Below are 115,343 nucleotides of genomic sequence, written 5' to 3' on the forward strand. Positions count from 1 at the left end.
GAAGGAATAAAGCTGTACTGAGTTTTTTTCAAAAATCAAATATGAGTCCTATAGGAAATCTATCTGCTAGAAGACTGATTTCCATAACTTGTTTTCTTGGATACATATTTCCTTTTATCCCTTTAGTGCGTAAATTTTAGAGATAACAGTGTTTAGTAAGAGTAAATGTTGGATATATTTGCCAAACCAAAATATCATAATCTTTGTTTAGGCATTAAACTCGCGACTCAAGGCTAAAAGTATGACTTTATCGATCGCACATTTGGGGCCTCCCGGTACTTATGCAGAACAAGCAACTATTTTTTATGCCAACTGGTTGAGCAAAAGTAGGGCAATTGAAGCTAGATTATGCCCCTATCCCAGCATTTCCCAATCACTGCAAGCCGTTGCGAATGGTCAAGCGCAGTTGGCTGTTGTACCAGTGGAAAATTCTATTGAAGGAAGTGTTACTACAACACTAGATACACTTTGGCAATTGGACAGTTTGCGAATTCAGTTGGCTTTGGTATTACCCATTGCCCATATGTTAATTTCTTGTGCGTCTAATTTAGATAGGATTAAAACTGTTTACTCTCACCCACAAGCTTTGGCACAATGTCAGGGATGGTTAGAGCGGTTTCTGCCGACTATACAGATTATTCCTAGCAATTCTACAACCGAAGCACTACAGCGATTGGAGCAAGAGACAACAACAGCAGCGATCGCTTCTAGCAGAGCGGCTCAACTCTACAAATTGCCGATACTTGCCAGTAACATCAACGACTATCCAGAAAACTTTACTCGTTTTTGGGTAGTAAGTCAGGGGGAGGTAGACGCTGGATACCAAGCAACAAAAGCGGCTGCTAGTCACACATCGCTGGCTTTTAGTATGCCTGCCAACACACCCGGAGCATTGGTCAAACCTTTGCAAATATTTGCTCAACTAGGGATTAACCTCAGCCGGATTGAATCTCGTCCGACGAAGCGATCGCTAGGCGAATACTTGTTTTTCATGGATTTAGAAGCAGATGTCAAGGAAGCACAAATGCAATCTGCTTTAGCAGAATTAACTACCCACACAGAGATTTTAAAAATTCTTGGCGCTTACAATGTTTTACCGATCGCCGCCGTTACTTAAAAAGTTAGAAGTTATTTGTTAAGAGTTATCATTTATGATTTACCAGTTTTCAGCTAGAAAATATAAATTATAAGTTGTCGAGCTTTTATTTTTGTTTTTCTTCCTTACTCCTCACTTTTCACTAAATGTATCTTTGAGAACAGCGCGAGCTGCCAAGTGATTCCGAGTAGAAGTTAAAATTTCTGCTTCCCGCTCTAGACGGGTTACAGTATCTTGCATTTCTAACAATAATTGCTGCTCTGCGGCGACACCATAAAGATTACTGGCTACCCAATAAGATAACTCTGTTGGTAGATCGGGCAAATCTTCTGGCAATTCAATATTTTGTTCGGTTAATTTGGCTGACAGACGCACCACATCTCGCAGTAGTTGTTCTACTTCAGTTGATAAAGGTCGCAAATCTTTAGTCGGTGGTTGGTCTTCAATCCATTCAACTAAGCCAACGCGATATGGCTTTTCCCGAACATACTCTAAGACACGAAATCTTTGCTGCCCTAAAGTCATCATCTTGATCCGATCGTCTGGCAGCCGTTGGTGATGAATGATTTCAGCACAGCAACCAGTGTTTGCAATTGTACCTTTGACTGGATCGAACATCAAAACCCCGAACCTGCGATCGCTCTCCAAAATCGTATTCATCATGATTCGGTAGCGAAATTCAAATATGTGCAGGGGTAATGGCCTGGTAGGAAACAGAACTACTTCGGGTAACGGGAACAGAGGTAGTTCGCGAACTGCAATTTTAGAAGATGATGTCATTGTTACTTTGGTATAAACTTAATCTTTAAAATTTCTTTTTCTCTGCTTTTCCCGTACTTTATCTACATTCTATCATTTGTTTCCTAGCTAAATAAAAGCCCTGAGATATATTTCTTCAGGGCTGTGTAAATATTCATACTAATGTAATTTGTCTTTTGTCCTTTGTCCTTTGTCATTAGCAAAGGACAAATGACCAATGACTAATGACTAAATTAAAGTTTGACTTCAATATCTACACCCGATGGTAGATCCAATTTCATCAGGGCATCAATAGTCTTAGAAGAGGGCTGGTAAATGTCAATAATCCGGCGATGAGTACGGGTTTCAAAGTGCTCCCGTGAATCTTTATCTACGTGGGGCGATCGCAGCACACAATAGATCCGGCGTTTTGTTGGTAAAGGAATTGGGCCTATAGCTGTAGCGTTGGTGCGGTTAGCTGTGTCTACAATCTTCTCGCAAGATGTATCTAATAAGCGCCTGTCAAAGGCTTGTAAGCGAATTCTAATCTTCTGCTGCTGTAGAGTTGCCATCTTTAATTTTCCAGGTTCTGCGTAATTAGGGGAGTATTTACAGGTTAACGGTTACAAGTTATCGGTTACAGAAAACTATTACCTGTCCCCTGTAACCTATTACCTTATTTATAAGAGGGAAGAGAAAGGAGCAGAGAGGCAAAATACATACCATCTCTGCTCCTTTGTGATGAGCAAAAAGGTGCTTGCTACTTGATAATTTTGGAGACGACACCAGCACCGATGGTGCGACCACCTTCGCGGATAGCGAAGCGCATTCCTTGTTCAATCGCGATCGCGTTGATCAATTCTACTGTCATCTTGATGCGATCGCCTGGCATCACCATTTCTACTTCTTTGCCTTCATCGGAGGTGTAAGCTTTGATGGTGCCAGTTACATCAGTTGTCCGCACATAGAACTGGGGACGGTAACCAGCGAAAAAGGGAGTCTTACGACCACCTTCTTTTTCTGTTAGGACATAAACCTCACCTTCAAATTCATTGTGAGGTTTAATCGAACCAGGTTTGGCGATAACCATACCCCGTTCAATATCAGCCTTCTGGATACCCCGGAGTAGTACGCCAGCGTTATCCCCAGCCATACCTTGGTCGAGACTCTTCTTGAACATCTCAATACCAGTTACGGTAGTGGCGCGAGTATCTCTGATACCCACTAGTTCAACGTTATCACCAACTTTGACTACACCGCGCTCAATCCGACCGGTGGCGACAGTACCACGACCTGTAATTGAGAAAACGTCTTCTACAGCCATCAGGAAGGGTTTATCAACATCCCGCTCAGGAGTGGGGATGTAAGAATCTACAGCATCCATCAATTCGTAGATTTTGTCTACCCAAGGATTTTCACCGCGTTTGGTCTTGGGATTCTTGGTCATTGCTTCTAGAGCTTGCAGACCAGAGCCTTTGATAATGGGGATATCATCGCCAGGGAAATCGTAGCTAGAAAGCAGTTCTCTAAGTTCTAGTTCTACTAGTTCCAAGAGTTCTGGGTCATCCATCAAATCTTCTTTGTTCAAGAAGACAACCAGACTGGGAACGCCTACCTGTTTTGCCAACAGGATGTGTTCGCGGGTTTGGGGCATAGGGCCATCGGTAGCAGCAACTACGAGGATACCTCCGTCCATTTGGGCAGCACCGGTGATCATGTTCTTCACATAGTCAGCGTGCCCTGGACAGTCTACGTGAGCATAGTGCCGACTTTCGGTTTCATACTCTACGTGAGCAGTATTGATGGTAATACCCCGTGCCTTTTCTTCTGGGGCATTATCAATTTGGTCGTAGCCCTTAGCTACAGCTTGACCAAGAGCTGCCAATGTCAGGGTGATGGCTGCTGTCAAGGTAGTTTTACCGTGGTCAACGTGGCCAACTGTACCGATATTAATGTGGGGTTTATTCCTTTCAAACTTTGCGCGTGCCATGAATGCTCATTTCCTTATTTTAACTAAGCGTTCCCTTTGCTTTTTGCAATGATAGTTTCAGCTACGCTGCGAGGCACCTCTTCGTAGTGGCTGAACTCCATCGTGAAGGTACCCCGACCTTGCGTTTTTGACCGAATATCAGTGGCGTAGCCAAACATGCTCGCCAATGGAACTTTGGATGTTACCTTAGCGAGTCCCTTTTCGGTGCTTTGGCTTTCAATCTGCCCTCGGCGGGTGTTAAGGTCGCCAATGACGTTCCCCATATAGTCTTCAGGAACTTCAACTTCAACTTTCATCATAGGTTCTAAGATGACAGGTGAAGCTTTCAGTACAGCCTCCTTCATCGCCATTGAGCCAGCGATTTTGAAAGCCATTTCGGAAGAGTCTACATCGTGGTATGACCCATCAATTAGCGTTGCTTTAACGTCAATCAATGGATATCCAGCTAGAACACCGGATTCACAGCTTTCTTTCATTCCTTGTTCTGCGGGGCCAACGTACTCTTTAGGTACTGTACCGCCAGCAATTTTGGAAACGAATTCAAAGCCAGTACCGGGTTCTCCAGGCTCCAAATTGATCACAACGTGACCGTATTGACCTTTACCACCACTTTGGCGGATGAATTTGCCCTCAACTTTGTTCACAGCTTTCCGAATTGTTTCTCGGTAAGCTACTTGTGGGGCACCTACATTCGCTTCCACCTTGAATTCTCGTAACATCCGGTCTACTAGAATTTCTAGGTGTAGCTCTCCCATTCCCGCGATCACGGTCTGGTTTGTTTCCGGATCGACGCGGACACGGAAGGTGGGGTCTTCTTCTGAGAGAGATTGCAGAGCCTTGGACAGTTTGTCCATGTCGTTCTTGGTTTTGGGTTCAACCGCCACCGAGATCACAGGCTCAGGAATGAATAGGGATTCCAGAATTACTGGCGATCCATCATCACAGAGTGTGTCACCTGTCAAGGTGTCTTTCAATCCCAGAGCTGCTCCTAAATCACCCGCTCGCAGTTCATCGACATCTTGCCGATCGTCTGCCTTCATTAGAACTAAGCGGGAAATCCGTTCTTTTTTATTCTTACTAGCGTTGAGAACGTAGCTGCCCTTTTTCAGGACACCAGAATAAACGCGAACAAATGTCAGGCGACCGTAAGGGTCAGCCATAATCTTGAATGCCAGAGCTGCTAAGGGTTCGTTGTCATCAGCCCGCCGCTCAACAGTATCGCCATTGGGCAGTAAGCCTTGAATCGGCGGTACTTCACTTGGCGCTGGCAGGTAATCTACAACGGCATCCAGCATCAACTGCACGCCTTTGTTTTTGAATGCTGAACCACAAAGTACTGGTACAATCGTTCCCGCAATTGTGCCTTTACGCAGGGCAGTCCGAATTTCCTGTTCTGTAAGTTCTTCGCCCTCGAAGTACTTAGTCATCAGAGCATCATCGGTTTCTGCTGCGGCTTCTATAAGCTTGGTGCGGAATTCTTCTACCTGCGCTTGCAATTCTTCCGGGATATCGGTTTCCTGGATATCAGTACCTTGGTCATTTGCGTAAATATACGCGCGTTGCCCTACTAGGTCAACAATACCTCGGAAGTCATTTTCACTACCAATTGGTAGTTGAATGGCGATCGCATTGGCCCGCAGGCGATCGCGGATTTGGTCGTGAACTTTATAAAAGTTCGCTCCGGTGCGATCCATCTTGTTGATAAAGGCTATCCGAGGAACTTTGTAGCGTTCTGCTTGACGCCACACTGTCTCAGACTGCGGTTGCACGCCGCCCACAGAACAAAATACTGCGATTACACCATCCAACACGCGCATGGAACGCTCAACTTCAATTGTGAAGTCTACGTGACCCGGAGTATCGATAATGTTAATTTGATGATCTTTCCAACTGGTACTGATGGCAGCGGCAGTAATGGTAATTCCCCGTTCCCGCTCCTGCTCCATCCAGTCTGTGACGGCAGTTCCTTCATGAACTTCGCCAATTTTATGAATTATCCCAGAGTAAAATAATATTCTCTCTGTTGTTGTTGTTTTGCCCGCATCTATATGCGCCGCAATACCAATGTTGCGTACTTTCTCTAGCGGGATCGTGCGTGCCACAGCTACCTCCTATAGTTTTTGCCTCATGATATCTTGTATATTACTCTTTGTTAAGATTCTATACTTTTAGGGAAAACCGTCTTTTTGTGTAAATCTACGATATACCGCTTCGGCAAGGCGATATATCGCTTTTTTACTTAGTAACGATAGTGTGCGAATGCTTTGTTAGCTTCCGCCATCCGGTGCGTTTCTTCGCGTTTGCGAATCGCATTGCCAGTTTCGTTGGCAGCATCCATTAACTCATTTGCCAATTTGCTGGCCATTGTCCGGCCTGGTCTGGAGCGGGAATATTGCACTAACCAACGCAGTGCTAGGGTAGTGCCCCGTTCTGTACGCACTTCCATTGGTACTTGGTAGGTTGCTCCACCAACTCGCCGAGCTTTTACTTCTACTAAAGGCGTGGCATTTCGCACTGCTCTTTCAAAGGTTTCCAAAGCACCAGCACCAGTGCGTTCTTCAATAGTTTTTAATGCATCATAAACAATGCGTGCGGCAAGTGATTTTTTGCCATGACGCATGATCCGTCTGATAATCATGCTCACAAGGCGACTATTATATACTGAGTCAGACGGAACTGGGCGCCTTTGAATAACACCACGACGAGACATACTTCACCTTTAATTCGGAATTGGCAACGAAATTATATGCTATCAAACAGCGGAAACTAAAAGCGGTAGAACCCAACCCTCAGACTTCCTCAATTTTTTCACCCGTTGCAGCAAGGCTGACTTATTTACTGCCAATTTTGGATTTTGGATTTTGGATTAAAATTTGATATATATTCCGATCCCAAGGATCTGAAAAAATCAAAAGTCTTTAAGCCTAATTCCCTTGTGGGTTCGACCAATCCAAAAGACGCTCGATAACTCGCTAACGCTACGCTATCGTAAATCTAAAATCTAAAATTGTTTGACTTGCTATCTGCAACTAAATACTCAAGGCGACAAGATTATAAACTTTAATGTTCAGATGAGAAATTAGCTGTATATTACAGGATTTTCCTCCTCAGAACTTCTACACTTGCTCGCTTAGTGTAGATGTAGCTTGCTTGATTTTTTGAAACAGACTTTAGCAGCCTTCATAACTACTGTTAGAACAAAGACGGCGCTCCTTCTTTTGCCCTTCAGCTTTTTTCAGGTAGACGATTAATCGTGTTGGATGCGATTAATCGCCCGATCCTATTTTTTCGCTTCTTTAGGACGCTTGGTTCCATACTTGGAACGGCCTTGCTTGCGGTCTTTAACTCCGGCTGTATCTAGGGTGCCACGGATAATGTGGTATCTCACGCCTGGTAGATCCTTAACCCGACCGCCACGAATCATCACAACTGAGTGTTCTTGTAAGTTGTGACCAATGCCTGGAATGTAAGCTGTGACTTCAAATCCAGAGGTAAGTCTGACTCTTGCTACTTTGCGTAGGGCTGAGTTAGGCTTTTTTGGTGTGGTCGTATATACTCTGGTACAAACTCCCCGACGTTGGGGACATTGTTTCAGAGCCGGGGACTTGGTTTTCTGACGCGCTTGTTCGCGCTCATTTCGTATTAGCTGCTGTATTGTTGGCATGAGTTACAGCGCGTAAAGCTGCTTATGGTCTAAGTTTTAACAAATCCTGATTATATCTTTTTTGACGGCTTTATGTCAATTGCTATTTTTCCTTAGCGATCGAACATCTGTTTTTTGAATTGTTCAATCATTAAGGACTCAAGGAGAAAGAATTGCCACAGCCACAGGTAGCGATCGCCTGGGGATTGTGGAAGCGAAAACCACCACCCATTAAGTCTTCTGAATAATCAACTTTCAAACCGTTGAGGTAATTTAAGCTTGCGGCATCTATGACCACTTGAATCTCATCCAAGTCGAAAACCTGGTCGTCTACTTTTATTGCTTCATCGAAGGACATATCATAAAAGAACCCGGAACAACCACCTGGTTTTACTGCCAATCGAAACAAGACATTTGGCTGCTTGGACTTTATTCGCCCAATCTCACTTACGGCTGCTTGACTCAGATGAATCATGGAACTCGTTTTTTGCAATTGAATACCCCATCTTCCATTTTACAGATAGGTTGACCCTTGCTTGTGTAAAATTCCAAATCACCAAAGGCATGAGCGCGATCGCTATTATTACATTTATAACACTAACATGCTTCAGTCCCTACCTAGTCAAGGTGGGGACTTCTGGGGTGTAGTAGTTCGTTTACAAAGACGGTTTACCCAAACAAAAATGTATTCAGTTTTGGGGTTAGAGCTTTAATAGCGTTCTTTTGGTTTTAATCTTTGGTACGGGCATAGTCATCTTGGTAGCGGATAATATCATCTTCTCCCAAGTATTCGCCATTTTGGACTTCAATCAATACCAAGGGGATCACGCCAGGATTCTCTAAACGATGAGATGTACATTGGGGTACATATGTTGACTCATTATTGCTCAGTAGTACTTCTTTCTCACCACAAACTACTCTAGCTGTACCAGAGACGACAATCCAATGTTCGCTGCGGTGATGGTGCATTTGTAGACTGAGGCGGTGTCCGGGCTTAACTTCGATGCGCTTAATTTTGTATCCGCGCCCTTCTTCTAAAACTGTAAAAGCACCCCAAGGACGTAATTCAGTTGCAGCAACGCCCCTGGAAGTTATGTTTGGAGGGAGGTGTAGAGTTTCAGTCTGTGTAGTTTCTTGATATCGAGCCATAGTTACCTCATTTGAAGACATAACAAACCGTTGGTACTCTTAATTATTGATAAAAAAATCTGGCGCTATCTTGCAACCTTGGAAATCAGCAATTTTGTCGCACTTTGATAAACATAGCAAAATCAAACCTGATGGTGTAAACCATTACTACTAAAATTCTGATGTTTACACCAAGTCTTCATCAAGCAAAATGATAGCTTGTTCTAAACTTTAAAAAAGATGGGGCATGGGGCATTGGGCATTGATGATTTAGATCCCTATTCCCTGTTTTCCATTCCCTCATTTTCGTGGTTGTAGGAAAATACCAATTCCGTTGTGAACACGAGCAGCGGTACTGGGCGATCGATCGAGTAGTTGCCCTCCTAAGTAGAGGCTGGTAGAACTACCGCCATCTAAATTTAAAGCATTCACACAGCCCATGAGTTGCATCAATTGAGCATGTTCTGCCAAATTAGGCCCATAACCGCCGACACGATTATGTGTGGCAGTAATCATCAGTGTGCCTGTTTCTGTTGTGCAAATACCGCTACGAATAGCTTTTTCGGCAATAAAGGCATTGCTGAATTTTTCGCCTTTGGCATCAAGAACAATTTGACGATTTTGGACTAATAGCGGCCCAGCACCGATAATGTGGGGATAACGACTAAAATCTGTAGGAACAGTGGTGGTGGAAATACTTACTGTGGTTCCAATAGGTAGCTGGGAGGCAGCACTAGCAGCGTTGGCGCGTAAGGCTAGTAGGTAGCTATCCTGGGGAATGGGAATCGGCGTCTCACCAACTTTGCCGCCTGGTAGCTGATTAATAATTTGATCTTTCTGCACCACTAAGATAATTTCGTTATCTGTTAAGGGCGTGTAAGTTGCTCCCCAAGCTGAGGTGTAACGAGCAATGCCACTTTGAATGTAACCACTGTTGAGAAATAGAATTGGTAAGCGCTGGTCATTTGCTGCAATTAAAGTTTCTTCTAAAGTGAGACGACTGAAGTAAAATTGGCCTGAATTATTCCAAGCGATCGCACCTCGGTTAAGAATCGGGCCTGATAACCACTGATTATCCCGACGAATCGCACCCAATGGCAATTTATTATTACGGTTAAAATAACCACCGTTAATTCCAGCTACTGCTAAGTAACGTTGTGCTGTTTGAATTAAGGGAGCAGTACCCGCAAGCCCGTCAGGACTAGCCCACATAGGTTTCAAGGTTAATCCAAATTTGCGGGGATTAACTTCTAACCAGACGACTGGAAAGCGTTCTGTGCCTAAGTTGACATAATGCTGTCGCCAGTTCAATCCTGGGGCCCAAGTAATATCTCGTTCTTCTAGGGGATCGGGTCGAATATTGATAATCAGGCGATTGGGGTTATTTAAAGTACTAACTTGAGGCGATAGACCAAAGGGAACGCTCAGACTAATAATCGTTTGGTTTTTCACCACCTCTACTTTTTGAATCAGTGGTTCAGGGGTTGCTGGTATTGGTTGTGTTGGTGTAACTGGTAATAATTGTTTGAGCAGGTTTGGCAGCAATGTTGGTGGTGCTGCTGGTGGCTGGGGAGTATAGCGTTCTATCAAAACGGGTTCGGCGATTCCATCAAGAGTAATTGTCCACTCTCGATTTGGTGGTGCAGTGGGTTTGGGAGTTGGCGTGTCGGGATCGGAGGATGGAGTTTGGGGTTTGGCGATCGCTGATCCTTGTACAATTTGCCAGGGAGTGGGACGATCTAAATTGACAAGAATCCGAGTCTGTTGCAAAGGGGTACTTGCCTCTGGAGGTTCCTGACTCTGAACAATATTTGTGATTTGTGTTTTTGGGGTAGAAATCAGCAAAGTGTTGCCATTAGCTTGAATTTGCCAGCCAGATGTTTGAGCAAAATTAGTGATATCCAGATAGCGATATGCTCCTATTAGCCTGGTAGATAATACTAATGGCTTTGTCACCGACGAAAACCACTGTATTGGTTGCTTCGCTGAATTACTACTGTTTAAGAAATTTACTCCAATTAATTGCCTGAATGCCCCATCACTGAGATGAGTTGTCACCTGTCCAGATTTTCCAGGTCGCTGTAACCAAGTTCCTGCTAAAGTACGACCATTGAGGGAAATTTGATTACCAGAGGATGCCACACCTGTTAAAGGAGGTGCAGGTGACTGTGAGATTAACCTGGATATAAATTTGGCCGTTTTCGGGGACTCCTGGGCGTTGGTAGCACAAGTAGTCGTTAAGCACAGTACTGTTAAAAGTATTGGTGACACAGTAGCCCGGAAGAATCTGCGATCGCCCTTGGCGTTTGCAGAGCCATCACTAATCTCTGATTGGCAACAATTCGGCATTTTTACCATAATTTACTAGGTACTTTGGAAAACTATTACCCAAGGTTTAAACTAACCAATTATTTGGAAATATCAAGGAAAGATGACTTTATTTTTGAATAAATATGGTAATCTATATATTGGCTACTTGTCTCTTTTAGACAAACATTAGACACACATTAATTTATTTAGACGCTAAAGCCACTGCAACCTAGTTTTTTAACTCCCAACTAATTCTAACCACACTATATACGGTAGTTTTGGTTATCAAAACTGGATTAAGATATTTAATCCTGCCGATAGTTGCTACTGTTATTACTTCAGTAATGTCTAGTTAATAGTAATACATGCGGCAACTGGTAAGCGGCAAAATTCTAGACAACAAAAATATTTGGGAATTGTCAAATGGGTATATATTGTAATACGCTGATTTTATTGCTGGATCGGGATAACCAAATAATTACTAATTCGTAATTCGTAATTCGTAATTAAAAGGGTACACCAGCTCAGACTCAATTTTTAATTCAATGGTTAACAAAACAATGGAGGGTAGAACCCCTCACTGATTGCAACCACGAATTAAGGTAGCGTAGCGTAAAGCCTTTAGCATAGCTTCTCTAAGAAACGCAAGGCGACTGCTTAGAGTGAGTTCTTGATTGTCACGATCGATTACTAATTATCTGGGCTTTGGCTTAAAAAAATAGTGCAGCGTTCAGTTTTAGTTTTGTTTCAGGTGAGCCGAAATAGGCTCTATGAGTAGCTAGCGTGCATCTGGAAAAAGAAATTGAAAAAATACTTAGCTTCAAAATATAAAAAAGAAACTGTCAGGGCAAAAATGATGTCTTGGCGGAGGTAAGTTGTCTAACACCGCATAAATACATAAAAAACACGCAAAGATTTTAACACGGGTTAACTAACAAAGTAAAACCGAAGTTAAAATTTTTTTTCCCTAAATTTCGGTGCTTATATATTTTTCCATCGCTGAATTTAGAAATTTTTTTCCCACAATGTAGTGGCAAAATTGGTAACTCAATACTTCAGGAACAGGGTATGAATAATAAACCGATGAATCAAGACCAGAAAATCACAGCGAATATCAACTCAAGAGATACCTATCAGGGGCAAAAGTGGTTAGTAGAAGAACGAGATGCCTGTGGTGTAGGTTTTATTGCTCATCGCCAAAATCATACCAGCCATGAAATTGTCGAAAAAGCCTTAGCTGCTTTAGCCTGCTTAGAACACCGGGGAGGTTGTAGCGCCGATCGCGACTCTGGTGATGGTGCTGGAGTCTTGACAGCAATCCCTTGGGAGTTGTTCCAACAAGACTTTGCCCAAAGAGGGAAGGAATTTCCATCTAGCGATCGCATAGCTGTGGGGATGATATTTCTACCACAAGACCAGCAAGCTGCACAACAAGCGAGGGTGACTGTCGAGCAAGTAGCTGCTGAAGAGAAATTAATTGTATTGGGTTGGCGAGTAGTACCTGTGCAATCTGATTTGCTGGGGGTACAAGCAAGAGAAAATCAGCCCCAGATTGAACAAGTTTTGTTAGCTTCTGTTGACAAAAGCGGTGATGAATTAGAACGGCAGTTGTATATTACCCGCCGCCGAATTAGTAAAGCTGCAACTAACATCTCAGAAGAATTTTATATCTGTTCGTTGTCAAGTCGCACAATTGTCTACAAAGGTATGGTGCGTTCTGCTGTCTTGGGCAGCTTTTATGACGATTTAAAAAATCCAGCTTACAAAAGCGCCTTTGCTGTTTATCACCGCCGCTTTAGTACCAATACCATGCCCAAGTGGCCCCTAGCGCAACCAATGAGGCTTTTGGGTCACAACGGCGAAATCAATACCTTATTGGGTAACATCAACTGGATGATGGCACGAGAAGCTAGCCTGAATCATCCTGTATGGGGCGATCGCATCCAGGAACTCAAGCCATTAGTTCATATTGATAACAGCGACTCAGCTACCCTAGACAACGTAGTGGAATTGCTGGTTTGCTCTGGACGCAGCCCCTTGGAAGCTTTAATGATTATGGTTCCAGAGGCTTATCAAAATCAGCCTTCTTTACGTGAATCTCCAGAAATTGTTGATTTCTACGAATATTACAGTGGTTTGCAAGAAGCTTGGGACGGGCCAGCACTTTTAGTATTCAGCGATGGCAAAAAAGTTGGTGCAACTCTAGATCGTAATGGTTTAAGACCAGCTCGTTACGCGATTACCAAAGATGATTACATTGTTGTAGCTTCGGAAGCTGGTGTGGTGGATTTCCCAGAAGCCGATATTGTCGAGAAAGGTAGACTCGGCCCAGGGCAAATGATTGCCGTGGATTTAGAAAATCATGAAGTGCTGAAGAATTGGGACATAAAGGGGCGCATCGCCAAGCAGCATCCTTATGGAGAATGGCTGCAACAGTACCGTCAAGAATTAAAGTCATTAGTCATTAGTCATCCGTCATTAGCAAATGGTAATGGCAAAGGAGAATTGATAAATGACCAAGGACAATTGACTATTGACAAGCAAAACTTACTTCAGCGTCAAACTGCCTTTGGCTACACCACAGAAGATGTAGAAATGGTGATTCACCCAATGGCGATCGCCGGTTCAGAACCAACTTTCTGCATGGGTGATGATATTCCTTTAGCCGTGCTGTCACAAAAGCCCCACCTGCTTTATGACTATTTCAAACAGCGCTTTGCTCAGGTGACGAACCCGGCGATCGATCCTCTCCGGGAAAAGTTAGTGATGTCTCTGAAAGTTGAACTAGGCGAACGGGGTAACTTATTAGAACCCAAGCCAGAATATGCTCGGAGATTAAAACTCGAATCGCCAGTGTTAACTGATGGTGAATTAGAGGCGATTAAGCTGTCAGGATTTGCCACAGCTGAGTTGTCAACTCTATTTGCGATCGCTAGCGGCCCAGAAGGATTGAAAGCCGCAGTGCAATCTTTGCAAGCACAAGCAGCTGAGTCAGTCCGGGCAGGTGCAAAGATTTTAATATTAAGCGATCAAGCTAATGACAGTCTCAACACAGAATATACCTACATTCCTCCCCTATTAGCAGTGGGTGCGGTGCATCACCATCTGATTCGTGAGGGGTTGCGAATGAAAACATCCCTGATTGTGAATACTGCTCAATGTTGGAGTACCCATCACTTTGCTTGTCTGATTGGCTATGGTGCTGGTGCAGTTTGCCCATACATGGCTTTAGATACGGTGCGTGATTGGTGGTCCGATCCCAAAACTCAAAAGTTAATGGGTGTGCAAAAAATTCCCACCCTCACGTTAGAACAAGCTTTAGGAAACTATCGCAAAGCTGTAGAGTCAGGTTTGCTGAAAATTCTTTCCAAAATGGGAATTTCTCTGCTATCCAGTTATCAAGCAGCCCAAATCTTTGAAGCCATTGGCATCGGTGGAGATTTAATCGACCTGGGATTCCGTGGGACGACTTCCCGCATCGGTGGTTTAAGTGTTACCGAACTTGCTGATGAAGTGCTTTCCTTCCACGTCAAAGCTTTCCCAGAACTAACGACCAAGAAGTTAGAAAACTTGGGCTTTGTGCAGTACCGTCCTGGCGGCGAGTACCACATGAATAGCCCCGAAATGGTTAAGGCGCTGCATAAGGCTCTAGATGGCAAAAACTACGACCACTACGAAGTTTACAAAAAGCACCTCCAAGGCAGACCAGTAACAGCCTTGCGAGATTTACTAGACTTCCAAGGCGATGCCCCGTCGGTTCCTCTAGAAGAAGTGGAATCGGTATATGAAATAGTCAAGCGTTTCTGCACCGGTGGCATGTCTTTAGGCGCTTTGTCAAGAGAAGCCCACGAAACTTTAGCGATCGCGATGAATCGCATTGGTGGTAAATCAAATTCTGGAGAAGGCGGCGAAGATCCAGTGCGCTACACAGTTCTAGATGATGTAGACGAGTCTGGTTACTCGCCAACCCTACCTCATTTAAAAGGATTGCGAAATGGCGATATAGCTCATAGTGCCATTAAGCAAGTTGCATCGGGACGCTTTGGTGTCACCCCAGAGTACCTAGTTAACGCCAAACAAATTGAAATCAAAATTGCCCAAGGTGCCAAGCCTGGGGAAGGTGGACAACTGCCAGGGCCCAAGGTGAGCCAATACATTGCAATGTTAAGGCGCTCTAAACCAGGTGTGACGCTGATATCGCCACCACCACACCACGATATTTATTCTATTGAAGACCTAGCACAACTGATTTTTGATCTGCATCAAATTAATCCCAAAGCAAAGGTGTCGGTGAAGCTAGTTGCAGAAGTTGGCATTGGCACGATCGCGGCTGGTGTAGCCAAGGCAAACGCTGATATCATCCAAATTTCTGGTCATGATGGTGGTACAGGTGCATCACCACTCAGTTCGATTAAACACGCTGGTTCACCGTGGGAATTGGGTTTAAGTGAAGTGCATCGCGTCTTGATGGAAAATGGCTTGCGCGATCGCGTGATTTTACGCGTAGATGGCGGACTCAAGAGTGGTTGGGATGTGGTAATAGGTGCATTGATGGGCGGTGAAGAATTCGGTTTCGGCTCCATCGCTATGATTGCTGAAGGCTGTATTATGGCGCGAGTTTGCCACATGAACACTTGCCCCGTGGGTGTTGCTACTCAAAAAGAAGAACTCCGCAAGCGGTTTACGGGAATGCCGGAACAAGTTGTCAACTTCTTTTACTTCATTGCTGAAGAAGTGCGGAGTTTGTTAGCCCGACTTGGCTACCGTTCTTTGTCAGAAATTGTTGGACGTGCAGATTTATTAAAACTGCGCCCAGAAGTAAATCTCACCAAAACGCGATCGCTAAATCTCGACTGTTTACTTCAGCTACCAAATAGCAGAGACAATCGTAGCTGGTTGGTGCATGAAGAAGTCCACAGCAACGGCGTGGTTTTGGATGACAAGTTCCTTGGCGATCCTGACATTCAGGCTGCTATTAGGGATCAGTCTACTGTCACCAAGACTTACCCAATTATCAATACTGACAGAACAGTGGGCACAAGATTAGCGGGTGCGATCGCTTCTCAATACGGTGACAGTGGCTTTGAAGGACAAATTAATCTCAACTTTACAGGTAGTGTTGGGCAAAGCTTTGGTGCTTTCAACCTCCCAGGTATAATTCTCAGCCTAGAAGGAGAAGCAAATGACTATGTAGGTAAAGGGATGCATGGTGGTGAAATCATTATCAAACCTCCAACAGATGCTACCTATAACGCCTCACAAAATGTGATAGTTGGCAATACCTGCCTTTATGGTGCTACTGGTGGCATCTTATTTGCCAATGGTCTAGCAGGAGAACGCTTTGCTGTGAGAAACTCCAAAGGCATCGCAGTGATTGAAGGCGCTGGGGATCACTGCTGTGAATACATGACAGGTGGTGTGATTGTCGTCCTTGGCAAAGTAGGACGTAACGTAGCCGCTGGAATGACTGGTGGACTCGCATACTTCTTGGATGAAGACGACTCATTTCGTGAGTTAGTCAACCCAGAAATTGTCAAAATTCAGCGGGTGATTACCGAAGTAGGTGCAAAGCAACTGCAAGAATTAATCCAAAATCATGCAGAACGCACTGGTTCACCAAAGGCGAAGAAAATTCTGCAAAACTGGCAAGAATTTTTGCCGAAATTCTGGCAGTTGGTTCCGCCTTCTGAAGCTGATAGTCCAGAAGCCAATCCTGAAAAAAAAACAACTGAGTTCAGTTTAGTAACCAGTCATTAGTAACTATAACCGTTCTCATACTCTGCCTTAAGGCATTCTCCCGGCAAAGAAGTTGCACAAACAGGTACTCTGCGAAAACGCCTTTAGATACCTAAAGCAGTCACCTGAATTTCCCTCTTAAAAAGAGCGTAGGAGAAAATATATTCCCCCTTTTTTAGGGGGAATATTCACTAACTGATTCACAAATGAACTTTAGACTAAGACTACAAAAGTGACCGAGCAATTAAATCCTGTCAAAGTCTAAGTAATAAATTCGAGTTCGGCACTGTCCTGAAATCTACCTAATTGAGTATAGAAGGCATTACCTAAATCCTGGTACACTGCACTATAAATGTTTACCAACAAATTAGGATTTGTCTATAAAAATGCTTATAGAAGATCAAGCTCCCGATCGCAAAACGTCTGAAGAAGAACGTTTTCAAGATGATTATTATTCATACTTTGAATCTCCTGAAAATGCTACCCGATACACCCCATCAGTTTGGTATCTCGATCTGGCTTTTAAGCAACGTTCCTTCTCTTTGTTAGATTTGGGATGTGGCAATGGAGCTTTGAACAAATATCTACCTGAGCGATGTGACTACCTTGGGATAGATCATAGTGAAGGTGCGATACAATACTGTTCAAAACTATACCCCAAGCAGAAGTTTATCGCTAAAGATTTATCGGTAGCACTGCCAGAATTAGCTTCGGAAAATCAAAAATTTGATGCCGTTGTGCTAGCTGGTTTGCTATTTCATAATGTTGACAAGGAAACACTAGAAAAAAACGACGATCGAGAACTCGTTCAATTCTGCTTGGATAAACTAATAAGCGACAAAGGATATTTGGTGCTTATTATACCTTTTGCTTATGGCGAACATCCATCTCATAATTTATATGTTCGGGCAGAATGGTTACAAAACTTGCTAGAAAAATTGCTGAAAGTTGTAAAGGCAAAAATTGTTTACGAGAATATTTCTCTGCAAATTGACTTGGACAAAAAAGTTCAACAGCAGAAAACGACTCCTGACTGGTTCGTGCCCGATAGCACTACTGATTATTCCAATAAGTACGCTGGAACATATATGGCAACTTGGACAGTTATAGCCTCTCCATAGCTAGGTTAAACCGCCATCTAAATAACCAAAATTATTCATCAACTTTTAAGTTGATTTTTTTTATTTTTGCACTAGGAACTAGTCTCAACTCTAATCCCAAATGCATCTTATCCACAAAATATAATTTTAGTTGTTAGCCAATTACTATTGAGCAATTGCCCATAATTAATAACTATTACTTTTTGTTAGCAAGCAACTTTTGGTCTGTATCTTCCATTTCTAAAAGTTCTGGAATAGTCACAAAGCGATAGCCTTGCTTTCTAAAGTTGCTAATAATTTCTGGTAAAGCTTGCACAGTTCTAGAACGATTACCACCACCATCATGCATTAGCACAATCCCACCAGGTTTAGAATCTTTAATCACGTTATCGATCAACTTTGGTACAGTTGGTAACTTGTAGTCTGTGGAATCAGCAGACCACATCACCACGGCATACTTTTGTCCTTTTGCATAAGCTGCTAATCCATTGTGCAGATTGCCACCAGGCGGTCGGAAGAGATTTGTTTTAGCACCTGTAACTTGATAAATTAAGTCTGTTGTGCGCTCAATTTCAAAAGCAGCTGCTTGTTGATTAAAGAAGTGATACCAGTGATGCCAAGTATGGTTGGCAATGACGTGACCTTGAGCGACAATCTGCTTTCCTAACTCTGGATAATTTTTTAGGTTCTGCCCGACTACAAAAAACGTCCCTTTGATATTATTTGATTTTAGAATATCTAGCACTTGCCCTGTGGTCTGAGGCCAAGGACCATCATCAAAGGTAAGAGCAATCACTTTCTCACCCTGAGTAAGTTTTGCAGCTTTGATGATTTCCCCTTGAAAGCGTCTTGGTATGGGGTAGGCTAGACCCTTTGTTTGTGCTTCTTGTTGCCACCTTGTAAGCATCTCCGCCTTTAATTTCTCAATGCGCTGCTGAGTTCCTACGTTTGCAGATACATCCTTGATATTTATACTTGGTCTATTCTGAGCATCCGAAGCATTTGGCCTTAGAAGCATCATAAAAGCAAGACTAAAAACACCACCTAAAGCAAGTAGCGCAATTAATATTCCTTCTGGCCACAGAAACGACTTATTATTTTCCACCTCAAAGCTCCTTCAAAGATCGAACCATCACCACGGTTATGACGGTACGTTATAGCACATTTTTATTAGATATTTAGATACCAGTTACTTTCTGGTAATCATGAAAATTGAAATTGGTACTAACGGGAATTCAGAATTGATTAAGAGCGACTATATTGCTTTAACTAAAATCTATATGCTCTCGATTTGGACAGCGTTGAATATACAATACTTGGTACTGTTTAATTTCAACCCAGTTATCAAAGGTAAGCTTTGCGCTTCCACATTCTTACCACTAGCTCTAAGAAGCAGAGGAACACAATCAAATAATTAACCACACCCCAAAATCCTTTTAAATAGGAGTTATGAATTAGTTGCTGTTTTTCAGTTCACCGCTAAGGCAGCATTATCCTTTCAAGTTTTATAGCTTTTCAAATAAGATTGAACTCAGTTGTCATACCTACAATTTGTACTTTTAGCAAACTAAAGTTTTTTAGTCAGGCTTTCTCACTGTAAAACTGTATAGTTTACAACTTAAGTGAATTGTTTGATTAACATACAAAACTACTTAAAAAGGTAGGGCCTCTTTAAAATAAGACTCTGGCAAACTATTAGTTCTATTCTTGATAAGATATATTTTACTGCCTGTTGCGATTGTTTCCTTTTTAAGAAAAAGTTAAATTTTTAACTGACAGAATGTTACCTTGTACTTTCTATGAAATAGACCAGACGAAAATTGATTCAATATAGTTTCTCATTGGCAAGGGGCATTTATTGTTTCAATCTAGTCACCTTTGACTCATTCAAGAAAAATAATTCTATCAGCAGCTTACTTCTGTTTCGGATGCTGATACTTTAGCTCAAATTGCTAGTAGCCTTCTGTCTGTGAATGTTTTTTTCGATAATTAAGTATGTTTATATCTTAATTAATAGTACAGTTTAATATGCACTGTCACCGTGTAATTACGGAAATTAATTTTGTATATATAGGCAAGTGATTAAAATCACAATATAATATTATTTATCCATTGAAGCAATAAAGCCTATATTTCATCTTTGAAAGTAGTATTTTTGACTAAAAACGCGGTTTTTAACCAAATTTATGCATTTAAAAATAGATTTAAATTTTGGCTAGGTTTATGTAATTTTACTTAAAAAAGAAATTTTCTTGTAACTCAACCTCCAGCAAGACAGCCCGACGCTCGCGGACTCGCTAACGCTGCGCTATCTGCGTTTTTTCAGTAAAGTGAGGTAGATACTGTCAAACATGAGGTAGACTATTTTGCAACTCACAACCAATTTTATGTTTAAAGAAAAAACCTACTGGTTGTATCACTTTAGCAGTCTGTAACTAGCCGATCTTGCAGGAAGAAACAAAACTTCCGATTCTCTCATAACTTGCCTTATAATTACAGCAATTAAAATTTTTATTTTTAATAATCTATTTAGCAATCCTAATTATTAGCTTATATTACCTCAGACAAGTCATAGTTTCTTTACAGTACTTTTGCTTATCTTTAGCAAATGGGTAAGTGTATTATTTAATATCTGTATAGGTTGAGCCTAAATCCTCTTTTCCTATTAATATAACTTTTGAGTCAAAATAATCAAGGTATTTGTCTCACTTCTGAAATTGGCTAGAAACTTTTATGATTCCTCACGAAAGTGATGCAAAAAAAGAGCGTGCGTCGTTAAAAGTATGGCGTAGTTGGCAAGAAAATCTGATCTTAATAGCGATCGCACTGTGTTTGGCATTCTTAATCAGGACTTTTATCGCCGAACCGCGCTATATACCTTCTGACTCAATGTTGCCCACCTTACATACTGGCGATCGCTTGGTAGTTGAAAAAATCTCCTACCATTTTCACCCTCCCATAACTGGCGATATTATTGTTTTTCAGCCACCCGCAGAACTACAACGTCGAGGATATCCCAAAGACCAAGCGTTTATCAAGCGAGTTATTGGTCAGCCTGGTGAGGTAATTAGTGTTGCTTCTGGCAAAGTCTACCTCGACGGTCAACCCTTAGCAGAAGACTACATCGCTGAACCTCCAAATCAGCCATATCAACCAGTGAAAGTCCCAGAAGACGAATTTTTTGTTATGGGAGATAATCGCAACGATAGTAATGACTCTCGCTATTGGGGCTTTTTACCCAGAAAAAATGTCATCGGTCGGGCAACGTTTCGCTTTTGGCCTCTCAATCGCATTGGGTTCATTTAATCAGTTTTAGATTTTGGATTTTTCTTTCAATCCAAAATTGCCAGAGTTAGGAGTTATTTTAAGACTTCTAACTTTTAACTTAAAATCTCAAATAATACATTATCTGAGCGATCGCATCACCAGTTAACTCCAGCCGTCGCTGGAAATCAGCCAGGTTACGGTAGGGCCCGGCTGATTGCCGATTTTGCACCACTGCTTCCGCCAGAGACAAATCTATAAATGGGATTTGTGCTAATTTTTCAACGGTTGCTGTGTTCGGGTTGAGTAAATGGGTAGGATTTTCTAAAGATTCGTGGTCATAGTAAATAAAATTCAGCAGAGGCTTTAATGGCTCTAAGCGCGGCGCTGGTATACCTAAAGCCGCAGCGATATCTTCAATACAGTAAAATTTCACACCCGAATGTGAAAGTTCCACAAGCGATCGCGCTTGGTGAATTGATAAACCTGGTAAGCGTAACCAATCATCTACAGTCGCTTGATTAGCATCAATGCGGATACCTAATTGGGCCGCTATCTGAATTTCTTCCCCAGATTGTAGGCGATAGTAAGGATCGTTGAGGAGCTTGGCGCGGAGTTTTTGCAGCCTGGAATTTAAAGGTAGCCAATTATTCATGATTGTCGCTTACCTCAAGAAATCTGGTCTAGCAATTGGCGACGCTTTTGCTCAAATTCATACTCTGAAATCAGTCCATCTTGGCGCAGAGCATCTAATTCCCGCATTGCGTCAGCGATCGCTCCTACCTGATTAATCGCCTTTTGTGAGTTCCTCGCTGCTGACTTGCCGAGATTAAAATTACGATCGAAAGCTTCTTCGTCTTGGGCTAAATACCAAACTCCCTCAATCGCACTAGCTACCTTGGGGATCGGCGTCCAGGAAAGCAACACATACAAAACACCCCACAGCGGCTGTCCCAGGTAGAATTTATGTAATCCTGAAATTGTCAGTGTGCCAGAAAAAGCTAAAACAGCGGCAACACTTCGGCTTTTGCGCTTAGTCAACATATTTCTAATAAATATACGAATACCATAGTTCCGACAATAAGACAGCCAAAAGGCACACAAACAATTCATCCCTAACTAAATCTTCCCAGTCCCCAATTCCCAGTTCCCAGTCCCCAATCCCCAATTTGAAGAAATTTGAGTAAGTTTCACATGACTGTGCATTCAGCTTTGATGCTAATTTTAAGTTTTTAACGGATCTAGACTACTACGATGTCACAGACCTTCCTACCGCCAGAATGGCTAAAACAGCTTTGCGATCCTTACGCTGTGCTAGGAATTTCTGTGAGTGCTGACGATCGCCAGATTTTTAAACGCTATCATACTTTAGCAAAGCTGCTACATCCCGATCGCTATGCTAAAAGCTGCAATCCAGACCAAGAATTAGCAACGGCGATACTTAGCTATTTAATCAATCCAGCTTACGAACAACTCAAAAATCGACACAAGCGCTTGATTGCCATAGCCATGCTGCGATCGGACGCAAGAGTATTACAGCAGCAACCTTTGTGTGGGCAAAGTGCCATAGCTCAGGAAATTCTAGAAATGTCTGCACCGCAAGCAGAATTGTTTTATGAAGAAGCGATCGCTTCCTATGCAGAAGCTCAATACAAATCACTCCATCAGTTTTATCAAGTTACACAACAAATTAGTTTACTGAATTTAGTTTACTTACAGTTGCATAAACCTGACTTGTTTCTCCCGCAAAGAGCTGTTCGCATCATCCCCGAAGTAGAAGTCAAGCCAGTTGAATTGACATTTAATGAAGAAACTAATGTCAAACCAGTTTTGACAAATTACGCCCAACGTCACTACCAGCGAGCTATTGAGTACGTCAGGCTAGCCAATTGGGCCCTAGCCGTGCAAGAACTGCGCGATGCCATCAAGTTAGAGCCAAATAACAGCGACTATTATGCTTTATTAGGTTTAGTACATCTAAAACAGAAATTTATCGGCATGGCTAGGGTTTACATCCGTCAAGCATTAAAACTTAACCCGCAAGATTCACTAGCTTTGAAATACGCTACCAGACTGAAAATTGAACCGAGTGAAAATACCAATCCGAAATCAATGGCTAAAGCTCTGAGTATTGCGAGTTTATTAAGTCGATTTAACAAGGGGAAACCTTCTCAAGTCAAGTGTTGAAATTTCGGTAACAAACCGTACCAAAACCGAAGCTTTGTGACTAGATTACTCCCCTAGACTAAAATAATAAATAGAAGTAAAACTATTAAGCTACTGAGTCTGGGCGCTCAGTTTAATATAAGCAATATGGGATTCTTCGATTCGGAAATAGTTCAGCAAGAAGCAAAACAGCTGTTTGAGGATTATCAAGCGCTGATCAAGCTTGGCAACAGCTACGGCAAATTTGACCGCGATGGCAAAAAGCTGTTTATTGAGCAAATGGAAACCATGATGGATCGGTACCGCATCTTTATGAAGCGCTTCGAGCTATCAGAAGATTTCATGGCACAAATGACAGTAGAACAACTGAAAACGCAATTAGGTCAGTTCGGTGTCACTCCGCAACAAATGTTTGACCAAATGCACCTCACTTTAGAACGGATGAAAGCCGAGCTAGAAAAACAGCCCTAACAAAAGTTAGGAGTTGGGAGTTAGGAGTTCTCAATAAACTCATAACTCATAACTTATCACTCCTAACTTTAATTTGACTTGGGACGAGAAAACTGGGAAGGTGACTTGAAGTTTTCTACGGGTACGTTCTTAAGTGCCTTCTCCATAAAATCTTTCCAAATGGGAGCAACCATGACACCACCTGTGGCATGGTCAGCTAATTGTCTGTTGTCATCTCTCCCTACCCAAACAGCAGTTGTCAACTGTGGCACAGTGCCAACAAACCAAATATCTTTTTCTGATGATGTTGTTCCGGTTTTCCCTGCGGCTGGGCGACCGAGAGCAGCACCTTTACCTGTACCTTCAGTGATTACCGATCGCATCACATCGATAATTGCGGCTGATGCCCAAGGATCGAGAACTAGCTGTGGTTTAGGAGTGTTATCTAGCAACACGTTACCACTACTATCGGTGACACGGGCAATTACAGTTGGTGGAGATTGCCAGCCATAATTAGCAAAGGTAGCATAGGCACTAGCCATTTCCAGAGGAGTGACACCAATTGCACCAAGTGGTAAGGAAGTAACAGGTTCCATTGGACTCATAATGCCCAAAGTACGACACGTTTCTATAACTCTATTCATCCCTACAGCCTTACCAATCTTGATCACCGGAATGTTGCGCGATTGGGCTAAAGCTCTGCGGATTGGCATAGCTCCACTAAAACCGCCATCATAATTTCTGGGAAAGTACCAACCGTTACCATCTCGATAGCTAACTGGGGCATCTACCACCGTTGAGTCTGGCCCATATTTACCAGTAGCAAAAGCAGTATAGTATACAAACGGTTTAAAAGAAGATCCGGGCTGGCGCTGAGATTGAGTTGCACGATTGAATTCACTGGTCTTAGGATCTATACCACCCACCAGTGCTTTAATAAAATGCGTGCGTGGATCGATTGCCACTAGGGCCATTTGATTCTTATATAATCCTTGCCCCAAAAGTGTTTTATGCCACTTAACGACAGTTTCCTCAGCCATGATTTGGAAGTTGGCGTCAACTGTAGTTTGTACCCGCATCCCGCCTTTGAGTAGTGTCTCACGCCCAAACTTTTTAGCTAACTCCTGCGCTACGGTATTGGTTACATAAGGTAAGGCACTACCTTGAAAGGATTTGATTCTCCCAAGTTTGATTTCTTGCTTGAGGGCATTATCGTATTCTGACTGGTTGATCCAGTTCAATTCCAGCATCCGTCCCAGCACTTCTTTTTGTTTCTGTTTTGCCAGCTTCATGCTCACAAACGGGCTAAATTCTTCTGGTGCTTGGATCAAACCCGCCATCATTGCTGACTCACCCAAGCTTAAATATTCTGATGATTTATTAAAGTAACTGCGGGCTGCCGTTTGTACACCATAATTGTTATGACCCCAATAAACTTGATTGAGGTACATTTCTAATATTTGGTCTTTAGTGAGAATTTGTTCTAACCGGATTGCTAGCACAGCCTCTGCTAACTTACGGGTAAAGGCCCGTTTTTGAGACAAAAACAGGTTTTTTACCAATTGCATAGTCACAGTAGAGCCACCCTCTTTGACTCCACCTGCTACAGCGTTAACTACTATAGCCCGGCCAACACCAGTGGGATTAATACCGTGGTGATCGTAGAAGTGACTATCTTCACTTGCTAATACCGCGCGTTTTAAGTTCGGAGAAATTCTATCTAGAGGTACGACTTCCCGGTTGGCTTCCCCGTGAATACTGGTTAAGAGCTTGCCCTTAACGTCATAAATGTAAGTCGTTTCTGAGGGGAAGAAGTTACGTAGCTGTCTCACATCTGGCAAATTACGGAAACTGATGGCTAAACCAACCAGTCCTCCGGCTACAATGGAACTTGCCAGCATGGTGATTGATAGGAGAGTACCGCCAGTTACCTGACCAACTCCTTTCAAAAACTCAAAACCTGATGAAGCCCGACGCTGTGGCTGTTTATCTTCAAAAGTCCTAGACGACGACACGGCTATTTCACTTCCTCACTTGTAAATTTAACTGTAATTGATTGGGTGAAGCAAGGCGGTTAGTTTTTTGCAATTATAGTAGTTTGGCAGATGAGAAAGCGGATAAATTGCAAGTGTTTATAACCAACTTAACTTCTAGTGTGCAAAACATAGCTAATAATCAGTCTCTTAATATGACGCAAGATTTTGCTTGGCTGCGTCGTGGTGTAGTAGAAGTTTTCCCACAATCAACTGATGTTAACAGCGAAAGTCTAGAAAGGCTCTTACTAACTACAGACAAACCTTTAAGGGTCAAATTGGGAATTGACCCTACAGGTACTGATATTCATCTTGGTCATAGCATACCAGTACGAAAACTGCGAGGATTTCAAGATGCAGGTCATACAGCAGTTTTAATTATTGGCGATTTTACAGCACGTATTGGCGATCCAACTGGTAAATCTGAAGTGCGTCGTCAACTTACAGAAGCAGATGTAGCTAAAAATGCTCAGACTTATTTAGATCAAGTACGTCCTATCTTGGATTTTGACACACCAGGAAGGTTAGAGGTGCGCTATAACTCCGAATGGCTCTCTAAGCTCAACTTAGAGAAAATTTTGGAGTTACTCTCCACGATGACGGTGGGGCAGATGTTAGCGAAGGAAGGATTTGCCGATCGCTATAAAAAAGAGAATCCGATTTTTATCCATGAGTTCCTGTACCCGTTAATGCAAGGTTTTGATTCGGTTGCAGTTGAGGCAGATGTGGAATTAGGCGGCACCGATCAGAAATTTAATATTGCTGTAGGTAGAGATTTGCAGCGCCATTTTGGTCAAAAGCCCCAATTTGGAATGCTGCTGCCAATTTTGATTGGCACAGATGGCGTGCAAAAAATGTCTAAGTCTTTAGGTAATTATATCGGATTGTCAGAACACCCAGGACAAAAGTATCAAAAGTTGCAAGGAGTTCCCGATAATCTCCTAGAACAGTATTTTGAACTGTTGACGGATTTACCTTTGGATCGACTGCCAGAAAATCCCCGCGATCGCCAAACACTCTTAGCATGGGAAGTTGTTAAACAGTACCACGGTGAAACCGCAGCCCAAGAGGCAAAAGAAGCAGCCCAAAGTGGCGGCAAAGAAGGTGCTGTTCCAGAATTTTCTCTAGCTGGCGTGCAGCAATTTCCTACGAAGTTAGCGTATATTCTCAATGTCACTGGCTTGTGCAAAAGTACCGGGGAAGGAAAGCGGAAAATTCAAGAGGGTGGCGTGCGTTTAGATGGCGATCGCATCACTGATGCTGATACCACTTTTGATGCTCCTGGTGAATTACAAGGTAAAGTTTTACAAGTCGGGAAAAATAAGTTTGTGCGCTTAGTACCCTAAATTGGGAGTCAGAATGAAAAAACTAATGACAAATGACCAATGACCAATGACAAAATAATTGTGGCTTTGGATGTGCCAGATGAACAAGCTGCGATCGCCCTTGTAGATCGACTTGAGGATGTTACTTTCTTCAAAGTAGGTTTAGAGTTGTTTACCAGCACTGGCCCAAAAATTCTGGAAGTGCTAAAATCCCGGCAAAAGCGGATTTTCCTGGATTTAAAGTTTGATGACATCCCCAACACTGTTGCAGGTGCTTGCCGTAGTGCAGCTCGTTATGGTGTGGATTTATTGACAATTCATGCTACGTGTGGTACAGAAGCTCTCAAGGCTGCAACAGAAGCGGCACAAGTAGGAGCAGCACAAGCGAGTCTAAAACCACCAAAGTTAATTGCGATTACTCTGCTAACGAGCATTTCTGCCAGACAGTTGGCATTTGATTTAAAAATACCCCTAGAATTGCCAGAATATGCTCTAGAAATGGCCCTACTCGCTCAGGAATCTGGTTTGGATGGGGTAGTTTGTTCGCCTCAAGAGGTGGCACAGCTACGACAAACTTGTGGAAATGACTTTTTACTAGTTTGTCCGGGGGTTAGACCAACTTGGGCTGATATTGGCGATCAAAAGCGATCGCTCACTCCAGCTCAAGCTATTAAAGCCGGTGCAGATTATCTAGTGATTGGGCGTCCCATCACCACTGCTACTGAGCCTGAGTTAGCCTGGAAGAGGATTTCTGAGGAGTTGATCGCGGTGGCATGAAGCTTAGAGTCAGTGAGAAACTCAGAGTCCAGGGTGTAGAGAAGAACAATCTTGCCTCTTGGCTCAGTCAGAAAAATTATAGTTTCCTGTTTGCTTGTGGCTTCTGGGTTGTAGTCTCAAATAGCTTTGCTTACCCAGCCTTCTCGATAAACCCTATCCCTAAACCCTCGACGCTAGCAGAAAGGGAAAATGTCAACAATGGTGCGAAGTCTTTGTGTTCTGAGCAAAATTTAGAAACATTAACTATACAGCTATTGCAAAAATTACCTAGTTATACCAATCGCGCTAGTCAACGCGCCCGCCGCCTCAGTAGAAGCAGTCAGGTTTACAGTTATATGTTAGTGGCAGGAAGACCTGAGTTTACTCCTCTGCCCCTTAACCTTGAAGAATATAGTGCAGATACGTCTAAAAGTGCTGCATCAGAAGTTGAGCAAGTTTTCTTTACTACCTTGGAGCGGCAGTACATAGATCGGAAAGTTGTAGAATTACAAGAATTTCACTGGCTGTTATTGACTAAAACTAAAAGTGGTTGGCAACTAGTGATGATGTTTTCTCAAGTTGGTTCCTATTCACAACAGCAGCCACTATCTCCACCACGAGATAGTAGTAACGGTACTGTTGCCCAAGGAGTTAAAGCTTGGTTGCGCGATTGTGAAGCTGGAAGTTTACGTTAATAAAACCTAATTCCCAATCTTCGTAAATTAGAAAAATATTAAGTAATGTCTAAAAATACTTACTCAAATTCTCTATAAACAGGATTATCACTTGTGGTTAGAAACTATATTAAAATAAATGCAATAACGAGATTTAGAACATCTTGATTAGGATCGTTTTATTGAGGAGATTTAAAGATTGAATAATGAACAATAACACAAGTTTGAAAGTTATTTACTTTCTTTGAAATGCTCTGGCGCGGCATAGCCCCTTGTTAAAGGTAAGCTAACTTTTTACAGCACGGCGTAAATAAATTACTCATTTCAAATCAATAAAATGCTTACGCTGTATACCTGTTTGAATTTTGTTCGCGAGTCCGCAAGCGTCATTGTGAATTTTGAATTAGCCTTTTGCGGTACTAGTTATTTTCATAGAAGATACATTACCTAACTAGCTCGTATCAGTATGATTTTACCTGTATCTTTAGGAATATTTTTAGGAAAAATAGCTAATAAATAGCTAAAAGAAGCAGACATTATTTAAAAACGCAGATTGGCTTGAATTTAAGCGTTGTAACTCCCGTTTTTTGGCGATAACATGGAAAGAAGTTTATTTCAAGCTTTATCAAACCGCCTTTAGCGTCAGTTTTTTTATGGACATTCAGTTAATTAACATCGGGTTTGGTAACATCGTGTCTGCCAACCGAGTAGTTGCCATTGTCAGTCCAGAGTCTGCCCCGATTAAGCGGATTATTACCGATGCACGGGATAGAGGTCAACTGATTGATGCAACTTACGGTCGTCGCACGAGAGCTGTAATTATCACCGATTCCAGCCACGTAATTCTGTCAGCAATTCAGCCGGAAACGGTAGCGAATCGCTTTGTAATTTCTCGCGATCATCAAACTGTAGATAATTGATTAGCAGTGGATTTTTCCCACTCCTGTTTGTACCGGATCGGTAGTACCATGTGAATTAGACAAATTTTATGTCACTCTTGCTACAAATTCTTTAGTCATTAGTGGACTAAACCAAGAACACAAGACTAATGAATAATATGTATTGATTGATTCACAGGTTGAAGGGATGATGCCAGCTTTACCCATCCAGAGTAGTGCGACTACCGAAGAATGCTTACATTTAGGCAGGTTAATTGTTTTAACTGGCCCCAGTGGGGTCGGCAAAGGTACTTTAATGCGATCGCTCCTAGAGCGTCATCCAGAACTCTATTATTCCGTATCCGTGACAACTCGTTCTCCCCGTCCAGGGGAAATCGATGGCAAAAGTTATTACTTCATCAGTCGCAGTAAGTTTGAACAATTAGTTGCTGAAGGTGAATTTTTAGAATGGGCAGAATTTGCTGGTAACTATTACGGCACACCCCGTGAAGCAGTACTTAACCAAATTCATTTCGGTAAGTTGGTGGTGCTGGAAATTGAACTAGAAGGGGCAAGACAAATTCGTGCTTCCTTCCCCAGTGCCCTCAGCATTTTTATTTTACCGCCTTCCTTTGATGAATTAGAGAAACGAATACGCTCTCGTGCCCAAGATTCTGAAGAAGCGATCGCCCGTCGTCTGCTTCACGCCCAAGAAGAAATTCAAGCCGCAGATGAATTTGATATTCAAATCGTTAATGACGATTTTGAAACTGCTTTAAATGATATTGAAGGAGTTTTGTTTAAATAAATTAGAAGTTAAGAGTTAGAAGTTATGAATTATAAACTCCTAATTCTTAACTCCTGTATAGACGCGATTAATGAGCCAGCGCGTTGCGGGGGTTCCCACGGCAATCGCTCATGGGGGGAACCCCCAAGACCGCGCTGCCTCCCCGTTGTAGCGACTGGCGTCGCGTCTCTACTGCTAACTCCCAGTAATTAACCAAATAGACCTTGAATTAGTGCCAAATTACTGGTCAAAAAGTAAGCAACTACTGCACCACCAATACCACCAATCAAGAAAGAACTGCCGAAGTTGTTCCAGCTTTCTTTAGAGTTAAAAGCATCTGCTGGAGGCTTGGGTACGGTAACACTAGGAAGTGCTTTGGGTGGATTGCTATTTGCATACAGCGATAGAGCGCCTGTGAGAACTACAACCAAGCCAATGGCTGATAGTAACCCAGCTAAGTTAGCATTATCTGTGTCCCGCAGTGGGCCTAATTTGGCAAAGGGGCCAAATAGCCAGTAACCATGAGCCATACCAACTTCTAAACCGCGTCTAGCAGGAGCCAGACCTGGGCGATAAGCAGGTAAATTATTAATAAACCCCTTGACCAAGGGAGAAGAATTAACCGGGGTTTCTAGGTTGCCTATCTGCGGATCGCCAAATGCGGGAAAAACAACTTCCCGATTTCTAGGATCGCTGGGAAGATTCTTTGATGCATCTACTGCTTGTGCCATATTTTATGTTCGCCTCTAAATTAAAATGGTGGCATTTTTATATTAATAATAATTGTCGCTAAAGAAGCATTTTGTTTAGGAAGTTTAGAAAAATTAATTTAGCTTATTTTAAAACCGTGAAACTCGCGATCTGTAAACAGTATCACGAGTTTCAAAAAACTATTTTTGCCGACTATTTTAGTGATAATTCTGCCTAACTAAGCTGAAAAAATCATCTACACAATATTAAGCAAAAAACAAGACATCGATTCAAGTGTCCTAAATTCCATTTGACACTTATGGTAGTGGGTGGAAAAGTAGGTCGGGGAAAAAGCGGTTGAATTCAATCAAGATACCTGCTGTGATGAACAGCCATATCGTAGCGGCCACAGGCGCTGTGGAAATGAATTTAATCAAATAAGCTGATTGGTCGCCTTTGTCTGCCATGAATTTAGTCTCCAAAACGAATGAATTAGTTAAACTGATTTAGCGTGGGGAAATGGGAATTTCTGTATCCTTGGCTGCTAATTTTCCAGAGAGAAGTTCTTGGACTGCTGCTACTGGCCAAGTAAAGCCTGACGCTATGATAGGTAGTGCCAAACCAATATCGATTTGGATTTCTTTTAGTTCAGTGTTCGGGTCTTTTTTGACTGCTTGCAGATAGGCACGACCTACCCAGCCAATCCAACCAGCAATATATAGAAACAAAATGCTAGGGATCAGGAAATCACCAGCATGATCTAGACGACCATCAACAATCAAGTGGGGATACCCCTCAGGACCACACAGTTCTTGAGAATAACGCTCAAATCGTTTTATCCCTGATTGGGGATCGGCGGTGGTATTACGGGCATTAGCTGCTAGCTGTTGAAAAGCGGGATTGTCCCTGCACGGTGTCAAATTAGCCCCTAAAGCTTGTGCTGGGGGGGCAAAGTTGAACCAAAGACTAATCGCTAACATCAAAGCAAACAATCGTCGCATAGAGTTGTTTCCTTTTATTACAAAACAAGAAGTTCTTTGTACAAAACGAAGCGGCTTGTACAGTTGTTTTTTTGCATAACTAGGAAGTCATCATACTCTTGGGTGGGAACCGAGTAAAGTTTAAGTAAATAAAAGTTAAAGCTTCTCAACCAAAATTAGTCCTGAGTTCCGAGTGCTGTTAGCAAAAGCGGGGCGTTTAGCCCGTCCTCAGTAGAAGAGTTGTTGTAGGGTAGTAAAGAAGCAAGATTTTTTCTTTACTATTCAGGACTCAGGACTCAGGACTCAGGACTCAGCACTCTCAATGACAACCGTTTTAGCAATAGAAACCAGTTGTGATGAAACAGCCGTCGCAATTGTTAACAATCGTAAAGTTTGCAGCAGTATCGTAGCCTCGCAAATTCCAGTCCATCAGCAGTATGGCGGGGTAGTACCAGAAGTAGCGTCTCGCCAGCACTTGGAAACGATAAATGTTGCGATCGCACAAGCCTTAGAGCAAGCCCAACTAGATTGGGGACAAATTGACGCAATTGCCGCCACTTGTGCCCCTGGACTTGTAGGAGCGCTATTGGTAGGGTTAACTGCTGCCAAAACTCTAGCGATGGTACACAATAAGCCATTTTTGGGAGTTCATCACCTCGAAGGTCACATCTGTGCAACTTACTTGAGCGAATCAACTTTAAATCCCCCTTTTCTTAGCTTACTGGTTTCAGGCGGACATACAAGCTTGATTTATGTCAAAGATTGTGGTATGTACGAAACTCTGGGACAAACCCGTGATGATGCTGCGGGTGAAGCCTTTGATAAAGTGGCGCGATTGTTAAAGTTGGGTTATCCGGGTGGACCAGCGATCGACAAGTTGGCACAGCAGGGTAATCCTCAAGCCTTTGCTTTACCGGAAGGAAAAGTTTCTTTACCTGGTGGGGGGTTTCATCGTTATGATGCGAGTTTTAGTGGGTTAAAAACGGCTGTATTACGTTTAGTGCAGCAGTTAGAAAAAGATAGTGGACAAGTGCCAGTGGCAGATATAGCAGCTAGCTTTCAGGATGCGGTAGCGCGATCGCTAACCAAAAGAGCGATCGCCTGTGCCCTTGACTATAGTCTAGACACAATTGCCATTGGTGGCGGTGTAGCAGCTAATAGCGGCTTGAGAAAAAATCTCCAAGCCGCCGCCGTTAAACATAACCTACGCGTCCTCTTCCCACCTTTAAAATTCTGTACCGATAACGCCGCCATGATTGGCTGTGCCGCCGCTGACCATCTATCCCGTGGTCATACGTCCCCCCTGACACTAGGCGTTGAATCTAGATTAGGGCTTACTCAGGTGATGAAGTTGTATCAATCTGTTGAGTAGTCATTTGTCATTTGTCATTTGTCATTTGTCATTTGTAACTACCAATGCCCAATGCCCAATGCCCAATACCCTATACCCTATAACTATTGACTATCGCCCGAATGTGATCGGCCACTGCATCCGGCTGTTCTAACATAGCCAGGTGTCCGCAATTAGGAATTTCCAAAACATTGTCACCACAATATTGAAAAAGCCTGTGAAAGCTGGCTAAATGGCGCACATACTTGGGTTCCATAACCTTGTCTTCTGCGCCAGCCAAAAAATAAACTGGCTGCTTCAGTTGGGATACTAGCTCAGGTAAACGATTGATTTCTTCTTCAGTTGTGGAGTCTAACAAAGTTCCCAGAGCCGCTTCTGGGTCAGCCACAACGAAATCTATTACTCGTTGACGTGCCCAATAGCGCTCTAAAGGACGAGCTACACTAGCTCTGGTAAACAGCAAATCAATCAAAGGCACTTGGGACAGCCAGCGCGGACGGACTTGCAAAAATTTCTGACCCGCCGAGCGAAACTGCTCAAAGGCTTCTTTGAGGTAAATACCACCGCCAGCGTTGATACAGATAACTCCCTTAACACGCTCAGGTATTTGATCTGCTCCCCAAAGAGCGATCGTCCCGCCTAATGAGTGACCAATTAGCCAAGCACTTCTAATATTCAACTGTTTCAGGAGAACTGCTAAATCTTGAGTATACGCAGCAGGAGTATAAAGAGAATCGAAAGATGAGTCAGCCATACTACTGGAGATGGGCGTCATACTCAAAGACGTTTGTGCTTGACTAAAATCGGTTTTTATCTGAGATTGGGATTCACCAAAACCCCGCAAATCATAGGACAAGCACTGCAAATCATCTGATAGGCGGGAAATCACAGGTTGCCAATATCCACGGCTATTGAGCCAACCGTGGATAAATACCAAAGCATGGGGGCAGGAAGTGGGAGCCGTTAGCTCGTATGCGTGTGGAACGCCCAAGATTTCGATAGTTGCCATACTTGTATCGTACCCTTAAGGATGGGTGCGACTAAATACTAAAGTAGAAAGAGTTAGAAGTTAGGAGTGAGGAATTTTTAACTCATAACTCATAACTCATAACTTCTCACTTTTTTATTTACCCAGCAACCTCTGTCGCACTCCTTCAGCAATTTTGTGACCCAGATATTCAGGAATGAGACTTTCATTCGGCCCTAACAAGTAGAGAATTAGCCGTGTACGTCCGCGCCAAACCAGTAAATTGGCATTGACTACCAAAAGGTCTTCCTGCCAGATAGCATACATCACTTTGTAGAATAATCCTGGTTGATTATCAGCTTCAATCACTAGAGCAGGGAGATGAAATACCGGATCGACATAAAACTCAGTTTGTACCTGCTCTAAGCCAGTGTCAAGATTAAATTCTACCGCCAGCATCTCTTCTACCTCAAACCGACCTCCTAAAGCCTCGCGAATGGCGCGACAGACATTTTCTGCGGTTTTCTCGGTCAAGGCTTTACTACCACGAGATACCAAAAGTTTGATAAAAACTAACATTGGCGGACGGATTTGACCGTATAGACTTAAACCGTGGATAGTCAACCCATAAGCTGCTAGTACACCAAAAATATCGCTGAGGAGAAAAGACTGGTTGCGGTAAGCAAAATGCAGGGCACTTTTGCTTCCTTCCGGTTTTAGTTCAATAACAGCACGTCTAGTTTTATAGAGACGGTAGGCTAACCGCAAATTTTGCAGTTGAATTTCACTACTGACGAATTGCTCATAAAACTGGGGAAACGCTCGGTTAAAGCGCTTTAGGAGTTCCAGTGTCGAAGATTTTAAACCAGAAGCCATTGTTAAGGGTAAAACTCGCTTGCTTTCGTCATCTGGGGGCTGGGTGTTAAGGGTTGGGTGTTAAGGACTAAGGACTGAGGATTGGGGACTGGGAGGACAAGGGGACAACAGAAGAGTGTTCTCGATACCCAATGCCCAATCCCGTGTATACAATTCACTCCTAAGCTAACGTGCATTTAAGCTCTATAGGAGCAATTGCCACGATTAGGTTTTTCCATTATGAATTTTAAATTTTGAATTGTTTATATCGTTACCCTTTTGGTGAATTTCTCCTAGCCTTTACAACAAAATGCTAAAGTTGAAAATGATTGGTGTGAAACACGCTCTAACTAGCTGTTACCATTGCAAATCCCGAAAACAACCGAAAAAATTTGAGTGTAATAGGGTAATAAATGGGGGTAGCGATGTTAAAAGTGAATCAACACTCCTGAGAGTGGAAACCAATTCAGTTATACTACCCGAACCGCGTTGGCATGGGTTTTTGGAAAACTTGGTTTAGTACTCCTGAATCTGTAGGGACAACTAGGACAAATCTCTTTGAAGAGCATACAGCAGAAACTGCGGGCAACTCCAGCCCCAGTAGTATTAGCGAAGCTGCTTCAAAGGAGGCTCGGATCGTCTTCAGTACGGAACGAGATATTGACCTATATGAGCTAGAAGAACTCTGTGATGCAGTTGGTTGGTCGCGTCGTCCTCTAAGAAAAGTAAAAAAAGCTATTGAGCATAGTTTTCTCGTTGCTTCAATGTGGCAAGTGAGAGGAAACCAAAAGCGGCTCATTGGTTTTGCCCGTGCTACCTCAGATCACGCCTTTAATGCCACTATCTGGGATGTAGTGGTTCACCCAGACTTTCAAAGTCAAGGACTGGGGAAGGCGCTAATGAAATACGTTCTCAAAAAACTTAGGAGTGAAGAAATTAGTAATGTCACTCTCTTCGCTGACCCCCATGTTGTAGATTTCTACCGAACTATGGGGTTTATGGCCGATCCAGAAGGCATCAAAGGCATGTTCTGGTATCCTCACTAATGCTCAATCCAAATAAAACCCGATTCGCACAATAAAATCAGGTATAGTAGTACAAATCTATTATTTAAATTTGGTTTGACAAGGTTTAGCCGACGAACGCACAAGTAATATCTCTTGTAAAACTAAGTCGGCAGACAAACCTTTAACCTTTATCAGTCCAAATATCTAAATCTAGCTAGTATTTGCAGAAGATATAAATATATTAGGCATGAGCAGTGTTATGTGATATGATTGCCTTAACGCTTTTGTGAAAGCGCGATCGCTTTGATGGGGAGCTAAAAACCAAACCCAAAAAAGCGGATGAGTATAACGGGATGTAGCGCAGCTTGGTAGCGCGCCTGCTTTGGGAGCAGGATGCCGCAGGTTCAAATCCTGTCATCCCGATTTAATTAATATAGTTAACACTTAGGGTAATTAGCCAGGTTTTCTTTGCTAAATATGCAATTGAATTACATATTTTTACGGAGAAGACCAATTAGGCTGTTTTGTAGTTGAAGCCTAACAGACAAATTTCGTCATTAAATAGATAGTAAGATATTCTGAACACTAAGCTTTGTATAGATTTGAGAAGATACAGCAGTTTGCAACTAAGTGAGGTACAAAACCAAAGGCTTACAAATTAAATTATTCTTCTGCCTTCTGCCTTCTGCCTCCTGCCTCAAAACCAATGACTTTGTACTTCATACAAATGAAAACTGCTGTATTAAAGCAATCGCAGATGGAACGATTGATTAACTAATAGCGTCAACTAATTTTAGAAAAAGCCGATAAAATGGCATTTATCATCTCCAAGGTTGGAGAGATGGATAGGCTTTTTGCTGTTTGAGAAGACATATAATTAGCATCTACGGCATTTCGCGGTCAATAGCGAAGCAAACCTAGAAAAACACAACGTTAGCACAGCCAACTTGTGAAAACGATACTATAGCAACTCTAAATAGTTAGGGAACATTGGATTTTGACCGTTGACGCTTAACACTCAACCTCAACGCGCATAATGAATTTTTCAAAACTAAAATGAATTGCTATATAACTAAAGCTAGTTGGTGCTGTGCAAATCCAACCATTTGTTTAATTTAATTGGACTATTGATGCGAGGAGCAGTCATGAAATCATTTATTCGCTTAGGCGCAACATTGGGTATAGCTGGCAGTGTATTTTTAACAGGGCTTTCAGGAATAGCCAATATACCAGGAATGGGCAATCTAGAGGCGATCGCTCTGCCACAAGATCAAGTAGTGAAAAAGCTCCAAGAAGTACCAGTATTCACGCTCACCAATCCTAAAGGCGAATTTGTAGTTCTTTCAAGAAACAACGCATCTAAGCCGATCTCACAAGTGGGATTTTTTATTAGCAAGCAAGATGCTCAAAAATTCCTTGACAATCGGCTCAAAAAAGAAAATCCCCAGTTAGCAGGCACTCTACAGGTTAGACCTTTGTCCTTGGCAGACTACTATAAAATAGTTCAAGAAAGCAAAAAGAAATCAGATTCTGTGATTTATACTTTAGTTCCGACGCAACAACAAGTAGCTTCGGCAACAAGTATGATCAATCAAAATGGTAAAAAGGTGGAGCAATTCAATGGTATTCCTCTATTTGTACCCAAATTTAAGAAAGATAATAGCTATCTGACTATTCCCCTTGCTAAAGGTAATGAGCGATACATCCCTTTCTTTTTTGAGAAAGAACAAGCAGTGGCTCTGTTAGAGGAATTCAAAAAAGCCGTGCCAAAGGAAGGAGCCAATACTGAAATTCAGGTGGTAGATTTGTACGGTGTTATGGAAGCTCTCAATAGCAGCAGCGATCCTAGTATCAATAAAATTGTTCTCTATCCATCACGGGAGTCGATCAATTTTATTCGCTCCCTGGCGCCAAATCAATCACCAGCTGCCAAGCCAGCTGCCGCCCCCGCTCCGAAAAAATAACGGATATGCGCTCCAAGGTTGAGGTATGGGGGAGAAACATCCGATAGTCTCTGGTTTACAACTTTGGCAGTGGCGGAATGCAGCTCTTGAAGCAGCGATCGCCACTGATGTCCCACCAATGGAAGTAGATTGGTTGCTCCTCGAAGTTGCTGGATTAGACCGCTTGGCACTGCGTTTAGAGTCTTTTAAAAACTGGCCGCAAATTCAACTGCAATTGCCGCTAGAAGAGTTAGACCAACTGTGGCAGAGGCGATTAAATGACCGCTTACCAGTGCAGTACATTGCCGGTGTGACACCTTGGCGTAACTTTCAAATTGCGGTGTCAAGCGCAGTTTTGATTCCCAGACCAGAAACAGAGTATTTAATTGATTTAGCTTTAGCAGCTGCTAACGGTGTCTCAGGACATTGGGCAGATTTGGGTACTGGGAGTGGTGCGATCGCCATCGGATTAGCAGATGTCTTGCCAAAAGCAACAATTCATGCAGTTGATTATAGTTTAGAGGCTTTGGCGATCGCCCAAGCCAACGCCGATAATTTGGCTTTTGCTGACCGGATTCAATTTTATCAAGGTTCCTGGTGGGAGCCACTGACATTCTTAAAAGGTCAGTTTAGTGGTATGGTGTCGAATCCCCCTTACATACCCACCAGCACCTTATTGACTTTGCAACCAGAAGTCGTTAACCACGAACCACATCTGGCTTTGGATGGTGGTCTTGATGGCTTAGACTGCATTCGTCATTTGATCGAAGTCTCCCCTAGTTATTTGCAATCGGGTGGCGTGTGGCTAATTGAGATGATGGCTGGACAAGCGGATGCAGTGCGAGAACTTTTACAAAATCAAGGTAGCTATTGTAAGATTCAAATTCACGCTGATTTAGCTGGAATTGAACGTTTTGCCTTGGCCTATAAAAGTTAGGAGTGATGAGTTATGAGTTATGAGTTATGAAATTCCTTACTCCTGCACAGACGCGATTAATCGCGTCTCTACTCCTAACTTTGTAAATATGACCCAAGTTTCTTTAGAAAATTTAATAGTTGGCGCACGCGCTGGTCTTTTAGTGAGCTTTCCGACTGATACTGTTCCGGCACTTGCAGCGATACCAGAGAAAGCAGCATTAATTTTTGCGGCGAAACAACGCAGTCAAGACAAACCTTTGATTTTGATGGCGGCTAGTGCTGAAGATTTGTGGCCGTATGTCAAAGGTAGTGAGAATGAATATAAAGTTTGGCAAGAATTAGCAGATAAATATTGGCCAGGAGGGCTGACATTAGTTTTGCCAGCGAGTGAACGCTTACCAAAAGTTATGAATCCTATCGATCCAACAACAATTGGGATTCGAGTACCAAACAGTGCGATCGCTCAAACTATTTTGGCGCAAACAGGCCCTCTTGCCACCACTAGCGCCAACTTTTCTGGTCAGCCGCCTTTGCAAACAATCGCAGAAATTGAGACTCAGTTTCCCCAGGTTCTGATAGCAACGACAGAATACCAGAGTGAAATACCAGGGATGGGTATACCTTCCACTGTTGCTAAATGGACAGGGATAAATTGGCAGATTTTACGACAAGGTGCCATCGAGTTAGATTTATCGAGTGATAACTAAGTATAGGTAGTTATAATGTTGTTTTCGTGGTGTTAACAACAGAGAAATCTGAAACTTTAGTTGGCGCTGTTGTACTTAATTAGCAAGTTAATAATTGCCAGATATGAATTGGAGCAACTGGATATATCTAGGAGTAGGAATAGCACTAGGTATGGTTTTCCGTCAGTTATTTGGGCGAGCGCCTAATGTTTTATCTAGCTCATCCCCAGTAGCGCCATCAGCTCAACAGGATATGTCACTAATATCGCAACAGCTACAGCAAACCCAGCTGGCATATCTGATGGCAAAGGAAATGAGCCAGTTTAAAGCTGGTTTTTTGGCGCGGACTACTCATGAATTGCGATCGCCTTTTAATGGTTTGATTGGCTTACATCAATTAATTTTGTCAGATTTGTGTGAAAATCCAGCTGAAGAGCGAGAATTTATTGCCCAAGCTCACGAGCGAACGCTGAAGTTGCTGAAGCTAATGGATGAAATTCTCAATGTTGCAAGAGCTGAACACGGCACCAATAAATTAGATATTCAGCCCAGAGCCTTAGCCGAAATTTTAGAGGAGGTTCATGACTTAACTTATATGCTGGCGGCAAATCGCAATTTTCCCTTACAATTATTACCCGCCGACTCAGAAATTTATGTTTTGACAGATTACCTCTGGCTCCGCCAAGTATTGATAAGTTTAATAGACACTGCCATTACTCAAATGGAGGAAGGCAGCATTTGTATTTCCACTAGCACTCTACCTACAAACAATTTTGTAAACATTTGGCTAGATTTACCAACTCATGCTATATCCTGGAGCGAGCCGATTGATTTGCTCAAATTAGAAGATCGGTTGACCCAGATTCACCAAAAGAACGCTACTCTTTCCCCAGGAATGAGGCTATTAATCAATCAGACTCTGCTGGAAGTTATGGGAGGAAAGTTAGAAATCCTGCCCTTGACCACTGTGAAGGAGCCACTTCAGCAGCTTACCAGACTACAAATATCTATCCCTCTAGTGAGTAGTGCTGAGTCCTGAGTAGTAGAGAGGAAATCTTGCTTTTTAACTACCCTACTACTACAGTTATTATACTTAATACTCAGCGCTCATTGCTCGGAACTATTTCGATGATTCTTGAAGCTGCACTTCTGTAGCAGCAAGGAAAGTACGGTTAGCTTGATTGTGTAGCACCATCGTAGTGGTAGTGTTGCTTTGAAAACCAATCTTTTCGTAGAAACCTTGTTGGTAAGTAGTCATCAGGTAAACTCGCTCAACCGACTTCATACGAGGATGTCTTAAAACGGTTTCTACTAAATTGCTTCCCAACCCACTATGTTGATACTCTGGATGAATCACAACATCCCAAATTGTGGCGCGATAGATGCCATCAGATGTTGCTCTTGCAAAGCCAATGAGCAGATCGCGATTCCAAACGGAAATCACTGGCTCACTATTGGCAATAGCTATACCTAAGTCTTCAATACTGCGTCCCTTTGCCCAGAAAGCGGAAACGTTTAATAGTTCTTGGAGTTGATAAAGGTCAATTTCAGACTTGCGATCGCTAAATTTAATCTGAAGATCGTTCATGTATGGCATCCACTTTTAGCAGTATCTTTGAACAGACATTTGATGAAATTAAATATGCATTATTCAGAAATCTTGTAGAGACGTAGCGCTACTAAGTCTCTACATTCTTTTTGGGCAGATGTCTATTCAGGAGGCAGGAGGAACCCACCCTTAATAAAGGTGGATTGAAACAAGGACGTTTTATACCTCGCTGCAAGCAGTCTCGGTATAATTATTAGTTTAAACTGGGCTTTAAACCCTGCAAATGCAAGTTTTCATTGATACTCATTCCCTCCTGCCTCCTGCCTCCTAACTCCTGCCTTTCTTTGTAAGGTTAAGTCATATTTTGCTATAAATTGCTGTACGTGTAGAGAAAGAAAATTTAATGACAAACCCACTTCCATAGAGGATGAGTTGCTCCCTGTTGACGTATCCGATAAACTTGTTTTTCTAAACGTTGTTTTTCCTGCGGTGGCAGTCCGAGTAGAATATTCCGACTTTGCCAAACTAAAACAGCAGCAGTCATCCCCAGACAAAAAGCGAGACCGAAGGTAGACAGTGGATGGTAGAACAATCCAAATCTCACTGCCACCCAGGTAAAATATTGTTGCCACAGAGCAATTTCTGCACGTAGACCCCACAACGAGGCAGGCGCAATGGTCAGCCATAAACAGCCGACAAACAGCCACCTGCCATATACTGTTAGCTGATGTAGTCTTTGTACTTGTTGAGCAAATGATGGGTCAGATTTCTCAAAGTCTGGGACAGTATTTAATCGTTCTTGTGGTTGATCCATAGGGAAATAAGATTGCAAGGCGTGGGTGAGCAATTCAAAATACTTTCACCCAATTGGGAAATATACACTCTTTTTAACTATCCTGGGAACTGGGAGATGTATCAATCGAATCAGCGTTGTCTAACATTTGGGATTCTCCTTTTCGCTCTCGCCACCAAGTTAGAAGAGTACTGGCGATGAAAATACTCGAATAAGCCCCCATTGTGAAGCCAATAATCAAAGCCAGCGAAAAGTTTTTCAGTGTTTCTCCACCAAATAAAAAGATTGCAGATAATGTCAGTAATACGGTTAAGGTAGTGTTGATCGATCTTGTCAATGTTTGGTTAACCGCATCATCTACAATTTGGGCAATCGGCTGTTCGGGATGGATTTTAAGGGTTTCCCGAATGCGATCGTAAATTACCACTGTATCGTTGACTGAAAAACCTGTGATCGTAAGTAAGGCGACGATAAAAAGGCTATCTACTTCGATGCCTGCCACCAAACCCAAAAATGAAAAAGCCCCAACTGTAATCAAGATATCGTGGAGTAGGGCAACGATCGCAAACACAGCATAATCTAACTGGAAGCGGAAACTCATGTAGATAGTAATACCGATGAAGGAAACTATCAGAGCTAACATCCCGGATGTAAACAGTTCTCTGCCTAATGTGGGGCCAACGGAGTCAATTTGGTTCTTTTGCGGGTCAAAAACGCCGATTTCTTCGCTCAAAGCGTTTTGTAATTTGGTACGCTGATCGACACTCAAATCTTTTGACCGAATTAGTACACCATTTTCTACACCATTTTCTGAGACAAGTTGGATACTGCTATCACCTAGTCCCTGTGCTTTTGCTACTTCCCGGACAGCGTTGATATTAATTGGTTTGTCGCAGTTACCGGGTTTGGTGCAATCTCGAACAAACTGCAACCGCGTACCACCGATAAAATCTAAACCGGGGCGTAAGGGGGAACGAATACTAGGTTGTTGCCAAGAAATCACCATTGAGATGATACCAGCGATGATGATAGCGGCAGAAATACTCCACCAAAGCGATCGCGATTTATTAATGCTTAGTTTCATTGAGTCACCTCTGCCTTATTCGATGCTGGCAGGTTTGGACAGAAAAGTTCTGTCTTGCGCAAGGAGTGAATTGAAATTGCCAAAAATAGCAATGTTCGACTACAGGTAATTGCAGTAAACATACTTACAGCTACCCCCAAAGCTAAGGTTAGAGCAAAACCTTTAACTAAACCAGACCCCAGCCAAAATAGGGCAGCGCAAGCAATCCATGTAGTGACGTTGCTATCTAAAATACTAGAAAATGCCCGATAAAAACCCGATTCTACAGAACGATACAGAGATTTACCCGCCCGCAATTCTTCCCGCGTCCTTTCAAAAATTAGCACATTGGCATCAACTGCCATCCCAATACTGAGAATAAAACCAGCAATTCCAGGCAAAGTTAGGGTAACGCCCAATAAAGCAAAGGTTGACCAAGTTAAGAGAGAGTAGATCACTAGTGATATATCCGCAATCAATCCTGGTAGTCGATAGTAAACCACCATGAATATTAATACTAAAGTCAAACCACCGACTCCAGCATAAATACTACTTTGAATGCTATCTTTACCCAAGGTTGCTCCGACTGTCCGCCTTTCTGCAACTTCTACTGGTACGGGTAATGCGCCACCACGTAACTGCACGCCTAAGTCATTAGCTTGTTGGGCGGTAAAACGTCCTGTAATCACGGCAGAACCACCTGTAATCCCAGTAGCGGCAAATTCTATACCTACAGTAGGAGCGCTGATTAGTTCATTGTCTAGAAAAACACCAATGCTACGCCCAGTACCGGCGAGGTTTTTCGTCAAATTGGCAAACAGTTCACCACCCTTTTGGTCGAAGCGAATGGCAACATTCCAGTTGTTACCTTGAGTGGGTTCACCATAGGCATCCTTGAGGTATTTGCCAATTAGTGGTGGATTAGTGCTTTCAAACAATTCTGCGATCGCTTGATTATTTTTTTGTAAGTCTTCTTGATTCTTGACAATTGCCGCTTTGTCGTTACTCTTTCTTAATTCTTCTTGCTTGAATTTCAATTCAGCTCTTGATGCTTGAAAAGCAAGCAGCTGAGTTTCTGTATTCGCCTTTTGGGTACGAAATTCTAACTGTGCTGTACCCCCTAGCACCCGTTCAGCTTGTTCTGGATCGTTGACTCCTGGTAGTTGCACCAATATTTTATCTGTACCGACTGTTTGGATTACTGGCTCAGAAACACCTAAACCATTAATCCGGCCTTCGACAACTTTCTTCACACCTTCCAATTCGCGTTCGGTGATTTTGGGGATATCCGCTGATGGTTTCACCTGAATTGTGAGCTGTGAACCTCCGCGCAAGTCCAGCCCCAGAGGTATCGGAATTGTGGCAATCACCGTAATAGCGGCGATTATCAGGACTAAAATCAAAATTAATAGCGATCGCTGTCTTTGCATACCATAACTCGCATCTGACAAAGGCTATAATAGCGCTCTTTTGAGGAGTTATGAGTTGGGAGTTGGGAGTTAGGAGTTGAGAGTTAGGAGTTGATAGTTAGAAGTTGGGAGTTAGGAGTTGTAAATTCAATATTAAATTTTTAACTCCTCACTCCTAACTTTTAACTCTTAACTTTTAGACTCGCAACGCCACCATTTTTTCCACAGCTTCTACTATTTGCTCTGGTTGTATGATTGTTAATCGTTCCAGATTGCCGTTGTAAGGTGTGGGGATATCTTGGGAAGAAAGTCGTAGTACAGGCGCATCCAATTCATCAAAAAAGCGATCGTTGATTGAGGCGATGACTTCTGCTCCAATACCGGCAGTGCGCATCGATTCTTCCACAACAATGACTTTATGGGTTTTACGGATTGATGCACCAATGGTATCAAAATCTAATGGTTTAAGGGATATTAAATCGATAACTTCTGGATCGTATCCTTGTTTTTCAAGAGTTTTGACGGCTTGCACTACATGATGGCGCATCCGCGAATAAGTAATAATTGTCACATCTTTCCCTGGACGCACAATTTCTGCTTTATCTAGGGGGAGGAGGTATTCTTCTTGTGGTAAATCTTCTTTCAAGTTGTAAAGTAAAACGTGTTCAAAGAACAACACTGGATTATCATCGCGGATAGCGGATTTCAGCAGTCCTTTGGCGTTTCTTGGTGTGGAGCAGGCAACAATCTTTAACCCTGGCACAGCTTGGAAGTAGGTTTCTAGTCGCTGGGAATGTTCTGCACCTAGCTGCCTTCCCACACCTCCAGGGCCGCGAATTACCATCGGAATTTTAAAGTTACCGCCAGAAGTATAGCGGAGCATCCCAGCGTTGTTGGATATTTGATTGAAGGCAAGCAGTAAAAAGCCCATGTTCATGCCTTCAATGATCGGACGCAACCCAGTCATTGCGGCTCCCACAGCCATCCCAGTAAAGCTATTTTCAGCGATGGGGGTATCTAGAATGCGGAGTTCGCCATATTTTTGGTACAGGTCTTTGGTAACTTTATAGGAACCGCCGTAATGTCCAACATCTTCACCGAGAACGAATACGCTGGAGTCACGCGCCATTTCTTCATCAATGGCTTCCCGTAAGGCGTTGAAGAATAGTGTTTCTGCCATTTAGACCTTTTAGTACGATTATGGTTATAGAATTTTATCGTGCTGCTGTCGCAAATACAGTGAGCGATCGCACTAGTTAGAGTTTAGGTTTTTTAAATAAACGACCTCTAGTATAGAGCGAGTGATTGCCATAACTATATCAAAGCTATTTAACTTCGATTTTAGATGTTTTATGAGCGATCGCCTGACACTCTAGCAAATACGGCTAATTTATTTATGTAATAAAACGTAAAGCTAATGTATAAAATACATTGAAAACTTTTTGATTGGAAAATACCAACTTAAGTGAGGGTTTTTTAGGAAGATAAGTATAAGCGATCAAACCATCACATTGACCAAAAAGTTAAATACGCTAAGATGACGTATTCTATTTGGTACAGGTTTTTGAGATGTCATTAACCGACTCAATGACTGCACGGATTAGAATTTAATCTTGTTGTGTATAGATATTACTTAATATGGCATATGGTGATTTTATTTTAGAGAAAATCAAACATAACTTTCAAATAAATACTATTGAAAAAAGTAATATTTTTGCTAATACACCTGATATAAAATGTAGCAATTTTATTAAGAAATTATTCCATATAATCTACCTATAACCATAAACAAAGAATCTCACGCCTAAACACTAAAACACAACTCTGCGTCTTTGCGCCTCTGCGTGAGATTTTCTCAATTCTTAGCATTCAATCGCACACCTTACTTTAACCATCTCGCCGCATCTTTGGCATGATAAGTCAAAATCAAATCTGCACCAGCGCGTTTAAACCCAATTAAAGTTTCCATAACCACCCGCTCTTCATCAATCCAACCATTGAGAGCCGCAGCTTTCACCATCGCATACTCACCAGAAACATTGTAAGCGGCAACTGGCAAGTTACTTGCTTCCTTGACGCGCCAAATAATATCCATGTATGCCAAGGCTGGCTTAACCATGAGCATATCAGCACCTTCAGCGATATCTAATTCAATCTCTTTAATCGCTTCGCGGGCGTTACCTGGGTCCATTTGGTAAGTTCTTCTGTCCCCAAATTGTGGTGTCGAGTCTGCTGCATCCCGAAATGGGCCATAATAACCCGAAGCATACTTAGCAGCATAAGACAAGATTGGCGTATCTTGAAATCCTGCTTCATCCAAACCCTGACGAATTGCTTGCACAAACCCATCCATCATTCCCGAAGGCGCGATGATATCAGCACCAGCTTTCGCTTGAGAAACTGCCGTTTTCTTCAACAATTCCAGAGTTGGATCGTTTAAAACTCGTCCTGTTAAATCACCAGTTTGTAAATAACCACAATGACCGTGACTGGTATACTCACACAAACAAGTATCAGCAATTACAACCAAATCTGGCACTGCTGCTTTTACTGCCGTCGCCGCTTTCTGGACGATACCGCAATCATGCCAAGCGCCAGTGGCATCCACATCTTTATCAGCTGGAATACCAAATAGAATAATAGAAGGAATTCCTAAGTCGTAAACTTCTTTTGCTTCTTCAACAATTTTATCTACCGAAAGTTGGTAGACTCCGGGCATCGATTTCACCTCATTAGCGATTCCCTCACCCGGTACAGCAAATAGTGGGTAGATTAAATCACTTGTTGTTAAAACAGTTTCACGAACCATCCGGCGCAGTTGGGGATGAGTACGCAGACGACGGGGGCGATGTGTAGGAAACATAAAATTTTATCAAGAAAAACAACGCGAATAGACACAAAACAAAGCGTCACAAAAGCAGGCTAAAAATTTCCTGCCGTCAGACAGACTACAAACAGTGCTTAACTGTCCTTTGCCCTACTCTTAATCAAGTTGTAGGGCAATTTTGTATTCTACAGCTTGGTTGCACCTATCCGACGGACTGGAAAAAAAACAACATTATGAAGAAATTAAAAATTTAAAATGGTAAGACTGTCTGTTGGCAAAAATCCTGGCGAATTGAGGGTTGAGATTTAAACGCAAAGGGACGCGGAGGTAAACGCAGAGGCACGCAGAGAATTCGCTACGAATCAATTAAATTTTGTGTTTGGTAGTAAATAACTGACAATTACCAATGCTCTATGCCTAATCCCATAAATTTCTGTTAAAAAACTCGGAAAATATAGGGATAACGGAAGGGTATATCAGGATTGCTGAAAACTCCGATGAGTGCCCAAATTGTTAATCCCCAGTGTAATAGATATCCCAGACCGGCTAGTGGCCCCAACAATAATAGAGGTAACACTAACCAGCCGAATAGAAAAAACAATGCTCCCAGAATTGCACCGTAAAACCAGACATTAAAGTGGAAATTGATAGATTCTTTGGCGTTTTCTTTAACAACAGGATCGTCAGATACAAGCAGTATGGCGATAGGTATGCCTACAGATACCAATGTTGTGCTGAAAAAAATAGCTCCATGAGACAAAGCAGATAGAAGCTTTCGCTTGTCTGTGTCGTACATTGCTTTCTCCTATTTAGTCAGATTGTTGGTTATACTACGACCCTATCATGAGCATCGTTGTCTTAAGATTAAAAGACTTACCAGAGTCAAAAAAAATTAAGCTAGCTAACAAACAAATACATTTATGTCTACTGAACTTCAGTCTGAACTTATTCAAGCAGTCGAACTTCGCCGCAACTTTGCGATTATATCTCACCCTGATGCTGGTAAAACTACACTAACTGAAAAGCTACTCCTGTACGGGGGTGCAATTCACGAAGCTGGGGCAGTCAAAGCGCGACGGGCACAGCGTAAGGCTACCTCTGACTGGATGGCGATGGAGCAACAACGGGGTATTTCCATTACTTCCACAGTGTTGCAATTTGAATACCAGAATTGTCAAATCAATTTATTGGACACTCCCGGACACCAAGATTTCAGTGAAGATACTTATCGCACCCTTGCTGCTGCCGATAATGCAGTGATGTTAATTGATGCGGCAAAGGGTTTAGAACCGCAAACCCGCAAATTGTTTGAAGTGTGTAAGTTGCGGGGTATCCCAATTTTTACATTTATCAACAAGCTCGATCGCCCCGGAAGGGAACCTCTGGAATTGTTGGATGAAATTGAGCAAGAATTGGGATTGCAAACCTATGCAGTCAACTGGCCGATTGGGATGGGCGATCGCTTTAAAGGTGTTTTTGACCGACACAAACAACAAATACACTTGTTTGAACGCAGCGCCCACGGCAGCCGAGAAGCCCGCGATACAATAGTGGAGTTAGGCGATCCGAGAATAGAAGAACAGCTAGAACAAAATCTGTACTATCAACTGAAAAACGATCTAGAACTCTTAGAAGGAGTTGGCCCAGAGCTAGATTTGCAGTTGATACACGAAGGCAAAATGACGCCTGTGTTCTTTGGTAGCGCCATGACTAACTTCGGGGTAGAGTTATTCCTCAAGTATTTCCTCGACTATGCCCTTAAACCCGGTTCTCATGTTAGCAGTGTTGGCGAAGTTCCCCCTACATACCCAGAATTTTCGGGGTTTGTCTTTAAACTGCAAGCGAATATGGACCCGAAACACCGCGATCGCGTTGCATTTATCCGGGTTTGCACTGGTAAGTTTGAAAAAGATATGATGGTGAATCACGCCCGCATTGGTAAACTCATCCGTCTATCTCGCCCGCAAAAACTTTTTGCTCAAGAGCGAGAATCGATTGATGTGGCTTATCCTGGCGATGTGATCGGTTTGAACAATCCTGGTGTTTTTGCGATCGGGGATACAATTTACACGGGACAAAAGCTCGAATATGAGGGGATTCCGTATTTCTCGCCGGAACTGTTTGCATCTTTGAGGAATCCCAACCCCTCGAAATCTAAACAATTCCAAAAAGGCGTTGCGGAATTGCGAGAAGAAGGTGCTGTGCAAATTATGTATTCAACTGATGAAGCCAAGCGCGATCCAATTTTGGCGGCGGTGGGTCAGTTGCAATTCGAGGTAGTACAGTTTCGTTTACAAAATGAGTATGGTGTAGAAACCATATTAGATTTATTGCCCTACAGTGTCGCCCGTTGGGTTGAGGGTGGTTGGGAAGCATTAGAAAAAGTGGGACGAATATTCAATACCACTACAGTTAAAGACAGTATGGGACGACCAGTGTTGCTATTCCGCAATGAATGGAATTGTCAACAGTTATTGGGCGACCATCCAGAGTTAAAATTAAGCGCGATCGCTCCAGTATTTTCTAGTCAACAACCAGTGGAATAATTCACTTGATGTGGCTCTAACTGGGCGCGGTTGATTTCCACGGCATCCGAGGTTCGCGCTTTTGCACAAACGTGGATCATTTAGAAGAGATTGGAGTGCCAGAATTTGTATGCCTTCACATGCCAAACCATCTTTGGAGGCTGGTTTAGTTGCCCTCAAGCAGGGAAATTACCAAACAGCGATCGCTCAACTAGAACCTATTGCTAGCAGCCATAATGGGACTGCTAGCTTACAAGCTCAGGTTGGTTTAGTGATGGCTTATGCTCGCACTGGCGAAGTTTCCAAAGCGATCGCTATTTCCCAGAATCTCATTGAGAGTAACAATCCGCAAGTTCAAGAGTGGGCAACACGCGCTCTCGAACACCTGACAAAACGTAAAAAATCCGATCGAGAATCAAAAAAAGTCGAAACTGGATTTGTTCCCTTTGAGAATTCAACGCCAGCAGATTCAACCCCCATTACTCCCCCGGAAACTCCTACATCAGAGGAAAAACCAAACGATCGAGTCATAGAAACCAAAAGCGACGACATCCCGCCGATGGTGCCACTAGCTAGACTCAAAGCGACATTAGCGACACCGCCACCACCGCCACCATTGGCTACACCCCTAAGCGGCTTCATGGGTTCTGTTACCCGCACTCAAGCCAAATTATTCGGCGTTATTTATTGGCGGCAAGCACAACGAGCCAAAGCATGGCAACCACTACGTAAACCAAAATTAATTCCCTTGCGGCTACTATCGGCAGGGACATTTATCGCCCTGTTTTGGGTAATACGAGAAATCCTCAAGTTGGCATTAGGATTAATCAACCAGACTTTAGTCAAACTACCTTATCTGGAGCCAATACAGTTTTTATACCAAGATCCTACTCAACTGTTGCTGATCGCATTGGTGATTTTAATCGGGGTATCACCTTGGTTGCTGGATCTGCTACTGGCGAACTTGTATGGTCAGCGAGAATTTCCGAAAGATGTATTGAATACTCATAGCCGCGAAGCTGTTCGGGTGCTACAACGTTGTTCCCAACAGCGGCACTGGCCGTTACCCAAACTGCGGATTTTACCAACGGCTGCACCAATTATTCTGACTTATGGTAGTTTACCACGTAATGCCAGGATTGTTGTGAGTCAAGGGCTATTAGAGCAGCTGGCAGATGATGAAATCGCCATTATTTACGCCACGCAGCTAGGGCATATTGCTCACTGGGATTTTGCTGTAATGTCTTTGTTGCTGTTGGTTACACTACCAACTCACAAGCTATATCAGCAAGTGTCGGAGTTGGGAGACAAAATATCAGCGAAAATTTGGCGTTGGCCAGTGACAATTCTGGCAAGTCTAATTTATGGAATTTGGTGTTTGCTGACTGGAACTGGATTGTGGTTGTCGCGGTTGCGGCTTTATTATAGCGATCGCGTCGCTGCTGAAATTACTGGTAATCCCAATGCTCTGATTCGCGCTTTACTCAAAATTGCCATTGGCATCGCCGCTGATATCCAAAAACAAGAACACACCAGTTGGCAACTGGAAAGCTTAAATCTTTTAACACCAGTCAGCTACCAACAGAGTTTATCTTTGGGCACTATTGCCAGTAATCTATCTTTTGAATCCTTTTTAAAGTGGGATACGGCCAATCCCTATCGCCGATGGTTTACGATTAATAATAGCCATCCTTTAATGGGCGATCGCATCGAACGCCTCTGTCAAATAGCCCGTCACTGGCATCTAGACACCGAACTACATTTTGATAGCGTTCCATCAAAGGTTAAGCGTCAGTCTTTTCTATTACAAGTCGCTCCCTGGTTGGGAATTCCTCTAGGGGTTCTGTTTGCAGCTTTCGTCTGGCTAACCTGGCAACTAGCATTCACACTCAAGTTTTTAAATCTAAAGTGGATATATGAAGATTGGTCTTTTATTACAGGCTGCCTTCTGATTGGCTTTAGCATCGGTACTGTGATGCGGATTAATTCTTTCTTCCCCGATATTAAACCTGCCACCGTACAAACTGACGACAGCTTACCCAACCTGTTAGCTGATCCTTCTGCCTTACCTATTGATAGCGTCAGCGTGCGTCTTGTGGGTAAATTATTAGGTCGTCAAGGCACTAGTAACACCCTAGCGCAAGATTTAATCTTGCAATCCAGCGCAGGTTTGGTGAAATTGCACCACATTTCTTGGCTAGGACAGTCAGTCAATCACCAGGATCTAATCGGGCGGCAAATTATCGTCACAGGTTGGTTCCGGCGAGGAGCAACACCTTGGATCGATATCCAAACCCTAGAAACTCAAAGTGGTAAAACCATTCATAGCCCTCATCCTATTTGGTCTACTTTTTTAGCTGTTGCAGCACAGGCTTGGGGCGCATACGTCTTTTTAACTGGTTAGTCATTGGTCATTGGTCATTAGTCATTGGTCATTAGTCATTAGTCATTGGTCATTAGTTATTGGTTATTAGTCATTGGTTATCAACAAAGGACAAAGGACAAAGGACAAAGGACAAATTGGAATGTAAAGAAAAGTTGCAGGTTTCCTTAACAAATGTTACATTTATTTACACAAACAAGAGCAACCGACATAACTCAGCATCACCGCTTAGTTGTGAATTTAGGTGCTTTTTCCCCGCTCTATACCTTTTTATCCTCCCAACACAGCAGCAAATTAACCAGCCACTGGCTGGTTTTTGTTTCAAAATATGCTCACTTGCATAAAAAAATGTGTTTTATGTTACGATCTAGTAATAGTAATGCTGAAAATGTAGGCGCTAAACTAGCTACGTAGAAAATACCGTGGTAATGTAAGGAATGGTATTTGATTCTGCGAAAAAGGGCATAGAAGAAAGCGTGTACTTTAGCAGGCAATAGGCTATTAAATTTACAATTCTTAGAATTAAGGTGTTATTAGCTCACCATTAGTGTGAGCCTTTGGATTAAACAAGCTTGATCCCGACGAAAAACTGTATTGTTGTATAAGTTGACAGTTTCGAGCAAAAAAATTGGTTTATGGCAGTCTTGGTCAATAGCATCTATTTAAAAGCCAAAGCTAAGTGATTGTTTTCTTGCCTTGCCATGTTCATTCAACTCTGGAGGTATAGTTCATGTCCGTTCGCCTATATATAGGTAATTTGCCTAAAGATGAAATAGATCGTCAAGATCTGCAAGCCGTTTTTGCAGCAGAAGGTGATGCTGTAACTACTAAATTAATTAAAGACCGCAAAACTGGCAAATGCCGTGGTTTCGGTTTTCTTACAGTCAACAATGACGAACAAGCTGACGAAATTATTGAAAAGTATAATGGTCAGATGTTCAAAGACACTCCCATTAAGCTAGAGAAGGCATTACCTCGCACAAAGGGTGAAGAGGGCGACGAGCAAGCTCCTAAACCAGTTACTCTTGCTAATAATAGTACGCCAACTCCTGCCCCCAACAGAGAAGGTAGCCGTCGTGAGAAAAGCTCTAAGAAGCCTCGTCGTGGCGGCGGTGGCGGTGGTTCTCGCGAAACCAGCACCACAACCACCGATTCAGACGCTATTCGTCCAGATCCTCGTTGGGCTTCGGAATTAGAAAAGCTGAAGCAGATGTTAGCTGCACAAACTACGAATTAATCCTTAAGGGAGAGAAGTTAAAAATTAAAAATCAGAATTTTTTTTTGATTTTTAATTTTTAATTATTGTTGATAATTATCTAGCTGCTTGGTTAAATATACTTGCAGCTAATTTTGTAAGTGCGTAAGCATCGTATTGTCAAATCGTGGAGAATTGAGGGTTGAAATTTCAACGCAGAGGGACGCAAAGGTAAGCGCAGAGGTACGCAGAGAATATGCTACGAAGTTATATAGTTTTCTATTTAGAATAAAATTAAGTTTTTGTAATTAGAGGCATTGAAAAACCTGGACGATGGGGATGCAATGCCTAGGTTGGGCTGCGCCTACGCAGTAATTAGCTGGATTTGATAAATTAGAGTCAGTAATGGCAAGCTTGATAATGCCAAGAGAACCAGAGGCGCGATCGCTTTCAAGATAATCTACACTCAAGGTGATACCGATCGTTTGCAGCTTCTGTTATGTCCTCAATTCTAGATTCTTTGCCACCTGCGCTCGCTAAAATTGTCCAGCGCTTTCAACGCGCTTCCGAACCGAAACGACGCTACGAACAGCTAATCTGGTATGCTCAGAAGCTCAATGAGTTCCCAGAAGCTGACAAATTACCCGAAAATAAAGTTCCTGGTTGCGTGTCTCAAGTTTATATCACAGCAGCCTTGGATGACGGTAAGGTTGTGTTTCAGGGCGATTCCGACTCCCAATTAACCAAAGGATTAGTCGGGCTTCTGGTTGAAGGATTACATGGATTAACGCCAAGTGAGATTGTCCAGCTTACTCCAGATTTTATTCAAGAAACAGGTTTAAATGTTAGCCTGACACCTTCCCGTGCTAATGGATTTTACAATATTTTTAAAACCATGCAAAAAAAAGCATTGGAATGTAAGTTAGATTTGCCTAGCTAAACTTGGTTATTTTAGTCATTTGTCATTAGTCATTGGTCATTAGCAAAGGACAAATGACAAATAAGGTACAACTACCAAAATTTAGTCTTATGTCAACAAATTTATTATCTACCCCTGCTACTGGCTTTGGTGGAGTAGTTCAAGAATATCTCTGGAATTGGGAAAATCAGCAATTGCGCGTTGTTTATGAAACCCTTGGTAAAGGTTCACCGTTATTGCTACTACCATCTTTCAGCAGTGTTTCGACGCGTTTGGAAGTCGGCGAACTTGCCAAGTTACTAGCTCCCAATTTTCAAGTTGTAGCCATAGACTGGCCTGGATTTGGTGAATCTTCTCGCCCTAGTTTGAATTATCGACCGGAAATATATCAGCACTTTCTGGAAGATTTTGTCAAAGCTATTTTTAATACTCCCATTACCGTGGTGGCGGCTGGTCATGCTGCTACATACGTTTTACAATTAGCTGTCAAACAGGCTGTTTTCTCAAAAATTGTATTGTTGGCTCCTACTTGGCGTGGGCCTTTACCAACAATGGGGGCAAGTCAACAGATAGCTGGCATTGTGAGAGAATTGGTGCGATCGCCTATACTTGGTCAAGCTCTCTACAAACTCAACACTACTCAATCTTTCTTAAGTTTTATGTACCGCCGTCATGTCTTTACTGACGCGGCTAAAATTACACCCAGTTTCATTGAGAAAAAGTGGCAAACAACTCAACAACCAGGAGCGCGATTTGCATCTGCTGCCTTTGTAACTGGTAATCTCGATGCTGTACGCGAACAATCTGATTTTCTGGGACTTGTAAAGTCTTTAACCGTACCGCTCATGGTAGTAATTGGAGAATCCAGCCCCCCTAAATCACGAGAAGAAATGAACGCTTTGGTAGCCTTACCAGGAGTGAAAAGCGTTGTTATTCCTGGTTCTTTGGGACTGCATGAAGAATACCCAGCAGTTGTTTTAGAAGCAGTTCAAGATTTTTTGTTCTCTTGAGAAAATTAAATCCTCATACCAAAACGCAAAGAATTATTTTGCGCCTTGGTGCGAGATTAAAATTAGTTCAAGCTACTGCTGCTTCCCTACCTTAAGCGGGTTTTAGAAAACAAGCGGGAATCTTTTTCTTTTTTGAGGAAATTAAGAGAACGACGCAAACGTTTTTTTCCTTCTGCAAACCCAGGTAAATTTGCATACTCAGACTTGGGATTTTCTGCAATATTTAAAGCCGTTTCTAAGTAGGATATGGCGAGATCCACTTCTTGATTAGATAGCTTAGTTGCGTTATCTTGCCAGCTTTCAGCGATGCGTCCCAAAGCTTCTTCTGCATTATATTTAAGCTCCAGTTTCTTCAAAGCTTCAATAAGCACCGGGACGGCTGTTGCTGCTTTTTCCCCCATGCTTTCTAAGGCAGAGGCAGCACTTGAACGAACCTGAAAGTCCAAATCATTTTTCAAAGCTTCAATAAGTGCGGGGACTGCGGTTGCTGCTTTTTCACCGATGAATTTCAAAGCATAGGCAGCATTTGAGCGAACTTTTGCATTTTTATCCTCTTTTAAAGCTGTGATGAGTACAGGCACGGCTTTTACTACTTCTTCACTCTTGCGTTCCCAAATACCAACCCTTCCCAAAATAGAGGCAGCACTTATACGAACCAAATCATTTTTGTCTTTCAATGCTTGGATAATTACAGGAAATAGCGATGTTGTATCTTTCGCCATATTACTCAAAGCACTAGTAGCATTTGATCGCACTTGCTCGTTGTCATCTTTGAGTGTTTCCATGAGTACGGGAATTGCTGCTTTCAGTTCGTTTGTGAGTTTGACGTTAAAGTTGTCATCGCTAGAATAAGTAAAACTCATAGATCGAAAAGCTATGAGCGCAGCTAACCGCACTTCCGTATCACTGTCTTTGAGTGCTGCAATGACAACGGGGATGACTGCTTTCACGTCAGGGGTAGATTTATTTAAGTCGTTGCCAGCAATGCTAATCAAAGCTGAGACAGCACAAACGCGAACTTCCGCATCTGGATCGTTTTTTGAGGCGGTAATTAAGTTTGGAATTACCTGACTAGCTACTTTTTTATCAATGCTTCCCAACAGGTGAGCAGCATCGGCACGCAGTTTTGTATCCCGGTTTCGTAACGCTTTAACTAAATCAGAAACAGCTTGTGAACCAATTCTTTGCCTAGCTCTAGCTGTTCTTTCAGAGCCACAATAATTCCTGTTTGGTTCTTGGTAACTTGAAACACTCAGTGTGCGCTCCTTCTCTTGTCCCCAGACGTTGCCTATCGGCAACATAGATAACCAAAGGCATAAAAATGAAATTTCTAACGCTACTTGAAATTTAACTAAAAAGTTGACTGGAATAAATGCAGATGCTTGACCTGTTTGAGTTACTTGCTTTTTCGAGCAGCTAGTGTTTTTTGAAACCACCACGCTTCTCCATCAAAGTATAGTTTTTTATGTGATGATTATCATAAATTTCCTATTCTTGTCAAGCTACTAACCTGCAACTTATGGCAGAGTAAACTAGCTTGGATGCAATATTCCTACCAAGCTATGCCAAGTTATGAATATTTATTACTTATTACAGATGCACAAAAATAAAGTGCTTCTTGATTAAATTATGTAATGATTTTGCTGAAACCCAAAATAACAGCAAGTTCGCACAAAAATATAAAAAGATTTATCATGGGCGATAATGATTATCCACAAGGTGAGACAAGAGGAATTTAGAGTATGGTGGCTGACGTAATCAACAATTCAGTTCCCGTTACTGTTCTTACAGGCTATTTGGGAGCAGGTAAAACGACTCTACTCAATCACATCCTCACCTACGAACATGGCAAAAAAGTTGCTGTGATTGTTAATGAATTTGGGGAAGTGGGTATTGATAATCAATTGATTATCGATGCAGATGAAGAAATATTTGAAATGAACAATGGTTGTATCTGTTGTACAGTGCGCGGCGATTTAATTCGCATCATTGGCAATTTGATGAAGCGGCGCGATAAATTTGACCATTTAGTAATTGAAACAACTGGATTAGCCGATCCTGCGCCAGTGATTCAGACATTTTTTGTTGATGAAGATTTGCAAAGTCAACTGTCTCTCGATGCAGTGGTGACAGTCGTAGATGCCAAGCACATTTGGCAGCACTGGGATGCAGACGAAGCCCAAGAACAGATTGCTTTTGCCGATGTAATTTTACTTAATAAAACAGATTTAGTAGCGCCAGAAGAGTTGAATGAATTAGAAAAACGGATTCGGGCGATGAATGCGATCGCAAAAATCTACCGTACCCAAAATTCTGAACTAGGAATGGATGCTTTATTAGGTGTAAAAGCCTTTGATTTAGAACGCGCATTAGAAATCGATCCAGATTTCTTAGGCGAAGATGCCCACGTACACGATGAAACTGTCTATTCTGTAGCTTTAGTAGAAGCAGGTGCAGTTGATGGAGAAAAATTAAACGCTTGGCTTTCGGAATTACTGCGTACTCAAGGCCCCGATATTTTTCGGATGAAAGGCATTTTAAATATTGCTGGAGAAGATAATCGATTTGTATTCCAAGGAGTACACATGATATTTGATGGCAAACCCGATCGCCCCTGGAAACCCAGCGAAACTCCTAAAAACGAACTAGTTTTTATTGGTCGTAACCTTGATGCAGCCCAACTCAAACAAGATTTTCTCGCTTGTCTAGCGTAAATAAAAAGTTAGGAGTTATGAGTTATGAGTGATGAGTTAAAAATTCCTAACTTCTAACTTCTAACTCCTCACTATTGTAGAAAATTATGAACTCCACAACCAGCAAATCTAAGGAATTTGAACAACACTATTCGGGGACACTTTCAGATTATGTAACAGCGATCGCTTGGTCGCCACAAGGTCAAACTTTAGCAGCAACTTCCGCCGCCGGGGAAGTAGTTTTGTGGAATGATGGCGAACTCACAACTTTACAAACTGGTAACGGTAAATCAGTAGACTGTCTAGCTTTTTCACCAGATGGAAAATTTTTAGCCGTTGGCGGACAAGATGGACAGGTAAAAATTTGGCGCGACACTGAATTAATCGCCACGTTAGAAAATGCCCCTGCATGGGTTGACAAGCTAGCTTGGAATTACACCAGTAACCAACTGGCTTTTAGTTTGGGGCGTTACGTCCAAGTTTGGGATGCAGATACTCGTGAAATTGTCGTAACGCTGAATTTCGACAACTCTTCAGTATTGGGTATAGATTGGCGCATTGACGGGGAATACTTAGCCATTAGTGGTTATAAAGGAGTCAAAATTTGGCACAGTAAAAACTGGGATGAAGAACCATACAGCTTAGATATGACTACTGTCAGTTTAGCTATGGCTTGGTCGCCCGATGGCAAATTCCTGGCTTCTGGCAACATGGATCGTAGTGTCACCGTTTTGGAATGGAACAACCCCGATCCTTGGGTGATGCGTGGCTTCCCTGGTAAAATTCGCCAATTGGCATGGTCAGAAGCTATGACCAAAGTAGGTGCGCCAATACTGGCATCTTCTAGCGTTGAAGGTATTGTAGTGTGGGAAAAGCTAGAAGATGATAATTTAGGTTGGGAAGCACGAGTCTTAACAAATCATGTGGGTGTAATTAATGCGATCGCCTTTGCACCCAAAAGCTTCCTTCTGGCTTCTGCTGCTGCTGACGGCTGGTTATGTTTGTGGAACCAAGCCAAAGAAGTATCCCAAATTATCACAGGTGTCTCTGGAGGATTTTCTAGCCTAGCTTGGCATCCCCAAGGTAAGTTATTGGCCGCAGGGGGTGAACAGGGCGAATTACTTGTATGGTCAAAGGTTTTGCGGGGTCAAGGATTCGGGCGTAGTTGAGCAATACTTGGTAATTAAAATTGAAGCTGGGCAATTTATTAGCTATGCTGTATCAGCAAAGCTATCTTTGTGTGAATTATGAAAATTGTCAAACTGATTTTACTTGCCTGTCCCGCATTTCTGATATCCATGCTGCTGGTAGTCAATCCAGCAAACGCATCTAGCCTAAAATCTACATACGCTACCCAAATTATGACGGTAGTATCTACACAACAAATTCCCGATCTGGCAACACCAAACTTGATTCAAACATCTCATCCGATTATCGATCGAGTTGGTTGTAATTGTACCAACTGTGTTCAGTCTAAATTTCAGTCGCTACAAGGCAAGCTGCCATCCGCCGATTTTTAATAAATTTAGGAGTTATGAATATTGTACGGGCACAGTATTGCTGTGCCCTTATTAATTTTATGAGCTTTTTGTCGGTGGCGATCGCCTACGGCACGCTACGCGATCGCGCTGACTGCGACATAATTATTTATGTAATCAAGGTATTCACTAAAGATTAAAATAATTCGTAATTGATAATAAGTAATTCTTAATTACTATCAGTAATAACTTGTACCATTTTTCATTACAAATTACGAATTACGTAGCTTGCTTCTCCCCTTTGGCGAGTATTACGAATTATTTGGTCACGCCTGAAAAACGAAGTAGGAAAGTTGTTAAGTAAATCCCTGGATACTGAGAAAGCTGCTGGTAAGCTGGTGAAGTTGGTGCAGATAGCGATTGCATCCAAGCTGTTAAGCTCTTGTTAAAAGAGCTAGTCCGGGGATTAGAAAACTTGCTAGAGTGAACAGAGTTAGCCTTAATGTCTAATCCCCAAAACCTATACATCTCATGGATTTTGCTAATATTGCATCCCAGCTAAACGCTGGAACGATTTTGCCAGAGGGGATTGTTATTCTCACCCTCTTGGGGGTTTTGATTGTTGATTTGATTTTGGGGCGTACATCTGGACGCTGGATTGGATATCTAGCGATCGCAGGTTTATTTGCTTCGATTATCGCCCTATATTTTCAATGGGACTCTCCCAATCCTATCGGTTTTACCGGTGGCTTTAATAGTGATGACTTGAGTATCGTCTTTCGCGGTATTATTGCCTTGTCTGCGATTGTGACTATACTGATGTCAATTCGCTACGTTGAGCAGAGTGGCACCTCTTTAGCAGAATTTCTCGCTATTTTGCTGAGTGCTACTTTGGGAGGGATGTTTTTATCCGGGGCTAGTGAGTTGGTGATGATTTTCATCTCCCTAGAAACCCTGAGTATCTCCTCTTACTTGTTGACAGGTTATACCAAGCGTGACCCCCGCTCCAACGAAGCGGCGCTGAAATACTTGTTAATTGGAGCTTCCAGTACAGCAATATTTTTGTACGGTGTATCCCTGCTGTATGGACTATCTGGAGGACAAACCGAACTTAGTGCGATCGCTAATGGCATTGCCACAGCAAAAGTGGGACAATCTTTAGGTTTAGTGATTGCCCTGGTATTTGCGATCGCGGGTATTGGCTTCAAAATCTCCGCTGCACCCTTCCACCAGTGGACACCAGACGTTTACGAAGGCGCTCCCACCCCAGTCATCGCCTTTTTATCTGTCGGTTCCAAAGCAGCTGGTTTTGCCTTAGCCATCCGCTTGTTAACAACAGCCTTCCCCCTTGTTGCTGACGAGTGGAGGTTTGTCTTCACAGCTCTAGCCGTTCTCAGCATGATTTTGGGTAACGTAGTCGCCCTAGCCCAAACCAGCATGAAACGGATGCTAGCTTATTCATCCATTGCCCAAGCTGGGTTTGTGATGATTGGCTTGATTGCTGGTACTCAGGCAGGATACGCCAGTATGATATTCTACTTACTGGTTTACCTGTTCATGAACCTGTGCGGCTTTACCTGCATCATTCTGTTTTCACTGCGGACAGGAACCGACCAGATTGCCGAATACTCTGGCTTATATCAGAAAGACCCACTCCTAACACTAGCGTTGAGTATCTCCCTGCTTTCCTTGGGTGGTATTCCACCATTAGCTGGGTTTTTCGGCAAGATTTACTTATTCTGGGCTGGTTGGCAAGCCGGACTTTATTGGTTAGTTTTGCTGGGCTTAGTTACCACCGTCGTCTCCATCTACTACTACATTCGCGTAGTTAAGATGATGGTAGTAAAAGAACCCCATGAAATGTCCGACGCGGTGAAGAATTATCCCCAAGTGCGTTGGGATTTGCCTGGGTTAAGACCTTTGCAGGTTGGGTTGGTGCTAACATTTATTGCCACTTCTATAGCAGGGATTTTGTCAAATCCACTGTTTACGCTGGCTAACAACTCTATTTCCCATACCGCATTTTTGCAAGCAACAATCAACACTAATGTAAAAGCAGAAAATCCACTGCTTTTACCAAAGTTAGATTCGGTTAGTCAGTCGGAATCCTCTGTTGATTCTACTGCCAAGATATAACTGAGTCTCAACCAGATTTTGTAATCAAAAACACGCCTGTTTGCTAATGAGCATACAGGCGTTGTTATATCTTTTAACTGAAATTTTATAAGGCTGATTGAATAGGTATTTTAATTACAAATTCTGCACCTTTTTCTGGAACAGAAAAACAGTTAAGTTGCCCGTTATGTTTTTCAACTATAATTTGATAGCTTATATATAACCCTAGTCCAGTACCTTTACCCACAGTTTTAGTGGTAAAAAACGGATCGAATAGCTTTGAGCGAACTTGTTCATTTATCCCCAAACCATTATCAGCAATACTAACTTCTATCCATTTTTCATCGATTAGCTCAGTTTTAATTTGAATTTGGGGATTATTATTTATCAGTTTTTGACTTTCAGTTTTTTGTGTATTTACTTCTGAATACTGACTGTTGAGCGCTGATGCTTCCAGTGCATCGATTGCATTAGCAAGAATATTCATAAACACTTGATTGAGTTGACCAGGATAGCAAGTTACATTTGGTAGCTGACTATATTTTTTGATAACTTTGATTTCTGGGTACTCATGCCTAGCTTGCAGGCGATGCTCCAAAATCATCAAAGTACTATCAATTCCTTCATGAATATTGACTTGCTTAAGTTCTGCTTCATCCAGCCTGGAAAAATTACGTAGTGATTTAACAATTTCCTGAATGCGTTCTGCTCCCACTTTCATGGATTGGAAGAGTTTGGTTATATCTTGAATCAAAAAATCTAAGTCTATTTCTTCTACTTGCTGTTGGATTTCTGGAAGAGTATTTGGAAAAGCTTGTTGATAAACTTCGACTAATTTCAGTAAATCCTGAGTATATTTATGAGCGTGGTGAAGGTTCCCATAAATAAAACTCACGGGGTTATTAATTTCATGAGCAATACCAGCGACCATCTGGCCTAAACTAGACATTTTCTCAGCTTGGATAAGCTGAGTTTGGGTAAGCTTTAGCTCATTTAGTGTGTCTTGTAAAGCAGTTGTACGTTCCTCGACCCGAATTTCTAGCTCTTGATTCGCTTTCTTGAGCGCTTCCTCTGCTTGTTTCCGTCTCTGAATTTCTTTGGCTAACTCATCAATTTTTTCGTTCAAGAGAACGAAATTACTGCTGGTTAGAGTTCTATTTTCCAAGCGTAAGAGAATTAAAGCTGAAGATTCAGGAGACCAAGGTTGAATAACGGCTCCTTGGCTACGACATATTAACGTTTGTCCATCATTCTTTCGTAAAGTCAAAGAGCCAATCACCATTGCCCTGCTACTTGAACAAGCTTGCAGATACTTTACAATATCGTTAGCAGGCTCAGTTACAATTTCAAAAAGTATTTTTCCCTGCAATTCTTGACGGCGTAACCCCAACATATCTGCTAATGGTTGATTGGTAGCTAACAGCTCACCCTCTCCGCTTACCAGAAGTAAAGGTTCTGGTAAAACTCTGGCAAATTCAAGAAATTGTTCAGGAGTCATGGGGCTTCTACTTTCACGGTTTGACTCTACTTTACATATCTGCACTAAGCTTAATCCTGGAGTTATTTTGTTTGATAGTGAAGGATTTACACAGATTCTAGTCCCCTAAAGTATTCTCGACCTTCTGCATCTTCTGCCTCTTCTGTAAGTTTTAAGTAAACAATAACTTTACATCCAGAATTACCTTCTGCTATTGTCTCTTGCAATTCTACTTTTGCATATCCTAGATTATTAGCTGCGATCGTTCCAAAAACGTTTGAAGTCATCATGCACATGGCAGGGCGATTAATTACTTTATCGCCAAATGGGCAAACACGGTTGCCAAAGACAATTTTTTCATCATTCTGCTCAATGACATAAAAATCGCCCTGGATTCGTTTTTTTAAATCAATCAAGACATCAGCTACCTGCTTACGAGAAAGGTTAGAGATTTCCAGGGCAGATTTATAATCTTGGTTAATCTGCCTTCCCATCCTTTCACCAACAACGCTAATAAATCCCGAAGCTTCTTTTAAACCCACTACATCCTGCAAAGTACCAGATAATTCTCTGATTAGTGTACGTAAAAATATGTCGCGTTCTAAAGAAATATTAAGCGTAGCTATTGAGTCCTTGGGTACATCGATCATAAATTTTGAGAATACAATCTTGGAAGTACACTTATAGAGTTCCCCAAAATTTCTCTAAAGTAACTACTTAATCTTTTTATTTTGAGAATTTAATGTTTGCTTTTGGTTCTAATGAAAAAATGTCGATAAGAAATTATGAGCCTTATCGTTGTGACAGTTTACGGTTTTGCATAGTCTCTTCTAGGTTAAGTCCCCATTATTTTTTCTAACCCTCCTTCAAGAGTGGGGAATTAGATCGAGTCTTAAAAGGTTAGCCAGCAAAAATAATCCCAGCTTTTGGTATATCTTTTGCAAGAGAACTGGCACATTGCTGAAGAACTTCTTCAACTGCTGCAAGAGAATCTGGATCGTTACTGTGGTCTACTACTGCCTCGAACATAAATTTATTTATTATGTTAATAAATGTAGCTTACTATAATTATTAAATAGGAAGTTTAATGATAAATTCTGAACCTTGCCCTATTGATGAATTTACCTCTAGAGTTCCTCCATGTTTTTCGACAACAATCTGACGAGCAATTGATAAGCCTAATCCTGTGCCTTGACCCACAGGCTTGGTGGTGAATAAATAGTCAAAGATTTTTTGTTGGACATCAGCCGACATTCCCACGCCATTATCTTTAATCCTAATCGAGATATAATTTTTATCTTCAGTGAGAGTGGTTTGAATCAAAATTTGATTAGGATTTGCATCAATTTCCATATAGGTAAGTCCTATATTAGACTCCTCTAAAGCATCAATAGCATTAGCTAATAAATTCATAAATACTTGATTTAGTTGTCCGATAAAACATTCTAATTCTGGCAATATATCGTAATCTCTAATTACTTGAATATCGGGTCGATCTTCGGATGCTTTTAAACGGTGTTTTAGAATCATAATTGTACTGTCTATACCATCATGAATGTTGCAATACACTTTGCGATCGCTATCTGCTCGAGAAAAGGTTCTCAAGCTGGTACTAATGTTGCGAATGCGCTGAATTCCCTCTTTCATTGAGGAAATTAAATTAGGTAGATCGGCAAGTATATACTTCAAATCTATAGCTGCAATTTCCTCTTGAATTTCTGGAACTGGATTAGGATAGTGTTCCTGATAAAGGTCAATAATGTTAATCATGTTTTGGAAATATACTGAAGCGTGTCCAAGATTGCCATGAATAAAACCAACTGGATTATTAATTTCATGAGCAACTCCTGCTACTAATTGACCAAGAGCAGACATTTTTTCCGTCTGTACAAGCTGAAGTTGAGACTCTTGTAAGTCTTTTAATGCCCTAGATAATGCTGATGTCCTTTCTAAAACTCGTTTTTCTAAAGTTTTTGTGAGATTTCGTAATTGAAGATGGGTTTTAATTCTAGCTAATAATTCTTCTTGATGAAAGGGTTTTGTGATATAATCAACTGCTCCTATATTTAGACCCTTTACCTTACTATGAGTATCAGAATTAGCTGTCATAAAAATTACGGGGATATCACAAGTAGCTGAATTTTCTTTTAGTCTTTTGCAAGTTTCAAATCCATCTATTCCTGGCATCATCACATCTAATAAAATTAAATCGGGAAGTTGATACTCAACCTGCTTCAGTGCTTTTTCTCCATCATTTTCTGTGATAACTTTAAAGCCTACATTAGTTAATGTATCAAAGACAATTTCTAAATTAGTAGTAGTATCATCTACCACTAAGATTAAACTATCTTCTGGGGTGTAAAGCATTTTCATATCTGGTTTTTCATTCATATATTTAAATTAATTTTATTCATTGTTAGTTATTGCCTCTTGCCTTGCGATCGCAGCTAATTCCCCTCTATTTTCTTGGTAGACAGGCTGCCAATTTATCGTCTGACAACCCTATAGTTCCCAAAAACTCTGATAACAGCAACATTTTCACGCTAAATTGCCTATAGCTTTGCGTTGGGGCGATCGCTAATGGACATCGATACACCAAAGTTTAAAATCCTTTTTTATAAAGGCGATCGCTCTGAAATTAGTTATTTATACCCTTGTCTTTTTATAAGAGTAGCGCTGGCCCAGAAAAACATTGTTGATGCCATAAGTTAATTTTTTCATTTTGTCAACAGTATTTATCATGAGTATTCCTAGATATAATTTTTTTTATAAAAAAATATCATTTTAGACAATTACCGTATATTTACGGTTATTTTTTTTTTAAACATAGAACAATATTGTTTAACTTTAAAAATACTCATGTAGATTTACACACTACTAACAGTACGGTGACGTAAATACGATCTACACACTGTATATATATGGTGTTACAGTGAGTTATTTTCAAAAGTTTTTATAGGCTCTCTATGAGTCTATTGATTTTATTATCCTGTACTTTATGTTAGTTACTTCTAACTAATATATTTCTATGAAGGAATTACTTTCCTCCGATTTATACTGTCCATTTTCATCCCATATCAATAAGCATATTGATGTTTTAGAAGAGTATGCTCTTGAATGGGTAACTCGCTTTAACCTACTGGCAAATGAATCAGTTTATCGACGTTTCACCAAGTCAAATTTTTTCAAGCTCGTAGCAGGTGCTTATCCTTACTGCAATCTAGAAAAAATAAAGATTGCCAGTGACTTGTTCAGTTGGCTGTTTATTTGGGATGACCAATGTGATATGTCAGATTTAGGCCAACAACCTGAAGCACTTAAGCTTTTTCACCGAAGATTTATTGAAGTACTAAATGGAGCAGAACTTACAAGCAACGATATACACCTTAGCTATGCTTTAAGTGACCTACGACAACGGATGCTCCAAATAGGGAGCATAAAATGGTTCCATCACTTTGTTTTTAGCTTTGAGGAATACTTCGCTGGATGTGTACAGGAAGCAAGTAACCGCGCACAGGAAATAATACCGGATATTGATACTTATATCAGAATACGAAACTTAAGTTCGGCGGGGGATCTTACCGTAGTATTGATTGAATTTTGCGATCAATTGCTGATTCCTGATATTTTACGACAGCACAAGATTTTCAAAAAACTCAAGGAGAAGACAATTAATATTCTTGCCTGGTGTAATGATATCTTCTCGTATTCTAGAGAAATGGCAAGTGGTGATGTTCACAATTTAGTATTAGTATTGTACTATCAACAGCAACTACCTCTAGAAATAGCGATTAAGCGTGCAGTCGATATCCACGACCGAGAAGTACGAGAACTGATCGAACTAGAAGCATGTCTGCCATCTTTTGGAGAAGAAGTAGATGCTGAACTTACAAAGTATATTTCAGGAATGTATGCCTGGATACGGGGCAATCTAGATTGGTATTTTAATTCCGATCGCTATCAAACTATAGAAAGACTGGAGTTAGTAGAAACTTTAGAGCTAGATAAATCTCAAAGCAATATGCAAGTACTTTCAAACATGAAAGTTTTACTACCATCATAAGTAAAAATATACTATCTCAGAGAATATTTTTCACGATGCTCCCAACGATTTTTTTAAAGGTGTTGGGAGCATCTAGAATTTTACTGCTTCAAAGTTAATCAATATTACCCCATAACTAACAATACAAAAATAACGCAATTTCAGTATGAAAAATCAAATGCAACTACCTAATCCACTAAAAACTCCCCCTTTGCTCCAGAAAATCCAGTGGGTTGCAGACCCCGTTAGTTTTATGGAAAATGCAGCTCAGCAATATCCTGACATTTTTACTGCTGAGGTAATTGGTTTTGGGGAGACTGTGGTTTTTGTGAACCATCCTCAAGCAATTAAGGAAATTTTCACTAACGATCGGAAGAAGTTTTTATTCGTTGGCAGAGGGAACAAAATATTTGAACCCTTAGCCGGGGAATATTCACTCCTCATGCTGAACGGTGAACACCATAAACGGCGGCGAAAACTCACAATGCCTTCCTTTCATGGCGACAGAATGCGAGCCTACGGCTCTTTGATTTCTAATCTCACCGAACAAGTCTTTAGCCAGTTACCACTAAATCAGCCCTTCTTAGCTCGTACTGCAATGCAGGAAATTTCTCTGCAAATTATTTTACAAGCTATTTTTGGCTTGCATAAGGGAGGACGTTACGACAAAATCAAGCGCTTAATGGCGTTGCTTTTGGATCTCTTTAGCTCACCCTTTACTTCTAGCTTCCTTTTTTTCCCCTTCCTGCAACAAGATTTAGGAGCTTGGAGTCCTTGGGGATGGTTTCTGCGTCAACGGCAACAAATTTATGAATTGCTTTACGCTGAAATTGCCCAACGCCGGGAAGAACCTAATCCAGATCGCATCGATATTTTATCCTTGCTGATGTTAGCGCGGGATGAAGCGGGTAATCCGATGACAGATCAAGAGTTGCGTGATGATTTGATGACACTGATGGTAGCAGGACATGAAACCGTGGCAACAGCAATGGCTTGGGGATTGTATTGGATTCATCATTTACCGAAAGTCCGAGATAAATTGCTTCAAGAACTTGATTCCCTCGGTGATTCCCCAGATCCCATGAGCATTTTCCAACTACCTTATCTCACAGCTGTTTGTAATGAAACATTGCGAATTCACCCGATCGCAATGTTCGCGTTCCCCAGGATAGTCCAAGAACCCTGTGAACTACTAGGACATCCTTTAGCTTCTGGAACATTACTGGTTCCCAGTATTTACCTGACTCATCAGCGTGAGGATTTATATCCGCAGCATCAGCAATTTAAACCAGAACGCTTTTTAGAACACGAATTTTCTACTTATGAATTTTTGCCCTTTGGTGGTGGAGTTCGTCGCTGTATAGGTGAAGCTTTGGCTATGTTTGAAATGAAGCTAGTATTAGCAAAAGTACTGTCAGGCTATCAACTTGCTCTAGCTGGTAAGCGGCCAGAGCATCCTCAACGTCGAGGTTTTGCACTTGCGCCTGCTAATGGGGTGAAGATGGTAGTTACAGGACGACATGTGCGTGAAGAGCCTCGAGTGAATATGACAACTACATCCACATCGGTCTTTTAATAATCTGTCAGAGCGATTTGAATAAATATTATAAACGCAGCTTTTCACAAAAACTGCGTTTTTAGTACTCTTAGATTTGGACTCGATCAATTACTCATCTAACCCTCTAACTGTTGCATTGGTATCTCAATAGTAAACTCAGTCCCTTTTCCCGGTGTAGAATTACAGGTTAAACTACCTTTGTGTTTGTCCACGACAATCTGGTAGCTAATTGACAACCCTAAACCCGTACCACTTCCTACTGACTTGGTGGTAAAAAATGGGTCAAATATTTTCTGCTGCACGGCTTTTGTCATGCCAGAACCGTTATCAGTAATCCGAATTATTGCCGTATTAGAATTTGTTAGTTCAGTAAAAATATGAATTTGTCGTACACGATGAGAAGTCGGTGACGTATCTATATCATTTGTTAATTCTTCTCGCTCGTTTATTAATGATGGATGAGCTATGATAAATAACTCTTCTAAAGCATCAATTGCATTACTCAGAATATTCATAAATACCTGATTTAGTTGACCAGGGTAACAAATAACTTCCGGTAATTGTCCATATTTTTTGATGACTTCAATTTCTAGTAAATTGCTATTTGGTTTCAGTCGGTGCTGCAAAATCATTAAGGTGTTGTCTATTCCCTCATGAACATCTACAGGTTTCATTTCAGCTTCATCTAAGCGAGAAAAGTTACGTAAGCCCAAAACAATATTTCGGATACGCGAACTCCCTACTTTCATGGAATCTAGAATCTTGAGAAGGTCTTCTGATAAAAAATCTATGTCAATCTCCTCAGATTTCTCTTCAATTAAAGGGGATGGATGGGGATATTCTTGCTGATAAATAACTATCAAATCCAGCAACTCTTGGACATACTCGCTAGCATGATTGATATTGCCATGAATAAAGTTAATCGGGTTATTTATTTCATGAGCAATTCCCGCCACCATTTGTCCCAAAGAAGACATTTTTTCACTTTGAATTAATTGGATTTGGGTACTTTGCAATTCTTGTAAAGTTTGTTGTAAACATTGATTTTTGTCATTGAGTTCTTGGGTTCTTTCCTGAACCTTTCCCTCTAGGGTATGGTTGTATTCCTCCAAGCTTTCTTTAGCTTGTGCCAAGTTTTTATAAAGAATAGCATTCTCTAGGGATATTGCTGCTTGAGTGGTGAGAAGTTTGAGAACTTCTATGCGATCGCGTGTAAATGCTCCTGTTGTCAGACGATTTTCTAGGTAAAGAATCCCAATTAATTTACCTTGATTTAGAAGAGGTATAGACAATAAGCTCTTAGGTTCTTCACTAGTGATATAACTATCACTTGCTAGAAAAGAAACAGCTATTGGATCATCAATAACCAAGATTTCTCTAGAGCGTTTAACATAGTTAATCAAAGTAATGGGAACATCGTAGCTTGATTCAAGGCAAGTTGATGGAAACTCAGTATAGGTATGCTCAAAATTTGAACTTGAACAAACTGCTGTGACAGTTAATGCTAAGTTATCACCTTCACTCAAAATTAAAGCGCATTTAGAAGCTCCTGCATTCTCCATAACAACTTCCATTAAAGTAGAAAGTAGTCGCTCAAGCTCGATTTCTCCAGAGAGTGCGTGAGATGCTTTAATGAATGCGGCTAAATCCAGAGAATCAGAAATACTTGTCTTCGAGCCAATAACAGTTTGTTGATTACTTAGAGTAGATAAAGATGATATAGATATGCTATTGAAAGAAGCGCTTTCCTCGCTAGCAGGGATACTCAGTTTTTGTTGCTGGGATATAGGAGTGAGTAATTGGGGATAGCGTTTTACTAAATCGTCAACTTTGGCTTTTGCTCCCCAATTAACGTATCCATAATAGGCATCAATTAAGTAGGTTTGGGCAATTTTCTGCTTGCCCCATTTTAGATAAAATTTAGCTGCAAGTTCCTGAGCTAAAGCTACTTCATTCTTGTAGTCATGCTCTTCAGCTAGGGAGATAGCACGGTCGTATTCTTCCATTGCTTCAAAATATTTCCCTTCAACTCGATACCTTTCTGCTTCTACCAAATAAAATTTATGGCAATTATTCATTGGGGCATGATATGCCCAATATTGCATCTTTTCCTGATTAGCTTGCACCCGATCGAGAATACGCTTTTGCTCTGAATCAGGTGCATCGGCGTACACCGCCAGTTTGGCCAGAGAATCGTAAAAATAGAAAACAGGAACAACTAGTTGTCCTGTACCACTATCTAAGTACTTTTCAGCTAGGGTGGCATTTTCAGCTGCTTGAGGGAACTGCTGAAACAAGTAGCATAAATGTAGTTTATGGAAATATAGATATAAAAGTCCGATTCCATCCTTGGCTTCCAAATGCAGTGGCAGCATTTTCTCCTCATCATAGGCTGCACCAATTAAACGACAAGGATTTTCTACAAACCCCAGTAAATTTAAGACACTTTGTTGATAGATACAATTCCAGTTAAACGCTCTTTCTTGCTTGATTTGCTTCAAAGCATTGCTGTAGTTTGCTATCTCGCGTTCCAGCCCTGTAAGTTCTCTACCAATAGAATAACAACAGAAGCAATAAAACTGAAGAAATAAAGCTGCAAATTCTAAATCTCCTGTTTCTATCGCTAGAGAGTAAGCTTCTAGTACAGTATTTAATGTTTCCTTAGGATGCTCCTTCCAATGACGGATACCTGCATGAAATACCTCCATAACTTTTGCTTCAACTTCTTTAGCATTGTACTTAGCCACCAAACTTAAAGCCAGTTTGCCAAAATCATAGCCAGACTGAATATCTCCCTTTTCACTACAGAGGATCGTTCCGTAAAGAACGTATGCAAAGGCAGACAAGGGGGCATTGCCATATTTGAGCGATAAGTTGATTTGTTTAAGAACAATCAGGAAAAAAAGTTCAGGAGTAACTGCATAGGCAAAAAAAAGCGCATTCGATAGAATCCGCATAACTACCAATGTTTGTTCTGCCGTCATTTCTGGCAGATCAATTAAATCCTCAATCCGCTTTTCATTTAAATTTAATGTTAGTTCAGCGATCGCTAGCTGAATATCTGACTGACTAGGATTTTCAGGCAACTCAACTTCCAACAATTTTAGAACACTTAGTGCAGTCCTGACAGATTCTAGTGCTTGGTTTTGCGCTCCATAAGCTTTAATTTTGACTTCATAAACTTTTACTTTTTCTAGCAGTGTTTTTGCTCGTGCCAACACTACTTCTACTAATTGCTCCATTTGCCTAAAGTCGCCAGCTAGATACGCAGCCTCTGCTCCTGTCTCATACAAAGCTAGGATTAGTTGATATTTAGTCTCCCAACTATCACTTGCGAGCAATTGGATGCCGATAGTTAAATACTTAACAGCGGCGGGATAAGCTGTTGATGCTAAAGCCTTACGTCCAGCAATTAGATTCATCTGGGCCAGTTCATCTCGTTTAGCTTGAGGGGAGATGAATTCTACTGCGATATTAAACTGATTGACAAGCTCAAAAATCTTTTCTTCCTGTTTTGCAACAGGAATATTGTTCAATAACAGTAGCCCAATTTTTAAGTGAATTGGCTTTTTTTGTTCTTCAGGAATTAAAGAATAAGCGGCTTGCTGCACTCTATCATGGACAAATTTATACTTGGGTAGCTGTAAATTAGAATTTGAACATTGTGTAGATTCTATTCCATGAACAATGAATTCTTGATTAGTATTATCTTTTGAAAAAATGCTGTAATTTTCAGATTGTGGTAAAATTAGCCCATCAAGTAACGCTTGCCACAAGTCTGATGCTGTATCTACTACAGATTTTTCATTAACGATCGCCAGAGTTTTTAAGTCAAATTGATTTCCAATACAGGCAGCTAGTTTCAAAACTTTTTGGGTATATATTGGCAATTTTTCTATTTGCAGGGCGATAAATTCTACTACATCATCTGTAAGAGCTAAATCTTTGATTTTTGAAATATCATACTGCCAATGACCAGCATCAAAATTTAATACAATTAGCCCATCATCATGTAAAGTTTTGAGAAATTGAACAGAAAAGAAGGGGTTGCCTTTAGTTTTAGCAAACACCATCTGGGTGAGAGGAACAGCAACCAATTCTGGACAATGAAGTGTCTCAGCAATTAGATGATTTAAATCGCCTTGATTTAAAGGTGCTAAAGTAATTGTATTAATGATTACTCCTGCTTTTTGAATCTCCTGTAATGTCAAAGAAAGCGGATGTGCCTTGGAAATTTCATTATCTCGATAGGAACCAACTAATAAGAAACCCCCTTTTGTTTCACGCATCTGTTCTGTCTCTTCTGAAATAGAAGACAACATACTTTCACACATTAATAACTGAATTAATTTCAAAGAAGCTGTATCTGCCCATTGCAAGTCATCGAGAAAGATAACTAGGGGATGTTCTTTAGTTGTAAAGATTTGGATGAATTTTTGAAACAATAAATTGAAACGATTTTTGGCAGCGCTGCCAGAGAGTTCTGTAACCTGAGGTTGTTTACCAATAATCTGTTCGAGTTCAGGAATGACATCAATAATCACCTGTGTTTGTGTACCTAATTCCCGCAGAATTTTGGATTTCCATTGTTGAATTTGAGCATCAGTTTCTGAGAGCAGTTGCCCAATTAAGTCCCGAAAGGCTTGCACTAATCCTGACAAAGGAATGTCACGTTGAAACTGGTCAAATTTTCCTTTGATGAAGTAACTACGCTGCCGCACAATAGGTTTGTGGACTTCATTAACCACGGCAGTTTTGCCAATGCCAGAGAAACCTGCGACTAATATCATTTCTGTTGCCCCGTCTGTCACACGCTTAAAAGCAGCAAGTAGAGTTTCAACTTCACTTTGGCGACCATAGAGTTTTTCAGGGATTACAAAACGGTCAGAGATGTCTCTCACGCCGAGTTTAAAGGGTGCAATATTTCCTGTTTCTTGCCACTGGCTTTGGCACACCTCCAAGTCATGCTTTAACCCCAAAGCACTCTGATAGCGGTCTTCGGCATTTTTTGCCATCAGCTTGCTGATGATGTCAGACAAAATTAGCGGAATATCGGAGTTAATCCGACTGGCTCTTGGCGGTTGTTTGGCAATGTGAGAGTAAACTAACTCCGTCGGATCTTTGCTGGTGAAAGGTAACTGTCCGGTGAGGAGCTGAAAGAAGGTGACACCGAGGGAATAAAAATCAGTGCGGTAGTCAATACCTCGGTTCATCCTTCCAGTTTGTTCTGGGGAAATGTAAGCCAGGGTACCTTCTAAGATGTTGGGATTCGTGAGAAATTGAATTTCTCTTGGCAAAAGGGTGGCAATACTAAAGTCGATGAGTTTGATTTCATTTGTGCTAGGGTTGATGAGGATGTTGGCAGGCTTGATATCTTTGTGAATGATGCGATCGCGATGCAGTCTTTCCAGGGTAGAAGCAATTTTAATCGCAATGTGGAAAAACTCGTTCAGGGAAAGCCAGTTTTCCTTTTTTACTTTGTCATCTATTTGCCAGTTTTGGAGGGAAATGCCACCAAAGTCTTCCATCACTAAAACATAGCTGTTACGGTAATTTTCTAAGCTATAGGTTTTGACTATGCCAGGAAAATCGAGGTTTTTGGTGATGATATATTGATTTCGGAACTGAGCTATTTCTGCAAAGGTAGGATATTCATTCCGCATCAATTTGAGAACGACTGATTTTTGGTCTTCTTCTCTAATACCTCGATAAACTAGAGTTTTACTGCCTGAGTAGATTTGTTCAGTAATGCGATAACCAGGAAACGAATATAATGTATCTAATACTACTAACATTGCGGACTATGCTCATAATTATTGTTTCTATGGCTTATTATTCCCGCGCAAAGACTATCCTCATCATGAAAGAGGATTTTTTTGTTTAATTTGTATTAGAAAATGTGACTTGTAATATATTTTTATTACTAAATATCTGAATCTTAAACTGTATGTTTTCTCATCAAGTGAAGTACATATCGAAATCTCAACACAACCCTTCTTTGAACTTACTAAGAGGGAAGATAAAGTACAGCTTTACCGAGCTTAGGTCAAGCTGTACCTCACTAAATAATGATGATTTATCAACATAAGTGTTTTTGAACTAACTATTTTTATCCGCTTTTAATCGGACACCAGTATAGATGGTGTATTTTTGGCTGCGATAATAATAACGAGCACAAATACTACTTGATTTTTTGTTTAATAAAAGTCACAACCTGAGTAAGCTGTTTCTTCAAACCATCAATTTCTGCTTGCATTTTGACAATTTTCTCATTCAATGCATTAATTTCTGCCTCGGAGACTCCTCCAGTACTGGGGGTTGTGATGCTGGGGGCTGTGACGCTATTTGCAACGCTAGGAGCTACTACCGTACCATTGGCGACACCAGAGGTTGCTACTGTGCCATTTTTGACAGCAACCGCTGCTCCTACTGCCACTAGTTCTGGGCGTGGCTGTTTTGCCTTGGCCATAGCTAGCTTAATTGCACCAATTAGTTGTTTCTGATCGAAAGGTTTGCCCAGAAATTCAAAATATTCAAATGGTTCTGTGATTTTCTCAGTCACCTCTTCTTTGCGACCAGACATGATCACTAAAGGAATTTTCCTTAACTCTGGATCGGCTTGAACTTTCTGGAAAACTTCCCAGCCACTCATTTTAGGTAACAGAAAATCCAGCATAATCAGGCTGAGTTTTTCCTGAAGGATGAAATTTAGTCCTTCCACACCGTCTTTTGCTTCTAGTACCTCAAAATTGCCCGGAGGCAACATTTCTCGTACTTTTACCCTGACAACTGTAGTGTCATCGATAACTAAAATCTTGTTGCTTGCCACGACTGTTTGCTCTAACAGAAACTATAAGTGTAAATAGCGGCTTTGCCGATTGTCCTTGAGAATCCTCCCACTATATACATAATTTCTAGCAATTGGGGGATAGTATATTTCGGTATAAATGACATTGTTAGAGGTGTTTTGCAAAACTTTTGCTCGTGCTCTTTTAAATTTGTGTCATTGTGATATTTAATCAACCGACCACTACATCTATATCCGCATCTTGCTTGGATGTTTATGATTTCGTCACAACAAGCCGAACTAAAGTCTGAAATTAAGGCAATGCCTAGCTGGTTACGTCGCCCGATTGGTAAAGCCAGTGAAATCTCTACCGTACAACGCATTATTAAGCAGCGCCAAATTCACACGATTTGTGAAGAAGGACGCTGCCCTAACCGAGGGGAGTGCTATGCCCAAAAAACTGCAACTTTTTTGCTAATGGGGCCTACATGCACACGCTCTTGTGCTTTCTGTCAAGTAGATAAAGGTCATGCACCAATGCCTCTTGATTTAGAGGAACCTGAAAAGGTTGCCCAGGCGGTGCAGCTTTTGGGATTGCGTTATGTGGTGCTGACTTCTGTAGCCCGTGATGACTTGCCCGATCGGGGCGCAGGGCACTTTGTAAAGACGATCGCGACTATTCGCCAATTGAATCCAGAGACTCAAATAGAAGTGCTGACCCCAGATTTTTGGGGTGGTGCTGGTGTTGGAGAAGAAGGTCAACGCCAGCGGATAGCGATGATTGTCAAAGCCAAACCAGCTTGTTTCAATCACAATATTGAGACAGTGCGGCGGTTAACTGGGCCAGTGCGCCGGGGAGCCAAGTACGATCGCTCGCTCTTGGTGCTGGCTATGGTTAAAGAAATCGATTCGACAATTCCCACCAAATCAGGTTTGATGCTGGGACACGGAGAAACAGTTGATGAAGTTATCGAAGCAATGGCTGATTTAAGGGCTGTGGGATGCGATCGCTTGACTATCGGGCAGTATATGCGTCCTTCTTTAGAACATTTGCCAGTCCAAAAATATTGGACTCCAGAGGAATTCGATCGGCTTGGCAGATTAGCATGGGAAATGGGATTCAACCATGTTCGTTCTGGGCCTCTGGTTCGCAGTTCTTACCATGCTGGAGAGGAGGGAGTAGGGATTGGGGAGTAGGGAGTGGGGGGAGCAGGGGGGCAGAGGGGCAGGGGGACAAGTTTCTCCTTTGTCTCCCCCCTCTTCCTTGTCTCTTCTCCATGCCCAATGCCCAATGCCCAATGCCCAATTCCCAATTCCCAATGCCCAATTCCCAACTTCACACAAATATTCTTAAAGAATTTGAGTATTTGGTACACCAGTTTGGTATTTCTTTAAAAGTCATGACATTAGGAGAATCGGATTATGACCTCTAAAACAACGAAGAATCCTACAGATTTACCAGTTGCCGACAGTGGAGCTAAACCTCCCTACGCCTATCGCACAGGCTGGGCAATATTCTTGTTAGCTATCAATTTCCTGGTAGCAGCCTGGTATTTCCACATTATTGAATAATTAGAAGTGGAGTGGTGCTGCTCAAATCGTTCCTTTGAATAAACCTTTGGGGCGAATGAGCAGCACCAAAATCATGATTAACAGTGCTACACCTTGTTTGTATTGTGAACCCAGCCAAGGAGTGCTGATTTCCTGGACGATGCCAATGATAAAAGCTGCTGCGATCGCACCGTAGGGATTGCCAATTCCACCAAGTATTACTGAGGCAAATAATGGTAATATTAAGAACCAACCCATGTTCGGACGCACAGCTGTAATTAACCCATACATACTGCCGCCCAATGACGTAATCGTGCCAGCAATTACCCAAGTCCAAAAAATAACTCGGTCAACATTGATACCTGAAACTCTAGCTAAGTCCAGATCGTCGGCAACTGCTCGCATCGCCTTACCAATTTTGGTATTTTGCAGCAGATAATGCAGCGCCAAAATTGCTAGCACCGCCAACCCTAATACCAATAATTGATTTTGCGGTATCTTTAAACCCAAAATATCTAAAGCCGGAGTAACAGGTAAATTATAATTTTGGTTCCTGCCACCCCAGATAAAAATAATCCCATTGCGAATGAATAAGGCAAGTCCGATAGAAATAATAATCAGCGTAGTAGAAGTAGCACGGATAGAGCGCATCTTTGACCACAGTAACTTTTCCGATAACAGCATTGCTGCTACCGTTCCCGCCGCCGCTAGGATCATCGACAGCCAAATATTGACTCCAATGGTGTTTATCAGCCAAGTTAGATAGGCTCCTAAAGTGAGAAAGTCACCATGAGCAAAGTTTGATAGCCGTAAAATTCCATAAGTAAGAGTCAGTCCGACTGCGGCTAGAGCAATAATGCTCCCCACCGCAATCCCATTCACGATTAGTTGGGCGAATTGTGCATCCATAAGTTTTCAGTTGCGTTGAAAAAATTTTAGGTTAGGTTCATACAATAATTTTTTTTTGGACTAGCTGCTAAACTCGACATCATAAGTTATGGTTTATAACAACATAAGTTATCGTTTATAAATAAAAAAGAATTGTCCGTTAATATACATAAAATCCTGTTGGGATTTTTATGCGTAGCTAAACTTGTTCAGCGGTCTAGTTGACCATGCAGCAGTATTCAAGCTTACCAGACCAGAAATCACTGATAGATGCAACGCCAAAACTTAAACTTTTGACAACAATTGAGCAACTTCGCGCGCAGCTGTGGCTGGAGAGCAGCTTAAACCAGTTGCAAAGTCGCCTTAATGATTGCTTGCTTTCTGCTTGTAACACTGTCCCACAGCCAGAAGCAGCACAAGCGGAAATTTTCCAAACCGTGGTTAACGAGATTAACAGTGCTATTCACAGCAGTAATCTGGCACTTACAGAATGTGCCGTAGGCATCGCTATGTGTCAACCACAAGAAACTGTTGCCACAGTTTGCTATGTTTCTGGTTCTCCATCCCCAAATTCACCACCTTTATTTCTAGAAGTGCTGACAGCAGAAAAAAAGCTGCTGTTGAGATTGCAAGAAGTCATAAAAATTGAAGATTTACAACAGCTTGAGAATCAGCAACTACCGAGTGTTTGGCGGTTGGCGGATGATTCTGGCAGCGTTATCGGCTGGCTAATTCTTGCCACAGCGCCCCTAAGTTCTCATCATGAGTCGTTCATAGAATCGCAAGCTCAACTCAGATCGCAATTGATAACAAGGTCTGCCAAATGCTGTACTACAGCCTTGGTACAACTTAGACACATCCTGTCTTGGCCGCAACGGTGTCAACAGTTAAGTAATTCTAATCAAGAATTGGAGCGCACCAATCAACTGAAAAATCAGTTTCTGGCAAACACCAGCCACGAAATTCGTACACCGCTTAGTTCCATTATTGGGTTTACCCATCTGCTTTTAGCTCCAGGGTACGAACCAACTAAAGAACGGCAGCAAGAGTATTTAAATATCATTCAGTCTAGCGGTAAACACTTACTAGCTCTGATTAACGATATTTTGGATCTCTCTAAAATTGAAGCAAATCAGCTAGAAGTACAGTGGGAAACAGTAGATGTCCCACTGTTGTGTAACAATGTTCTGGCATTGGTGAAAGAGAAAGCTGCTAATAAAAGTTTGAAACTGTGCCTAGAACTTGAACCCGATATTAAAACCTTAGTAGCTGACCCCTTACGACTCAAGCAAATGTTGTTGAATTTACTCTTCAACGCCCTAAAGTTTACAAGTATTGGAAGTGTTGGCTTACAGATTGCTTCCAAAGGTGTATTTGTGCATTTTACAGTTTGGGATACTGGCACTGGCATTTCCCAGGAAGACCAAGTTCAACTGTTTCAGCCATATTTCCAAATTGCCAAGGCCGTAGCAGATGGTATTGAAGGTACTGGTTTGGGTTTAGCAGTGACTCAGAAACTCGCCCAAATTCACGGTGGTTGGGTGAAAGTTGAATCTGAAATAGATCGTGGCTCCCGTTTTACTCTTGTACTTCCTCTTAAGCAAGAGATGGCAGTGAGGGTAGATGAGGAAGCAGGAGAAACAAATTTTCCCTCATTTCCTCTGCCTTTGACACCTAGTTCCTCTGTAGAAATTTTGCTGGTAGAAAATGATTTACCCAATGCTGATTTGATGCAAATTTATCTACAAAAATTGGGATATCAAGTAACTTGGGTTAAGAATGCTGACGAGATGTGGGAAGCCCTAACACAGTTAGATCCAGCGGTAATTTTAATGGATGTTTGTTTGGCAGATGGAAATGGTCTTAACTTGGTACAACAACTGCGAGAACATCAGCAATATCGGACGATTCCGGTAATTGTTCAAACAGCAATGGCGATGAAAGGCGATCGCGAAACCTGTCTAGCTGCTGGAGTAAATGACTATATTTCTAAACCAATTGATTTACCACTTTTAGCCAGTCTGGTGGCTAAGTACAGCAAACCGCCAATATAGAGAGGCAGGGGGAGACGAGAAAGCAGGGGAGCAGGGAGATGAGGAGATGAGGGGACAAGGGGACAAGGGGACAAGGAGATAAACAAAACTCTTAACTCTTAACTCTTAACTCCTAACTCAGCACGGGCTAAACGCCCCGCTGACGCTAACAGCACTCCTAACGCCCAATGCCCAATGCTCCATAACTAATGACTACAATATAAATGATTGGGTGCTGTAAGGTTTTGGCAGGATTGGGAAATGATGCTGACAGAAAAATTTGAGCAATTAAGAGCCTTATTTACAGAAATGGAGCAGGCGTTGATTGCCTACTCTGGGGGCGTTGATAGCACTTTGGTTGCCAAAATTGCTTATGATGTGTTGGGCGATCGCGCTTTGGCTGTCACGGCTGTTTCTCCTTCACTGTTACCAGAAGAATTGGAAGACGCGAAAATTCAAGCTGCAACAATTGGGATTCCTCATAAAATCGTCCAGACTCACGAGATGGAAAATCCCAATTACACTTCTAACCCAGTTAACCGCTGTTATTTTTGCAAAAGTGAGTTGCACGACACTCTCAAACCTTTAGCTTTAGAGTTGGGTTATCCTTACGTGGTGGATGGGGTGAATGCTGATGATTTGCATGATTATCGCCCAGGAATTCAGGCGGCTAAAGAAAGAGGGGCGCGATCGCCTTTAGCAGAAGTGGGTGTCACCAAAGTTGAAGTTCGCCAACTTTCGCAACAACTCGGTTTACCTTGGTGGGATAAACCTGCTCAACCTTGCCTCAGTTCCCGGTTTCCTTACGGTGAAGAAATTACTGTCGCTAAGTTGCAACGAGTTGGTAGAGGAGAAATTTATCTGCGAAAGCTAGGCTGGCAGAATTTGCGCGTGCGATCCCAAGGGGATACAGCACGTATTGAATTACCACCAGAACAAATCAAAGAGTTTGTATTAACTAACGATTTACAAACACTAGTTTCGGCATTTCAAGATTTTGGATTTATCTACGTAACCTTAGATTTAGAAGGTTATCGTAGCGGTAAGTTAAATCAGGTTTTAAATAGGGAAGCCTTGGGCGTTAAAGTATAGGATTTTAGTTCTATAAATATAGAGTTTATTTACCTTCTAGAGAAACTAGAAAGCAACCGTTAATTCTCCAGATATTATTAGGCTGTTTTTCCATAAAATATAAAGCCCTCAAGGGGACTCCATCAGGAGCAAGTAGCAGCACTGGTTGAGTTATGTTTCCCTGGATGGTTGTTATGTTCTCAAAAAATACAGAACGAGGACGGTATACTGCTGGATAGCTTGTCTTTACCATCTGCATAAAATTTTCTGGTGTTCCGAATTGCGCCTGAATCGCCGGACTAGCAAAGGCAAAAGCGCCTTGGGCATCATCTTTTTTAAAGGCTGCTAATTGGTATTCAATTACAGAACGTATGTTGATGGCATCAGTATCGCTAACTTCCATAAATTTAAAAATTGCGTAGGCGCAGCCCATCGTAGACATCGCTTTAAGTGTCAGCAAAGCGATCGCTCAATTCTCACGCTGAGTGAGTGTGTATTCTATCTGCTGTAGTGCCGTTCGCCACACATCATATCCCTCTTGAGACAGGTGCAAGCCATCTGTGGTCAACTCTGGGCGCAAATTGCCTTCCATATCCGTAAACCAGCTATAAATATTGAGATAATTAGCACCTTCTTGTTTAGCGATCGCGGTTAGTTGGATGTTGAGGTGACGAATACGGCTATTGGAAATTTTTGGTAAACGAGTAGGCAAAATTGATTGGACAATGATTTGAGCTTTGGGGTGAGTCTGGCGTAAACGCCGAACAATCCGGCGATAATTATGCAAAATTGTTTCATCACTAGCGCCTTTTCGTAGGTCGTTAATCCCAGCCATAATGTAAATAACATCTGGTCGCGTTGCTGAAAATGCCCCCAATCTTTTTAAAACGCCACTAGAGGTATCTCCAGATATGCCTTGATTGAGCCACAATTTACCAGCAGGCAGTTTTTCTCTGGGAAACCACATGCTCAAAGAATCACCAACCAAAATACTTAGATGATTGGCACCTTGACCTTGAGCGATCGCTCTAGCTTCTAAAGCTAATAAACTTTTCCAGTCGTCATAAGTTAGTTGACGTTTCTTGATCGACTCCCACAATGATTGCAAATTATCACTATCTACGCGTGTATAAATCTGACCTGTTTTCAGAGCTGCCAATCTTTGGTAGTAAAGTTGATTTCCAGATGTCAATAAGAGGCTAGTTGCTTGGGTGCTGGGGTTAAGTGATGACTCTGTTGATACTGGTAATCCCTGAGTGCTGAATTCTGGTACGCTAGGGACGTTTTTTTCACTTACTATTGGCTGCGAACTTTTTAGGGGTTGGAACGCTTGAGAGCTGAGTTCGGGTAAGGAAAGGTCGACGCTCTTGATAATTTTTGTACTGACTATTGTCTGCGAACCTTGTTTTAAATCCCACAGGAATCTAGAACTTTCTGGCAGGACAATTGACAGATGTGGAAGAGCCGATGCTGGTATTGCTAATCCTGTTAACAAGCCTGCTGCCAACAGATAAGGGTCCCTCATCGCTTTCTCTCTCCTCTACTCACTGCTTTTCCTTATGACGGCATTAATTGGCTGTATTCAGGAAAATTTTACTTCGGTTAAGTTATTATTCTTATTTACGCTGTATAGTTCTGTAAAGCGTGTTCATGAGATTATATTTGACAATTTACGATCTCTTTAAAGTAGGGTTTTCCCGGTGGTATACAAGTCTTATTTGTGCGAATACTTCTACTTAAAGCACTGTTTTCATCAGCCACTCGCTTTTTCTAACTCAGTTATCACAAATATAACTAGGTTTGCAAACTGGCGATTAGTGAGTTATTTTAGAGGATCTAAGAACAGAGGTTTTTGCTTTTGATGTTGCTAATATGTGAAATAAACAGCAGATTTTAGGTTTCTAGATTTCAGCTAATTGTCGCGATCGCGTGAGAGTTGGCTAGACCGAGAAAGCTACGGTAATACGTATACATTTTCGTTTTGTCAAGCACAAGTGAAAGTGTGGTCACTAAAAGAAGCTTCTGACCATTGTGAGGTAATTTGCAACAGAGTTACAAGTTATGCGCGTCGTCAGAAAACGACAACAGTTGACTTCCCTGATATATCAAAATTAGCTCGTATCTTTAATATGACGATTGAGAACTTAGTAGAAATTTTGGAAAAAATAGCCAAAATTTTAACTTTTGAGAATATTGATATCATACGATAACGTGTCCTCAATGAGCAAGTATCAGGTTTGCCATACTGAGAATTTGATAACTCACTATACGTAATTTCAAATTTCTGTTTACTCATTGAAGTATGAGTTGAAACACACTTAAATTAAGTTTAGCTCTAGAGAATAACCTCATTGAAAGTGCTAAGATTTAGGCTGAATCATTAGTGTTTCCTTTTCTTCTGTGGCTAGAGCTAGTACAGCGATTGGTGTCAGTCCCATTATTAAAGAGATTGTGCAAAAACAGGCACATTCCACACGTTTGACCCTGAAAGAAGTTATTCTGATGGGGATGTTAGCTATTGATAAACTAGATGATCGAGGTCGTCAAGAGCTAGCCGATCGAGTTCATCAAATGCAAGTGAATGGAGAAATTTAATTGAGTAGCTATGAGTTAAGAGTTATAAGCGATGCCCTGAGCCTGCCGAAGGGTTATCAATTTTAACTTCTCACTCCTGACTCTTTACTTAATTTGGTTATTGGCTAAATCGATAACGACTTCCCATTACATAATTTTCATTAATTTCAAAAGATATCCATCGGCGTTGCAGAGTTTCAGCAACAAAGCCGGTTGTATTAGAACCTGCAAATGGATCTAATACCATATCACCTTGATCAGTTAAAAATTTGATGAAGAACTCGGCGAACCCTTGAGGAAAGCGTGCTGGATGGGGTTTAATTTCTGCTGTTTTGCAGCGTCGTAAATAAGCGCTATTCGATTCAGTATTAGCAATTTCTAGCAAATTCGGCGGAATTGCACCTTGGTTATCCTTTTGAAATTTATCAGAAATATCATGTCCACTAGGACGTATTTTTGCTTTATAGCCATTTTTGAGTAATTGTTTCATACTTTGGCTATATGGCTTTAATACTTTTCTGTTATCTGCTTTAGGATTCGGTGTTTTAGACAACCACCAAACTGTATTTACTGAGTCTTTCACACGAATTCGCCTAATTGTCACCCACTCAGCAGGGGTTGGCAGTCGAGCCGGATTATAGTGGTAAAATTCTTGAGCGAGAAAGAAACCTACTTCTTTGCATAATTTGACTAAAAGTTCGTATTGGTAGATACTCCGCACGGGATTACCAGGTAAGTAAGCGCCGCCTAAATCTAGTACGAATGAGCCATTATCTGCGAGAACTCTTTTAAATTCGGATGCAAAAGGTAGAAACCACTCAATATATTTTTCAGCAGTTTCGTTACCGTATTCTTTTTTTCGTGTCAGAGCAAATGGAGGTGATGTGAGGATAAGATTAATACTGTTGTTTTCAATAGATTTTATTAGTTCTAGGCTATCACCTAGATATATTGCGCCGTGATTTTGGGTGTAATATGATTTTAAATTTATTTGTTGTGAGTTCAAGAGTTATAAAATTATCCCGGCTTTGGGGACTTCCAAATCAAAAATAGTATCCAATAATCTCTTGTGGGGTGGGCATCTTGCCCGCCCTTGGTTATTGGCAAGATGCCTACCCCACAAAAGCATTAAGATTATCCAGCATATAATGTCAAGTCAGCAGTAGCCAGTATTTATATCAGCATAATATCAAAAATTTGGTACATCACATTAGTATAATACCGACAATGCTACAAAAAATTTTTACTCTCAGAAAAAATTCTATTCAATCAAGAAATCGGTGTGATTTATATGACAAGCAACTTAAACAATCACAAGTCTAAATACTTCTTAATACCTTATATAGGTGCAGCAATTATAGGAGTGAGTATAATCCCGTTTGCCTATACTACTGTGAAATCTTCTATTTCTCTATCAAACTATATTGAGTCAAGTAATGCTCACAGGGCTTCTGGAAATTATAAAGCAGCTTTCGACAAGCTAAACACAGCTATTAAGCTAGATTCTAAAAATCCATATTTATACATTGAGCGGGCTGAAGTTCGTGATAAATTAGGCCATGAGTCAGGAGTTATAGAAGATTGCAATAAAGCAATTGAGCTTGACCCTAAAAGCCCTTTGGCTTATGACTATCGCGCTATATTCCGGCGCAAATTAGGAGATAAACAAGGAGCATTACAAGACTTAAACATAGCAGTGAAGCTTGCACCTATATCTAGTACTTCCCATAGCAATCGAGGTGTTGCTCGCTCCGATTTAGGTGATACAGAGGGAGCTTTACAAGACTATAATAAAGCGATTCAGTTAAACGCAAAAAATGCTGCTGCCTACGATAATCGGGCTTTGGTTCGCTATGAATTAGGAGATAATCAAGGTGCAATTAAAGATTGGCAGTAAGTTGCTAACCTTTATTTACAACAAGAGAATACAAAACAATATGCAGAGGCAATAGAGAAAATTAAATTGATTCAATAGTCAATTCTAGACTGGCATTTAAGGCTACAAAGGGGCGGGCAAGATGCCCACCCCACAAGAGAAGAGAGAATGTGATAAGTGAGATTATTCAGGGAGTTGCCAAAAGAAGGGGTAATTTTCTGAGCTTGATGACAACCCTGCTTTTACAGGATTTTGTCTGATATATTCCCAATATTGTTGAAACTCTTCATCGTTCCTAACAATACGCTCATATCTTTCATCTTGCCAAACTGTTCCTATATGTTTCATCACTTTGGGAATTTGTTTAGCACTATAACCTTTAATACTTTTCATAATGCTACTCAATGACCAAAACTCATTTTCTGATTTGAGTAATGGCTGAATGAGCAGATGCACATGATTTGTCATGACCACAAGGACAAATATTCGATATCTGTTTTTATCAAAAAACAAGCAAGAATTAAAAACTATTTCTCTAGCTTCTAGGCTAAGTTCTAACTTTTCCCAAGTATTAAAAGTAATGAAATAAACCGCCCCATCTAACTCCCAATGAGGTAATCTTCTCCAAAAAATTTTCAACTTTGGCTCTTGCATTCAGAATACAAAACTATTTGTAATTTTTCTGTAACTTTTCTTTATTGTGGGGTGGGCATCTTGCCCGCCCCTTCTCTATTGTTCCCATCCTCTTCACCTAAAACCCAAAAAAAATCCCCCACCTTGCGGCAGGGGATTTTTATTACTTATCTACAAAACTAGCAGTCGAAATTAACCGAACTTACCAGCAGTAGAAGCAATCAAGAATGCTGCGTAAGTCACGATGTAGCCAACAGTGAAGTGAGCTAAACCAACTACACGACCTTGAACGATGGACAGAGCCACGGGCTTGTCTTTCCAGCGAACTAAGTTAGCTAGAGGAGTGCGTTCGTGTGCCCAAACAAGGGTTTCAATCAACTCTTGCCAGTAACCTCTCCAGGAGATTAAGAACATGAAGCCAGTAGCCCAAACTAGGTGTCCAAATAAGAACATCCAAGCCCAGACAGACAGGTTATTTACGCCGTAAGGGTTGTAACCGTTAATCAACTGAGCAGAGTTAGCCCAGAGGTAATCGCGGAACCAGCCCATGAGATATGTAGAGTTCTCATTGAACTGAGCTACGTTGCCTTGCCAAATACCCAGATGTTTCCAATGCCAGTAGAACGTAACCCAACCAAGGGTATTGAGCATCCAGAACGCAGCGAGGTAGAAGGAATCCCAACCGGAGATGTCGCAAGTACCGCCACGACCGGGGCCGTCACAAGGGAAGGCATAGCCGAAGTCCTTTTTATCGGGCATCAGCTTAGAACCACGGGCATCCAAAGCACCTTTGACCAAGATCAAGGTGGTGGTGTGCAGACCTAAAGCGATCGCATGGTGAACCAAGAAGTCGCCAGGGCCAATTGTTAAGAACAGGGAGTTAGTACCAGCATTGATGGCATCTAACCAGCCTGGCAACCAAACGTTAGCGTAGTTGGGCCATGCTGTGTAAGCAATACTATCGGGGTTAGATAGCAAAGCATCTAAACCGTACAGTACTTTACCGTTTGCAGCTTGAACGAATTGAGCAAACACTGGCTCAATCAAGATTTGCTTTTCAGGAGTACCGAAAGCAACCACTACATCATTGTGGACGTACAAGCTGAGGGTATGGAAGCCTAAGAAAAGGGATACCCAGCTAAGGTGGGAGATAATCGCTTCTTTATGCTTCAATACGCGCTCAAGAACGTTGCCCTTGTTTTGTTCTGGGTCGTAATCACGTACCCAGAATATTGCTCCGTGAGCAAAAGCACCAAGTATCAAGAAACCAGCAATATATTGATGGTGCGTGTACAGCGCTGCCTGAGTTGTATAGTCCTTAGCAATAAATGCATAAGGAGGCATGGCGTACATATGCTGTGCCACCAAAGAGGTGATGGTTCCCAGAGCAGCTAGGTGAATACCTAACTGGAAGTGCAGTGAATTGTTATAGGTGTCATACAACCCTTGGTGAGGCAGGTTGAACTGACCTTCACTGTTGGTACCTGGTACTAACCCAGCTTTGGAGTTCAGCATTTCTTTGATGCTGTGACCAATTCCGAAGTTAGTCCGATACTGATGACCGGCAACAATGAAGATAACTGCGATCGCCAAGTGGTGATGAGCCATGTCAGTCAGCCACAAAGCTTCTGTCTGAGGATGGAAGCCACCCAAGAAACTTAGAATTGCAGTTCCTGCACCTTGAGATGTCCCAAAGATATGTCCAGGAGTGTCAGGGTTTTGAGAGTAAACACCCCAGTTGCCTGTAAAGAATGGTGTCAAACCTGCTGGGTGGGGTGGGGTATTCAAGAAGTTATCCCAACCTACGTGCTGACCGCGAGATTCGGGGACAGCAACGTGAATTAAGTGACCAGCCCAAGCCAGAGAACTAACACCAAAGAGACCTGCTAGGTGGTGGTTTAGGCGATGTTCAGCGCTCTTAAACCATGCCAAGCTAGGACGATACTTGGGTTGCAAGTGCAGCCAACCAGCAAACAACAGTACGGCTGCCAGTATTAACAGGAATACTGAACCGTTGTATAGTTCGCCGTTCGTCCGCATTCCGATGGTATACCACCAATGGTAAAGACCAGAGTAGGTAATGTTTACCGGATTGCTAGCGCCAGCTTGGGTAAAAGCTTCGATCGCTGGTTTACCAAAGTGGGGGTCCCAAATCGCGTGGGCGATGGGACGGATATGAAGGGGATCTTTAATCCACTGTTCAAAGTTACCTTGCCAGGCTACATGGAACAGGAGGCTGGATGCCCACAGGAAGATGATTGCCAAGTGACCGAAGTGAGTTGCGAAAATCTTTTGGTAAAGATTTTCCTCTGTGATGCCATCATGGGTTTCAAAATCGTTGCCTGTAGCGATCGCATACCATATCCGACGAGTCGTCGGGTCCTGTGCGAGATCCTGGCTAAATTTCGGAAATTTTGTCGCCATAGGTTTAATAAATCCTCTGACCTTTAGCCATCAAATACCAGCGTCTAGAGTCCTGAGTTCTGAGTACCAAGTTTTGAGTATTTTCTCAGCACTTAGCACTCAGCACTCCACAACTGATTGCTACCCTACTGAAAGGATGTGTGCATGGAAGAATGCCCAGGTTGTGGCAATTCCTCCCAAGAGGTAGTGAGCTACCCCTACAGCCCGACCCTGAATAATGCTCAGAGCGCGAGGCTGAATTGCTGGTGCTACCTTCAGTTTGTTATGCGCCCAAACAATGGACTCAATTAATTCTTGCCAGTAGCCGCGACCACTGAACAGGAACATCAAGCTGAATGCCCAGACAAAGTGAGCGCCTAAGAAGAGTAGACCATAGGCAGATAGCGCGCTGCCATAGGAATTGATGACTTGTGTAGCTTGTGCCCACAAGAAGTCTCGCAACCAACCGTTGATGGTAATGGCACTTTGGGCAAAGTTACCACCAGTGATGTGAGTCACAGCACCATCTGCATCTACGGTTCCCCAGACATCTGATTGCATCTTCCAGCTGAAGTGGAAAATTGCGATGGATATTGTGTTGTACATCCAGAAAAGTCCGAGGAACACATGATCCCAACCAGACACTTGACAGGTACCGCCACGACCAGGACCGTCACAAGGGAAACGGAAGCCTAGATTTGCCTTGTCTGGAATCAGACGAGAGCTGCGGGCAAACAGAAATCCTTTTAACAGAATTAGGACAGTGACGTGGATCTGGAATGCGTGAATGTGGTGGATCATGAAATCCGCTGTACCTAAAGCAATGGGCATCATTGCCACTTTGCCACCTACCGCTAAGATTCCACCGCCAAACGCATAGCTAACTGGTTCTAAGGCATTGGGAGCAGTGCCACCAGGAGCTAAGGTGTGGATGTTTTGTACCCACTGGGCAAAAACTGGTTGCAATTGGATTGCTGTATCCGAAAACATATCTTGGGGACGACCCAAGGCACGCATCGTGTCATTGTGGATGTACAACCCAAAGCTATGGAAGCCAAGGAATATAGACACCCAGTTTAGGTGAGAGATGATTGCATCTCGATGACGAAGTACCCGATCCAAGAGGTTGTTTTGATTAACCACAGGATCGTAATCCCGCACCATGAAGATACTAGCGTGAGCCGCACCACCTACGATTAAGAAGGCTCCAATCCACATATGGTGGGTGAATATGCACAACTGTGTAGCATAGTCGGTTGACAGGTACGGGTACGGAGGCATCGCGTACATGTGATGCGCGATGATGATGGTCAGCGAACCCAAGAAGGCCAGGTTAGTTCCTAACTGAGCGTGCCAGGATGAGGTCAAGTTTTCGTAGAGACCTTTGTGACCTTCACCGGTGAAAGGACCTTTGTGGTTTTCTAGGATCTCTTTAATGCTGTGACCGATACCCCAGTTAGTACGGTACTGGTGACCAGCAACGATAAAGAGAACTGCGATCGCTAAGTGGTGATGGGAAATGTCCGTCATCCATAGGCTGCCTGTTACTGGGTTCAGACCGCCCTTGAAGGTGAGGAAGTCAGCATACTGACCCCAGTTCAAGGTGAAGAAAGGTGCTAAACCAGCAGCAAAGCCGGGATACAGCTCGGTCAACAAGTCTTTGTTCAAGATGAACTCGTGGGGCAAGGGGATGTCTTTGAGAGCAACGCCTGCATCCAAAAGCTTGTTGGTCGGTGCGGACACGTGGATTAAATGACCTGCCCATCCCAAGGAACCACAACCTAGCAATACTTGCAAGTGGTGATTCAGCATCGACTCCACATTCTGGAACCATTCCAATTTGGGAGCGCGTTTGTGGTAGTGGAACCAGCCGGCAAATAGGAATAAGCCTGCTAGTACCAAGCCACCGATCGCTGTGCAGTAAAGCTGGAAGGAGTTGGTAATACCCCAGCCACGCCATACATAGAACAAACCAGAGGTGATTTGAATACCGTGGAAACCACCGCCAACATCACCATTTAAAATGTCTTGTCCAACAATGGGCCAAACGACTTGGGCACTTGGTCTAACGTTTAGAGGGTCGCTTAACCAAGCTTCGTAGTTAGAAAACTTCGCCCCGTGAAAAATCATCCCGCTCAACCAGATTGTCACTACAGCCAAGTGGCCGAAGTGGGCTGAGAATATCTTGCGGGAGATGTCTTCTAAATCGCTTGTATGTGTATCAAAATCATGGGCGAGTGCGTGCAGGTTCCAAATCCATGTGGTGGTTTTGGGACCTCTGGCTAAGGATCTGTCAAAGTGCCCTGGTTGTGACCATCTCTCGAAAGACGTTGGAACCGGGTCGTTATCGACGATTACTCTTGCCTTCTTTTCCTCTCGCTCCGGAGGACTTATTGTCATTCGACCTCCTCTCTTGATAAGGAATGAGGAATCATGAATACCACAAAGTTAACCATTACCGCAAATTCCATTTTGCTGAAGCCGCGATGAAGACCTATGTGGATTGTTGTTTCTCGTTGAATTATAAAGTCTTCACTTGTACATTGTTAGAGATATTTTAACAATAATTCAAACTTGCTCAAATATTGCTGAAATTCATGCCTTAACTGGCTTTTAACTTCAAAGTTTTTGTCCAAAAGTCAATAGTTTAGCTATTTAATTTACAAACAATAACAATTCGTAAAATTTATGATTTGACTGTATGTAACCGATGTCCCAACTTTTACTGCGATTACTCATGAACATTTATGTCATATTTCAATTTTTGCAAGTAAAACGTTGTAAAGAATATGACTTATTTTAAAATTTCATGAGATACAAAGGAAAACTTATGGGATGTGAGGCAGATTTCACCTTTTGGGCTATAGTTCCAGATGGACAGTTTGAGCCAAAATAATCTGTCAATTGTTGAAGACTATCACTGGGTGCAACGCATGAACTCGTGGCAGAAAAGGGTGTTAGAGAAGCTCCTCCCTCAGAGGTTTCCGATTCTCAGGTGGGTAATGATATTAGTGCTGGTATTAAGCTTGACCAGTTGCGGCGAGAAAGCCGACAGCCAGGAAGTATCTACTGGTTATAAAGAAAACTCCCCCAAGATTTCTCAAATTTCAAAGCAATTTTCGGAAGTTTCCCCTCCATCTGTTATTCAAGAACTGCGTCCAACTTTGGAAGTTTATCAGCCCCAAGTAACAATTGTTACTCCAAAATTTGATGAAGTTCTTCAAGACAATAAAGTTACAGCCAGTTTTCAGGTTAAGGATCTACCGATATTTAAAGACCCACAATTACAATTGGGGCCACATTTACACGTAATTCTGGATAATCAACCTTATATACCTGTTTACGACCTGAATCAGCCCTTAGTTTTGCCAGACTTGTCTCCAGGTAGTCATACCTTGCGTGTCTTTGCCTCTCGTCCCTGGCATGAAAGCTTTAAGAATGAAGGCGCTTATGCCCAAACAACATTTCACGTCTTCACTAAAACCGACGACAACACCCCAGATCCTAAATTACCCCTGCTAACTTATAGTCGTCCTCAAAGTAGCTACGGGGCAGAACCAATCTTACTGGACTTTTACTTAACTAACGCTCCTCTGCACCTTGTTGGTAAGGAAAACCCCAACGACGAGTTCAGTGATTGGCGCATCCGCTCCACTATTAATGGTGAAAGCTTTATTTTCGATCGCTGGCAGGCAGTTTATCTTAAAGGCTTCCGTCCAGGGAAAAACTGGATAAAGCTAGAATTTCTCGATAATCAGGGAAATGCTGTCAAAAATGCTTTCAATACCACAGTTAGATTGATTGACTACCAGCCAAAGGGTAAAGACACTTTGTCGAGAATTGTCAGAGGAGAACTCACAGCAGATGAGGTGCGCCCTATTGTAGACCCGAATTATAAACTTGCACCTAAACCCACACCCACACCTTCTGTAGAAAAAACACCCCCAACACAGCCTAAGGTAGAAAAACAGCCGCTTCCAGAAACTGAAATTCTAGAACAATCCAAAATACAGCCAGAACAACCAAAATTAGAAGTTCCCACAGCTACACCAACTCCCAGCTTGTCCCCAACACCACCAGAAATTATTGAGTCTCCTATACCAGAACCACAGCCAGAGGTAATACCAACTCCCGAATCAACACCGTTACCTGAAAAAGTAACGCCTCAGCCAACAAAACCTAGATTTGGTGGATTTTTTAATCGTGGGGCTGGTAAAGTTCCTACCCCAGAAGCACCAGTTGCACCATCTCCTAGTTTGCCACCCACACTGCCAGAGATTATTGAGTCTCCGACACCAGAAATTATTACGCCAACACCAGAATCACAGCCGGAGGTAATACCAACTCCCGAATCAACGCCGTTACCCGAAAAAGTTACGCCTCAGCCAACAAAATCTAGATTTGGCGGATTTTTCAACCGTCGAACGACCAAGACACCTACTCCCCAAGTAACAGTTGCCCCATCTCCTAGTTTGCCACCAACGCTGCCAGAGATTATTGAGTCTCCAGCACCCGAAATTATTACGCCAACACTAGAACCACAGGCAGAGGTAACGCCAACACCTTCTGCTGAATTACCCGAAAAACAAGTGCAACAGCCATAAAAAACAAGATTTAGTTATACCTTGAAGGCTGGTAGAGGCAGCAGAGAAGTGAAATAAATCACTTTTCTTCTGCGTCATCGGACTCAGAAATATGTGTTAGAAAATTTCCAAATTTTTGCTTTTACTGAATAACTGGGAATTCTAAGTAAGTATTGACTCTTATTTTACTTAGGATTAATCTGGCTTTCCAGATTCAAGATGCAAATTTTCCATCAGTTTCCGGTGATATCGCCGTCGTACAATTGAGCCGAAAAGGGTGGTTCTCAAAAATATACCAAGCTTTTTTGACGAGTCGAACCATTACCCATCCTGTCGAAGTGCTGACAAGAATTTATCATTTCTCTGCCTATTCAAAAACAGGATTTAGCCAAAAATACTCAGCTGCAACTCTTGTGCTAAAGCCTCAACAAAAGCAAGACCCGCTACCGGATTTCCTACACCATCCAAAGCTGGACTATAACAAGCGATCGCTCCCTCACCTGGTACTATTGCTACAAGCCCACCACCAATTCCTGATTTCATTGGTAAACCAATTCTGACTGCAAACTCGGCAGAAGCTTCATAAAGTCCACAAGTTAACATCACAGCATTGACAATCCGGCGGTTTTGTGCTGATAAATAGCTATTTTCACAAGCTAGCAGTTTTCCTAACAAGGCTAAATCTTCAACTTGCCCAGAAATACAGCATATTTGCTCGTATGTGTCAAGTGCTGTTTCAATATTTTCGAGATGACCAGCTTCGGCGAGATAATTAGCGATCGCTTCATTGGCTGTTGAACGGGTTAATCGCACTGAAGCTAGCATCACCTTATCTAAGCTTAGTTGACAACCTGCTAATTGGTTGAGCCATTGACAAAATAAGAGAGTGCGTTGATTAGCGTTCTGTCCTGGGAACTTCTCAGACAGGGTAATTGCCCCACTATTAATCATCGGGTTGCGGGGATGGGCGCGATCGCTAATTAATTGTTCTAAAGAATTGAAGGGTGCATCTGATGGTTCCACCCCAACCCAGCCAAAAACAGTTTCTGCTCCGAGATGTTCTAGCAGATAAAGTAGAGAAAATGTCTTAATCACACTCATTAGCGGGAACACACAAGCTGTATCCCCAAAGCTGATGGTGTATCCAGATTCACAGCAGATATGAACTGCAAACCAACCAGGATTAGCTAAAGCTAATTGCGGAATGCGATCGATAACTCGTCCCTGTTTAGCCTGGGTTTTAGCTTGTTGTACCCAGACTGACAAATCCTTAGTAGTTAGTTTGTCAAGTCCTTTCAAAGTGTAAATTTTCTAAAAGTTCATTTGTTAAATTGCAACTAACCCTATATTTTGAAGTTAATCAATACTTTGGTGGCGATGGGAACCAAGTTTTTAAGAGATTAAGGGGTCGGGTGCAACGCTAAAAACATTTCTAATTTATGCGGTTCCTGAAAGTTAGAAATTCGTAGTTCTCAAGACTAGCCAGTTTTTAGCTTTAAACTTGTTGGCGTTTTAACTCTTGTATTAATACTTGGCAGCGCTTACTGGCTTCTCTTGCCTGTTGCCTAAACTGTTTAGCTTGCTCTTGGTTAGTTAAATATACTTCAGATGCTTTTTGCCTGAGTTCAACAGCTTGTTTACTGAGTTCTTGAATACGAGTCTTTAATTCTTCAATTGTTTTCATCTTTGCTCCTGTTCTGAAATCACAATTTCCAAATTTTAGGCTTCTTCATAAAGTATATCTGCTCTACTAGCCAGCAAGCTAGCATCATCAAAATCATTGTTTGCTATTGCTCTGTCAGGAGCGAGGTACAACTCATCAATGATTTTTTGTAATTGTGCGTAAGCTTGGAATAATACATTGCGGGTTTCTGACTTCATATTTACTGTTTAAATATCTAATTCTCCTGTAATTAAACTTAAATTTGGTTTTGTGTAAGCTTCTAGTAAGTAGATATAAATATAAAATAGTTCGTCATTGCGTTCGCCTTTGGTGTTCCCGAAGGGTACGAAGTGAAGCAATCGCAAAGACTGAGATTGCTTCACTTCGTTTCGCTCGCAATGACATCTTACATTTAATTGTGTCTACTTACTTAGCAACACACGGTAATATATCATTATTTTTCATCGGCCTATTTCAGAAAATTAGTATAAATATCCTCTAAGAACAAAGTGTACTTTATGATTCCCCGTGTCAGAGCGCCCGAATTACCGCAAAATTACTCTTGGCTCAACACCGATAAACCTTTGTCTCTTAAACAATTTAAGGGTAGAGTCATAATTTTAGATTTTTGGACATACTGCTGTATCAATTGTCTGCATATTTTGCCAAACCTGAAATATTTAGAACAAAAATATAAAATTAGTCTTACCGTTATTGGCGTACATTCTGCCAAATTTGACAACGAAAAGGAAACAGAAAATATTCGCCAAGCTATCCTGCGCTACGACATTGAACATCCTGTTGTAGTTGATAGAGGTTTTCGGATTTGGGAAGAGTATGCTGTGCGTGCTTGGCCTACGTTAATAATTATCGATCCAGAAGGTTACGCGATCGCCCAGATTTCTGGTGAAGGAAATCGTGACACTTTAGATGAGTTGATTCAAAAGTTAATTCAGCAACACCAAGACAAAGGCACAATTAATTTCCAAGAAATCAGCTTAACTTTAGAAAAACAGCGCCAACCATTAATCACACCTTTAGCTTTTCCTGGGAAAGTTCTAGCTACTCAAATGGGTTTATTCATTGCTGATTCTGGACATCATCGCCTAGTTATGAGTAGTTTCGACGGAGAAATTCTACATTTAATTGGTACTGGAAAATCTGGGTTAACCGATGGTTCGTTTAGCGAAGCACAATTTTTTGCACCACAAGGAATGGCTTATGATGCCGAAAATCAGATTCTTTATGTTGCTGATACAGAAAATCATGCGCTGCGGCGAGTTGATTTCAAGCACCAAATCGTTGAAACTATTGCGGGAACTGGCGAACAAAGCCGTAATATCAATCCTCATGGCGGTGCTGGTTTAGAAACCGCGCTAAATTCTCCTTGGGATTTAGTGAAAGTAGGAAATACTCTATTTATTGCAATGGCTGGGCCGCATCAAATTTGGCAAATGGACTTAGAAACTGGCATCATTAAAACTTATGCTGGTACTGGTGCAGAAGCGTGTATTGATGGTTCACTTACTGAATCTGCTTTTGCTCAACCTAGCGGTATTACTAATAATGAGCAAGAATTATATATTGCTGACAGTGAAGTTAGTTCAATTCGTGGTGTGGGAATTGTCGAACTGTATCAAGTAAGAACTGTTTGCGGTAGTGGGGGTTTGTTCGGTTTTGGCGATGTAGATGGACAAGGTGAAGATGTCCGTTTACAACACTGTTTAGGAGTGGAATACGCGCAGAATTTTTTGTGGGTGGCAGATACTTATAACCATAAACTTAAATTAGTTAGCCCTAATGGGAATTGTCAAACAGTTTTGGGAGATGGTACTGCTGGTTTACAAGATGGTCAAGGTAAGAACACTCGGTTTTTTGAACCTTCGGGATTGAGTGCTATAAATTCATATCTATATATTGCTGATACAAATAACCACGCCATCCGCCGCGTAGATTTGAATACTTTTGAAGTAATAACGCTTAAATTTCCGGGTTTATGCGCACCGGATATTTGTATTCCGCCTAATTTATAGAAGAATTATCTTCCTTAAAGGCAGAAATCAAAAATTTGTATTTTGTCGTCTGGGTATGAAATTTTAAAGAATAATATTTAGCGATCGCTAGTATGAAATTAGTCGTTTTTGATATTGATGGTACACTAACCAATACCAACAAAATTGATGAAAATTGTTTTGTACGTGCTTTTGCTTTGGAATTTGGCATTTCTGGTATAAATACGAATTGGGCTGAATACGCATACACGACGGATTCTGGAATTACCCAACAAATTTTCAAAGAAAAATTAGAACGTCTTCCTTCAGATGAAGAGATAGTTAGACTCAAAACACGTTTTGTTAGCCTACTCCAGGAAGCGTTTATTAACAAGCAAGATTTATTCAGCGAAATTCCTGGTTCTGCAAACGTATTAGTTAAATTACAGCTAGACCCTGATTGGTGTGTTGCGATCGCAACTGGTGGTTGGTGTGAATCTGCCAAATTAAAACTTCAAAAAGCTAATTTACAAATAGAAAGTATTCCATTGGCTTCAGCTAATGATGCACTTTCACGAGAAGATATTATTAAGACAGCTATTATCAAAGCGAAGAATGTTTATCAAATTGAAAAATTTCATAAAGTTGTTTTTGTAGGTGATGGTGTTTGGGATGTCAAAGCAGCCTATCGATTGAATATTGCTTTTATTGGAGTAGCTGATACTAAATTAAAAAATATAGGTGCTAGCAAAGTAATTAAAGACTTTACAAATTTAGAAGATTTCCTGAAAATATTACAATATGCAGTAATTCCTAGATTTTCTATGAACACTATTCTCCACATTACCAAACGCCAACAATGGGAACAAGCAAAAAATATCGGTAGATATCGCGCTGATTCTTTAGACAGTGAAGGTTTTATACATTGTTCAAAGTCCACGCAAATACTCAAGGTTGCAAAGAGATTTTTTGATAATCAAAAAGAATTGGTACTACTGTTTATTGATTCTGATAAAGTCCAAGCTGAAATTCGCTATGAACCTGCTGAAATAGGAGAATTATTTCCTCACATTTATGGTGAGTTAAATATTGATGCTGTGTATCAAGTGATTGACTTTAAAGCTGGGAAAGATGGTTTATTTGAGTTGCCGCAAGAAGTTATAGATTTAGAATAACTAATTAGCTTGTCTGCGACACGCTACGCGAACGGCAAGGATGCAGAAGAAGAAAGACGAGAAGCCATTTAAAGCATTCCGCGCTTTACTTAAAGAAGGGGAATTAATAATCTAGAGCAATTGTGACCGAATTTAATTTACAAATCCAAGAAAATAGCGATCGCTTTGCCAACACCAAGGGCGATCGCTTGTCAACTCCACATGAAGATGCTACACCTAGCTTGCTTCCCCTTAAGAGTACGATACACTGCGTCAACACCAAAAGCGATCGCCTTGACCGTTACCTTTCCCAAGAATTACCAGACTTATCCCGTTCCCGCATCCAACAGTTAATCGAACAGGGTAATGTCCAACTTAACGATCGAGTTTGCACATCCAAGAAGATCAATGTCAAGGTAGGCGATCGCATCACTCTTGAAATACCAGAAGTTCAACCTTTAGAACTGCAAGCCGAAGACATCCCTTTAGATATCCTTTATGAAGACGACCAGTTACTTATTCTTAATAAACCCGCAGGTTTGGTTGTCCATCCTGCGCCCGGTCATCCAGATGGTACTTTAGTAAATGCCCTATTGGCTCACTGTCCCAATTTACCAGGAATTGGCGGAGTCCAACGTCCAGGAATTGTCCATCGATTGGATAAGGATACTACGGGTGCGATCGCGATCGCTAAAACAGATATTGCCCATCATCATCTACAAGCACAACTGAAAGCAAAAACTGCACGACGAGAATACTTGGGCATAGTTTACGGTGCGCCAAAAACTGAAAGTGGCACTATCGACTTGCCAATTGGTCGTCATCCCCAAGACCGCAAAAAAATGGCTGTTATGCCTGTCGAACAAGGCGGACGAGTCGCCGTCACTCACTGGAAAATATTAGAACGCCTTGGTAACTTCACTTTAATTCACTTTCAATTAGAAACTGGACGCACCCATCAAATTCGCGTCCACAGCAGCAAAATCGGTCATCCCATTGTCGGCGACCCAGTTTATAGTTCTGGTCATTCAGTGGGTGTAAATTTACCTGGTCAAGCACTACACGCTTGGCGACTCAAATTGCAGCATCCCTTATCTGAGGAGTTGATTGAGGTGACAGCGACTCCTCCCGCCCACTTCACAAAACTTTTAGAGATGCTAAAAAGACGAACTACACTTTAACGCCCAATGCCCAATGCCCAATGCCCAATCCCCATTAACAACTAGCGTGCATTAGACATGGGATAGAGTTTGTTTCACTTAGTTATATCTAAATAAAACTCCTACATAACCCAAGACTTATGCACGCTATAAAACGATCGAATGGATGTACTAGCCAGCCACCGACCACAAATCGTTATTTAATTCCTGACAGTTGCCGATAAGGTACAGACTTTTCGATATCAATATTGTATGGCGAGATCCGTTGTGGAGCATTGCCAGTTGCATTGATACTTTGTGCCAAACCCAAGAATAAAGCTGGATCGCCAGCCTTGGGCTTTTGCTCTTGTGGGAGGAATCTGCGTACTTCGACCTGCCAAATGATTTGGGGGAAACCCAGTTTGGCACGGTGATAATCTTCGTATCGTGGAGATTTGATGTTGAATGGCAACTCACCCTCAGATTGGGATGGGAGTATCCGACGGCGCTGATAAGGCACTGTGGAGTATCCAAAATTGCTCAGGTACTCTTCAGTATTGAGCACTTCATCAATAAAGCCTACAATACCCTTGGTAGCGACTACAATTGACCAGGCGATTTTTTCCCGCTCGTTGTATGGATCGCGTCCTAGAACCCGCTGAATTACTTGCTCAACAAAACGATAGTTATTGTTGAGGTCGTAGAAGCTTTTCTTAAAGGTATTGGAAAGCACCAACCCACGAATAAAGTCCCGTACTGTAATTTGTCCATTACGGAGTTGAGACTCTAAATATGTTTCGCGATCGGCAGCAAAGGCATAAAAGAAAATTTGACGATATGCTGCTTCTATCAGATCGCCTAAATCTGACGGAGAAAGTATATTGTCAGTAGTGAAAATCCTGGGTTGTTCATCACCAGGTACTTCATACGCAGCTACACGCTGGTTTTGACTTGAAGGGCTATATTCTAACAGAGGAAGTGGCACTCTAAAGCCTCCATGTTCTTAATTAAAGTTAACAACTTTTAATCACATATTAAGGGAGTAGTTGTATCAGAACTTCAGATTCTGATAAAATTTCACGAAACTTAACTAAGGGAAATTTAAGTATTCGTAGTATAAATGATTAGTTTGCTGGATTCAACCCATAGCTAATCAAGAAAAATAGGTAATCAGACTTCCAGCTTAATGACTACGTAAATGACTAAAAAATTTTATTCACATATTTTAGATTAGGAGATTCAGTTTCACCTTTTTGAACTGAAGCAATAATTTTTAACATTTAGCAAAAGAAATTAATAGGATATAGGAGATTGGGCATTGGGCATGGGGCATTGGGAATGGGGCATTGGGCGTTAGGAGTGCTGAGTTAGGAGTTAAGAGTTTTGTTTATCTCCTTGTCCCCTTGTCCCCTCATCTCCCCTGCCCCCTGCCTCCCTCGGCGACTCAGCGACCTATCCAAAATTCCAGGGGATCTATGGTTGATTTACAGTAAGGCCAGCTACGCAAAGTTGCTTCCATTCCTGCCTCCCAGTAGGGTGGTTCCAATCCCAGTCCTAAGCATAAATGAGATAGGATGCTAGCAAACTGCTCGTTGTGACCAAACTCTCCTAGATGGGCATGGGCGTATTCATGGACGACTACACCAAACCAGTCTTTAGGTGCAACTCGACCAACATCTACCAGAATAGTGATTGGGTTTGTGAGAATGTTGCACAGTCCATCTATGCCAAAAGATTGAGCTATGGGGACTGCAAAAATTTGGATGTGGCGACGCTCTTGGGGATGAAAACACTGATGACAAACTTCTAGATAGGTGTTGATCTGAGCGTTCACAGCGTTAATATTTTCACCGATCCAAGTGCAAATGGGAATGCGATCGCGCAGGTTATCAAACACATTCACCATACCCGGTTCTAGGGCAAGCCCCTGTACCAGACGCAGATAATCTTGCCCACGAGTAAAAGCATCGCTCTGCTTAAGAATCATTCACCAGCCCAAAACTGAATAAAACTGTCTTTTTTCCAAAATATCTGCTCCTTGTCTTTCTGTTACTTCTTCTGAGCTAGAAGCCTCAACAGAATCAATGCGGCTTTCGGAACAAAACGATGCGGTGCTAAAGCCGCCAAACCTTTTGACTGTACTGGTTCTTAGTCGCATATTTGGGCTGGCGAACCAGAATCGCTCAATGGAACTCATTGTTTCATATTCGGTTGTCAATACTAGTCCATCTTCATCATCCATGTGAAAAAGACCAACTACAGGCACTATTTCCGCATAACCTCTTTCACGGAGTAATTTGCCTTGCCTTGGATTATCGCCATCAGGCACGATCGCAAATATGGTTTTCCCCTGATGATTCTCCTCATCCTCTCGATCCCAGGCCATTGTCCCTAGCCAACGCACACGCGAACCACCGACACAAAGGCTGGGGTCAATCTCATGATAGCGGCACAATTCAATGATTTCGGGATGATTAGCATCGAGAGTTTCTACCTGTATATCCGATTCTCCTATCTCTGAGCGTTTGAACGCCAGATGATGAGTTGCACGTTGCGATCGCCACTTACCAGCACTTAGCTGAAAAAATTCCATTGCGTCTATCAATCTTCTGACTCCTACTTATTACTCCTGCGGATGATGTTTTACGAGGTCTTTGTTTTTAGAGTAGTTGGTATATAAACATTCTAAACATTACAGCGATTAGTGGTCAGCTTCAATAAACACCCTAGAAAGGGAGGGACAAATATGTTGTCATGTAATTGTAAACTTTTATGACTCTGATTTCTTATAGCTTGACAATGTAGACATTTTAATATCCAAGTGCTAAACTAGTAGAAAGCGATCGTCTTCCACTAACAACAAATACTTTTCGATTCAATCAATCACAGGAGTGAATGATGGACTTTCCAGTCGAATTAACTTTAGAGCAACAGTTTCGCTTACAAAATTTGAAAGATCAGGTAAAAAATTTGAGTCAACAAGAGGCTCAAGAATTTTTACTAGAAGTTTTACGGCAGATGATGGTGAAAGATAATTTGGTCAAACATTTGTTAAAACAAGCTTGATCGACTAAAAAACAAAATTTTTTCCTTAAGACTTACGCAATGGGAGAGTTCCATCAAAATGCGTAAGTCTTAATTTTTTTGCTCAATTTCGGCTAAAACTTGATTTCTCGATCGGGAAAGCAAATTCCAGGTAAATATTACAGATTATTACTTTCTCTCTCATAGTAAAGACTAGGGTACTATCGATCCCCTATGTTTTTGTTTGGCTACTCGCAGTTAACCTGCTTGAAAACACGCCAAAAATAATATCCGCCATTTGTGAATATTAAGGAGAACTCATGGTTCTTGATGCTTTTTCCAGAGCTGTAATTTCAGCTGATGCTAAAACCGCTCCTATCGGTGGTGCTGACTTAGCAGCCCTTAAGTCTTTCATCGCTGAAGGCAACAAGCGCCTTGATGCAGTGAATGCGATCGCCAGCAACGCTAGCTGTGCGGTTTCTGATGCCATTGCTGGGATTGCTTGTGAAAACACAGGTTTGATTCAATCTGGTGGTAACTTGTACCCCACTCGTCGGATGGCTGCTTGCTTGCGCGATGCTGAAATCGTTCTGCGCTATGTAACTTATGCATTGTTGGCTGGTGATTCTTCCGTATTGGACGATCGCGCTTTGAACGGTCTGAAAGAAACTTACACAGCTTTGGGCGTACCCACTGGATCTTCTGTACGGGCTTTCCAAATCCTGAAAGCGATCAGCGTTGCTCACATCACCAACACCAACACTGAAGCTAACGCTGGCAAAAGATTCCGCAAACAAGAAGTTGTTCAAGGCGACTGCTCTGCTCTAGCTGCTGAAGCTGCTAGCTATTTCGATCGCGTTATTTCTGCTCTGAGCTAATCGCTCATGGTTAAAGGCTATTAGCCAAGCAAACTGAAATTAAAACTCGATCAAATCTAATCTGGAGTATAAAAAGCAATGAAATCAGTTATCACTACAGTTATTGGATCTGCTGATGCAGCAGGTCGTTTTCCAACCACCTCCGATCTAGAATCCGTTCAAGGTAGTATTCAACGTGCTAATGCTCGTTTAGAAGCTGCTGAAAAGCTAGCTTCTGGTATCGATGCTGTAGCTAAGGAAGGTTATGATGCTGCATTCAAGAAATATCCTTTCCTGAGCCAAGAAGGTGAAGCTGGCGACACTCAAGTTAAGAAAGACAAGTGCCTGCGCGACATCAAGCACTACCTACGCTTGATCAACTACAGCTTAGTTGTGGGCGGTACTGGCCCTCTGGATGAGTGGGGTATTGCAGGTGCTCGCGAAGTTTATCGCTCTTTGAATCTGCCCACCGCTCCCTACGTTACCGCATTGACTTATACTCGCGATCGCGCTTGCGCTCCTCGCGACTTGTCTCCTCAAGCGTTGGTTGAGTTCCGCAATCTCCTCGACTACGTAATCAACTCCCTTTCATAGTCATAGGGATTGACTAGACGTAGACGAGCGATCGTCATACTCTAAAACTTAGGGACTCTCAGTCTGTTGCTTTGCCTGTATCAGGTTGGGTGATTGACCAAGAGTCCCTCTGTTGTTAATAATTCGTAATTTGTAATTCGTAATTCGTAATTAATGATTGAACTTGGGGGATTTAAACAGGGAAATTTTCTTTTATGACAATAGATTCTCTATTTGCACAATTAAAACATCCCAATCCCAATTTGCGGGAACGAGCTATGTGGGAACTGGCTGATGTCCGTGATGAAAATACCATTCCTCGGCTGATGGGTATTTTAGATGAAGAAGATGTCACCTATCGTCGAGCTGCGGTAAAAGCACTGGGTGCTATTGGGACAGATGCTGTTCCGCTACTGGTAGAGTCATTAGTAAATAGTGATAATGCAACCATTCGGGGTAGTTGTGCTAAAGCCCTAGCACAGGTTGCTGCTAATCATCCCGATGTTCCCTTCCCGAATGAGGGCTTACAGGGATTGCAAACAGCGCTTAATGACCCAAATCCAGTTGTTTATATTGCATCCGTAATGGCACTGGGTGAGATTGGATCTCCTGCCTTTGAGATTTTGACTGAAGCTTTGAAAACAATAGATAATGTGGCGGTAGCTGTGGCGATCGTCAATGCACTCGGTTCGATGGGCGATATCCGTGGGGTGGAAGTGCTGACGGCATTGACAAATGATGAATCTGTCGATCCGTATGTTCGAGAGTCAGCAGTGAGCGCTTTGCCCCGATTAGATCAAGTGATTAAATATAACTGAGAGTAGCGATCGCTAATTATGCGCTCAAATGGAAAATGTCCATCGCCTTATTCCCAAGCTTCCTCTTCTAACTGCCTCTCAATTTGAGAAATTGCCAACTTCATCACCGCCTGAACCCCCGCTTCTTCTTCCTCAGTTAATGCAGCTTGCAGGGGTTCTAAAGCAGCACCATCGCCAATTTTCATCAATGCCAGAGCTGCTGCTTTTCGGGTTTCCCAATCGGGATGATGTAGTAATTCAACAAGGCTAGGAATTGCGGAACGATAAGTCAGGCTACCCAAAGCTGCTGCGGCTTCACACCTGACAATTTCAGATGGATCGTTGAGGGCGTTCATTAAAATATTAAATGCTCCTTCTTGAGTGCCTTCTTGAGCAATTTTAGCGATCGCACCCACCACCGCAGCCCGAACTTCAGCGGAGTCGGAGTTAATCTCTCGATATAAATGCTCCTTCGCCTCTGCACCAATAAATCCTAACGCCCATACGGCATGACCTTTGGCACTTTCTGGATACTCGGTTGACGCTAAGATTTTCAGCAATGCTGGTACAGCTGCCTCACCTATTTTGGCAAGCCCCCCCACCGACGAGGTTTTGACCACCATATCTTCATCATTTAACAGGGCATTGACCAAAGTCGGAACTGCGATCGGGTCAGCAATCAGTGTCAAGGTTTTAGCGCTGGCTCTCCGCACAACTGGGTTGGGATGATTTGCCACAGCTTCCATCAATAAAGGGGTCGCTGGTTTGCCGATTTTACCCAAAGCCTCTGCAAAACTCAACCTAACCATGCCTCGTGAGTCTCCCATACTCTCAACCATCCGCTTTACTAGCTCTTGGTCATCCGAGTTGAAGGTGTTTAAGCTTAATTGCTCACTCACTACTGCAAATAAAGCGTCAGTTTCTGCATGGGACAGATTTAACGAATCTGTCCCGGATTGAGTTTCGGAGTTGAGCATATAATCTCTAGCTAAATTATCAAGACAAATGACTAGTTGCTGCCATTCAGCGCAGCTTGCTGATTACGGAGTTCCTGGAGGGCAGAATCAATCTTGGCAAGCTCAGGCTCCAGGTTTGCCATAACGCTTACTTTCTTCAACTTAGCCCGTTTTGCCGTTTCCGTAGTTTCTTGAACTAGACGTTCCCGATATTGCTCAAGTTCTGCAATCACTTCTGCTACATCTTGAGCGGTTACGTTATCGGTTGTTGTGAGTTCTGAAGTTTCATCCATAAGTTTTGTTTCCTAAATATGTGTTTATATGAATGATGTGCGATGGTGTTCCCAAAAATGTTTGTATTTGGTTATTCGTTAAAGAGAGACAACTAACTAATAGCTGACAAATGTATATGTTTCGATCTTCTCAGATCGCGTTACCACTGGTAAAGCTTTTTGATGTAAATCTTCAAAAGTCTAACTCAACTACATTATTTTCTAATGCCCAATAACTAGTACCCAGTCCCTAGTACGATAGTAAAAGTGACTTCAAAGCAATTATCCAAGAGCAATTTACAGATCAATGGATAAACGTTTTTTTAAAATGTTTGGCTTAACAGAAGAAGAAGCGATCGCAATTATCGATACACCATTAGAACAACTCGAAGACGCTTCTGATAAGTATATTGCTGTTTCCCATTTAATTAACTTCCCGACTGAGCAATCGATCGCGGCTTTGGTGCGGGCGATTGAAAACAGTAACCCTGATGAGTTAGACCACCGCATTGTCCGACGCAAAGCTGTGGAAAGTCTGGGGCGATTGCAGGCACAATCAGCTTTACCTGTAATTAGGCAATGTCTTAAAGATGATGATATTTATACTGTTGAAAATACCGTATGGGCGATCGGAGAAATCGGGACTAAAGATCCAGAAATTCTCGAAGAGGTGGCGCAACTCCTGGATAAACCAGGTCAAATCTATCGAGTCATTATTCACACTTTAGCTAACGCTGACTATCAACCGTCCCTTGAACGTGTACGAAAATTTACTTTATCTGAGGATGAACCTACTCGTAGTGCGGCGATCGCTACAGTTTGTCGATTCACGGGTGACTACTCCCAAATTACTGAGGTAATGGCGCTACTGCAAAGTTCTAGCGTCAATGCACGACGCGGTTGCATTCAAGATTTGATTGATTCTTGCTACTACAAAGCCATCCCAGAAATCGCTCGTTGTCCAGTATCTCTGGTATTCCGGTTACGAGCATTGCGGATGCTTTTGGATGCAGGCGTTCCCAGTGGTGAAATTACCTTTACAGAAATTCAACCTTACTTAGAGCAAGTACTCTACGATCGTCCCAACGACCTCGATCTAGTACATGAGTATGACGCCACCCCTGTTCTGGATTTTGTGATTAACGAACTTTACGAAACCGATTTTGGACGTTGCTATTTAGCGACAAAAACCTTACTAGATATCTATGCACAAGAAGCACCAGCAGCATTGTTAACAACTTATAGCGACAAAGCATATAACGACTATGGCGCTCATTATCATGTGATGAAACTTTTCGGTTGGCTGAAATATGCTCCCGCCTACGATTTATTAATAGAAAACCTGCACAACCGCGAACCCCAGTTTCAGAAATCTCGTGCTGCGTGTGCGATCGCTCTTGGTGAATTGGGTGATTCACGAGCGATTCCTGAAATCAAAATTTGCTTAAATACGCCGATTTGGGATTTGAAATACGCTTGTTTATTAGCGCTAGACCGCTTAGGAGATTCGTCTGGGCGGGAAATTTGTACTGGCGATCGTGATTGGTTAATTAGGGCGAAAGCAACAAGTCCTCAATAGTTAGAAGTTAGAATTCAAAAGTTATATTGAACCTAGATATCCGTTATTTCCCGGATAACACGGCAGGGGTTGCCAGCAGCTAACACCCCGGCAGGAATGTCGTGGGTGACTACGCTACCCGCGCCGATGACGCACCCCGAACCGATTGTCACGCCCGGACAAATGACAGCCCCGCCGCCAACCCACACGTCAGAGCCGATCTCAACCGACTTGCCGAACTCCTGCTGGCGGCGCAACTTTGCGTTAAGCGGGTGGGTGGCAGTATAAATCTGCACCCCCGGGCCAAACAATGTGTAATCTCCGATTTTGACCTGGCAGACATCGAGTACGACGCAATTGAAGTTGAAAAAGCACTTCATCCCGATCAGTATGTTGAACCCGTAGTCGCAGAAGAATGGCGACTGTATCCACACGTCCTCGCCTCCTGCGCCCAACAGTTCTTGGAGGATGCGCTGACGCTCCTCGTGTTGGGAAAAGCGCATGGCATTGAGGTCTTGACACAAGTCCCGCGCCCGGTCGCGAGCGCGGACTAGTTCAGGGTCAAGCTTGTTATACAGCTCTCCTGCCAACATCTTCTCGCGTTCACTAAGCACAATGACGCCTCTTTACAGCAGATTGCAGGTTCATGAAGTACAATACTAAACCAGATTTCAATTTCAGTAAACCGAAAAGTTTTGCGTTAGCGTACCCCTTTGGGGCAGCGTCTCTTACAGAAGCTCACCGTACCCCTTTGGGGATCTTGCTATGCGTAGCGTCTCGTAGAGAAGGTATCGCCCGAATCCATAACTAGCAAATTGAGTTATTTAAAGTTAGGAGTAGAAACGCACATCTGTACGCCTCTACTGGCGGTTTAGGACTTACTACTGGTGACTGCTTCGTTTAAAACTAACTTTGGTTCTGGTGTCTCCTCTTCTTCTTCTGGCAAACCGAAAATTGACCTGTACAACTTCACGTACTGCTTGGCAGATTGATACCAGCTAAAATCTTGACTCATGCCACGTTGCTGTAGTTCTTGCCATTGCGGTTTGAAACGGAAGCCTTCCCAAGCTCGGATCATAGAGGTGAAAAGGTCTAACGGTTCATAGCGATCGAAGCAATAACCAGTACCAGCAGCATTTTCAGGGTCGTGATGAGTTACAGTGTCAACTAATCCACCTGTGCGACGGACAATCGGCACAGAACCGTAACGCAAAGCCATCATTTGGCTAATACCGCATGGTTCAAAACGGCTAGGCATCAAGAAGGCATCAGTACCAGCGTAGATCCGGCGAGACAAGGCATCGTTATACAGTAAGTAAGTTGCCATGCGTCCGGGGAAGCGAGATGCTAATTGCCACATCTGAGTTTCATAGTAGCGATCGCCTGTCCCCAACAGCACAAACTGGGCATCTGTATAAGATAGAAAGCGATCGAGGATTTGCAATATCAAATCAATCCCTTTTTGTTCCACTAATCGGGTAACAATCCCAATAAAAAAGGCTTTGGAATTGACTTCTAATCCTACTTCTTGTTGCAAAGCAATTTTATTGGCTTTGCGTTTTTCTAAAGTATCAGTAGTAAAGGTTTGCTCAATGTATTTGTCATTTTCTGGGTTATAAACTTCGGTATCAATCCCGTTGATAATTCCAGATAATTTACCGCTAATAAAAGACAGCAAACCTTCTAATGTTTCACCGTAAGTAGCTGTCTTGATTTGATCGGCATAGGTAGGCGAAACTGTATTTACCTTATTGGCAAATTGTACCGCCGCCGCCATGACGTTGTGTCCTTGCATATACCAGGGACACCAAGTAATTTTTTCTAAATACCAACGCCACGGCCCTTGATAAGCCAGATTATGGATGGTAAACACTGTGGTGATATCAGGATCTTGGTGCATCCATACGGGAATCATTCCTGTATGCCAATCGTGACAATGGATAATATCTGGCTTCCAGTAATTCCAGGCGAACTCGGCTGCACCATTAGCAAACAATGTGAACCGCCAATCTTCATCATCTCCAGAATAGATGCGGCGCGGCATGAAGGCCGGATGTCCAAATAAGTACAAGGGAACATCAGTACCAGGCAGAACACTTTCATACACTGCAAAGTGCTGGAACATCGCATCTCCCCACCAAATGGGTTCATAGGGAATTTCCATTTTGTCTGGCAGGAAGCCGTAGTAAGGCAAGAATATCCGCACGTCATGCCCCATTTCTCTCAGGACTTTGGGTAATGCCCCGACAACATCACCCATTCCTCCTACTTTCGCAACTGGTGCTGCCTCTGCTGCAACAAATAGAATCCGCATGGTAATTTTTGCTTCCCTGAGTCAATATTGTCAAATTAACTTTTTGAAATCCCGACCAACGCGACAAGTCGCGTCTGGCACATCAGTGCAACGGCGATCAATTATTATCTAATCACATCGGCTTGCCCAATTGCTTAGGAACCGCGCTGAATCACCGCAAAAATTTCTGATAAAATTTCTTGCGCGCCCTGTTTTCGCAACAGTTCTGCTAGTTCTGTGCCTAGTGCTTCGGCGTTATTGGCAAGTCCGGTGACGGTATCTTTGACAAACTTTTGACCATCTACACTGGCGACTATCCCGGTTAAAGTTAAATTATCACCAGATATTTCTGTATTTACACCGATAGGTACTTGACATCCACCCTCTAGAGAACGGAGAAAAGATCGTTCGGCAAGACAGCGATCGCGTGTTTCGGTATGTTCAATTGCTTTGAGTAGAGATAGCACTTCACTATCATCAGCACGGCATTCTATCCCCAAAGCTCCTTGTCCAACCGCGTGGAGGGAGATTTCTTTGGGGAGAATTTGATGAACGCGATCGCCCATTCCCAATCTTTCTAATCCTGCTGCTGCCAAAATCAAAGCATCGTATTCACCTGCATCCAGTTTTGCCAACCGTGTAATTAAGTTTCCTCGCACATCCTTAAAGGTAAAGTGAGGGAAATGGTGGCGTAACTGTGCTAACCGCCGTAGAGAAGATGTACCAATTACCGCACCTTCTGGCAATGTATCGATTTGTTTATCTTTGTGCTTTTCATGCACCACTAATGCATCTGCTGGGTTTTCTCGTTCAGTAATTGCTGCTAACGTTAACCCTTCTGGTAAGTGAGTCGGCAAATCCTTAAGGGAATGAACTGCAAAGTCAATCTCTTGATCGATCATTCCGAGTTCAAGTTCTTTAGTAAAAAGTCCTTTATCGCCAATCTTAGCTAATGCTACATCCAAGATTTTATCGCCTTGGGTAGACATGGTGTGGACTTCAAAAGTGATATCAGGAAAGCTTTTCTGTAGTTGCTCTTGTACCCAGTAGGTCTGAACCAGAGCAAGTTGGCTTTTACGTGAGCCGATCCGAATAGTGCGTGGGGGACTAGAAACAACTGAAGTCATAAAACAATATATCAAAGGAGGCGATAAATTCACTCTCATCTAGACTACCGTAGTCAGGGACTCATGCGAATTTTGGGTTTTAGATTTTGGATTTTGGATTACAATTCTTTACCAAAAGCTTGTTTGTGGAATCTCAAATATATAGAAGGGGATGGGGAACTTGTACTGAGTTTGTCCTGAGCGTAGCCGTAAAGCCTGCGGCATAGCTACGCTTAGGGCGCAGTCGAAGTATGGGGAATGGGGAAAAGGAATTTTCATTGCTCCTTGTAAGCGGACTTTAGCTAACTATTGAGTCCGTTGTTGAAGGCAGTGTTCTAGTTCAGCGTTGAGTGTTTGTAGCTGTTTGTAAAGTTTTGACTGTTGAATGTAGCGATCGCTCACAATGGCGATCGCTACATCTCAAGTTTCAGCTAGTACCCACCAAATTTTGGGAAATAACCATATGCAGTCAGCAAACTAAACAAGACAATCAGTGCCAGTGTCGAAGCTAATAGCAATAACACCACATCTCTGTCAGAACTGCGTAAGAAGGTTTGTAAATTAAGAGGCTCAACCTGCTTTTTCGTCAAGGTAAGCGGTAATTTATCGCGATAATCTTCGCCATAACGAGCTATTCTGGCAAATGGTAATTCTCCTAAAGAGCGTCCTTGTAAAATCCGTCGCCGTTGATAGGGGACTGTATTGTAACCAAAGTTACTCATATACTCCTCACTATCCACCAAATCGTCGATAAACCTGTGCAGTCCTTTACTAGCTAGCACAATCGACCAGGCTAGTTTTTCGCCTTCATTGTAAACCTCACGACCCAATAAGCGCTGTATGCATATCTGCACAAAGCGGTAATTGTTGTTGCTTTCGTAATTGAGTCGCCGAAATGGATCGGATATTGCTAACCCTCGAATGAAATCCCTAGTTGTAATTTGACCAGTTCTCAGTTGGGATTCTAGACAGATTTGGCGGTTACTATCAAGCATCTGTTGTTCGTGGAAAATCTGGCGATAGGCTGCTTTAATCAAGGCATCCATTTCTAGTGATGATTGCAGATATTCGGTTGTATAAATTTTAGGTTGCTCGTCGCTAAGAATCTCATATCCAGATACACGATGATTTCGAGATGAGGGGAAATAGCTTAACAAAGGAATAGACATATTAGAGCTATAAATTTGCAGGGATTGGGAATTATGTATGAGCCAAAACATTTCTGCTAGCGAGGCGTTGAGTCAGTACCGAGTTCTGAAGATTCCCAACTCAGCATTGCTGAAAGGCATTTAATTTTGCTCTTGTCTCCCTTATCCCCAGTTATTAGCCCTTTGAGTTGTAATTGCCGTAAAATTGATTACTAGTATGCCAAGTTTAAGTTCGTAGTAAGGACTTCAGTCCTTATTTTCTAAGCACTAAAGTGCTTACTACAAACCCTCAAGATTAACTTAGACATTGTACTAGTAGGCTGTAGTGGAATTTTGTCTACCTTTAATAAGTTGCTCAAGCAACTTGTCTGATTAATGGAGATAGTAGCTAAATTTACGCATTGATGAGAGTGCAACTGAAGAGATGCCTAAAGTTTAATTCAATTGCCCTTCGCTACTAAACAGATAAACTTGCGATCGCTAATTTCACTTTGCTGAAACTACGACTCAAGAACAGTAATTTGCTCACTTCCCATAATATAGGAATTTCCTAAAACCTGTCTATATACAATTCTGATGATGGCTTTAAATTTTTCTACCGACTAACCAAATACCTTTCCAGTTGAGTAAGTCTGTTGAAAAAGGCGGCTGAAAATAGGGTTATTTGGGAAGGTTTTAATAACGATTAAAGGTTCTTGCCTTTTCTTGGTGGTATGATGCGATCGCACATCGCGCTGAACTTGGTCAATATCTCTAAAAAACTCAGCCCGAAAAAGGAAGTTGAAAATTTACAGGAATGCTAAGAATAATTTGTTATCTTCATTAGTTATCCAAGCTTAGTTATTATACCTTATGAATCGTTCCGCCTGTTTAATCTTCAATCCTGTTGCGGGTCAAGGCGACCCAGATACAGAGCTAGCAGAAATTCGGGCAATATTAGAGCCAGAGATCGATCTAGATATTTATTTTACAACTGAAGAAATCGATGCTGACCAACTGGCATCTCAAGCTGTAGAGCGAGGAGTAGATGCAATCATTGCTTCCGGGGGAGATGGTACTCTCTCAATAGCGGCGGCGGCGGTAGTGGGAACTGATATCCCCTTTGGGATCATTTCCAGAGGAACAGCCAACGCTTTTGCCACAGCTTTAGGAATTCCTGACACGATCGCAGGTGCGTGTCAGACAATTTTGCAGGGAGCAACCACCCATGTAGACGTAGCCTATTGCAACGATCGCCCAATGGTACTCTTGGCAGGTATTGGCTTTGAAGCTGAAACTGTAGAATTGGCAGATCGAGACGCCAAAAATCGCTTTGGGATGATGGCCTACGTTTTGGCAGGAATCCAGCAATTAAGAAATTTAAAAAACTTTGATGTTGAAATTGAAACTGAAGATAGGATAATTAAAACTAGTGCCAGTGCAGTAACAGTAGCAAATGCCGCGCCTCCCACTTCAGTTTTGGCTCAAGGCCCAGCAGGTCTGGTTTATGATGATGGGTTACTAGATTTAACAATTGTAGCTCCAACTAACAAAGCAGGAGCGATCGCTGCCACGTTTCATCTATTTCAAACGGCTTCCACAGGTAACGCCGTTGAACGAGATGATATAGGTTTCCTGCGAGCCAAACAATTTAAAATTACTACAGAGCCACCACAAAAAGTTGTTCTAGATGGTGAAATAGTAGGCACAACACCTGTAGAAATTAAGTGTGTACCAGCAGGCTTAAGAATTTTCGTGCCATTAGTAGAAGAAGTTGAGCCGACCGAAAAACTAGAGGGACTCCCTAATCTGATTATTGAGATGAAAGATACAGCAGAAGAATGAGGGTATGGGGCATGGGGATTGAATCTTCAATTTTGAATTTTGAATTTTGAATTTTGAATTGATTTCTCCCTGCTCCCCTTCAATTGAAAACTCAGGAGTAGGTTGCATTGAAACTTGTATCCGATCCAACGATCGCTAATAAAATTCGGAAAATGAATCAGCGGGTACGATGGCAAGATCCGTTAATTGTGGAACGGGATATTGACCAAACTCGGCTGGTTTTGGAAGATGGTCAAACAGACAATTCTGAGTTCTCATTTTTAGTTGTCGGTGATAGTGGTTCCGGCAGGCATCGGGGACACAATCCCCAACGACAAGTAGCTGAACTTATGCTGCCCCATCACAACGAATCCCGTTTTATGCTGCATACGGGAGATGTGATTTATTTAGTGGGATCGAGTGAATACTACCAGCAAAACTTCATCCAGCCTTACCGAGAGTTTATCTCCGGCATAGAGCATCGCAAACGGATTGCTTACGACCAGATGGTTTTTAAGCTGCCCATTTTACCAGTGCCGGGAAATCACGATTACTATAACTTGCCGATTTTATTGAGCTTGGCATCCCTAACAACATTACCCATTCGCCAGCTGTTGCGATCGCGGTTAGACCTAGATGTGGGTTTACATGGCTCAAGATGCGGTGACGCTTACGCAAAGGCATTTCTTGACTATCTAAAGGCGTTTCAGCTTCCAGGAGAGTTAGCCAGCCACTTAGATCGGTATTACACAGCCAAGACAGATACAGGTCGTTGTCTTTCCTATCAACCTGGGGAATTTACCCGCCTTCCTAATCGCTATTACACATTTCGTTACGGCGGTATTGATTTCTTTGCTTTGGATTCTAATACCTTTAACGATCCACCACCGCTACCGAAAACAAAAAAAGGTAACGCCGATCGCAAACTCCTAGAAAAACGTCGCGAAGATTTAGAGCAAGAAAAACTGCAAATTATTGAAACCTCAGCCAAACTTCGACCGGAAGACCCCAGTGAAGCCGATCAATTAGACGACTTCCATGCCAAGATGTCACAAATTGAAGAAATTATTGTTGATATCGATAAGCAACTAGCCACTAATAAAACAACGCTGACTGACACTGAACAACTGGATTGGCTCAAGCAAAGATTAATTGAATCTTGGAATAATTCTGAAGTTCGAGGAAGGATAATTTATTTCCATCATCCTCCTTATGTAACTGAGGCGACGAAGTGGCAACAAGCACAAACTCTAATTGTTCGCGATCGCCTGCGTGGGGTACTGGATGCGGTAGCTAAAGAAATCGGTTCTTTAAATCAGGGTCGTCCTTTGGTAGATTTAGTAATAAATGGTCACGCACACTGCCTAGAACACCTAGAAACAATGGATACGGGACACGCTGATTCTCATATCCACTGGATTGTTTGTGGCGGTAGCGGGTTTAGTTTGCGACGCCAGCGAATTGAGGGAGCAGATTTGATGGAGGAGAATAGATTAGTGGCGCGATCGCATCTCTTCATCGGTCGCAACGGTCAAGGTTCTCAGAAGCGACGACCTTATTCAGGTTTACGTATTGATGTTAAAGGCGATAAACAGCCCAAGTTTATTGTCCGTCCTTTGGTTGCCGAATGGTATCAGCAGCAATGGCATAATCGCGAACTTGAGCCGTTGATTATCGAACCACACACAATCTAAAAAAAATTAGAGACGCAATTATTGCGTCTCTAGAAAACACCTATTTAGCCTTCTTACGTGTAATTGCACCCAGCAAAAGAGTTGTTAATTAAATTATTCCTGGGCCTCTACCGCGGCTGTCACCCTTATCTGTCAACTTGCCTTCCTCATCCTGATTAACTTCTCCAAGTTCTTCGATCCGCTGTTGCTTCTCTTCTGCGGCTTGCTGGCGTGCATCACCCGGTTCTTCGTAATACATTTCCGGTTCAATTGCATAGTTATTAGACAAACCTTCATTATCTATGGTATAGCCGTCAGTGGTACGTATACTTTCGGAATCGGTTTGATCGTCAGTAGGTGCTTCTGCTTCCCGTTCTTCCGTGGGAGTTTTTTTGAACTTATCTCCTTCTCTTTCCATTCTAGCGGCGGT

99 protein-coding genes, 1 tRNA gene and 1 pseudogene (1 of these 101 running past the window's edge) are annotated in these 115,343 nt (G+C 42.0%); 48 read left to right on the plus strand and 53 right to left on the minus strand.

Going from position 1 to position 115,343, the window contains the following annotated elements; genetic code table 11:
* Positions 1 to 241 precede the first annotated feature (241 nt).
* A complete protein-coding gene (gene pheA / locus RMZ42_RS13960; protein ID WP_322671963.1) occupies positions 242 to 1,117 on the plus strand; it encodes a prephenate dehydratase in 876 nt (291 codons plus the stop codon).
* A 111-nt stretch (positions 1,118 to 1,228) separates the two neighbouring features.
* Here pheA and RMZ42_RS13965 read toward each other — a convergent pair whose 3' ends face one another.
* From RMZ42_RS13965 to RMZ42_RS14005, 9 genes are all read right to left on the minus strand, one after another.
* Positions 1,229 to 1,876, minus strand: coding sequence for an LON peptidase substrate-binding domain-containing protein (locus RMZ42_RS13965; RefSeq protein ID WP_094349488.1), 648 nt, complete (start codon positions 1,874 to 1,876; stop codon positions 1,229 to 1,231).
* A gap of 212 nt (positions 1,877 to 2,088) precedes the next feature.
* Positions 2,089 to 2,406 (minus strand): 30S ribosomal protein S10, encoded by a 318-nt coding sequence (gene rpsJ / locus RMZ42_RS13970; RefSeq protein WP_008232935.1) that lies wholly within the window; start codon positions 2,404 to 2,406, stop codon positions 2,089 to 2,091.
* 188 nt (positions 2,407 to 2,594) lie between these two features.
* Positions 2,595 to 3,824 (minus strand): elongation factor Tu, encoded by a 1,230-nt coding sequence (gene tuf / locus RMZ42_RS13975; RefSeq protein ID WP_118168986.1) that lies wholly within the window; start codon positions 3,822 to 3,824, stop codon positions 2,595 to 2,597.
* A 23-nt stretch (positions 3,825 to 3,847) separates the two neighbouring features.
* Positions 3,848 to 5,926 (minus strand): elongation factor G, encoded by a 2,079-nt coding sequence (gene fusA, locus RMZ42_RS13980; protein ID WP_322671964.1) that lies wholly within the window; start codon positions 5,924 to 5,926, stop codon positions 3,848 to 3,850.
* Between the two features lie 137 nt (positions 5,927 to 6,063).
* Positions 6,064 to 6,534: a 30S ribosomal protein S7 gene (gene rpsG / locus RMZ42_RS13985; protein WP_069070112.1), complete on the minus strand. Its 471-nt coding sequence runs from the start codon at positions 6,532 to 6,534 to the stop codon at positions 6,064 to 6,066.
* Between the two features lie 570 nt (positions 6,535 to 7,104).
* Positions 7,105 to 7,488: a 30S ribosomal protein S12 gene (gene rpsL / locus RMZ42_RS13990; RefSeq protein WP_012410236.1), complete on the minus strand. Its 384-nt coding sequence runs from the start codon at positions 7,486 to 7,488 to the stop codon at positions 7,105 to 7,107.
* Positions 7,489 to 7,618: 130 nt separating this feature from the next.
* Positions 7,619 to 7,942, minus strand: coding sequence for a HesB/IscA family protein (locus tag RMZ42_RS13995; RefSeq protein ID WP_099099761.1), 324 nt, complete (start codon positions 7,940 to 7,942; stop codon positions 7,619 to 7,621).
* A gap of 254 nt (positions 7,943 to 8,196) precedes the next feature.
* Positions 8,197 to 8,616, minus strand: coding sequence for a cupin domain-containing protein (locus RMZ42_RS14000; protein WP_104907515.1), 420 nt, complete (start codon positions 8,614 to 8,616; stop codon positions 8,197 to 8,199).
* 279 nt (positions 8,617 to 8,895) lie between these two features.
* Positions 8,896 to 10,944 carry a phosphodiester glycosidase family protein gene (locus RMZ42_RS14005; protein ID WP_322671965.1) on the minus strand — a complete coding sequence of 683 codons (2,049 nt, stop codon included), beginning with the start codon at positions 10,942 to 10,944 and terminating at the stop codon, positions 8,896 to 8,898.
* Positions 10,945 to 11,973: 1,029 nt separating this feature from the next.
* On the opposite strand from RMZ42_RS14005, the gene RMZ42_RS14010 reads away from it, so the two are divergent.
* Positions 11,974 to 16,662, plus strand: a complete 4,689-nt coding sequence (locus RMZ42_RS14010) for a glutamate synthase-related protein (RefSeq protein WP_322671966.1) — start codon at positions 11,974 to 11,976, stop codon at positions 16,660 to 16,662.
* Between the two features lie 365 nt (positions 16,663 to 17,027).
* Complete coding sequence (locus RMZ42_RS14015) at positions 17,028 to 17,762, plus strand: class I SAM-dependent methyltransferase (RefSeq protein ID WP_322671967.1); 735 nt, start codon at positions 17,028 to 17,030, stop codon at positions 17,760 to 17,762.
* A 175-nt stretch (positions 17,763 to 17,937) separates the two neighbouring features.
* On the opposite strand, the gene RMZ42_RS14020 is transcribed toward RMZ42_RS14015, so the two are convergent.
* Positions 17,938 to 18,846, minus strand: coding sequence for a polysaccharide deacetylase family protein (locus tag RMZ42_RS14020; protein WP_322671968.1), 909 nt, complete (start codon positions 18,844 to 18,846; stop codon positions 17,938 to 17,940).
* A 1,628-nt stretch (positions 18,847 to 20,474) separates the two neighbouring features.
* On the opposite strand from RMZ42_RS14020, the gene lepB reads away from it, so the two are divergent.
* Positions 20,475 to 21,047, plus strand: a complete 573-nt coding sequence (lepB, locus tag RMZ42_RS14025; RefSeq protein WP_322671969.1) for a signal peptidase I — start codon at positions 20,475 to 20,477, stop codon at positions 21,045 to 21,047.
* 79 nt (positions 21,048 to 21,126) lie between these two features.
* Here lepB and RMZ42_RS14030 read toward each other — a convergent pair whose 3' ends face one another.
* Together RMZ42_RS14030 and RMZ42_RS14035 are read right to left on the minus strand one after the other, a co-directional pair.
* A complete protein-coding gene (locus tag RMZ42_RS14030) occupies positions 21,127 to 21,660 on the minus strand; it encodes a helix-hairpin-helix domain-containing protein (RefSeq protein ID WP_194042369.1) in 534 nt (177 codons plus the stop codon).
* Between the two features lie 14 nt (positions 21,661 to 21,674).
* Positions 21,675 to 22,049 carry an NINE protein gene (locus tag RMZ42_RS14035; protein ID WP_194042368.1) on the minus strand — a complete coding sequence of 125 codons (375 nt, stop codon included), beginning with the start codon at positions 22,047 to 22,049 and terminating at the stop codon, positions 21,675 to 21,677.
* A gap of 210 nt (positions 22,050 to 22,259) precedes the next feature.
* On the opposite strand from RMZ42_RS14035, the gene RMZ42_RS14040 reads away from it, so the two are divergent.
* Both RMZ42_RS14040 and RMZ42_RS14045 read left to right on the plus strand, forming a co-directional pair.
* The gene (locus tag RMZ42_RS14040) at positions 22,260 to 23,192 is read left to right on the plus strand and encodes a J domain-containing protein (RefSeq protein ID WP_322671970.1); all 933 of its coding nucleotides are present in this window, start codon (positions 22,260 to 22,262) and stop codon (positions 23,190 to 23,192) included.
* 126 nt (positions 23,193 to 23,318) lie between these two features.
* The gene (locus RMZ42_RS14045) at positions 23,319 to 23,642 is read left to right on the plus strand and encodes a DUF1825 family protein (protein WP_094349476.1); all 324 of its coding nucleotides are present in this window, start codon (positions 23,319 to 23,321) and stop codon (positions 23,640 to 23,642) included.
* A 68-nt stretch (positions 23,643 to 23,710) separates the two neighbouring features.
* On the opposite strand, the gene RMZ42_RS14050 is transcribed toward RMZ42_RS14045, so the two are convergent.
* Positions 23,711 to 25,636 (minus strand): transglycosylase domain-containing protein, encoded by a 1,926-nt coding sequence (locus RMZ42_RS14050; RefSeq protein WP_322671971.1) that lies wholly within the window; start codon positions 25,634 to 25,636, stop codon positions 23,711 to 23,713.
* A 173-nt stretch (positions 25,637 to 25,809) separates the two neighbouring features.
* Here RMZ42_RS14050 and tyrS point away from each other — a divergent pair, with 173 nt between their 5' ends.
* The 5 genes from tyrS to gmk all read left to right on the plus strand — a co-directional run bounded on the left by tyrS (position 25,810) and on the right by gmk (position 30,095).
* Positions 25,810 to 27,000, plus strand: a complete 1,191-nt coding sequence (gene tyrS, locus RMZ42_RS14055) for a tyrosine--tRNA ligase (protein ID WP_322671972.1) — start codon at positions 25,810 to 25,812, stop codon at positions 26,998 to 27,000.
* 39 nt (positions 27,001 to 27,039) lie between these two features.
* Positions 27,040 to 27,756 carry an orotidine-5'-phosphate decarboxylase gene (gene pyrF / locus RMZ42_RS14060; protein WP_322671973.1) on the plus strand — a complete coding sequence of 239 codons (717 nt, stop codon included), beginning with the start codon at positions 27,040 to 27,042 and terminating at the stop codon, positions 27,754 to 27,756.
* Positions 27,753 to 28,430 (plus strand): hypothetical protein, encoded by a 678-nt coding sequence (locus RMZ42_RS14065; RefSeq protein ID WP_322671974.1) that lies wholly within the window; start codon positions 27,753 to 27,755, stop codon positions 28,428 to 28,430. Before pyrF ends, RMZ42_RS14065 begins: the two co-directional genes overlap by 4 nt.
* A gap of 632 nt (positions 28,431 to 29,062) precedes the next feature.
* A complete protein-coding gene (gene remA, locus RMZ42_RS14070) occupies positions 29,063 to 29,329 on the plus strand; it encodes an extracellular matrix/biofilm regulator RemA (protein ID WP_073639751.1) in 267 nt (88 codons plus the stop codon).
* 166 nt (positions 29,330 to 29,495) lie between these two features.
* On the plus strand, positions 29,496 to 30,095 hold the full coding sequence (gene gmk, locus RMZ42_RS14075; protein ID WP_322672059.1) for a guanylate kinase: 600 nt from the start codon (positions 29,496 to 29,498) through the stop codon (positions 30,093 to 30,095).
* Between the two features lie 188 nt (positions 30,096 to 30,283).
* Here the strand turns inward: gmk and RMZ42_RS14080 are convergent, their stop codons facing one another.
* The 3 genes from RMZ42_RS14080 to RMZ42_RS14090 all read right to left on the minus strand — a co-directional run bounded on the left by RMZ42_RS14080 (position 30,284) and on the right by RMZ42_RS14090 (position 31,765).
* A complete protein-coding gene (locus RMZ42_RS14080) occupies positions 30,284 to 30,805 on the minus strand; it encodes a photosystem I reaction center protein subunit XI (protein ID WP_322671975.1) in 522 nt (173 codons plus the stop codon).
* 276 nt (positions 30,806 to 31,081) lie between these two features.
* Positions 31,082 to 31,231, minus strand: a complete 150-nt coding sequence (psaJ, locus tag RMZ42_RS14085; RefSeq protein ID WP_094349471.1) for a photosystem I reaction center subunit IX — start codon at positions 31,229 to 31,231, stop codon at positions 31,082 to 31,084.
* 39 nt (positions 31,232 to 31,270) lie between these two features.
* Positions 31,271 to 31,765 (minus strand): Photosystem I reaction center subunit III, encoded by a 495-nt coding sequence (locus RMZ42_RS14090; RefSeq protein ID WP_322671976.1) that lies wholly within the window; start codon positions 31,763 to 31,765, stop codon positions 31,271 to 31,273.
* Positions 31,766 to 32,066: 301 nt separating this feature from the next.
* Here RMZ42_RS14090 and tsaD point away from each other — a divergent pair, with 301 nt between their 5' ends.
* Positions 32,067 to 33,116: a tRNA (adenosine(37)-N6)-threonylcarbamoyltransferase complex transferase subunit TsaD gene (tsaD, locus tag RMZ42_RS14095; protein ID WP_322671977.1), complete on the plus strand. Its 1,050-nt coding sequence runs from the start codon at positions 32,067 to 32,069 to the stop codon at positions 33,114 to 33,116.
* Between the two features lie 70 nt (positions 33,117 to 33,186).
* On the opposite strand, the gene RMZ42_RS14100 is transcribed toward tsaD, so the two are convergent.
* Entirely contained in the window at positions 33,187 to 34,104 is a 918-nt protein-coding gene (locus tag RMZ42_RS14100; protein WP_322671978.1) for an alpha/beta hydrolase, read from the minus strand.
* A gap of 114 nt (positions 34,105 to 34,218) precedes the next feature.
* The gene (locus RMZ42_RS14105) at positions 34,219 to 34,938 is read right to left on the minus strand and encodes a hypothetical protein (protein WP_012410214.1); all 720 of its coding nucleotides are present in this window, start codon (positions 34,936 to 34,938) and stop codon (positions 34,219 to 34,221) included.
* A 473-nt stretch (positions 34,939 to 35,411) separates the two neighbouring features.
* Here RMZ42_RS14105 and RMZ42_RS14110 point away from each other — a divergent pair, with 473 nt between their 5' ends.
* The 6 genes from RMZ42_RS14110 to RMZ42_RS14135 all read left to right on the plus strand — a co-directional run bounded on the left by RMZ42_RS14110 (position 35,412) and on the right by RMZ42_RS14135 (position 40,510).
* Entirely contained in the window at positions 35,412 to 35,963 is a 552-nt protein-coding gene (locus RMZ42_RS14110) for a GNAT family N-acetyltransferase (RefSeq protein ID WP_322671979.1), read from the plus strand.
* A gap of 310 nt (positions 35,964 to 36,273) precedes the next feature.
* A tRNA-Pro gene (locus RMZ42_RS14115) sits at positions 36,274 to 36,347 on the plus strand.
* Between the two features lie 722 nt (positions 36,348 to 37,069).
* Entirely contained in the window at positions 37,070 to 37,888 is an 819-nt protein-coding gene (locus RMZ42_RS14120) for a Tic22 family protein (protein WP_322671980.1), read from the plus strand.
* 25 nt (positions 37,889 to 37,913) lie between these two features.
* Positions 37,914 to 38,804 carry a peptide chain release factor N(5)-glutamine methyltransferase gene (prmC, locus tag RMZ42_RS14125; protein WP_322671981.1) on the plus strand — a complete coding sequence of 297 codons (891 nt, stop codon included), beginning with the start codon at positions 37,914 to 37,916 and terminating at the stop codon, positions 38,802 to 38,804.
* A gap of 88 nt (positions 38,805 to 38,892) precedes the next feature.
* On the plus strand, positions 38,893 to 39,492 hold the full coding sequence (locus RMZ42_RS14130) for an L-threonylcarbamoyladenylate synthase (protein WP_322672060.1): 600 nt from the start codon (positions 38,893 to 38,895) through the stop codon (positions 39,490 to 39,492).
* 103 nt (positions 39,493 to 39,595) lie between these two features.
* Positions 39,596 to 40,510 carry a HAMP domain-containing sensor histidine kinase gene (locus RMZ42_RS14135; protein ID WP_322671982.1) on the plus strand — a complete coding sequence of 305 codons (915 nt, stop codon included), beginning with the start codon at positions 39,596 to 39,598 and terminating at the stop codon, positions 40,508 to 40,510.
* A gap of 81 nt (positions 40,511 to 40,591) precedes the next feature.
* Here the strand turns inward: RMZ42_RS14135 and RMZ42_RS14140 are convergent, their stop codons facing one another.
* The 7 genes from RMZ42_RS14140 to RMZ42_RS14170 form a co-directional block, all read right to left on the minus strand.
* Positions 40,592 to 41,059: a GNAT family N-acetyltransferase gene (locus tag RMZ42_RS14140; protein WP_322671983.1), complete on the minus strand. Its 468-nt coding sequence runs from the start codon at positions 41,057 to 41,059 to the stop codon at positions 40,592 to 40,594.
* Positions 41,060 to 41,420: 361 nt separating this feature from the next.
* Positions 41,421 to 41,834 carry a hypothetical protein gene (locus RMZ42_RS14145; RefSeq protein WP_322671984.1) on the minus strand — a complete coding sequence of 138 codons (414 nt, stop codon included), beginning with the start codon at positions 41,832 to 41,834 and terminating at the stop codon, positions 41,421 to 41,423.
* A 73-nt stretch (positions 41,835 to 41,907) separates the two neighbouring features.
* Positions 41,908 to 42,897 carry a protein translocase subunit SecF gene (gene secF / locus RMZ42_RS14150; RefSeq protein ID WP_322671985.1) on the minus strand — a complete coding sequence of 330 codons (990 nt, stop codon included), beginning with the start codon at positions 42,895 to 42,897 and terminating at the stop codon, positions 41,908 to 41,910.
* A complete protein-coding gene (gene secD / locus RMZ42_RS14155; protein WP_322672061.1) occupies positions 42,894 to 44,306 on the minus strand; it encodes a protein translocase subunit SecD in 1,413 nt (470 codons plus the stop codon). Before secD ends, secF begins: the two co-directional genes overlap by 4 nt.
* Positions 44,307 to 44,481: 175 nt before the next feature.
* The gene (locus RMZ42_RS14160) at positions 44,482 to 45,465 is read right to left on the minus strand and encodes an alpha-ketoacid dehydrogenase subunit beta (RefSeq protein ID WP_322671986.1); all 984 of its coding nucleotides are present in this window, start codon (positions 45,463 to 45,465) and stop codon (positions 44,482 to 44,484) included.
* Between the two features lie 702 nt (positions 45,466 to 46,167).
* Entirely contained in the window at positions 46,168 to 47,148 is a 981-nt protein-coding gene (gene hemB / locus RMZ42_RS14165; protein WP_322671987.1) for a porphobilinogen synthase, read from the minus strand.
* Positions 47,149 to 47,548: 400 nt separating this feature from the next.
* On the minus strand, positions 47,549 to 47,908 hold the full coding sequence (locus RMZ42_RS14170; protein WP_322640530.1) for a DUF4870 domain-containing protein: 360 nt from the start codon (positions 47,906 to 47,908) through the stop codon (positions 47,549 to 47,551).
* A gap of 124 nt (positions 47,909 to 48,032) precedes the next feature.
* Between RMZ42_RS14170 and prfC the strand changes: the two genes are divergently transcribed.
* The 5 genes from prfC to RMZ42_RS14195 all read left to right on the plus strand — a co-directional run bounded on the left by prfC (position 48,033) and on the right by RMZ42_RS14195 (position 55,144).
* The gene (gene prfC, locus RMZ42_RS14175) at positions 48,033 to 49,658 is read left to right on the plus strand and encodes a peptide chain release factor 3 (protein WP_322671988.1); all 1,626 of its coding nucleotides are present in this window, start codon (positions 48,033 to 48,035) and stop codon (positions 49,656 to 49,658) included.
* Between the two features lie 109 nt (positions 49,659 to 49,767).
* Positions 49,768 to 52,041, plus strand: coding sequence for a M48 family metalloprotease (locus RMZ42_RS14180; protein WP_322671989.1), 2,274 nt, complete (start codon positions 49,768 to 49,770; stop codon positions 52,039 to 52,041).
* 709 nt (positions 52,042 to 52,750) lie between these two features.
* Positions 52,751 to 53,257 carry an RNA-binding protein gene (locus RMZ42_RS14185; protein WP_322671990.1) on the plus strand — a complete coding sequence of 169 codons (507 nt, stop codon included), beginning with the start codon at positions 52,751 to 52,753 and terminating at the stop codon, positions 53,255 to 53,257.
* A 457-nt stretch (positions 53,258 to 53,714) separates the two neighbouring features.
* Entirely contained in the window at positions 53,715 to 54,155 is a 441-nt protein-coding gene (locus RMZ42_RS14190; RefSeq protein WP_322671991.1) for a SufE family protein, read from the plus strand.
* 89 nt (positions 54,156 to 54,244) lie between these two features.
* Positions 54,245 to 55,144 carry an alpha/beta hydrolase gene (locus tag RMZ42_RS14195; RefSeq protein ID WP_322671992.1) on the plus strand — a complete coding sequence of 300 codons (900 nt, stop codon included), beginning with the start codon at positions 54,245 to 54,247 and terminating at the stop codon, positions 55,142 to 55,144.
* A gap of 86 nt (positions 55,145 to 55,230) precedes the next feature.
* On the opposite strand, the gene RMZ42_RS14200 is transcribed toward RMZ42_RS14195, so the two are convergent.
* Positions 55,231 to 56,583, minus strand: a complete 1,353-nt coding sequence (locus tag RMZ42_RS14200; protein WP_322671993.1) for a HEAT repeat domain-containing protein — start codon at positions 56,581 to 56,583, stop codon at positions 55,231 to 55,233.
* Positions 56,584 to 56,886: 303 nt separating this feature from the next.
* Here RMZ42_RS14200 and RMZ42_RS14205 point away from each other — a divergent pair, with 303 nt between their 5' ends.
* From RMZ42_RS14205 to RMZ42_RS14225, 5 genes are all read left to right on the plus strand, one after another.
* The gene (locus RMZ42_RS14205; RefSeq protein ID WP_322671994.1) at positions 56,887 to 57,858 is read left to right on the plus strand and encodes a GTP-binding protein; all 972 of its coding nucleotides are present in this window, start codon (positions 56,887 to 56,889) and stop codon (positions 57,856 to 57,858) included.
* Between the two features lie 86 nt (positions 57,859 to 57,944).
* Positions 57,945 to 59,006: a WD40 repeat domain-containing protein gene (locus RMZ42_RS14210; protein WP_322671995.1), complete on the plus strand. Its 1,062-nt coding sequence runs from the start codon at positions 57,945 to 57,947 to the stop codon at positions 59,004 to 59,006.
* A gap of 78 nt (positions 59,007 to 59,084) precedes the next feature.
* Positions 59,085 to 59,357 carry a hypothetical protein gene (locus RMZ42_RS14215; RefSeq protein WP_322671996.1) on the plus strand — a complete coding sequence of 91 codons (273 nt, stop codon included), beginning with the start codon at positions 59,085 to 59,087 and terminating at the stop codon, positions 59,355 to 59,357.
* Between the two features lie 14 nt (positions 59,358 to 59,371).
* Positions 59,372 to 59,515 (plus strand): hypothetical protein, encoded by a 144-nt coding sequence (locus tag RMZ42_RS14220; protein ID WP_322671997.1) that lies wholly within the window; start codon positions 59,372 to 59,374, stop codon positions 59,513 to 59,515.
* 331 nt (positions 59,516 to 59,846) lie between these two features.
* Positions 59,847 to 61,451 carry an NAD(P)H-quinone oxidoreductase subunit N gene (locus RMZ42_RS14225; RefSeq protein WP_322671998.1) on the plus strand — a complete coding sequence of 535 codons (1,605 nt, stop codon included), beginning with the start codon at positions 59,847 to 59,849 and terminating at the stop codon, positions 61,449 to 61,451.
* Positions 61,452 to 61,536: 85 nt separating this feature from the next.
* Here the strand turns inward: RMZ42_RS14225 and RMZ42_RS14230 are convergent, their stop codons facing one another.
* The 4 genes from RMZ42_RS14230 to RMZ42_RS14245 form a co-directional block, all read right to left on the minus strand.
* Entirely contained in the window at positions 61,537 to 62,928 is a 1,392-nt protein-coding gene (locus RMZ42_RS14230; RefSeq protein ID WP_322671999.1) for an ATP-binding protein, read from the minus strand.
* Positions 62,929 to 63,014: 86 nt separating this feature from the next.
* Positions 63,015 to 63,557 carry a methanogen output domain 1-containing protein gene (locus RMZ42_RS14235; RefSeq protein WP_322672000.1) on the minus strand — a complete coding sequence of 181 codons (543 nt, stop codon included), beginning with the start codon at positions 63,555 to 63,557 and terminating at the stop codon, positions 63,015 to 63,017.
* Positions 63,558 to 63,807: 250 nt separating this feature from the next.
* Positions 63,808 to 63,936, minus strand: a complete 129-nt coding sequence (locus RMZ42_RS14240; protein ID WP_322672001.1) for a hypothetical protein — start codon at positions 63,934 to 63,936, stop codon at positions 63,808 to 63,810.
* 42 nt (positions 63,937 to 63,978) lie between these two features.
* Positions 63,979 to 65,298, minus strand: coding sequence for a response regulator (locus RMZ42_RS14245; protein ID WP_322672002.1), 1,320 nt, complete (start codon positions 65,296 to 65,298; stop codon positions 63,979 to 63,981).
* A 637-nt stretch (positions 65,299 to 65,935) separates the two neighbouring features.
* On the opposite strand from RMZ42_RS14245, the gene RMZ42_RS14250 reads away from it, so the two are divergent.
* Both RMZ42_RS14250 and RMZ42_RS14255 read left to right on the plus strand, forming a co-directional pair.
* Positions 65,936 to 66,970, plus strand: a complete 1,035-nt coding sequence (locus RMZ42_RS14250) for a terpene synthase family protein (RefSeq protein ID WP_322672003.1) — start codon at positions 65,936 to 65,938, stop codon at positions 66,968 to 66,970.
* 157 nt (positions 66,971 to 67,127) lie between these two features.
* Positions 67,128 to 68,525, plus strand: coding sequence for a cytochrome P450 (locus RMZ42_RS14255; RefSeq protein WP_322672062.1), 1,398 nt, complete (start codon positions 67,128 to 67,130; stop codon positions 68,523 to 68,525).
* 98 nt (positions 68,526 to 68,623) lie between these two features.
* On the opposite strand, the gene RMZ42_RS14260 is transcribed toward RMZ42_RS14255, so the two are convergent.
* Together RMZ42_RS14260 and RMZ42_RS14265 are read right to left on the minus strand one after the other, a co-directional pair.
* Positions 68,624 to 74,302 (minus strand): AAA family ATPase, encoded by a 5,679-nt coding sequence (locus RMZ42_RS14260; protein ID WP_322672004.1) that lies wholly within the window; start codon positions 74,300 to 74,302, stop codon positions 68,624 to 68,626.
* Positions 74,303 to 74,688: 386 nt separating this feature from the next.
* Positions 74,689 to 75,336 carry a response regulator gene (locus RMZ42_RS14265; protein ID WP_322672005.1) on the minus strand — a complete coding sequence of 216 codons (648 nt, stop codon included), beginning with the start codon at positions 75,334 to 75,336 and terminating at the stop codon, positions 74,689 to 74,691.
* A 234-nt stretch (positions 75,337 to 75,570) separates the two neighbouring features.
* On the opposite strand from RMZ42_RS14265, the gene lipA reads away from it, so the two are divergent.
* Both lipA and RMZ42_RS14275 read left to right on the plus strand, forming a co-directional pair.
* Positions 75,571 to 76,491, plus strand: coding sequence for a lipoyl synthase (lipA, locus tag RMZ42_RS14270; protein ID WP_322672006.1), 921 nt, complete (start codon positions 75,571 to 75,573; stop codon positions 76,489 to 76,491).
* 225 nt (positions 76,492 to 76,716) lie between these two features.
* Complete coding sequence (locus tag RMZ42_RS14275; protein WP_322669294.1) at positions 76,717 to 76,866, plus strand: photosystem I protein PsaX; 150 nt, start codon at positions 76,717 to 76,719, stop codon at positions 76,864 to 76,866.
* A gap of 21 nt (positions 76,867 to 76,887) precedes the next feature.
* Here RMZ42_RS14275 and RMZ42_RS14280 read toward each other — a convergent pair whose 3' ends face one another.
* On the minus strand, positions 76,888 to 77,754 hold the full coding sequence (locus RMZ42_RS14280) for a branched-chain amino acid ABC transporter permease (protein WP_322672007.1): 867 nt from the start codon (positions 77,752 to 77,754) through the stop codon (positions 76,888 to 76,890).
* 206 nt (positions 77,755 to 77,960) lie between these two features.
* Here RMZ42_RS14280 and hrmK point away from each other — a divergent pair, with 206 nt between their 5' ends.
* Positions 77,961 to 79,787, plus strand: coding sequence for a hybrid histidine kinase/response regulator HrmK (gene hrmK, locus RMZ42_RS14285; protein ID WP_322672008.1), 1,827 nt, complete (start codon positions 77,961 to 77,963; stop codon positions 79,785 to 79,787).
* A 243-nt stretch (positions 79,788 to 80,030) separates the two neighbouring features.
* On the plus strand, positions 80,031 to 80,858 hold the full coding sequence (gene larE, locus RMZ42_RS14290) for an ATP-dependent sacrificial sulfur transferase LarE (protein ID WP_322672063.1): 828 nt from the start codon (positions 80,031 to 80,033) through the stop codon (positions 80,856 to 80,858).
* 25 nt (positions 80,859 to 80,883) lie between these two features.
* Here the strand turns inward: larE and RMZ42_RS14295 are convergent, their stop codons facing one another.
* Entirely contained in the window at positions 80,884 to 81,240 is a 357-nt protein-coding gene (locus RMZ42_RS14295) for a DUF4864 domain-containing protein (protein ID WP_322672064.1), read from the minus strand.
* Between the two features lie 66 nt (positions 81,241 to 81,306).
* On the minus strand, positions 81,307 to 82,362 hold the full coding sequence (locus RMZ42_RS14300) for an SGNH/GDSL hydrolase family protein (protein ID WP_322672009.1): 1,056 nt from the start codon (positions 82,360 to 82,362) through the stop codon (positions 81,307 to 81,309).
* An 875-nt stretch (positions 82,363 to 83,237) separates the two neighbouring features.
* Between RMZ42_RS14300 and RMZ42_RS14305 the strand changes: the two genes are divergently transcribed.
* A complete protein-coding gene (locus RMZ42_RS14305; protein ID WP_094342069.1) occupies positions 83,238 to 83,432 on the plus strand; it encodes a hypothetical protein in 195 nt (64 codons plus the stop codon).
* A gap of 97 nt (positions 83,433 to 83,529) precedes the next feature.
* Here the strand turns inward: RMZ42_RS14305 and RMZ42_RS14310 are convergent, their stop codons facing one another.
* Positions 83,530 to 84,417 carry a site-specific DNA-methyltransferase gene (locus tag RMZ42_RS14310; protein ID WP_322672010.1) on the minus strand — a complete coding sequence of 296 codons (888 nt, stop codon included), beginning with the start codon at positions 84,415 to 84,417 and terminating at the stop codon, positions 83,530 to 83,532.
* A gap of 285 nt (positions 84,418 to 84,702) precedes the next feature.
* Here RMZ42_RS14310 and RMZ42_RS14315 point away from each other — a divergent pair, with 285 nt between their 5' ends.
* A complete protein-coding gene (locus tag RMZ42_RS14315; protein WP_322672065.1) occupies positions 84,703 to 85,308 on the plus strand; it encodes a tetratricopeptide repeat protein in 606 nt (201 codons plus the stop codon).
* 162 nt (positions 85,309 to 85,470) lie between these two features.
* Here RMZ42_RS14315 and RMZ42_RS14320 read toward each other — a convergent pair whose 3' ends face one another.
* The 3 genes from RMZ42_RS14320 to psaA all read right to left on the minus strand — a co-directional run bounded on the left by RMZ42_RS14320 (position 85,471) and on the right by psaA (position 90,723).
* Positions 85,471 to 85,941 (minus strand): REP-associated tyrosine transposase, encoded by a 471-nt coding sequence (locus RMZ42_RS14320; protein WP_322672011.1) that lies wholly within the window; start codon positions 85,939 to 85,941, stop codon positions 85,471 to 85,473.
* Positions 85,942 to 86,112: 171 nt separating this feature from the next.
* Complete coding sequence (gene psaB, locus RMZ42_RS14325; RefSeq protein WP_322672012.1) at positions 86,113 to 88,344, minus strand: photosystem I core protein PsaB; 2,232 nt, start codon at positions 88,342 to 88,344, stop codon at positions 86,113 to 86,115.
* Between the two features lie 120 nt (positions 88,345 to 88,464).
* Positions 88,465 to 90,723 carry a photosystem I core protein PsaA gene (gene psaA / locus RMZ42_RS14330; RefSeq protein WP_322672013.1) on the minus strand — a complete coding sequence of 753 codons (2,259 nt, stop codon included), beginning with the start codon at positions 90,721 to 90,723 and terminating at the stop codon, positions 88,465 to 88,467.
* A gap of 533 nt (positions 90,724 to 91,256) precedes the next feature.
* Between psaA and RMZ42_RS14335 the strand changes: the two genes are divergently transcribed.
* The gene (locus RMZ42_RS14335) at positions 91,257 to 92,927 is read left to right on the plus strand and encodes a hypothetical protein (protein WP_322672066.1); all 1,671 of its coding nucleotides are present in this window, start codon (positions 91,257 to 91,259) and stop codon (positions 92,925 to 92,927) included.
* Between the two features lie 363 nt (positions 92,928 to 93,290).
* On the opposite strand, the gene glsA is transcribed toward RMZ42_RS14335, so the two are convergent.
* From glsA to RMZ42_RS14355, 4 genes are all read right to left on the minus strand, one after another.
* Positions 93,291 to 94,205: a glutaminase A gene (gene glsA, locus RMZ42_RS14340; RefSeq protein ID WP_322672014.1), complete on the minus strand. Its 915-nt coding sequence runs from the start codon at positions 94,203 to 94,205 to the stop codon at positions 93,291 to 93,293.
* A 196-nt stretch (positions 94,206 to 94,401) separates the two neighbouring features.
* Complete coding sequence (locus RMZ42_RS14345; RefSeq protein WP_322672015.1) at positions 94,402 to 94,590, minus strand: hypothetical protein; 189 nt, start codon at positions 94,588 to 94,590, stop codon at positions 94,402 to 94,404.
* 35 nt (positions 94,591 to 94,625) lie between these two features.
* Positions 94,626 to 94,787 (minus strand): hypothetical protein, encoded by a 162-nt coding sequence (locus tag RMZ42_RS14350; protein WP_322672016.1) that lies wholly within the window; start codon positions 94,785 to 94,787, stop codon positions 94,626 to 94,628.
* Between the two features lie 9 nt (positions 94,788 to 94,796).
* The gene (locus RMZ42_RS14355; RefSeq protein ID WP_322672017.1) at positions 94,797 to 94,952 is read right to left on the minus strand and encodes a hypothetical protein; all 156 of its coding nucleotides are present in this window, start codon (positions 94,950 to 94,952) and stop codon (positions 94,797 to 94,799) included.
* A gap of 135 nt (positions 94,953 to 95,087) precedes the next feature.
* Between RMZ42_RS14355 and RMZ42_RS14360 the strand changes: the two genes are divergently transcribed.
* The 4 genes and pseudogenes from RMZ42_RS14360 to RMZ42_RS14375 all read left to right on the plus strand — a co-directional run bounded on the left by RMZ42_RS14360 (position 95,088) and on the right by RMZ42_RS14375 (position 98,895).
* Positions 95,088 to 96,602 (plus strand): thioredoxin-like domain-containing protein, encoded by a 1,515-nt coding sequence (locus tag RMZ42_RS14360; RefSeq protein WP_322672018.1) that lies wholly within the window; start codon positions 95,088 to 95,090, stop codon positions 96,600 to 96,602.
* Positions 96,603 to 96,694: 92 nt separating this feature from the next.
* A pseudogene (locus tag RMZ42_RS14365) lies at positions 96,695 to 97,264 on the plus strand (HAD family hydrolase); the annotation flags it as partial.
* A 120-nt stretch (positions 97,265 to 97,384) separates the two neighbouring features.
* Positions 97,385 to 97,735, plus strand: a complete 351-nt coding sequence (locus RMZ42_RS14370) for a DUF952 domain-containing protein (RefSeq protein ID WP_322672067.1) — start codon at positions 97,385 to 97,387, stop codon at positions 97,733 to 97,735.
* 242 nt (positions 97,736 to 97,977) lie between these two features.
* Entirely contained in the window at positions 97,978 to 98,895 is a 918-nt protein-coding gene (locus RMZ42_RS14375) for an RluA family pseudouridine synthase (RefSeq protein ID WP_322672068.1), read from the plus strand.
* 175 nt (positions 98,896 to 99,070) lie between these two features.
* On the opposite strand, the gene RMZ42_RS14380 is transcribed toward RMZ42_RS14375, so the two are convergent.
* The 3 genes from RMZ42_RS14380 to RMZ42_RS14390 all read right to left on the minus strand — a co-directional run bounded on the left by RMZ42_RS14380 (position 99,071) and on the right by RMZ42_RS14390 (position 101,446).
* On the minus strand, positions 99,071 to 99,838 hold the full coding sequence (locus RMZ42_RS14380) for a phycobilisome rod-core linker polypeptide (protein ID WP_322672019.1): 768 nt from the start codon (positions 99,836 to 99,838) through the stop codon (positions 99,071 to 99,073).
* A 459-nt stretch (positions 99,839 to 100,297) separates the two neighbouring features.
* Complete coding sequence (locus RMZ42_RS14385; protein WP_322672020.1) at positions 100,298 to 100,840, minus strand: hypothetical protein; 543 nt, start codon at positions 100,838 to 100,840, stop codon at positions 100,298 to 100,300.
* Positions 100,841 to 101,446, minus strand: coding sequence for a phycobiliprotein lyase (locus tag RMZ42_RS14390; protein ID WP_416211813.1), 606 nt, complete (start codon positions 101,444 to 101,446; stop codon positions 100,841 to 100,843).
* A gap of 302 nt (positions 101,447 to 101,748) precedes the next feature.
* Here RMZ42_RS14390 and RMZ42_RS14395 point away from each other — a divergent pair, with 302 nt between their 5' ends.
* The 4 genes from RMZ42_RS14395 (at position 101,749) to RMZ42_RS14410 (ending at position 104,125) form a co-directional block, all read left to right on the plus strand.
* On the plus strand, positions 101,749 to 101,919 hold the full coding sequence (locus RMZ42_RS14395) for an NblA/ycf18 family protein (protein ID WP_242060871.1): 171 nt from the start codon (positions 101,749 to 101,751) through the stop codon (positions 101,917 to 101,919).
* A gap of 278 nt (positions 101,920 to 102,197) precedes the next feature.
* The gene (locus tag RMZ42_RS14400; protein WP_322672021.1) at positions 102,198 to 102,755 is read left to right on the plus strand and encodes a bleomycin hydrolase; all 558 of its coding nucleotides are present in this window, start codon (positions 102,198 to 102,200) and stop codon (positions 102,753 to 102,755) included.
* A gap of 78 nt (positions 102,756 to 102,833) precedes the next feature.
* Positions 102,834 to 103,328, plus strand: a complete 495-nt coding sequence (locus RMZ42_RS14405) for a bleomycin hydrolase (protein ID WP_322672022.1) — start codon at positions 102,834 to 102,836, stop codon at positions 103,326 to 103,328.
* Between the two features lie 194 nt (positions 103,329 to 103,522).
* Positions 103,523 to 104,125 carry a HEAT repeat domain-containing protein gene (locus RMZ42_RS14410; protein ID WP_322672023.1) on the plus strand — a complete coding sequence of 201 codons (603 nt, stop codon included), beginning with the start codon at positions 103,523 to 103,525 and terminating at the stop codon, positions 104,123 to 104,125.
* Positions 104,126 to 104,172: 47 nt separating this feature from the next.
* Here the strand turns inward: RMZ42_RS14410 and RMZ42_RS14415 are convergent, their stop codons facing one another.
* Positions 104,173 to 105,081: a HEAT repeat domain-containing protein gene (locus RMZ42_RS14415; RefSeq protein ID WP_322672024.1), complete on the minus strand. Its 909-nt coding sequence runs from the start codon at positions 105,079 to 105,081 to the stop codon at positions 104,173 to 104,175.
* A 32-nt stretch (positions 105,082 to 105,113) separates the two neighbouring features.
* Positions 105,114 to 105,353 carry a hypothetical protein gene (locus tag RMZ42_RS14420; protein ID WP_322672025.1) on the minus strand — a complete coding sequence of 80 codons (240 nt, stop codon included), beginning with the start codon at positions 105,351 to 105,353 and terminating at the stop codon, positions 105,114 to 105,116.
* Positions 105,354 to 105,639: 286 nt separating this feature from the next.
* On the opposite strand from RMZ42_RS14420, the gene RMZ42_RS14425 reads away from it, so the two are divergent.
* Positions 105,640 to 106,911 carry a HEAT repeat domain-containing protein gene (locus tag RMZ42_RS14425; RefSeq protein ID WP_322672026.1) on the plus strand — a complete coding sequence of 424 codons (1,272 nt, stop codon included), beginning with the start codon at positions 105,640 to 105,642 and terminating at the stop codon, positions 106,909 to 106,911.
* Positions 106,912 to 106,943: 32 nt separating this feature from the next.
* On the opposite strand, the gene RMZ42_RS14430 is transcribed toward RMZ42_RS14425, so the two are convergent.
* The 4 genes from RMZ42_RS14430 to RMZ42_RS14445 all read right to left on the minus strand — a co-directional run bounded on the left by RMZ42_RS14430 (position 106,944) and on the right by RMZ42_RS14445 (position 111,458).
* Positions 106,944 to 107,504, minus strand: coding sequence for a sugar O-acetyltransferase (locus RMZ42_RS14430; RefSeq protein WP_322672027.1), 561 nt, complete (start codon positions 107,502 to 107,504; stop codon positions 106,944 to 106,946).
* Positions 107,505 to 107,761: 257 nt separating this feature from the next.
* A complete protein-coding gene (gene glgA / locus RMZ42_RS14435; protein WP_322672028.1) occupies positions 107,762 to 109,204 on the minus strand; it encodes a glycogen synthase GlgA in 1,443 nt (480 codons plus the stop codon).
* Between the two features lie 134 nt (positions 109,205 to 109,338).
* Positions 109,339 to 110,310, minus strand: coding sequence for a hydroxymethylbilane synthase (gene hemC, locus RMZ42_RS14440; RefSeq protein WP_322672029.1), 972 nt, complete (start codon positions 110,308 to 110,310; stop codon positions 109,339 to 109,341).
* Between the two features lie 410 nt (positions 110,311 to 110,720).
* Positions 110,721 to 111,458 (minus strand): phycobilisome rod-core linker polypeptide, encoded by a 738-nt coding sequence (locus tag RMZ42_RS14445; protein ID WP_322672070.1) that lies wholly within the window; start codon positions 111,456 to 111,458, stop codon positions 110,721 to 110,723.
* An 831-nt stretch (positions 111,459 to 112,289) separates the two neighbouring features.
* Here RMZ42_RS14445 and RMZ42_RS14450 point away from each other — a divergent pair.
* Both RMZ42_RS14450 and RMZ42_RS14455 read left to right on the plus strand, forming a co-directional pair.
* Entirely contained in the window at positions 112,290 to 113,261 is a 972-nt protein-coding gene (locus RMZ42_RS14450) for a YegS/Rv2252/BmrU family lipid kinase (protein WP_322672030.1), read from the plus strand.
* 107 nt (positions 113,262 to 113,368) lie between these two features.
* Positions 113,369 to 114,934, plus strand: a complete 1,566-nt coding sequence (locus tag RMZ42_RS14455; protein WP_322672031.1) for a metallophosphoesterase — start codon at positions 113,369 to 113,371, stop codon at positions 114,932 to 114,934.
* 88 nt (positions 114,935 to 115,022) lie between these two features.
* Here the strand turns inward: RMZ42_RS14455 and RMZ42_RS14460 are convergent, their stop codons facing one another.
* Positions 115,023 to 115,343, minus strand: partial view of a hypothetical protein gene (locus RMZ42_RS14460; protein ID WP_322672032.1) — the 3' portion only. 87 nt of this gene lie beyond the right edge of the window; only the last 321 of its 408 coding nucleotides appear in the window; its start codon lies beyond the right edge, outside the window — the gene reads right to left on this strand; the stop codon is at positions 115,023 to 115,025.

This window comes from Nostoc sp. DedQUE05 (assembly GCF_034530955.1).
GTDB lineage: Bacteria > Cyanobacteriota > Cyanobacteriia > Cyanobacteriales > Nostocaceae > Nostoc.

Coding starts and splice junctions, on each gene's coding strand:
- pheA (WP_322671963.1), top strand. CDS start 242: ATGACTTTATCGATCGCACATTTGGGGCCTCCCGGTACTTATGCAGAA.
- RMZ42_RS13965 (WP_094349488.1), bottom strand. CDS start 1,876: ATGACATCATCTTCTAAAATTGCAGTTCGCGAACTACCTCTGTTCCCG.
- rpsJ (WP_008232935.1), bottom strand. CDS start 2,406: ATGGCAACTCTACAGCAGCAGAAGATTAGAATTCGCTTACAAGCCTTT.
- tuf (WP_118168986.1), bottom strand. CDS start 3,824: ATGGCACGCGCAAAGTTTGAAAGGAATAAACCCCACATTAATATCGGT.
- rpsG (WP_069070112.1), bottom strand. CDS start 6,534: ATGTCTCGTCGTGGTGTTATTCAAAGGCGCCCAGTTCCGTCTGACTCA.
- rpsL (WP_012410236.1), bottom strand. CDS start 7,488: ATGCCAACAATACAGCAGCTAATACGAAATGAGCGCGAACAAGCGCGT.
- RMZ42_RS13995 (WP_099099761.1), bottom strand. CDS start 7,942: ATGATTCATCTGAGTCAAGCAGCCGTAAGTGAGATTGGGCGAATAAAG.
- RMZ42_RS14000 (WP_104907515.1), bottom strand. CDS start 8,616: ATGGCTCGATATCAAGAAACTACACAGACTGAAACTCTACACCTCCCT.
- RMZ42_RS14005 (WP_322671965.1), bottom strand. CDS start 10,944: ATGCCGAATTGTTGCCAATCAGAGATTAGTGATGGCTCTGCAAACGCC.
- RMZ42_RS14010 (WP_322671966.1), top strand. CDS start 11,974: ATGAATAATAAACCGATGAATCAAGACCAGAAAATCACAGCGAATATC.
- RMZ42_RS14015 (WP_322671967.1), top strand. CDS start 17,028: ATGCTTATAGAAGATCAAGCTCCCGATCGCAAAACGTCTGAAGAAGAA.
- lepB (WP_322671969.1), top strand. CDS start 20,475: ATGATTCCTCACGAAAGTGATGCAAAAAAAGAGCGTGCGTCGTTAAAA.
- RMZ42_RS14030 (WP_194042369.1), bottom strand. CDS start 21,660: ATGAATAATTGGCTACCTTTAAATTCCAGGCTGCAAAAACTCCGCGCC.
- RMZ42_RS14035 (WP_194042368.1), bottom strand. CDS start 22,049: ATGTTGACTAAGCGCAAAAGCCGAAGTGTTGCCGCTGTTTTAGCTTTT.
- RMZ42_RS14040 (WP_322671970.1), top strand. CDS start 22,260: ATGTCACAGACCTTCCTACCGCCAGAATGGCTAAAACAGCTTTGCGAT.
- RMZ42_RS14045 (WP_094349476.1), top strand. CDS start 23,319: ATGGGATTCTTCGATTCGGAAATAGTTCAGCAAGAAGCAAAACAGCTG.
- tyrS (WP_322671972.1), top strand. CDS start 25,810: ATGACGCAAGATTTTGCTTGGCTGCGTCGTGGTGTAGTAGAAGTTTTC.
- pyrF (WP_322671973.1), top strand. CDS start 27,040: ATGACCAATGACAAAATAATTGTGGCTTTGGATGTGCCAGATGAACAA.
- RMZ42_RS14065 (WP_322671974.1), top strand. CDS start 27,753: ATGAAGCTTAGAGTCAGTGAGAAACTCAGAGTCCAGGGTGTAGAGAAG.
- remA (WP_073639751.1), top strand. CDS start 29,063: ATGGACATTCAGTTAATTAACATCGGGTTTGGTAACATCGTGTCTGCC.
- gmk (WP_322672059.1), top strand. CDS start 29,496: ATGATGCCAGCTTTACCCATCCAGAGTAGTGCGACTACCGAAGAATGC.
- RMZ42_RS14080 (WP_322671975.1), bottom strand. CDS start 30,805: ATGGCACAAGCAGTAGATGCATCAAAGAATCTTCCCAGCGATCCTAGA.
- psaJ (WP_094349471.1), bottom strand. CDS start 31,231: ATGGCAGACAAAGGCGACCAATCAGCTTATTTGATTAAATTCATTTCC.
- RMZ42_RS14090 (WP_322671976.1), bottom strand. CDS start 31,765: ATGCGACGATTGTTTGCTTTGATGTTAGCGATTAGTCTTTGGTTCAAC.
- tsaD (WP_322671977.1), top strand. CDS start 32,067: ATGACAACCGTTTTAGCAATAGAAACCAGTTGTGATGAAACAGCCGTC.
- RMZ42_RS14100 (WP_322671978.1), bottom strand. CDS start 34,104: ATGGCAACTATCGAAATCTTGGGCGTTCCACACGCATACGAGCTAACG.
- RMZ42_RS14105 (WP_012410214.1), bottom strand. CDS start 34,938: ATGGCTTCTGGTTTAAAATCTTCGACACTGGAACTCCTAAAGCGCTTT.
- RMZ42_RS14110 (WP_322671979.1), top strand. CDS start 35,412: ATGGGTTTTTGGAAAACTTGGTTTAGTACTCCTGAATCTGTAGGGACA.
- RMZ42_RS14120 (WP_322671980.1), top strand. CDS start 37,070: ATGAAATCATTTATTCGCTTAGGCGCAACATTGGGTATAGCTGGCAGT.
- prmC (WP_322671981.1), top strand. CDS start 37,914: ATGGGGGAGAAACATCCGATAGTCTCTGGTTTACAACTTTGGCAGTGG.
- RMZ42_RS14130 (WP_322672060.1), top strand. CDS start 38,893: ATGACCCAAGTTTCTTTAGAAAATTTAATAGTTGGCGCACGCGCTGGT.
- RMZ42_RS14135 (WP_322671982.1), top strand. CDS start 39,596: ATGAATTGGAGCAACTGGATATATCTAGGAGTAGGAATAGCACTAGGT.
- RMZ42_RS14140 (WP_322671983.1), bottom strand. CDS start 41,059: ATGAACGATCTTCAGATTAAATTTAGCGATCGCAAGTCTGAAATTGAC.
- RMZ42_RS14145 (WP_322671984.1), bottom strand. CDS start 41,834: ATGGATCAACCACAAGAACGATTAAATACTGTCCCAGACTTTGAGAAA.
- secF (WP_322671985.1), bottom strand. CDS start 42,897: ATGAAACTAAGCATTAATAAATCGCGATCGCTTTGGTGGAGTATTTCT.
- secD (WP_322672061.1), bottom strand. CDS start 44,306: ATGCAAAGACAGCGATCGCTATTAATTTTGATTTTAGTCCTGATAATC.
- RMZ42_RS14160 (WP_322671986.1), bottom strand. CDS start 45,465: ATGGCAGAAACACTATTCTTCAACGCCTTACGGGAAGCCATTGATGAA.
- hemB (WP_322671987.1), bottom strand. CDS start 47,148: ATGTTTCCTACACATCGCCCCCGTCGTCTGCGTACTCATCCCCAACTG.
- RMZ42_RS14170 (WP_322640530.1), bottom strand. CDS start 47,908: ATGTACGACACAGACAAGCGAAAGCTTCTATCTGCTTTGTCTCATGGA.
- prfC (WP_322671988.1), top strand. CDS start 48,033: ATGTCTACTGAACTTCAGTCTGAACTTATTCAAGCAGTCGAACTTCGC.
- RMZ42_RS14180 (WP_322671989.1), top strand. CDS start 49,768: ATGCCTTCACATGCCAAACCATCTTTGGAGGCTGGTTTAGTTGCCCTC.
- RMZ42_RS14185 (WP_322671990.1), top strand. CDS start 52,751: ATGTCCGTTCGCCTATATATAGGTAATTTGCCTAAAGATGAAATAGAT.
- RMZ42_RS14190 (WP_322671991.1), top strand. CDS start 53,715: ATGTCCTCAATTCTAGATTCTTTGCCACCTGCGCTCGCTAAAATTGTC.
- RMZ42_RS14195 (WP_322671992.1), top strand. CDS start 54,245: ATGTCAACAAATTTATTATCTACCCCTGCTACTGGCTTTGGTGGAGTA.
- RMZ42_RS14205 (WP_322671994.1), top strand. CDS start 56,887: ATGGTGGCTGACGTAATCAACAATTCAGTTCCCGTTACTGTTCTTACA.
- RMZ42_RS14210 (WP_322671995.1), top strand. CDS start 57,945: ATGAACTCCACAACCAGCAAATCTAAGGAATTTGAACAACACTATTCG.
- RMZ42_RS14215 (WP_322671996.1), top strand. CDS start 59,085: ATGAAAATTGTCAAACTGATTTTACTTGCCTGTCCCGCATTTCTGATA.
- RMZ42_RS14220 (WP_322671997.1), top strand. CDS start 59,372: ATGAATATTGTACGGGCACAGTATTGCTGTGCCCTTATTAATTTTATG.
- RMZ42_RS14225 (WP_322671998.1), top strand. CDS start 59,847: ATGGATTTTGCTAATATTGCATCCCAGCTAAACGCTGGAACGATTTTG.
- RMZ42_RS14230 (WP_322671999.1), bottom strand. CDS start 62,928: ATGACTCCTGAACAATTTCTTGAATTTGCCAGAGTTTTACCAGAACCT.
- RMZ42_RS14235 (WP_322672000.1), bottom strand. CDS start 63,557: ATGATCGATGTACCCAAGGACTCAATAGCTACGCTTAATATTTCTTTA.
- RMZ42_RS14240 (WP_322672001.1), bottom strand. CDS start 63,936: ATGTTCGAGGCAGTAGTAGACCACAGTAACGATCCAGATTCTCTTGCA.
- RMZ42_RS14245 (WP_322672002.1), bottom strand. CDS start 65,298: ATGAATGAAAAACCAGATATGAAAATGCTTTACACCCCAGAAGATAGT.
- RMZ42_RS14250 (WP_322672003.1), top strand. CDS start 65,936: ATGAAGGAATTACTTTCCTCCGATTTATACTGTCCATTTTCATCCCAT.
- RMZ42_RS14255 (WP_322672062.1), top strand. CDS start 67,128: ATGCAACTACCTAATCCACTAAAAACTCCCCCTTTGCTCCAGAAAATC.
- RMZ42_RS14260 (WP_322672004.1), bottom strand. CDS start 74,302: ATGTTAGTAGTATTAGATACATTATATTCGTTTCCTGGTTATCGCATT.
- lipA (WP_322672006.1), top strand. CDS start 75,571: ATGATTTCGTCACAACAAGCCGAACTAAAGTCTGAAATTAAGGCAATG.
- RMZ42_RS14275 (WP_322669294.1), top strand. CDS start 76,717: ATGACCTCTAAAACAACGAAGAATCCTACAGATTTACCAGTTGCCGAC.
- RMZ42_RS14280 (WP_322672007.1), bottom strand. CDS start 77,754: ATGGATGCACAATTCGCCCAACTAATCGTGAATGGGATTGCGGTGGGG.
- hrmK (WP_322672008.1), top strand. CDS start 77,961: ATGCAGCAGTATTCAAGCTTACCAGACCAGAAATCACTGATAGATGCA.
- larE (WP_322672063.1), top strand. CDS start 80,031: ATGCTGACAGAAAAATTTGAGCAATTAAGAGCCTTATTTACAGAAATG.
- RMZ42_RS14295 (WP_322672064.1), bottom strand. CDS start 81,240: ATGGAAGTTAGCGATACTGATGCCATCAACATACGTTCTGTAATTGAA.
- RMZ42_RS14300 (WP_322672009.1), bottom strand. CDS start 82,362: ATGAGGGACCCTTATCTGTTGGCAGCAGGCTTGTTAACAGGATTAGCA.
- RMZ42_RS14315 (WP_322672065.1), top strand. CDS start 84,703: ATGACAAGCAACTTAAACAATCACAAGTCTAAATACTTCTTAATACCT.
- RMZ42_RS14320 (WP_322672011.1), bottom strand. CDS start 85,941: ATGCAAGAGCCAAAGTTGAAAATTTTTTGGAGAAGATTACCTCATTGG.
- psaB (WP_322672012.1), bottom strand. CDS start 88,344: ATGGCGACAAAATTTCCGAAATTTAGCCAGGATCTCGCACAGGACCCG.
- psaA (WP_322672013.1), bottom strand. CDS start 90,723: ATGACAATAAGTCCTCCGGAGCGAGAGGAAAAGAAGGCAAGAGTAATC.
- RMZ42_RS14335 (WP_322672066.1), top strand. CDS start 91,257: ATGAACTCGTGGCAGAAAAGGGTGTTAGAGAAGCTCCTCCCTCAGAGG.
- RMZ42_RS14345 (WP_322672015.1), bottom strand. CDS start 94,590: ATGAAAACAATTGAAGAATTAAAGACTCGTATTCAAGAACTCAGTAAA.
- RMZ42_RS14350 (WP_322672016.1), bottom strand. CDS start 94,787: ATGAAGTCAGAAACCCGCAATGTATTATTCCAAGCTTACGCACAATTA.
- RMZ42_RS14360 (WP_322672018.1), top strand. CDS start 95,088: ATGATTCCCCGTGTCAGAGCGCCCGAATTACCGCAAAATTACTCTTGG.
- RMZ42_RS14370 (WP_322672067.1), top strand. CDS start 97,385: ATGAACACTATTCTCCACATTACCAAACGCCAACAATGGGAACAAGCA.
- RMZ42_RS14385 (WP_322672020.1), bottom strand. CDS start 100,840: ATGATTCTTAAGCAGAGCGATGCTTTTACTCGTGGGCAAGATTATCTG.
- RMZ42_RS14390 (WP_416211813.1), bottom strand. CDS start 101,446: ATGGAATTTTTTCAGCTAAGTGCTGGTAAGTGGCGATCGCAACGTGCA.
- RMZ42_RS14395 (WP_242060871.1), top strand. CDS start 101,749: ATGATGGACTTTCCAGTCGAATTAACTTTAGAGCAACAGTTTCGCTTA.
- RMZ42_RS14400 (WP_322672021.1), top strand. CDS start 102,198: ATGGTTCTTGATGCTTTTTCCAGAGCTGTAATTTCAGCTGATGCTAAA.
- RMZ42_RS14405 (WP_322672022.1), top strand. CDS start 102,834: ATGAAATCAGTTATCACTACAGTTATTGGATCTGCTGATGCAGCAGGT.
- RMZ42_RS14410 (WP_322672023.1), top strand. CDS start 103,523: ATGACAATAGATTCTCTATTTGCACAATTAAAACATCCCAATCCCAAT.
- RMZ42_RS14415 (WP_322672024.1), bottom strand. CDS start 105,081: ATGCTCAACTCCGAAACTCAATCCGGGACAGATTCGTTAAATCTGTCC.
- RMZ42_RS14420 (WP_322672025.1), bottom strand. CDS start 105,353: ATGGATGAAACTTCAGAACTCACAACAACCGATAACGTAACCGCTCAA.
- RMZ42_RS14425 (WP_322672026.1), top strand. CDS start 105,640: ATGGATAAACGTTTTTTTAAAATGTTTGGCTTAACAGAAGAAGAAGCG.
- glgA (WP_322672028.1), bottom strand. CDS start 109,204: ATGCGGATTCTATTTGTTGCAGCAGAGGCAGCACCAGTTGCGAAAGTA.
- hemC (WP_322672029.1), bottom strand. CDS start 110,310: ATGACTTCAGTTGTTTCTAGTCCCCCACGCACTATTCGGATCGGCTCA.
- RMZ42_RS14445 (WP_322672070.1), bottom strand. CDS start 111,458: ATGTCTATTCCTTTGTTAAGCTATTTCCCCTCATCTCGAAATCATCGT.
- RMZ42_RS14450 (WP_322672030.1), top strand. CDS start 112,290: ATGAATCGTTCCGCCTGTTTAATCTTCAATCCTGTTGCGGGTCAAGGC.